A 115,343-nucleotide genomic window follows, 5' to 3' on the forward strand; every position below is an offset into this window, starting at 1 on the left:
AGTGATTTGGCCAGGAAGTTCTCAAACGGATATAGCAGGTTGTTTGATAAGCTATGTATAATTCTATGATCTTCTTTAAAATGCTCAAACTTACCAAAGTGCGATAGCTTGGCAATAATAATATCGTCATCATCAAAAGTTATCCTAAATACACGGTTTGTTGACACCATCGCGCTGATGTCATCAATGCTTTTTATAATTTTTGAAGCATCGTAGCCTTCCCACGCTTTTTTTATGATTAGAGAATAGTCCATTCGGTTTATAAATTCAAAGGACCACAAAGATATAACAGAAATGATTTACAATGCCCCATTTTTTAATTTATCCAATTTATCCGGCAGCGCGAAAGCCACATAAGCGTCGCCTGATGCCGCGCCTAGTTTACCTCCACCACAGGCAATAACCAGGTATTGCTTACCATTTAACAGGTAAACACTTGGCGTTGCAAAACCGGCAGACGGTAAGGTGGCTTCCCAAAGTAGTTTACCACTACGTTTATCAAAAGCGCGCATCTTTTTATCTTTTGTGGCTGCTATAAATACCAACCCGCCGGCTGTTACTACGGGCCCTCCATAATTTTGTGTTCCTGTTATCGGGATGCCCTGTTTGGTAAGGCTTTCATCTTCACCTAATGGAATCTTCCAGGCAATTTTACCGGTATTTAGGTTAATGGCATTCAAAGTTCCCCAAGGGGGAGATGTAGCCGGCAACCCTTCGGTAGTTAAAAACTTATTATAACCTGTCATTTGGTAAGGCAGGTCCAGGTACGGATCAAGCGGCGCTGGGCTGGTCAATTTACGTTTGCCCTCAATTTCATTGTTGGTTATAAACGCCACAATAGCTTCGCGTTCCTGCTTCACTATATCTTTAAAAGCAGGCATCATTCTACGGCCCGTTTCTAATAAGGCGAGGATCTGGGCGGCGTTATACTTTTTCTCGATACCTATTAAGGTTGGGAAGTTGCCAGACCCTTCCCTGCTTTGTCCATGGCAGCTCATACAGTTTTTGGCAAACAGGCGCTCACCGGCAGCAGCAAAAGTTTCAACTTTGTCGGGGCGTTTGGGCGCATCTATCATGGTTAAGGTCCATGGCATTTCGTTAGCATTAATGTAAAGCAAGCCACTTTGTGGATCATAAGCGGGTCCACCCCACTCTGCCCCGCCATCAAACCCAGGGTATATAACCGATGTCTGTTTACCCGGCGGCAAAAACATATTACCGTACCGGTAACCTTTCAAGCGAGCTAATACATCAGCTTTTGATTCGGCAGATATATAGGGGTTAATATCATTCTCCGTAAAAGTTTGCCTAACAAAAGGCTGTGGTAAAGTTGGTATGGGTTGAGTTGGCCAGGGCTTTTCGCCCTCCAGTTCGCTTATAGTCGAAACAGGCTTTTCATGAACCGGATACAATGGTTTCCCTGTAACCCTGTCCAACACAAAAATAAAACCATGCTTGGTAGGCTGTGCAACGGCATCAATTAGTTTGCCTTTTCTTTTAATGGTAACCAACGCCGGTGCGGTAGGCAAATCCTTATCCCACATATCATGATGGATAACCTGGTAATGCCATTTTAATTTACCTGTTGCGGCATCAAGGGCAAGCAAACTATTTGCAAACAAGCCAGATCCTAACCTCTTGCCACCATAAAAATCAAAAGAAGCAGAACCTGTTGGGGCGTATAATATGCCACGCTTTTCATCCATACTAAAACCTGACCAGCAGTTTGCACCGCCTATATGCTTCCAGGCATCTTTGTCTTCCCAGGTATTATAGCCAAACTCGCCGGGATGTGGTACGGTATGAAAGATCCAGCGCAGTTTGCCGGTACGCACATCAAATGCACGGATACTTCCCGGTGCAGCGTTAGCGCTTTCATTTACACGGCTGCCTAAAATGTATAAGTCTTTATAAATTATACCGGGCGTGGTACCAGCCACATACCAATTTTTATTAGTAAGTTCTAAATTGTCATGCAGATCAATAGCGCCATCATTACCGAACTCTTTTATTAACTCTCCGGTTAATGCGTTAACGGCATATAGGTTTGAACCGGCGCAATACAGTATGCGTTTGTCATTACCACTTTCCCAATAAGTAACGCCGCGGTTGTTATTTATACCAAGATTAGTTTTCGCGGGCAGATGTTCTTCGGCATTAAACTTCCATTTTTGCATGCCTGTTGCCGCATCTAATGCTATTAAGCTTAAATGCGGCGTAGTACCGTATAAAACGCCATTAACAATAATGGGGTTACACTGTATCTGCGACGACCCTTTTGCATCAGCATCTTCAGTATGATATACCCATGCAATCTGTAATTGCTGTACGTTTTTAATGTTAACCTGTTTTAACGATGAATATCTGGTAGACTTTTTTGAGCCGCCATAAACTTCCCAACCGGTATTTGCAGTAGTCTGCGCATTGGATATAGTTACATTAAAAAATACAGCAAAAGCCCACAAACAGGCTACAGCCTTTTGGATAATACGCATTTAAATACAGATTATAATCGGTTTATATTATTTCAAAATATCGTTTCAGTTCCCAATCGGTAACGCTTTTGGCATATTGCTTGCATTCCCATAAACGGGTTTGTGTAAAGTGCTCCACAAAGTCAGCCCCTAAAATCTCTTTAGCAATAGCTGAGTTTTTCATATCCACAGTTGCTGCATACAGGTTTGGCTGTATGCTACCATTTGAGGTATTTTGGTAACCATTGCCAATCGTCTGAGATACATCTAAACTCAATTTATTTTTAATACCATACAAGCCAGATGCCAACGCGGCAGCCATTGCTAAATACGGGTTAGTATCGGCCCCCGGTATCCGGGTTTCTAAACGGGTATATCCTTCTGTGGAGTTAAGCACACGGAATGCCGTAGTCCTATTTTCGACAGCCCAGGTTATGGTAGTTGGTGCCCAAGCCCCTTCAATTAAGCGTTTATAACTGTTTATTGTTGGTGCGTACATTGGCAATATATGCGGCAGGCAATATAATTGACCGGCTAAATATTGATTATGCAATTCGCTCATTTTATTAACATCGCTGCCATTATAAAACAGGTTTTTAGTTTGCTCTTTATTCCATAAACTTTGATGGATATGGCCGCCACAGCCAGGCAAGTTCTCGTTCCACTTGGCCATAAAACTGGCTATAATACCATGTTTGTAGGCAATTTCTTTAACGGCGGTCTTTAATAAAGCAGCTCTATCCGCGGCCTCAATAACATGCGAGTGCAAAATAGCCGCCTCATATACTCCAGGACCGGTTTCTGTATGGAAACCTTCCAGCGGGATGTTAAACTTCCCTAACAAATCAACCAGGTCATCGCAATAATCACTATTTTCTGATGTGCGTAATATGGAATAGCCAAACATACCCGGTGTTAACGGCTCTAAATTGGTAAAGCTTTTATCCTGTAAAGTTTGTGGTGTTTCCCTGAAATTGAACCATTCAAACTCCTGCGCAAATTCGGGGTGATAACCCATATCCTCGCATTGTTTAGCTATGCGCTTTAATAAACTGCGTGGACAGGCGGCTAGTCCATTTCCATCCGCATCGCTAAAATCGCCTAAAAAGAAAGGGATATTATCCTGCCATGGCACTGTACGAAAACTGGACAGATCAATATGGCATGATTTATCAGGGTAACCCGTGTGCCAACCGGTTAGTTTTACATCATCATAACAAACATCGCTGCTATCCCAGCCAAATACTACATCGCAAAAACCATAACCACTTTTTAAACCGTCAATAAATTTTTTTGGGTGTATTATTTTCCCGCGCAAAACACCGTCAATATCCGCGAAGGCAAATTTTATTTTTTGTATATTGTTTTCGTGTATGTAAGCTGTAATTTGTTGCTCGTTCATGGCGTAGGCAGTAATTATTCAATATTAGGCAAGATAACTATCGTAACTTAAATTTATACTAAAAGATGATAAATGATTTATTGTTTGTTTACGGCACTTTATTAATTGACGACAATAAATTTGCTGCCTATTTAAGAAGCAACGCTATTTTTTATAATACGGGTACAATTAAAGGCAAGCTATATGATGTCGGTACCTATCCGGGACTAATAATCAGCAATGATCAGGACTACCTCATCAAAGGAACTATTTACCAGTTAAATAACGCCGAAGAAATTTTAAAATACTTAGACCCTTATGAAGGATTTGGTGACGAACAGGAACAGCCAAACTTATTTATTCGCGAATCATTACCTATTGAAACTTCTGATGGGGTAATAAATTGCTGGGTATATTTATACAACTTATCTATAGATGGTTTGAACCTAATAACGCACGGGGATTACGTAGCCTATTTAAATCAAAAACGATCATAACAAAAAAAGCGATGGGCATTTAAATCCATCGCTTTTAATATTGATTTAGCTAAGTATTAAACTTTAGCTGTTTTTACAGTTTTAATAATAACTGCAGCTACTTTATATGGATCGGCAGCCGAGTTAGGACGACGATCTTCTAAGTAACCACTCCAGTTATGATCTACAGCGTAAAGTGGGATACGGATAGAAGCACCACGATCTGATACACCATAGCTAAAGTCAGTTATAGATGCAGTTTCGTGTTTACCGGTTAAGCGTTGATCGTTATCAGCACCATAAACCGCGATACACTCAGCAACAGCAGGGCGGAAAGACTCGCAAACTGCTTTAAATTTAGCTTCGCTGTTAGCAGTACGTAATAACGTATTTGAGAAGTTAGCGTGCATACCAGAACCATTCCAGTCTAATTGACCCAATGGTTTGCAATGCCAGTTAATAGCAACGCCATAGCTTTCGCCTATTCTTTCTAATAAATAACGTGCAACCCAAATTTGGTCACCGGCTTCTTTAGCGCCTTTAGCAAAGATCTGGAATTCCCATTGTCCTGCGGCAACTTCTCCGTTGATACCTTCAACGTTTAAGCCAGCTTCTAAACATACGTCTAAATGCTCTTCAACAATTTCACGACCGTAAGCATTGTTAGCACCTACCGAACAGTAATAAGGGCCTTGCGGTGCAGGGTAACCACCAGCCGGGAAACCAAGAGGTTTATCTGTTTTTGGATCCCATAAGAAATACTCTTGCTCAAAACCAAACCAAAAATCATTATCATCATCCTGGATAAGCGCACGGCCGTTTGACTCATGTGGTTTACCTTTTGAATCTAATACTTCGCACATTACTAAGTAAGCGCTTTTTCTTTGAGGATCAGGGCATGTAAAAACTGGTTTTAAAATACAATCTGACGAACCACCCGGTGCTTGCTCAGTTGAAGAACCATCAAAGCTCCAGTTTTCCAGATCTTCTACCTTACCGCTAAATTCTTTAACGATTTTTGTTTTGCTTCTAAGGCTTTGAGTTGGTTTGTATCCATCAAGCCAGATGTACTCGAGTTTTGTTGCCATGTTTTTAAATTATTTTGTAAAGTTTGATTCGGATAATGCTTTTAATCGCATTGATTATGTTTATGGTAGCAAATTTATATTATTATTTCTATTTTTTGCAAATTTTATCGAAAAAAGTTAAATAAAATGAAAATTGTTACGAAAAAACTATTTAACGCTGACAAAAACAGCAAAATAAGTCGATAAAAAATACAAATACACACTTTTTGATAATCTGTATAAAAACCTACTCGTTAAACAATGGTAGAATTTATTGATTATTTATAATTTTTCCAAGAAAATGTGGTGTGGCGAGATGTTGTGTTTCGAAACACGACATTTAAAATAAGTCGATTATAATTACAATATCGTTTTAAAGGCAATCAATTAAGATTTAACTCTATTTTAACAATGCACAGACAGTATTTTATATTTTTTTCTTAAAATTGCACGCAATTTAATTCCTTCTTATAAAATCAATATAATACTATGAAACCATCAGGAGCAGCCAAAAATAATTAACAAGGCTCATGATAGCTTCATAACCTTTAAAAAACAAATCAAATACTATGAAAATAACAGTTGTTGGTGCCGGAGCTGTTGGCGCTACATGTGCGGATAACATCGCCAGAAAAGAATTAGCCGAAGAACTTATTTTATTAGACATACGCGAAGGTTTTGCCGAAGGTAAAGCTATAGATATGATGCAAACCTCTGCCCTGCTGGAGTTTGACACTAAAATAAAAGGTGTTACCAATGATTACGCCGCGACTGCCGATTCGGAAGTTGTTGTCATTACTTCTGGTTTGCCACGTAAACCCGGAATGACCCGCGAGGAACTGATTGGCACCAACGCTAATATTGTAAAAAGTGTTACCGAGAATATTTTAAAACATTCGCCAAACACTATCATCATTGTGGTTTCAAACCCAATGGATACCATGAACTACTTAACCCTGAAAACATCTGGCCTACCTAAAAACCGTATTATAGGTATGGGTGGCGCTTTAGATTCGGCCAGGTTTAAATATTATTTAAGCCTGGAACTAGGTTGTTCTCCTGCTGATTTGAATGCCGTAGTTATTGGCGGTCACGGCGATACTACCATGATTCCGTTAATTAACCATGCTACCTGGAACAGTATTCCGGTTACGCAGTTTTTAAGCAAAGAGCAACAAGATAAAGTTGTTGCCGCTACCATGGTTGGTGGTGCTACTTTAACAGGATTGATCGGCACATCTGCCTGGTACGCACCGGGTGCAGGTACCGCGTTTATGGTTGAAGCCATTGTGCGCGATCAGAAAAAACTACTTTCATGCGGTGTTGCTTTAGATGGCGAATACGGCCAGAAAGATATCTCATTAGTTGTTCCGGTTATATTAGGTAAAAACGGCTGGGAAAAAATTGTCGACTTTAAGTTAACTACTGATGAGCAAGCCACTTTTAACAAAAGTGCCGATGCTGTACGTGCAATGAACCAGGTATTAGCTGATAGCAGCCTGATCTAAGTAAAATATATTAATTAATAAAAAGGCTTTCACTTGTGTTTTGTGAAAGCCTTTTTTATAATCTTTTCAATCTCCGTTGCCTGCGTATCTCATCAGGGTCTATTTTGTAAGGCATAAGGGCAATTTGGCTTATATACGATTGAGGTAGTCTTGCATCAATAGCCAGTTTTAATATTTTATTATGATACCAGTCATAGGGCAGCAAGTGTGTGGTTATGGCGTGCGGCTGGGTTACAAAAACCTCGGCATGATAGATATTGTCATTCAGATCAAAACATAAAACGGGTTCCAGTTTCAGTGTCGAGCTCCACAAAGGGTCATGAAAGTTAGAACGTTCTTCGTCAAGCAATTCAACTAAAACGCCCCAAACAATAGCGTCAGGGTCAAAAGATTTTACCACGTTGGCTTTTGCCGATTCATCCTCGCCTGCACTGTTAAAAACAAAGCTATATCCCGGTAATTTGGCAACACCTAAATTGCGCGCAGAGGGAACAGTTTGTACAAACTTCTCTACATTCATATTGCCGGCATACGCAAATAATATCATAGGTTTATTAGTAGTTAACTAATACTAAACGCAGTATAAACAGCTATATTATGAAAACTTATACGGAAAATATTTGCTACCGTTTCACTGAAACTTTGAAGCCCTATTAAATAGCTTAAATATTAATATCCACCTTCTTCCCCGTTTTAACCGCCAGGTATATCGCATCAATAATCTTCAAATCCTTTACTGCCTCATTGCCGTCAACAGGTACCGGTGGTTGTTTGCCGTTAAATATAATGTCGGCAAATTCATCCATCTGTACGGTTTGATGAGTGGTAACAGGCTGATTAAGCTCGCCTTTATGGGTACGCCCCATAATCGGACCATAACCTGTAGATGGCTGCATTTCGGCCCATCCTTTTTCGCCGTTCAGGTAAAATTTATCAAGGTTGTTTTGATTATAGGTTGATAAGCAGGAAGCCGTTGCCCCGCTGGGGAAGCCAAACTGGAACTGGATAGTTTCGTCCACTCCTTCTTTAAATTTTACGGGGTCTGTTTTGGTTTCCTGTGCCGTTACCCAAATGGGCTCCTCACCGGTCATATATCTTGAACCATTAATAGCATAAATACCTATATCCATCATAGAGCCACCACCCGATAGCTGTTTATTTAACCGCCATTGTTTAGGGTCGCCTATTTTAAAACCACACAATCCCTGGAAAAATAGGATCTTTCCAAATTCATCCGCTTTACGCATCCGGATAACTTCGAGCGTTTTAGGTTCAAAGTGCATACGGTAGCCAACCAATAATTTTACACCGGCTTGTTTACAAGCATCAACCATCTCCTGCCCTTGTTTGACATTTAGGGCCATGGGTTTTTCGCATATTACATGCTTGCCTGCTTTTGCAACACGCAACACATGGTCATGATGCAGGCCGTTTGGGGTTATAACATATACCGCGTCAATATCCGGGTTGTTTTTTATCTGGTCGAAATTATCATAGTTATAGCAGTTTTTAAGCGGAATATCATAGCTACTTCGCCAATTCTCAATCTTTTTAGGCGTTCCGCTAATTAAACCTACCAGTTTTGCTTTGGTGCACGATTGCATAGCTCCGCCCACACGGGTACCGTAACTACCCAACCCCATTATGGCCACTCGCAGTACAGGGCCATCATAGGCCTCGTGTGCGGCATTTTTATCATCGGCCCATGTAGTAACAGCAGCCAATTGTAAAGCTACTGCAGATGCTCCTAATTTTTGCAGAAAATCGCGACGTGTATTCATAATTGGTGACTTTTATTTTAAGATATAGAGACTTACGAAGTTTTTTAAACTTCGTAAGTCTCTATAAAATCTATTATTTAAACAACTCATCAGACAAACCTGTATTGGCAACAGCAGTTGTTACTTTATATTCAACAGGCACACCTAACATTACCGTTTTAATATCATAAGGTATTTTAACGCCATTTACTTCGTGGTAATCGGCAAACTCTGTTGGTGTAGCGTTAGCTACATCTGTAACCTGTTTTAATTTCAATCCTGTTTGCTGATCGAAATACGATTTTACTTTTGTGCCATCGGGATGCGTAGTTATAACCAAATAAGCCAGGTTATCATTAACAACATACAGCCTGTTATCTAAAGTAATAACATACCCATTTTTACTATAATCCAACTCGGGGAAGAAAGCAAAACGATCAACCAAATGACGCTGATACTCCTTAGTAGTGTTATTAATAGGTTGATTTTGTTGTATAATGCTAACACTATCGCCAATACCTTTTAAATGTAAAAGCACATAATTATAAGCGGGTGCAGTTACGTTATAATCAAATTTATCCGGCGATTTAAAGCGGTTAACCAATTGCACGGTAGTACCTTGTAATGGTCCTGACGCGTTTATGGTCATATCTTTTATGGCCCTTACTTTATCGACACCGCCAATAGCATCCAGGTAGTTTTTAATTACAGACGCGGCAGTAACACCCTTTGCAATGGGCACACCACTAAGCGAGTTGTTTTCGCCATCTACATCCGGTAACTGATGATCAGGGTCAAGCGTAACCATTGTTACTTTAGAGGTTGATTTATAAGGGAATGTCCAAACGCTTCCACGCTGCCAAATTTCGGCCGGTAGTTTAACGGTTCCGGTTTTACCACCTTCTTCTTTTATTAAGGCAGTTACCGGCAGGGCCATGCCACCCAGGTTTTCAATAGTGATCAGTGAACCTTTTGACGGATCGCCATCATTATAATTTATAGCTTTTACAGACTGATCAAGTGACATAGTACCCATAAACCATTCGTTCCAGAACCAGCTCAAGTCCTCGCCTGCCGCGTTATCCATCGAGTGGAAAAAGTCCCACGGTGTTGGGTGTTTAAATGCCCAGCGTTTTATATAGGTTCTAAAAGCATAGTCAAAACGCTCCTCGCCTAATATCTGCTCGCGTAGTATCATTAAGCCGCGGGCCGGTTTTTCGTAAGCGGCAAAACCCAGGTAATCGGGTTGTATTACATCCGAGGTATTCATTATCGCATCTGCATCTGGGCTAAACATGGCGGGTGCTGCCTTTTGCACATCTTCTTTCGCGTAGTATTCGCCATTATTAAATACTTTGGTATCAATTTTATTAATGAAAGTGTTAAAGCCCTCATCCATCCAGGCGTATTTACGCTCGTTGCTGCCTACTATCATCGGGAACCAGTTATGGCCAAACTCGTGGTTGGTTACTTCCCAAAGTTCACCGCCTTGCGATTTCCAACCGCAGAAAACTATGCCGGGATATTCCATACCCCCTACTATACCACCTACGTTAGTAGCAACAGGGTAAGTATATTCAAACCACTCTTTCGAGTATAGTTCAATACAATTCTTTACATATTCTGTAGATCTCCCCCAAGCTTCTTTTCCTTTTACCTCAATTGGATAAACTGATTGTGCCAATGCTTTTTTACCACTTGGCAAATTAATTCGTGCCGCATCCCATATAAATGCCTTTGAGGCTGCCCAGGCTACATCGCGGGTTTGTTTACATAAAAAATGCCATGTAAGCATAGCTTTTTGCGGATAGGAATTTTTATTTAAGATATCAAGAGAATCCCTAATGCTTACAGTTTTGTCACTGTTCTTTGCAGCAGCTAACCTGCTCATTGCAGTTGGTGATAAAACTTCGGCAGGGTTCAATAATTCACCAGAACCTGATACAATTAAACCGGCCGGTGCGGTTACTGTATAATCAATATTGCCGTACTCTAAGTAAAACTCGGATGCACCCATATATGGAATAGTGTTCCAACCGCTTATATCGTCATACACCTCCATGCGCGGGTACCATTGTGCAATTTCATAGATCCAGCCGTTTTTGGTGTTTAAGCGGCCCATACGATCTGTACCATACTCAGGCACATCAAAAGCATACTCAATTTTAATATCTATCTTTTTACCGTTTGCTTTAAGCGAATCTTTTAGTTTGATCTGCATACGGGTATCAGTAACCAGGTAGTCAGCTTTTTCGGCTTTTCCGTTGGTTATAATGTATACGCCTTTAATCTCATCACCATTGGTATAGTTTTTATTGGTGAACCTGCCGCCGGTTACCGGGCTGGTAGCCTGCGCGCGCGAATCTTCGCGATAAATATTCTGATCAACCTGCAGCCATAAAAATGGCAAACCATCCGGGCTGTTATTGGTATAGGTAATAACAGCGGTACCGCTTACCCGGTGTTTTGCAGTATCAAGCGTTACGTTCAATTTGTAGTCGGCACGGTTTTGCCAGTATTTGGCACTTGGTGCCCCGCCTGCTGTACGGAACTGATTACCGTTTTGCTGATAAAATAATGGCGTAAATACTTTATGCTGATCGTACTTTGACGGCGCAGGATCAGTAGTTTGCGCTTGTGCATAATAAGCAATAGTAGTGAATGACAATGCAAAAATAATTTTGGTAATTTTCATGTTGTTAGATGAATGTATGGACTTCTAAAGATATGTTTTCAATATAAATATTCAAAATGTAAGACGTGGATTGAATAATTAATGTTACAGGGCTGTTTAACCGGCGTATATCGGCGATTACTCACCCCGACATCGCTATGCTTGTCGACCCTCTCTTCTGCAAGCGGGAAAGAGGGTTAGACTAATTAAAATCCAAGATTTGACAACTTTTAAAAAGTTGTCAAATCTATCTTCTCAAAATAAAAACACCCTCTCTTTGCCTTTGGCAGAAAGAGGGTGGTCCAGCGAAGCGTAGACCGGGTGAGTCTCCGCAAAATCAACAAAGTTACTCTACACTTACCACCCCTATTAAAATAATATCAATTTAAAATCATTATGTATTACTTTAATTTTTAACTCTTTACTGTCCTTTATTTATATCTTTTATCTTTGAACATCTTGTTTATCACAGAAACATGAATGATTTTTTAGCCGCCAGATCGCAAATGGCCCTGTCATTGGGCTTTCACATCATCTACTCTTGTATTGGTATGGTGATGCCTGTTTTTATGGCGATATCGCACTATAAATATCTCAAAACACAAAACCCGGTTTATAAAAACATTACCCAAGCCTGGAGCAAAGGTGTGGCTATATTTTTTGCTACGGGTGCTGTATCAGGCACCATGTTATCATTCGAATTAGGTTTACTATGGCCAAAATTCATGGAACATGCCGGACCTATATTTGGTATGCCATTTTCATTAGAGGGTGTCGCGTTTTTTATAGAGGCGATAGCGTTGGGCTTTTTTCTTTACGGATGGAACAGGTTTAACAAATGGTTCCATTGGTTTACGGGGGTAATGGTGGGTATAAGCGGGATATTATCGGGCATACTCGTAGTATCAGCCAATTCCTGGATGAACAGCCCATCAGGGTTTGATTATATAAATGGCCAATATCTCAACATCGACCCTATGAAGGCCATGTTTAATGGCGCATGGTTCTCCGAATCATTACACATGACGATTGCGGCGTTCTCTGCCACCGGCTTTGCAGTCGCGGGTATCCACGCGTTAATGATCTATCGAAAACAAAATATTGAGTTCCACACCAAGGCATTTAAAATTGCCATTATATTTGGGTCAATAGCGGCTATATTACAGCCATTAAGCGGTGATATATCGGCCAAGCACGCAGCTAAAAGGCAGCCTGCTAAACTAGCTGCTATGGAGGCTTATTTCCATACCCAAACCTATGCACCGCTGATTATCGGCGGCATACCGGATACCGTTGCTAAAAAAGTTAATTACGGCATAGAATTGCCTGGCTTGCTTAGCTTTTTGGTACACGATAATTTTAAACAGGAAGTTAAAGGATTGGATCAGATCCCGGTTAAAGACCAACCCAATGTTGCGGTTACCCACTACGCTTTCCAGATAATGGTAGGTATTGGTATGTTAACTATGCTGATAGGTGTATTATATCTTATCGCAACGCTAAAAAAACGAAGCTGGTTAACACAAACGTGGTTTTTAAGGCTATTTATTATGGCTACACCTTTAGGTTTTATAGCACTGGAAGCAGGCTGGACCGTAACCGAGGTTGGCCGTCAGCCCTGGATAATACAAGATGTTATGCGTACTGCCGATGCGGTAACGCCGATGCCGGGTATACAGTATTCGTTTTACCTGTTCAGCTTTATTTATTTTACGCTGAGTTTGGCGGTAATATTCTTGCTGCAACGGCAAATTAAAATGGTGCCTGAGTTATATGATTTAAAAAAGTGATCAGTATCGGGTTTTGAGTGATGAGTTAAATATAACTTATGCTCAATACCCATCACTCGCCACTCAAACCTCAAATATGTTAACAGTAGTAATTATCTTCCTGTTCTTCGCTATACTGTTGTACTTCCTGTTAGGGGGTGCCGATTTTGGCGCAGGCATTATTGAGCTCTTTACATCAGACGATAATAAACACCGCACACGCAGCACCATGTACCAGGCCATTGGCCCTATTTGGGAAGCGAACCACATGTGGCTCATCATCGCGGTAGTAATTATGTTTGTGGGTTTCCCGGATATTTATAGCAAGATGTGTACTTACCTGCATATCCCGTTATTGTTAATGCTATTAGGGATTATCGCGCGGGGTACGGCTTTTGCTTTCCGCAATTATGATGCTATTAAAGGCGAGCGCACCCAAATGGTGTATAATAACATATTTGTTTATTCCAGTTTTTTAACGCCACTATTTTTGGGGATCATTGCCGGCAGCGCCATATCACGCCAAATTGATTTTGAAGCAACCGACTTCCTTACAGCCTATGTATTTAGTTGGTTCAATTGGTTCTCTATCGCGGTAGGTTTATTTACTGTTGCACTCTGCGGATTCTTAGCTTCCATATATTTAATTGGCGAAGCCGATGACGATTTTGACGTTAAACGTTTTATAAAAAAGGCAAAAGTGCTTAATGCCATTGCATTTTTTTGTGGTGGGCTGGTTTTTTTAGCTGCCGAAACTCTAAACATCCATATGGCGCACTGGATATTTGGTAACCGGGTTAGTTTAACCGCAGTAATTGCCGCATCAATATCATTGGTATTACTTTGGATGAGCATCAGCAAAGGCAGAAAGCAGATGCCACGCATTTTTGCCGCGTTCCAGGTGAGTATGATATTGCTATCTGTGGGTTATACTCATTATCCTAATTTTATTATGGGCAAGAATGGTAAGAACTTATCGCTGTTAACGGATCACGCTACCACAAAAACTATAGACGACTTAGCAATAGCTTTATTAATTGGCAGTCTGTTTATACTGCCGGCATTATCTTATTTATTCTATAGTTTCAGGGGTAAAAACAGTCATGAATAGGGTAAAATAAGGTGAATTTACGCAGCTATGGTATTATTATCTGGCGTACCAAAACGCGGGTCTTATAAAAGCATGTACCAAACTGTATCATGAGATCGGATTCCTAAAATCAACTCTTTTATTATCAATATATTACAAACGCAGGTGTATCAAAGCGTATCACTGGCACACCCACAGGTTGGTACACTTGCAAATTGCTTTATAATAGCAAAAGCGCCCCGATACATCGGGACGCTTTTGTTGTTATCGTTATCTGTCGATCTACTTAGTTGCAATAGCTATCGTACCACCGTTCCTAAATAGATCGTGCGATACAAATATGTCTTTGCTAATATTTCCATTTACTTTTATAGAGGTCATGGCCCTGCCCTTTCCTGGCTTGGTTATGGTGATGTATTTACCGTTGCTGGTTCTCCACTTCACCTCGTCAAAAAGCGGAACGGTCACCAAATATTCCGGATCTGTTGGTGAAACCGGGTATAAACCTAATGCACTAAACACATACCATGCAGACATCTCGCCTGCATCATCCATACCGGCAAGCTCGATGCCTCTCGGGCCCATGCCATATAAGTTGTTCAATATGTTATCTAACACCTTTTGTGTTTTCTCTGGCTTGCCTATAAATGTATAGGCAAAAGGCGCTTCATGATCCGGCTGGTTACCCTGACAATACTGGCCTATAAAGGTTTCAATATTACGGGCAATGTATTTAGGGTTCCATGGTATGCTGAATAGGGAATCCAATTTGGCCTCAAATGGTTTTGGGCCGCCGTATAACGCGATTAATCCTGGCATATCATGCGGTGCAAAGAATGACACCTGCCACGCGTTTGCTTCGCGATACATGTACTCATAATATGGGTATTGTGGGTTAAAATTTTTAACCCAGCTACCATCTTCTAACCTGCCCTGCATAAAGTTATTAGCCTTATTAAACACATTCTTATAGTTTTTAGAGCGGGCCATTAATATCCTGTAATTGGCAGTATCGCCTAACTTTTTAGCTATCTGGGCAACCGAATAATCATCATAAGAATACTCTAAAGTTTTAGATACGCCAGCTGTACCTTTTGCTGTTGTGGTTGGATTGGCAAGATCCGGATCAGGAATATAACCCTTCTCTAAATACGGAGCAAGATATTGCCTCCCGCCACCGCGTTGGTTGGTAGGCGGTACATTAGCATTGTTTAACAGTATTTTATAAGTGCCTTTAATATCAAAGTTATCAATACCCCTTAAATAAGCCCCGGCAATTGATGATGCACCATGATCGCCATGAAAAAAAGTGGGGATATACCCGGTCTTGTCACCTTTATCTTTTAATGATTTAATAACGTTAAGCGTAACATCCGGACTAACCAGTTCTAACAGCACATCTTTATTACGGTAGGTATCCCATAAAGACGGTTCAGTATAATAAGCTATACCGGTATTAACTACATTCTTTTTAATGTCTGTAAAATCGCCATTTACATCACTTCGTAATACAGGCCATAAAAATGATCTGTAAAAGCAAGAATACAACATGGTTTTTTGTTTTTCAGTTCCGCCTTTTACCTCTATGGATGATAATAAAGTTTCCCAGGTTTGATTAGCTTCTTTGCGGATAACATCAAACGTTTTGCCGCCTATTTCTTTCTCCAGATTTTGCTTCGCGTTGGCTGTGCTTACAAATGAGAATCCAATTTTAAGTTCAACCGGGCCTGTAGTGCCATTAGCTAAATGAACTATGGCATAACCTGTCTTCTCCCCTTCATCCTTCTTTTCTAACTTATCAATTTTATTATTTAAGATGCCATAGAAGTAGATATTTTCGCCACCTTGAAAGCCTTTTATAGCACGGTCTCCGTCTTGTTCAATATTCCAGGTTGTTACACGGCTAAGCGCTTTAGACAAGTCAAAAAGTATCTGTTTATCAGTATTATTTTTGTATTCATATTTATAATAGCCACACCTTAAAGTTGATGTAATGCTAACATTTACCTTATAGTCATCCAAATAAACCTGGTAAAAACCCGGCGAAGAACTTTCATTTTTATGCGAAAATCTGGAACCAAATACTGCACCCGGATTTGACATTGGCAGGATTGGCACGTTACCAAAATTCCAATGCCCTTTATTGGTATGACTGAAACCCACTATAATAGAATCCTCATACTCATATCCCGCACCTGCAGGCTGATATTTAGTCATCGGGCTTACCTGCACCATTGCATTTGGCAATGAACTACCAGGGAATGTAAGCCCCGACCATGGCCGCCAGTTTTTGGGCGCCACATAGCCAAGCAATTTAGGGTCTGCTACGGCCTCTGTACCCACAAAAGTGTTTACATATTTGGTATGAGCTGATGTTGTTTGACTTTTACTTGCGGTTGAGGCAAGCAGCAAAATCATAACAATATTTAAAATATTTTTAATTGAGGCTTTCATTATTAAAGGGATTTATTGGTGACTCAAATATATATAATACCCCTACCCGTATCCTTTTATGTTAAAAATGTTACGGGGAATTAGGGCGTATAAAACGCCATATATCATTGTTATTAAATACTTTTAGAAAGTTAACCAATTAACCAAACTATTTATTGCCACACCAAGGCTACCTAGTTGCATAATGAACAAATTTGTTGCATTTTTTATCCTTTCGTTGTTGTTTGCATCGACAGCATTTGCCCAAAGTAAAGCATCTATAAAGGGTATTGTTGCTGATTCGTTATCGGGTGGGCCGTTAGAGCATGCCACTGTTGCGGTTATCAACTCAAAAGACACCACGCTTATTTCTTATACCATCAGCCAAAAAGATGGTGGCTTTAAACTCACAGGTATCCCTACTAACAGGGATACTAAATTGATCATATCATTTATGGGTTATAATACCCTTAGGGTTAAGCTTGCCCTTAAACCAGGCGAAATAAAAGATCTGGGCGAGTTACTAATTGCTGCAAAAACCCTCAATGAAATAGTGGTAAGAGCCGAAAGGTCGCCTATTGTAATGAAGAAAGACACGATAGAATTTAATACCGAGACTTTTAAAACCAGGCCAAACGCTATAGTTGAAGACCTTTTGCGGTTATTACCTGGTGTACAGGTAAATTATGACGGAGCCATATTTGTTAATGGCAAAGAGATAAGCAAACTATTAATTGACGGTAAACGTTTTTTTGGTGACGACCCGAGGGTAGCCACTAAAAACCTTGATGCCGATATGCTTGATAAAATACAGGTTTATGATGACCGCGAGAATGACCCCGACCATAAATTGAGCGAGACGGAGGTTGGAAAGATCATCAACCTTAAAATGAAAAGCAAAATAAAGAAAAGCACGATGGGTAAAATATATGGTGGCGCAGGCTCGCGGGGCCGGTACGAGGCCGGGGGTATATTAAGTAACTTTAGGGATACGTTACAAATTAGTTTTATTGGCCTGGCCAATAACCTAAATAAAACCGGCTTTTCATCTAGCGAGCTTTACACTATGGGCGGGTTTGACCGTTCTGGTGGCACCCAAACATGGGACGGCACATTTGGCGGGCCGGGATGGGGAGGTATTGAAAGTGTTACTTCCGGAGGGATAAACATCAACAATAATTATGGCGAAAAACTAAAGCTTAACCTTAACTATTTTTACACCAACACTATACGCAATAACGACAGCAAATCTTCAATTCAACAAACAATTAGCAAAACTGTAATTAATTCCGCGTCACTATATAGTTCGCGGCGTGATGAGAAAAAACATGCAATTAGTGGGTTGGTGGAATGGATACCAGATACTATTAAGCGAATTAGATATGAACCCAGGGTTAGTATTAGCCCGCAGATGAATATATCCGACAATAACGCACATTCCTTTAATACACAACTACCTAAAATAACCAGCACCCTTAGCAATAGTTCATCAGATATAATCAATAACGCATTTTCGCATACCTTTATGTTTTACCATAAGTTGGGGAAAAAAGGCAGGTCTATTACTATAAATCACTCCTTATCGTTAACCAAAGCAGGATCAGAAGATCTTAACTATTATAATTTAACCTCATATGTATCGGCAGTTAAGTCGCAGATAATAGACAGGTCTACCGATAATAATTCACTAAACAACTCGGCTGATCTATTAATAACCTATAACCAACCAATAAGCTCGAAATTAACCGGCGAGTTTTTTTTTAGCTCAAGATATCTTAATACATTAAACAAAGGGTTAGTCTATGATAAAGACCCGATATCAGGATCTTATGATCTATTGTCTTTTACATTAAGCAAAAATCTAACCCGCTACCTGTTTGTACAAAACTTTAAACCGCAATTCAGTTATCAGCTTAACCAAAAAACAACTATCAGATTAGGAGTTGGCATTGAAAATCAATTCGTTAAAAATGAATTTAATATAAGCACCGCCAAGAATATCGAAAAGAAATATTATGTCTTTCTCCCTGCATTTAGCATGAGCGGAAAAGGGTACTCTATTAATTACAGCGAGTCTCTTGATCAGCCGTCAATTGATCAAATGCAGCCAATCGTCAGAATTTATAGCCAACTATACAAAACTACCGGCAACCCTAACTTAGAGCCCGGCAGGAGTCATAATTTTAGTTTTAACTATTACAATTATAACTATGACAAACAGCTAAACACTAATTTTAATACCGGCATTACGCTAACCAATAATACAGTTATAGCTATTACTACCATTGATTCTGTTGGGGCCAGAACCGCAACTTATGTAAACAGGAATAATGCTATAAGCGCCTATTTCAGCGGTAACATAGGCAAACAATTTAAGAAAACCCAGAAATGGCAAATCGGTGTAAGCACAAACTTCAACGGTAATTTTAACCGCAGGGCATTCTTTCTTAATACAGACGAGGGCTTGCAGTCTACCTACAACTTAAACGCGCTGCAAAACATCAACTTCAATTATAATTCGACTATTAGTTTTAACACAAACTATAGTCTCCTCGCATCACTTACAAAATACAAGAACGTAAACTTCGCCTCTGTAAGTACTTTAAAGCATACTGTTGGCACTGATGTTAGCATCAGATGGCCCAACAGGGTTGTTTTTGATGCCAGATACGGTTATAGTTTTAATCCGGAGGCGACACCGGGTTTCCCAAAATCATCTAACATTGTAAACCTTGCGGTTACGCTATTAATGCTAAAGAAAGACAGAGCCCAGTTAAAATTATCGGTTTACGATCTTTTAGATCAAAACATATCGGTAACACGCACTGCAAACAATAATGCAATTACCACAACCGAACAGCAAATATTAAAACGATATTTCCTCATCAATTATCAGTACAAGCTTAGCGTTTATAAGTCCAAGTAATTTTCAAAGAAACGATACTCAAATCATGATTTGAGTAGATGCGCCAGCGCAAAAAAATTTCTTTTATTTCAAATGCAACTATGATGCGACTCTGTATTGAAATTGTTACCACGATTTAACATTTGAAAGCGCAGATATATGATCGCTATTATATACTTTTAAAAATCACAACCACCAATTGACTAAACCTTAACTATTAATGCACACAACCTCTACCTCTTACACAAGCAAAGCACTTATTTTTATAGCTTTCTTATTAATTTCATCTGTTGCCTTTGCTCAAAACAAGGCCTCTGTTAAGGGCAGTATTTTAGATTCTGCTTTAAAAGCACCTATAGAACACGCTACTGTCGCTATTGTTAATGCAAAAGACACCTCACTCATCTCTTACACGGTAACCCAAAAAGATGGTTCGTTTAGGCTTTCGGGCATACCTACTGATGTGGGTACAAAATTAATTATATCAACAATGGGTTATGGTACTTTCAGGAAGACATTAGTGTTTAAGCCCGGCGAAAATAAAAACACAGGCCCGATATATTTAACAATCAGAACATTAAATGAGATAACTATAAAAGGCGCAAGATCGCCGGTAGTGATTAAAAAAGATACGTTAGAATTTAATACCGAAGCCTTTAAAACCCGTCCAAATGCGGTTGTTGAAGACTTGTTACGATTGCTGCCCGGCATACAAATAAATATGGATGGCTCTATATTAGTTAACGGCCAGGCGGTAAGCAAGTTGTTGATAGGTGGAAAGCGTTTTTTTGGATCAGACCCTACCGTGGGAACCAAAAACCTGGATGCCGACCTGGTTGACAAGGTACAAGTATACGATGATCGCGAAGAAGACCCAGATCATAAATTAACAAATATAGAGGTGGGTAAGATCATTAATTTGATCATGAAAAGTAAGATCAAGAAAAGCACCATTGGTAAAATATATGCCGGCGGCGGGACCAGGGGCCGATACGAAGGCGGCGGTATAATAAGCACATTCAGGGATACACTACAAATAAGCCTAATAGGCCTTGCAAATAATCTAAATAAGACCGGGTTTTCATCGAGCGAGCTGTACTCTATGGGTGGCTTTAACCGTTCTGGCGGAAGCCAGCAATATGATGGCACCTTTGGCGGACCACGCCAAGCAGGGTTGGAAAGAGTGATATCAGGAGGATTTAATATCAATAACGATTACGGAAAGAAATTAAAAACCAACCTGATGTATTTTTATACAAACTCTGTAAAAGATTTTAGCACCAAAACATTTAATCAACAAACACTTGATCAAACATTACTCAGTACTTTAAACTCAAATACATCGCAAGGCAAGCAACAAAAACATACGGCAACTACCTTAATAGATTGGGTACCTGACACGACAAAGCGCCTTAGATTTACCGCAAACATGACTATTACACCTACAAACAATACAGGCAACGGTACCACTAACACTTATAATAACCAAACACCTAAAATAACCGACCTTCTAAGTAACTCATCCAGCAAAGGATTAGCCAAGGAGTTTTCTGATGATTTAATGTACTACACGAAGCTAAAGAAACAAGGCGCGTCTATTACTATAGGGCAATCATTTTTGATGCGAAATGGCGGCTCTAATGATTATAATTTTAATAGTTTAACTTCATACATAACCTCAATTAACTCATCGGTATTAGATCGCTTAGCTGATAATTCGTCTACCTATTACCTGGCCGGTTTGTATTTAACTTATAATACTCCTTTCACCAAAAAACTAAGTAATGAGTTTTTCGTGAACAGCAGGTATTGGGCACAGTCAAACGCGGTGTCAACCTATGATAAAAACATAGCGTCCGGTTTATATGACCAGTTTTTGCCCGACCAAAGTAATAACCTAGAAAAATATACATTTATACAAAACATAAAAAATACGTTGAGTTATGATATCGCTAAACAAACAACACTAAAAGTTGGTGCTGACCTGGAGATCCAATACGTAAAATATAAATTCAACGCCAATATTAAAGATGTTACTAACCGATATTATTATGTTTTCCCGGTATTAAGGCTTAACGCACAAAGTTTTAATATTAACTATGTTGAGTATCTAACCCATCCCGAACCGAACCAGATGCAGCCAATAACCAAGCAGATAAGCCCTGTTGAAACATTGACCGGTAATCCTGATCTGGTGCCCGTACACGAACATATTTTATACTTCAATTATTATGGCGGCAACCGGGACAAGCAACTTTATGTAAACCTTAACAGCAGCATTAACTTAACAAGCAATAACATTGTACAAAGCTCAACAAAAGATCCAAACGGACTGATAACGTCAACTTATGAAAACAAAAACAATGGATGGAATGCAAATTTTAATGTCAATGTGAATAAACAATTTAAAAAAACTCAGAAATGGAAATTCAGTTTAAATCAGGCCTTTTATAGTCGTTATGGCCAACAAACTTTTTTCTTTAACGGGGATGAAGGTGTCCAGCGTAATGTTTTTTTAACTGGTGTAGAAGGCATTGGTGTAAATTATAATTCAATTATAAACTTAAATACCACATATTACCTTAATGCAGCCCTGTCCAGATATATTGGGGTTAATTACGCGCCGGTTAATACGGTAAGGCAAAGGGTACTTACAGTCGCATCAATCACGTGGCCCAAAAATTTTATTTTCGATGCGCAATATCAATATGATTATAACCCACAAGCCGCGCCCGGATTTTCCAAATCAGTAAACGTGGTTAACCTGGCTGTGTCTGTTTTAATGATGAAACAAAACCGGGGGCAGTTAAAACTATCTGTGTATGATCTTTTTAATCAAAACACTTCTATATACCGTTTTGCGGCAAATAATTCCATCACAAATATAGAAGAGCAAATATTAAAGCGCTATTTCTTTATAACTTACCAGTATAAAATAAACTCTCACAAGTAAGAATAATAGCGCTATTTAGCTCTGGTTATTACCTATCATGTTGAAAACATTATAGTTGCTTTACTACCATGTTTAATTGTAAATTGGTAAAATTGCAATAAAACCTAAGTTAAAGTCTGTTAAACCAATTAAAATTCCTTTTTTCATGCACGAAGTAAAATACTTTAAAACTGTAATTACCGTATGTGGTGCGGTTTGTGTGTCTGCGATATTATTCGCCTTTAATAATGTTACCCCACCAAAAGCAAGAACATTAAAAGCTAAAACAGCATTAGTTCTTAAAAAGCCCGAGGATAACCGTTTTAAGAAAACCATTTTATACAATGATTTAAACGAACCGATGGAGCTGGCTGTAGCACCGGATAAGCGGGTGTTTTTTATAGAACGCGCCGGTAATTTCTTTGTTTACGATCCTATCGGCAATAAAACTACGCTGGTATATAAATTCCCGGTTAAAGCTGTAGAGAAGATACTACAAGGTATGTTAGGCATGACTATCGACCCAAATTTCAGTACCAATAATTACATCTATTTTTATTATTCAACCATGGTTGGCGATGCTTATAAAAATCGTCTTTCGCGCTTCGTAATCAGCAAAACAAGCGTTCTTAATCTCCAATCAGAAAAAGTATTGTTAGATGTTCCGTTAGATGCAGAAGTTAGCGCGCATTCGGGCGGTTCTTTAGCATGGGATAAAAACAAAAACTTATACCTATCAACCGGTGACAATACCGTTCCTTTTGAATCAGAGGGCTATGCGCCTATCGATAGCAGACCGGGCCGCTCTACCTTCGACGCGGAACGTTCGGCAGGAAATACCAATGATCTGCGCGGTAAAGTGCTGCGTATTCATCCCGAAGCAAATGGAACATACACTATACCAGACGGAAATCTTTTCGCTAAAGGAACGCCTAAAGCCCTGCCCGAAATTTATGTGATGGGCTGCCGTAATCCGTACCGGATATCTGTCGACCAGGAAACTTCTACACTATACTGGGGCGAAGTAGGCCCGGATGCCGGCACAAAGGGCAAACAGGGGCCGCGTGGTTATGATGAAATTAACCAGGCTAAAAAAGCTGGCAATTTTGGCTGGCCATATTTTGTAGGCGATAACCAGCCTTACAATAAATATGATTTTGCAACTAAAACTGTTGGTGAGCTTTATGATGTTAACGCTCCGGAAAACCTATCATCTAACAATACAGGGATGAGAATTTTGCCACCGGCACAAAAAGCGCTGGTTTGGTTCCCTTATGATACTTCGCCTGAGTTCCCGATACTGGGCAAAGGCGGCAGGTGTATTATTGGCGGACCGGTTTATCATTATGACAAAAATTTAAAATCGTCAACCAAATTTCCTGAGTACTATGATAAAGTATTATTTGTAGGCGATTATATGCGTAGCTGGATATTCGGCGTACGTATGGATGAAAATCAGAACTACCAAAGCCTTGAACAACTAATGGAAACCAACGGTGACTTTAGAAGGCCGATAGACATGAAGTTTGGCCCTGAAGGATCATTTTATGTATTGGAATATGGCTCTGCTTATGGATTAGATAACCCTGATGCTCGTTTAGTTCGTGTAGATTATAATGGCGGCAACCGTGCGCCTGTAGCCAAAATAGCAACTCAGGATACTATTGGCTTAATACCTTACCAAGTAGCGTTGGGCCAAAAAAGCTTCGATTATGATACTGGTGACAAGTTAACTTATACCTGGTTATTAAACGGTAAAACCGTAATATCAAAAGCAGAGAGCCCTGTTTATACCTTCCGCAAAAACGGTATATACAAAATAACTTTAAAGGTTACTGATGCCGCCGGAAAAAGCTCGACAGATAGTAAAGTAATTAAAGTGGGTAATACGTTGCCACAAGTTGTTATCACTTCAACTGCTAATAGCAGCTTCTTCTTCCCTACCCAACAGGACTTTAATTATAAAGTATCTATCAAAGATCATGAGGACAAAATTATCGACATTAAAAGAGCTAAAATAAACCTCAGCTATATTGCAAAGGTTGAGAACAATGCCAATCTTATCGGTCACCAGGAAATAGCGCCAACTTATAATTATGGCAAGGCTCTAATGGCTAAAAGCGATTGCAAAGCCTGTCACCAGGTATATACAAAGGTGCTTGGGCCACCATTTGTTGAAGTGGCAAAACACTATGCCGGCAATAAAGATGCCGTTGATCTGTTAGCCAACAAAATCATAAAAGGCGGCAACGGTGTTTGGGGCGAACATGCCATGAGCGCGCACCCGCAACTGAGCAAGGATGATGCGTCAGAAATTGTGAAATACATTTTAACACTAAACAACCAAAAGGCTACTGTAATGCTGCCACAACAAGGTATAGTTACTTTAAAAGACCATTCAAGCAATCCGGATGCCGGCAGATATATCTTGACTGCTTCATACACCGATAAAGGTGGTGCCATAACGCCGCTTACTACAATCCAAGCAGTTGTATTGCGCCCGGCTAAAGTATATGCTAATGATGTGGATATGTATAGCAACATCCCTAAACGAAACAAAGTAATTACCGTGGCCGATGACCAAGCTTATTTTGTATTGAAAAATATCGACCTGAAAAACATCAGCCAGCTTACTTATAACTACTCGGCAAGAAACCTGGACGGTACAATTGAAGTACATACCGATTCGCCAACAGGAACGGTTGTAAGTACCCTAAACTTTACCGGAGTGCCAAGCGGAAATAAACTTAATGAGCAAAGCACATCAATAACTGATCCGCAAGGAAACCATGATCTTTATTTTGTTTTCACCAAAAGCCCTGCAAACAGCAAAGGTTGGATAAATCTGGAATGGGTAAATTTTGATATGGCTAAATAGAATAGGTTCTTACCCCAAATGATTAACCAATATTATATTTATTACGGTAATCATTTGGGGTCATTCCTGTTATTTTTTTGAACAGATCCCTAAAGGTTTTGACATCAGTGTAACCTACTTCAAACATTACTTCCTGGATAGATTTCCGGCCTATTTCTAATTGTTTTTTGGTTGCTTCGATCTTTACTTGCTGTATATACTCTAAAACCGTATCGCGGGTAGCTTTTTTAAACCTTCGTTCAAATGTGCGGCGCGTTATGTTGAAATGTGCTGCTATCTGATCTATAGCCAACCTATCCGCATAATGCTGCTCAATAAACTCCTGGGCGCTAAGGATGGTTTTATCTTTATGATTTTTTTGCCCATGGAAAACAATAAAGGGAGATTGGTCTGTCCTATCCAGATCAACAACAAAAAATTTTGCGATATAGATGACAGTTTCCCGATTGGTGTATTTTTCTACAAGGTATAAAAGTAGATTCCAGTAAGCATTGTTACCACCGCTTGAATATAACCCATGTTCGTGCGTAATCACCTTTTCATCCACCAAATTCACATCCGGGTAATAGTACCTAAACTCGTTAGCATAAGCCCAATGCGTGGTACATTCTCGTCCGCTTAACAGGCCGGTATAAGCCAGCAAGAAAGCACCGGTACACAAACTTGCAACCGCGGCACCGTTTTTATATTGCTCCGTTATCCAGGTGGCATAGTCCTTATTTAAATAAGTACCGGCAAGGGCATCTCCTGTTAGTGATGGGATAATAACCAGGTCAGTATGCGTAATCGCGGTGATCATCAAATCAGGCTTTATGGAAAACATACCGTTATTATTTTGCACCTCTTCATTTAAGCCGATTAGTTTAACCTGAAATACCGGCGCTTTCCCCACTCTCTCCAATACTTCATTTACGGTCTTTAACACATAACATGTATCGGTTATTGAGGCCATGACGGCATTTTTTAGCACTAAAATTGAAACGTCAATCATGGGTTAAAGGTAATAACATTTATTGTCGCAATACCCTACTTCATATTGTCGTATTACCATACCTTACTATAAAATTATGGAACCTATCTTTGTTAAAACAAAATTAAAATCGACATGATCAGCATTAATCCTTATTTCAACTTCATGGGCAATACAGAAGATGCCATGAACTTTTACAAATCTGTATTTGGCGGCGAGTTTACTGCCTTTCAACGTTTTACGGATAGCCCCGGCCATGAAAAAATGCCTAAAAATGAACAGTCAAAAATAATGCATGTTTCCCTGCCTATGGGCCCATCTAATGCAATAATGGCGACAGACACACTGGAATCAATGGGCATGGAACTAACTATAGGTAATAATTTTTATCTATGTGTAAACACAGAAAGTAAGGAAGAAACAGCTAAATTTTTTAATAAACTAGCCGAAGACGGTCAGATAGAAATGCCATTGAACGAAACTTTTTGGGGTGGCTATTGCGGCATGTGTCGCGATAAATTTGGTTTACAATGGATGATAACCTATGATATGAAACTGGCTGATAAATAAAATGAAAGGCCCGGTAATTTTATTAGTTACCGGGCCTTTCATTTTATACTAATCTGCTATTTTCTAATAACCGGCCAACCATTTTCCCAATCCAATTTGTCTATCCCCAGGCGAGGGTAAGTAGTAGTATAGGCGTGATAGGCAATGTAATCTACGCCATCAAAAGTTTCTACAGAGTTGTGACCACGCGCGTAAAAAACTTTATTATCGCCGGTATCGCCACCGAGCAATAAGGTGCCACCGCCTTTCGTCATACTTTTTCCATCCTTATCCAAATACGGCCCGGTTATTTTTTCAGAACGACCAATCCTTATATTATACGTGCTTTTTATACCCGAGCAGCAGCTGTCCCATGATACAAACAAGTAATAAAAACTACCTTTTTTAAAGATGAATGGCGCTTCAATTTCTGCATTTCCAGGTTCGGGGTCGGTATATTTATAATCGCGCGGTCCGCGACTGGCTATGGTGTACCACTCTTGCGGTTCAGCAGGCGTTTTAAAATCGGCACTTAGCTTAACCAGTTTTAAGCCATCCCAATGCGATCCAAAACTTAACCAGGGCGTTCCATCGTCATCAACAGCTAAATTGGGGTCTATGGCGTTCCAATCATCGCGCCCGGTTACTGATTGCAGCACCATGCCACCATCAACCCATTTATAATCTTTTGATTTTACATCAAGCGTTTTATTGGTAGCCATACCAATTACAGAAGTATTTTTACCAAAAATGGATGTAGCATAATACAAATACCATAAACCATTATGAAAACTAATATCAGGAGCCCAAAAGCCAAGCCCCTTAAAACTGGGTAGCTTTTGTGCAACCCAAGTGGGCACTACGGAAAAAACCGATGGTTGCTTAGTCCATGTTTTCATATCCTTTGACGACCATATCTGTATGCCACCGCCTGTAAAATAAATATAATAAGTATCGCCCTCTTTAGCCATGCATGGGTCATGCACGTTTGGATCTGTAGTTAAATCACCCACCTGGAAATGTCCGCGTATATTTGGTATGGTTGTTGGCTGTTGAGCTTGTATTTTAAGACTACAAGCTAGTAACAGGGCGATAAATAATTTACTTTTCATGTGGATTATTTTGAATCTTTGGGCCATTGCGCCAATGGTTTAGTTTGTTGGCTGACTTGAATGGATTGGCTTTGCGGAACAAGCATTACATTAATATTTCCTTTTGTATGTGCTGGTATTTTCATTTCCAAACCAACAATGCCAGTACCAGGATTTGGTGCATCATAGTCCATCTTTGGCGCGGTAGACCATGCTTTAACTTCGACAGGAAAAGTACCTGATGCCTGCAACAATAATGTTTTTCCATCCTTTGTTAACGATGCCGAGTTTTTACCAGTGACATTAATATTAGCCCCTGTAACCATAGACCATCGTACTGTTATGCTATCTGATAAAGATTCCAACTCATCTCTCACCAAAACATATTTTTGATCGATAATTGCTATCCCACGGATGGCCTTGGCTACTTTTTGACTATACAGCGAAGTTAGATCTACCACTGTATTTTTAAATACCGGCTTAACTGATGAACTAATAATAGTTGCCGAACCTTTAACCTCCTGCAAACCATCATCAATAGTTAAGGTACTATGATTAAAGTTATTGTATCGCAGTATCTGCCAGCGTTGCGAGTTTTGTTTATTATTCCATAGATCAACCTTTTTAGATTCTAATGATTCATAATCTTGCATACCCAGGTCTATTCCCCAGCGCACGCCATCTGCTTCCATAACAAACGACCCTGCATCCATGTGGGCATGATTTACGGATGGTGAGCCTGCTTTTAGGCCTACAAATATAGCATTAGGATCATCCCATGATGTACGCATCATAGCTACCGGGTTTAACCCGCCTCCTACCCACATGGTAGCTTTAGGCTTGGTAATTTTATCCAGTTGCAAGCCTTTGGCCCATATTAAAGTAGCGGGTAATAGCCTGTTTCTTGATACCGCACGTGTATCCAACTGCACTTTTTCCGTCCACAACAGTGAGGGATCATGCAACTTATTAGCAAACCAAAACATAGCCGGGTTAAACTCTTGTCCTGTGCCTGCATCAGAATAATTAAAGGCCTGGCCTTTAATGCCTGTCATGTTCTCCAAATATCCTGGGGTTTTTAAAAAGCCGGGCTTTGCCGACAAACCGAAATCTTTACCAAATGCGGTTTCCAAAGCGCTTATCAGCATGACATTAAAAGATGTTCCGTATTCCCAATAACCATAACCTTCGGGATAAGCCCCATCAGGTTTATAGGCCTGCATGGGCAGGTCAACAGATATGATCGCACGGTTTATCATTTGAACTGAAAGGTCAGGGTGATCTTCGTAAGTGGCTAGCGCACCGTAAGTAATACCTGCATTGCAAACCTGGTTCCAATTGTTGTTAACTGCTAGCCAGTAATTGTAAGCCTTGTCTGTAGATGTGTTGATACCTTTATTTAATATGGCATCCTTAACTAAAGCTTTTGTACTTTCTGAGAGATCATTATATAGCCAATCATATCCTATAGATACCGCCATCGTCATCTCCCCAACGTCTAAATAATGAGTTGGGTTCCAGTCAGCGAAAGAAGATACTGCGATCAATTCTTTTTGTGCCTGTTGCAGATAGAGGCTATTATGTGTCATTCTGTAGCCATACGACAAATAGAATATCCTGTGGATAGCTTCTCTTGAAACATCTAGTAGCCGCTTGCCAATTTTTTTGTATTGTAATGGTGCGATATTGATCATAGCATCACAATTTTTGAGAATAGCCTGGTGAATTTTTAATAAGCTGGCATCTGCATTTATAGATATTAACAATTCTTTGTCCTGTCCTTTCAATAATAAAAGCCGGGGATGATCAGGGATTTTATCAGCAGTTGATAATACCTGAGCATAAGTAAAACAGGTTACACAAATAAGGATGATAGTTAATAGATATCTAAATATTTTCATACAAAATTGTTAAAGCAGAACGCCAGGTAATTATTGGTTAAATTATACAATTAATACAATTTATGGATGAATTTAGTTGTAAATTTTGCATTATTGTACAATTATCATTCATAATAGCCAATAATTATGAAACCTATATTACGAAAAGTAGACAGCGGAAATAATTCATTTAGTATAAGGGAAGACATTTATCCTTTCCTATACAATCACTGGCATTATCACCCCGAAATTGAACTGACTTTTATCAGAAAAGGCACCGGTGTACGATTAGTAGGCGATAGCATGGCGCCGTTTGAGGACGGCGATTTGATCTTACTAGGCTCTAACCTGCCACACATGTGGCGCAGCGATTCTATCTACTTTAAAAATATCCCTACACTAAATATTGAAGCTATAGCCATACATTTTAAGGAAGACTTTTGGGGTGCAGCATTTATGCAACTGCCTGAGTTAAAACCGATCAAGGAAATGCTGGATCTATCCAAACGAGGGCTTAGAATAGTAGGCAATACAAGGGACGTAGTGATAGATGAAATGGAGAAAAATATTCACGTATCTGGCTCAAAACGGATTGAGTTTTTGTTAGGAATATTGGATACCATTAGCCGTACTGGTGAGTACGTTTTACTATCAACCCCCGGCTTTAATAAAACTTATGACTTGACTACTACTGATAAGATAAACCTGATATATACGTATACCTTTAATAATTTTAAGAACCCCATCTCCATTAAAGAAGCGGCCGAGGCAGCTAATCTTAGTCCTAACTCTTTTTGCCGTTATTTTAAAACCCGTACACTTAAAACCTACTGGCAATTTTTACTGGAGATACGGATTGGCTATGCCTGCAAATTGCTAATTGAAAACCAAAAGTCGGTTGCTCAAATTTGTTATGAGTGTGGATTTAATAACTTGTCAAACTTTAACAGGCAATTTAAATCGCTGCTTAAAATAACGCCATTACAATACGCAAAATCATACACAGAACACGTACACACTTTTGCGGGCTAAGACCTAATGTCATTAAATAAAAATGTCATTTCGACCAAAGGAAGAAATCTATACATAGACTGGAAACCCTGCTTAGCGGTGTATAGTTCTCTCCCTTTGGTCGGGATGACATCGCTCTTAGTTCAATAACATAAGCTAAGGCCGAGCCTGTATTATTTAAATACAGACTCCGCATCAGCTAATGAAATACCTAATACTGTTTTTGCAATAGCATCTAAAGATGCTTTATCTCCGGTAAAATGATATACCTGGTGACGATGTCTCAAACTCCTGCCGGGAGTTAGAAAAGCAGCCGGCGAAACGCTTTCGATCTCATAGAATGGCCCCATTTGGCTGCCGTTGGCCAGCGGGCCATCATTGTAGGCATTTACCGCGTCACCGCTTAATGGGTCTCTATCTGTTCGCCACTCCTGGTTTAAATAAAGGCCCTTGTTATCTACATCAAATTTGGCAATGGTTAACACATTGTTCTCTGCATCATAACTTCCAATTACCGGCATCGCTCTTTTTGGTGTGATACCCAACTTACCTCTTGATTTCCCATCAGCTTTAAAGAAAAGGATATTGTTTTTAAAAACTATACGGTCAGCTGGTATTTGTCCAAAGTAATCTGTAGTAGCAATTTTAGCGGTTTGGGCATCGTTGTAAGGAATAATGATCACAACTTTTGGCGATGGGGTAAACATATCCAAATTCCACATACATGGCGCGCCGGTTTTTTCGTCCCATGCAAAGTTACCGATATTGGTTAAATTGTTGGTTGCCTGGAAACCTACAACTTTGGTTTTGTTGTCTAATTTAATTCCCAACTCCATCTCAATAGCCACATTTTCAAAGATACTTATATCACGATCGACCTTTATTTTAAGCTGCGTACCGGCATAATTTTGCAGGCTCATATCTTTGGTCATCATTACCTTTTTTTCATTAGCCGTTACCACATTCCAGGCTTCTGTATCAAATGCTTTAGGCGTATGCCAATACGGAAAATCCATTTTGGTACGCGGTTTAAAAAACAGCGAAAATTTGCCGCCTTCGGGGCCTAACCATAAACGATTCTCGCTGCCATAAGCGTTCATATGCGAGTCGGTATCAGCTTTAAATGTTTTATAATTGATCCAACCAAAGCTTCTTCCTTGTAAACTATCAGCAGTCGAGGTAAAAACCTTGCCCTGGTATTTGGCAGAAACAATAACCTGCGCCTTGCCATCGGCACTTTTTAATACAAATACACTATCGTTCTTTTTCAGAAAGTCAAGGTCATACCCAAATGTTCCTTTTTCAAAAGTGTTGCTATTGGCATCTTTCTTACCATTCATCTGGCAGGAAGATAAAGTTGCAGCAATAGCAATTACCGCGTAGTTCAATTTCAATTTATTGCTCATTTCTTTATCAGTTTATATTGGTTATAGCTTAAAAATGAATTAACTGTTGTAGGCAATCGTATTTATTAAAGTTCCTATCCCATCAATAGAAATTTCAACGACATCAAACGGCTGCAAAGTAAAATCATTTGGTGGCACCAGGCAAGTGCCGGTCATTAAATAAACACCATCTGGGAAAGTAAGCTCCCTGAATAAAAATCCAGCCAGCTCTTCTAACGACCTTTTCATCCTTGACAACGGCGTTTTATCCGCATAAGCCGATACACCATTACGCTTAATTACAATACTTATAATAGTTTCTTTACTTATAGGCGCCGGAATAATATATAAACAAGGGCCTATAGCCGCACTTTTATCATAAGTTTTAGCCTGCGGCAGATATAAAGCGTTTTCGCCTTCTATACTTCTTGAGCTCATATCGTTGCCAATAGTATAGCCTTGTATCTTACCTTTTGAGTTGATAAAAAGTGTCAATTCTGGTTCAGGAACATTCCAGGTAGAATCTTTGCGGATACTTACATCCTGCAAATGGCCAACAACCCTTTGCGGTGTTGATTTAAAAAACAACTCGGGCCTGTCGGCATCATAAACTCTCTTGTAAAGATCAGACCCGCCAGAGGTTTGCGACTCCTCTACCCTGGCATCCCTGCTTTGTAAATAGGTGACACCTGCGGCCCAAACTTCCTGGTTGGCTATTGGCGGTAATAAATTTTCCTGCCATTTATTATGAGTGACTTTTTCGGCAGTTGAGGTAATCCCTGTTAAATAGTTAAAAAGATCATCCCGGTTTACTACTTCATCCCACTGCTGGACTAGTTTATAAACTGCTGTATTATCCTGCAAAAAAATACCTTGTTCTGTTTTAAATAGTTTCATTTATGTATTGTATTTTTAAAGAGATATACCTCTTTTCCATGGTATAAAATCGTCATGACCAGAGGCTACAGCCTTGGCTTTTTCTTCTCCGCTGGCTATCCGTATAATTTGTTCTAGGATACGCTCGCCTGCTTCATTAATACTTTCTTCGCCGCTTATAACCGTACCTGCATCTATATCAATAATGTCATGCATTTTGTTATAAAGTTTGGTATTGGTTGATACTTTAATAACCGGTGCTATAGGATTGCCGGTTGGTGTACCCAAACCTGTTGTAAAAACAACGATGGTCGCACCTGACCCAACCTCGGCAGTGGTCGACTCAACATCACTGCCTGGTGTGCATAACAATGTAAGTCCAGGTTTTCTTACTTTTTCGGGATAATCCAGCACATCAGCAACCGGTGAAGTTCCACCTTTTTTTGCGGCGCCTGCGGATTTGATGGCATCGGTTATCAATCCATCTCGTACATTACCAGCTGATGGATTAGAATCAAACCCCGAACCCAAAGCCTTGGCTTTATCGTTATAACTGCGCATTAAATGCATGAACCTGTCGGCAGTTGCTTCATCTATGCAACGATCGCTTAGTTCCTGTTCAACACCGCATAATTCAGGGAATTCTGCAAGGATAACTGACCCACCTAATTCAACCAAAATATCTGATGCGTGGCCCAATGATGGATTTGCAGATATTCCCGAAAATCCATCAGACCCACCACACTCTAACCCTACGCATAGTTTGCTTAATGGTGCTGTCTGCCGATATTGCTCATTGGCTTTTATTAAGCCTGCAAAGGTTTGTTTTACGGCTAATTTTAGCAGATCAGATTCATTACCTATTTGCTGTTGCTCCAATGTGTATAACGGCTTTGAGAAATTAGGATCGCGTTTAAACACCTCTGCTTTTAGCATATCTATCTGCGCGTTTTGGCAACCCAGGCTTAATACTGTTGCACCGGCTACATTAGCATGGGTGATATATCCGGCTAATAGCCCGCAAAGATCTCGTGTATCCTCTTTTATTCCGGCGCATCCTAAAGAGTGTGTCAGGAATTTTATACCGTCTACGTTTGGAAACAACCTTTCATCTTCTGTCGCCACATCAGTTTCCTCAGCAAGATTAGTGTTTAATATATCCTCGGCGTTTTTACCGGATCGATATAGTTTTATCAGTTGTTGTACATGGTCCCGCTCTGGAGATCTATCAGTTTGATAGCCTAATTCTTTTGCGAAAGCATCTTGTATTACCTTAACATTTCTATTCTCACAAAATACCAGCGGAATAACCAGCCAATAGTTTGCCACGCCCACTGATCCATCGGCCCTATGATAGCCCATAAAGGTTCTGTTTTTCCAGGCGGTAGTATCAGGTATCAGCCAGTTAGTTTTGCGTTCGCCTAGTTCATAATCGCCTGACGCGTGTTTTATATTTTTTGTAGTTACCACATCACCGGTTTGTATGGGTAGTACAGCTTTACCTACCAATACGCCATACATTATTACATCATCACCCGGCTTAAAATCTTTTAAAGCGAATTTATGTTTGGCCGCGACATTATTCAATAATGTTATTTTATCATTTCCTGACGATATTATCTGTCCTTCCGATAAGTCAACCAACGCGACTTCGATATTATCTTTTGGGTGTATTTTAAGTGTTTTAGCTCGCATAGGTATAATAATTAAGCGATCCCGTTTTTAGTCATTTCTCCATCTACTTTACGCCATATCCCCAGCGGATTATCGTTTTGCAGTTCAGCGGGTAATAATTGCTGCGGATAATTTTGAAAACATACTGGCCTTGTAAATCGATATATAGCTTGTGAGCCAACCGATGTTGTGCGGCTATCCGTTGTCGCCGGGAATGGGCCGCCATGTATCATGGCATGGGTAACCTCTACCCCTGTCGGCGCATTATTTATCATTATACGTCCGGCTTTTTCTTCGAGGATATTAAACAGATCTTCAAATTCTGTCACATCGTTTTGATTAGCCCAAACACTAGCCGTTAATTGGCCGGGGATAGTTTCTGCAATTTCGGTTAGTTGTTTAGTATCATCAGCAATCACAAGTATAGCTACCGGGCCAAAATGTTCTTCAAATAATGTTTTGTCTTTTATAAAATCTTCGCCTGATACAACAAAAGCATGTGGTATAGCAGTATTTTCCTCTCCCGCTCCTGAACAAAGTAGTTTTAGCGATTGTAAAGATTTTAATTGCTTAATACCTTTATCATAAGAACCAGCTATCACATCGGTAAGCATTTTACCACCAGCTGCTTCTGCTAGCGCTGTTTCGTATTGCGCTAAAAACTCTTCACTTGCCGGGCTTCTCATCATTAATATGATACCCGGATTAGTACAAAATTGCCCCACACCCATGGTATTTGATGCGACCAAGGTTTTTGCAATAGTTACGGCTTCATCTTCTAGCTTATCTGGCAATAAAAATACAGGGTTAACACTACCCATTTCGGCATAAACCGGAATTGGTTCATCGCGCTTAACAGCTAAGTCAAACAATGCTTTGCCGCCTGCTAATGAGCCGGTAAACCCAACTGCTTTAACTAATGGATGAGTTACCAGCGCTTTGCCTGATTCGGTTGTTTTGCCTTGTATCAATGAAAAAACGCCATCGGGCATGCCTGTTTTTTTTGCAGCTTCTGCAATACAGTTTCCCACCAACTCTGAAGTTACCGGGTGGCCAAAATGCGCTTTATAAATTACCGGGCATCCGGCCGCTAATGCCGAAATAGTATCACCACCGGCAACTGAAAAAGCAAACGGAAAGTTACTTGCGCCAAATATCGCGGTAACACCTAATGGTTTTAACATTTGGCAAATATGTGGCTTGGGTAATGGTTGCCTTTGCGGATTTGCCGTATCAATTATGGCATTAACCCACGAACCCTCTTTTAGCAGGTTTACGAATAAATTAATTTGATTAATTGTACGGTCTATCTCACCATTTAATCGTGGTTGTGGCAGATGAGTCTCTTGCTGAGCCATTGCAACCAATACCTCACGGATGCTGTTAATTTCCGAAGTTATTGCTTCTAAAAACTTTACCCGTACAGTAGTGGGTATTAATTTATAAACTTTAAATGCTTCAGTAGCTTTTCTCGCAGCTTCGTCAACATTTGCGGCAGTTCCTTCTTCAAAAAAATAAGGTGCCGAATTATTGTCAGCAATCGCTACGCTTTTAAATGAGCCTGCACCGCTTTGATTTGCATATCCTATTATTTGTTTTCCTGTAATTTTCATAAGTAGTTTTTACGGGTTATTATCCCAATTTCTTCACTGTCCCCGAAACAATAACCTTATCAACCGGTATTTTACCATAAGCTATACTTAAAGATGGCACACCAGCTTTAAGCGAAACTGTCCCAAATCCGTTTGCAGTGGATAGGAAGCTGGTAAAATCGCCCACTTTTGAGTCGACATGTAATTCTTTATTTACTGCATCATAACGTACGCCGGTAAGCCCCTCTAACATTCCGTAGCTTGACATGGCACGTGCATACCAGTGCCCACATTCGTATTCATTAAATGGATTGCGTACTACGCCATCATATCTATCGCGACAAGCACGTACAATTTCCAATCCTTTTTCAACCTCGCCCATTAGCATTAGGTGCGATGCAACCTGGTATTCAATACCGGTCCAAACCTCGTTACTATACACAAATGGTAAAGAAAGTTTGCCACCGTTTGGCCATGAACAAAGTAATAAGCCAGCTTCATTGCCAATAGCATAAGTTGGACGCTGCGGATTAGCATGCTCACGCAGGTTGGTTTTAAAGTTGTGCCGATGTACGGCGATTAAATGTTTGCGTGTTTTGGCAGCATCCAACGGATCGCCTAAACCACACATTCGCGAAAGCCATCCACCCATAACACCGTCTGATAAGACACCAATACCATATTGATATTTGGGTCCTTCCTTTTCAAGCAAAGCTGATGCTTCGGGTGTGTATTGTGTAGCAAATGATTGCACCTTAGTTGGATTAGGTGCTTGCAACCCTTTCCATTCTATCTTTTGTAAAAAATACTCGCCATTATACAATTCACTTTCCATGTAAGCTTTTCCTTTGGCGTATAAAGTCTCATATTTCTGCACGTCTTTTTCCAAAAACTTGCCCATAGTAATTAATGAGTTTAAGGCGCCCAGGTAAAAACTGGTAGCAAAACCGGTTGGTCCCCAAAATTCAATATCATAGGTGTTGTGATGCGGTTCTTCCACTACCCCGCGCCCTTTTGGGTCCCAGGTTTTGCTGCAATAATCCAAACTGGCTTGCACTTTGGGATAAATTTGCTTTAACCACTCATTATCGCCGCTAATGCGCCATTCGCGATGCACTTTCATGATACCGCCCAACTGCCCGTCAGACGCCGCATGGAAGTTGTGTACTACACGCGTTATAGGCAAATTAGACCTGAACATCTGGTGTCCTTCGGCGTTCTGACTCTCGGTAAACTCGGTATCCCGCAAACTGCGTTCAAGCGATGGAAATAAATGCGAAACGGCTTGTGCATAGTTCCAAACATGTGTGCAGGAGCCATGACAACTGCCTCCGTTATCGCCACTGCCCTCCCAACACCAAAACCTGCCATCATGTTGTCTTAGCACCGTTGGCGATTTTAGTATGCTCAGGTTAGCCGCTACAGCTTCAATAACTTCTGCGGGCAGCGTGCTTTTATAAAATGTATCCGAAAAGAGTTTGGTTTTTTTCCGAAGATCAGCATAATTGGTATTCCAATACGCCACTACCTCTTCTATATTGTTAATTTTACTACTATACCAGGGCTTATGATATTTTAATAAAGGGTCATTATTTACTCTTTCCCTGTCGGCAGGCTCTACATCACCCATCCTTAGTTTGGTATTGGGTGTATACCAGGCCATCATCAGGCGGATAGTTTTTTCTTCGCCCGGTTTTAAAGTGAATGGTACAAATAAGGAAGCACCCGGCGCGTCTTTTTCTACCGGCGAATTATTTTTTGTTTCGGCGTTTTCAATTACCTTCCAGGCCATAGTCAGGCCGTCAAACCAGCCTCCTCTAAACCAGCAATAATCTACTACCGTTGAACTATCATCTGTAAAGATGGCGAAGTCGCCTTGTTTTTGAGGATCTTCTATAGAACCATCCGATGAAAGTATAAAACCATTTTTTATCGCTTTTATTGAGTTTTTTACACCCTGCTGGTTCATAAAATTGCGGCTACTGTAAGAAAAAACACATTCCTCTGTTTTGGCACTTGTGTTTTTAAACCGATATTCTAAACCACCAATTGGCATACTCGCGTTATCCGCATCAGTAGGGATAAACGGGCTCCAGCCTTTTAGCTGCACTTGTAATGGCACATCTTTATCTTCCAGTGTTATGTCTGCAAAAGGAAAACGCGCGTTAAACTCGGCTTTTTCAAAACGAGGTAAACCCCATGTTGCTCCACCCTCGCCACCCAGACCTGCATTATGTTGTCCAAATTTTTTCCATTCGGGAACTTTACTTTCTAAAACCTTAGCGCTGTTTTTAATGCCTTTTATGCTAATAGCCGCAAACATGGCAGGCTCATGAAACACCTCCGGATAGTTGCGCACCGACATGTGGGAAATTGCACCGGTACCTTCCAAACAAAACATACCTGCACCAATACCTCCGATAGGGAAAGCAACCCTGTTTAAATATTGCCCTTTGTAGGTACTGTTATATTGGCGTTTAGCTGTATCTGCTGCAACAACATCTTCTTTAGCCTCCTTACTGTCGGAAGTTTTAAAACTCCCGACAGGTAAAAATGCCGCCATGCCGCCAACGCCTATATTTTTCAGGAATATACGCCGATCTGATTTATTTTTCATGAGATATATCAGTTAATAGTAAATGATAAACTTTCAGAATAAATTGTTAATTGATCTCCAATTCGTCTTTTGATGGTAATTTAGGATACTCGCCATGCGGCCCTGATTGGTACCAAAATGCAACGGATATAATATCCGAATGTTGTGCCAGATATCTTCCACCTGATTTCCAACCCAGATCCTGAATGGTTACTTTAAGATCATTTTCAAAACGAATAGGATCCTGTATATGCCATCTGTAAAGGCCAAAACGCTGGCGTATCTGGTAATGCCCATCGCCTTTTATTACCTGCGGCATACCCGTATATGGGGTTGAAAATTCGGTATAATTGACCTCATCAACACTGGCTGCATTTCTTTTATGCGTATCAAAATCGTACGATCCGCAGAAATAATCTTCTGTACCGGTACCAACTATGGTGGCAAAGTCTTTGTCGCCATCCATGAAGAATTTTATCTCACCTTCGCCCCACCAGCCATTATTATTTACATCAACACCCATATAGGTACCAACATATTGGCCTTTTCCTTTAACACCATCAAGCAAGGTGTAAAGGCCACTATCGCCATGTTTTGATTTTCTGAATTGTGCATGGAAATAACCCTCATCTGCTCCTACTTTAGTTAAAGTATAATCTACCTGGTAATATAAGCTCATTGCCCTATCATCCATATTTTGCATGGTGATACGGCATTTTTTACGGAAAGGCATTTTCCAATAGCTGTTAAACGCGCTACCCGGATTTACCGTTATCGGAAGCGAGTTTAACGGCGAATAGCTATTCCATCCCATCCCGAAAAACGAGCCAACAGGCACCTCGATAGATGGATCTTTTTCATCATCCCAATAAACGCGCATAATTGAAAGGCGCCAGTTACCGGTAGGTGTCATCCAAATGTGTTGTATAGCACCGGGGCCTTCCATTTCGGCAATGGTTATTGTTTCGCCTGCATTAATAATTATATAAGGGTTAACTTTCCAACCCTGCCCCAGTTCGCGGGCAGCATTTGTAGCGTTGGCAACATTTCTTTTGCCTTTATCTTTTACCGGGTCGGCCATGCCGCCTTTTCCTTTTTCGCCTGTGAAGTTCTCAGGACTTATAGATCTTGTTTTGGCATCAGATAGTTTTGATAAAGTGCCCAGGTTCATATCAAGGCCGTTAAATTTTTCGCTTTGCTGCCCGTAGCAGTTAAAAACCAGCAACAATGAGACTAGGATAAAAAGTAATTTTTTCATCAGTTTATTAAGGTTAATAATATTGGTTTATAATATTACTACAAAGAAAGAACAATGACTAATTAAAAACTTTAAATAAATAGCTAATTATGGTATTATATTGCCATTATGTTTAACAAGATATAAAAAAGTATGGTAAATTGTATTAGCTGCTTATATAATTAAGGCAACATAACCCCGCCAGATGTAAAATATTTCGAACAAAGTTGTATATACAAGATGCAATAAATATATTAGCCGATATTCTTTACCAAGCGGGTCTAACCAACCAATATCCTACTAAAACTAATATTATAATGAAAAACTTTAACGCGGTTTTTGCCTGTTTACTACTATTTAGCAGTAGTGTTGTTGCGCAGCAAAAAAAATCAAACCTATCTTATGTAGACCCAACAATAGGTGGCGTAGGTTTAATTTTAGAACCTACCCGGCCAACGATACAGTTACCTAATCAGCTTATACGGGTGTTTCCGGTTAGAAAGGATGCGTTGGACGACCAGATATCATATTTCCCGCTTACGGTGGCTTCTCACCGGGTAATATCCTTATTTAGCTTTATGCCTATTAGCGGATCAAGTGAAAGCGTGCTGTGGAATAAAAAAGAAGTTTATAATTACGAGGTACTTACCCCCTATTACTATAAATCAGAACTGGGTGATGATGGTAATCTTATTGAATTTTCGCCATCAAAAAAAAGTGGCTTTTTCAAAGTCGGTTTTAAAGGAAGTACAAATAACTATTTGCGTTTAGGAATACTTAACGAAGGCGGTGAGATTAGCGTTACCGACAAACATATTATCACAGGCACCGAGATATTTAAGGGCATGAAAGCCTTCTTTTATGCCGAAACTGATGGAGATATTTTACAGGTTATCAGCAGATCAAGGGCCAATGCAAAAAACCTAATGGTTAAAGTGCCCAAAAATATCAGCTTTAAATATGCCATATCTTACATTAGCATTGATCAGGCCAAACAAAATCTGAAAAAAGAAATTCCCGACTGGGATTTTAAGGCGGTTAAAAATACAGCTTATAAAGAGTGGGATAAGGTGATGTCGCAAATAAACGTTGAAGGTGGCACACTGGCCCAAAAGCGGGTATTCTATACTTCGCTTTACCGTTGCTATGAGCGTATGGTTGACATTAATGAGTATGGCCAGTATTATAGCGCGTATGATCACTGGGTACATAAAAGCGACCGACCATTTTTTGTTGACAACTGGATATGGGACACCTACATAGCATTGGGCCCATTACAAATGATATTAAATCCGGCTAAGGAGGCTGATAAGATCAACTCTTACATTACTATGTACCAGCAAAGTGGGTGGATGCCATCATTTGCCTTGATCTTTGGCGACTGGCCGGCTATGACCGGCAACCACGCGGCATCATGGATGGCCGATGCCTGGTTTAAAGGTATCCGCAACTTTGATTTAAAAACCGCTTATGCCGGTTTAAGAAAGAACTCGCTCGAAGCTACATTACTGCCATGGAACAACGGGCCCGCTACTGTATTAGATTCATTTTACAACAAGCATGGGTACATGCCCGGACTGCCTTATGGTGAGCCTGAAACCGTTCCGCAGGTAGAGAATGTTTGGGAAAAACGACAAGCAGTTTCAGTTACTTTAGAAAATAGCTTTAGCGACTGGAACATAGGCAACTTAGCTGTCGAATTGAATCTTCCTAAAGATCAGGATTTGTTTATGACTCGCTCTAAAAATTACCAGAATGTATTTAGAAAAGACAAAGGTTTTATGTGGGCTAAAGATAAAGACGGCAAATGGATAGACGACATGAACCCTAAAACTGCCGGAAGGGAGTTCTTTACAGAAAACAACGCTTACACCTACAATTGGGTAGTAAAGCATGATTTTAAAGGTCTGTTTGATATGATGGGTGGTACTAAGCAAGCCGAAAACAAGCTGGATCAATTATTCAGAGAAGATTTGGGTGCGCCAAAATTTACTTTCTGGAAAACACAACCTGATGCTTCCGGATTGGTGGGGCAATTTGTGATGGGTAATGAACCCAGCTTTCATATCCCCTACCTATATAACTATATGGGCGCGCCGTGGAAAACCCAAAAACGTATCCGTATGCTGTTGAACACATGGTATATCGACAACTTATTCGGTATACCTGGCGATGAAGATGGCGGTGGAATGACCTCATTTGTGGTGTTTTCTATGATGGGATTTTTCCCGGTTACCGCGGGTATTCCTATTTATAATATTGGCAGCCCGGTATTCACTAAAGTAACTATCAATTTACCAAACGATAAAAAATTCACCATTAATGCACCAGCCAGTTCTGCCGAAAACAAATACATACAAAGCGCCGCCATTAACGGTACGCCTTTAAACAAGCCGTGGTTTACCCATGCTGAATTATTAAAAGGGTGCACACTTACTTTACAAATGGGTGCCAGGCCCAATAAAATATGGGGCAGTAAACCGGAAAATGCGCCGCCTTCGGCAATTAATGTAAACCCTGAAAGTTATAAGTAAAAGATAATTAAGCAGATAAAAAAGTGACAATAAAAAACATTAAAAAACTTGTAAAATATATTTGCAGAGGTGTTTTTAAATCTTACCTTTGCATCCCCGATCGGGATGTAGCGTAGCCCGGTATCGCGCCACATTTGGGATGTGGAGGCCGCAGGTTCGAATCCTGCCATCCCGACGATTAGCGATATCACCAAGTGTCAAAAACCTCTAAATCAATGATTTAGAGGTTTTTTTTATGTTTTCTAAATCAGAAAATATCAATAAATATCATCAGTTTCATGTCTTATTCGTGGTCTGTTTTTAAGGCTTTATATTCGCTTTTTAAAGCTTGTAATCTACTGACTGATAAATAGTTAAGTACGTCGTTTGATACTTTTTGATGGCCATTGACACTCCAGAATATTGAAATTGTGTCTCTTTAAAATCATTAAGTATCTGATTATTAGTTTTTTAATTCAAAAAATCAGGACGATGAACTCAAAAAAAAGCACTTTTGGCCTTATTTTCTTCACGAAAAAAGCCAACGAAAACGGCGAATGCCGTATTTATTCCCGTATTACCATCAATGGCAAAAGCGTTGACCTGTCCACTAAACGGATAGTCAATAAGATCTTATGGAACTCCGCCAAAGGCATGGCTCGCGGCACCAGCAAGGAATCCCTCGAAGTCAACGATTATCTTGAACAGTTCCGCTCCGGCGTGGTAGATGCTTACCAGGAAGCGATAATACAACAAAAGCCACTTACCCCCGAAAACATCCGAAACACCTTTTTAGGACAGGATGAAGCCGCCCATACTTTTCAAGACCTTTTTAATTACCACAACGAACATGAAAAACAAGTGCTGGCCAAAGGCACTATGAAAAATTATTATACCACCCAGGACTATATTCTGCAATTCCTGAAAAAAAGTAAAAAGCCTATCGGATGGGACATTAGCCAGCTATCCTATAAATTCATTGCTGATTTTGAATTATTCCTCCGAACATTTAAAAAAACAGACGACCCGCAGCCGCTTAACAATAACGGTGTGATGAAACATTTGGAGCGTTTTAAGAAAATGATCAATATGGCGGTTACCATCGAGTGGCTGGACAAAGACCCTTTCGTTAAACATAAACTCAAATTCACTTCCAAAGAACGGGGCTACCTCACCGATGAAGAATTAGCTATCGTTGAAACAAAGGAATTGGAAAGTGATAAACTTAATTATGTGCGTGATCTGTTTTTATTCGGTTGTTATACGGGCCTGTCATATATCGATGCAGTGAATCTGGCCCCGCATAACATCGCCATTGGAATAGACAAAGAGCAATGGCTAATTACCCAGCGACAGAAATCATCTATACCCGTAAAATTACCCCTATTGCCTATTGCGACACAATTGATTGCCAAGCACCGGGATGATCCGCGTGCTATAAGTGCAGGCACGATATTTCGACCAATCTCTAATCAAAAGCTAAATGATTATTTAAAAGACCTTGCCAGTAAATGTGAGATCGTTAAAAATTTCAGTTTCCATTTAGCCAGGCACACTTTTGCCACTACCGTGACATTGGCGAACGGCGTACCCATAGAAACCGTTAGCAAAATGTTAGGGCATACCAAAATATCTACTACACAGATTTATGCTAAAGTCATTGAACGGAAAGTAAGTGATGACATGGCTGTATTAAGGGAAAAATTAAATAATGTAAGACTGCCCACAGTAAAAACCAATAGCTAACGGAATGGGTTAAATTTCGTTAGCTTTAAATTAATTAGCCTTTTATATAGGCTCGAAATTATATAGTACTATGTATTGCATATTACTATTTAATAACTATCTTTGAAAGATTATAATTTGAATTTATGAAAACACTGTCATTTCTTTTCTGCTTTTGGGTTGCGTTGTCGACGGGCTTCGCGCAAACCCGCTTACCGGTTATCCATTCCGGCACTTACAACGCGACGATAACAGACGGCCGGCACGTTAAAACCGAGTGGCATTTAGATCCCAAGGCTAAACCGGACATTTATTACGTCAATATACCCCGTATAAAAAACAAGGTTACTTTTCATACAGACAAGGCCAGTCTAAATTTTGATACACGGTTTGGCCAGGACTACGATTTTTTAATCGTGGTAAATGATAAGGATACCTGTCATATCCGCATCAGTGCAAAGGATGAACCCGCGGTGATCCGGGCCGCAAGTGATCAACCGTATCCGGATACCATTCCTTTCTCGCTGAAAGGATCACGGGTTTATCTTGCAGGTAAGCTGAATGGTGAGCGCCCGGTTACCATTCAGTTTGACCTTGGCGCAGGCGGTACGGTGGTAAACAAAGCGGTTTCCGGTAAACTGGCGCTACAGTTTGACAGCAAAACCAGCATCAGCAATACCCAGGGTACAGCCGAAGCGCGAACCAGTTCGGGAAATACGCTCGAAATCGGCAGCTTGAGATGGCAGAGCCTGCCGTTTACCGAGGTTAGTAATATGAAACCAGACGAGGATATCATTATTGGTAACGGCCTGTTCCGGGATAAGATAATCGAGCTGGATTATGACCGAAAGCTGATGATCGTATCAGAAAAGTTGCCCAAAAAGTCAAAAGACTATACCGTGCAACCGGTGTTTTATGAGCAGAACCGGCCAAAATTTGAAGTAACCATCCGGCATAATGATCAGCCTTTCAGCTTTTGGTTTTTATTCGACACCGGCAGGGACGGCACTATGTTGATAGGCAAGGATTTTACCGAGGAGAATGATAACTGGAGTAAACTGCAGCCCTTGACCACACTTGGTGATGGAAGGAAGATCGTGAGGCTCGACGCAACTATTGGCGGGCAGGAGTTCAAGGATATTGTAACCAACGCTGCTGATCCCGGCAATGCTGCAAGCCGGCCTACTTTATTTGGCAACCAGGTACTGAACCACTTCAACATGATACTTGATAACCAAAAAGGCTTGCTATATCTTAAGCCTAACGGCCGAAAAAATGAACCGTATGCCAATTACGATGAATATTTAAAAACGCTCAAAAAGTAGCAATGGGTTACAAACATCACTTGCAATCAAAGCCTGTCGATATGGAACAGCGTGAAATCTTAAAAGTTCAAAATGTAGCTTTATTGGAGATTCCGCTGAAATTGACCACCTGATTCCGGTTTAAACTGACCACCCATTCCGCTCCAAACTGACCAGGGTATTCCGGAGCAAACTGACCACCCCCGATTTTGCGGTTAACGCGTTATCATCACCTTTGACAATCCTAAAGCTGTTGAAATAAAAAGAACGTCCTGAATGGCTCAGGAAGATCCGTCTGGCTTGGGATGTATCCGAAAAGGGTAATTGAGGCGCTGTGGCCTGCTAAATAGCTCAGGGAGCTACCTTATCAAGTTACCAGGCAAGCCGGTTAATAAGCAGCGGAGAAGGAATTCTGAATTGAAGTACCGATAGGAAAAAAGGCAAAATCATTATATTTGGTCATGCTATCAATGCATTTGCTGTATCTCTTTGCCAGCAAACAGGTGTCAGTTTTGCCACGGAATAGGGTGTAACATATGTCCGAAACGTCCAGGCTAATTCCCTTTCCTATGGAAGCTGTAACTGGTATTGTTTTTGGATTAAAAATGACGGAAGATCAGATAACGGCAATTTGTCGTCTAATGGTACGACTGGGTACAAAAATGTAAGTTATGTGCAAGCTGAACTACATCCGACAGACTACAAATTGAATTTTATTGATGTAAATATTGTTGACGCACCGGAATAGGTGCGCTAATTAATAGTGATCAAAAGCTTGCAAAATCAAACATCAATGGCTATATTTGAGTATAACGTTCTTAACTATTTATCAGCATCAAAACGAGTGAATATGTCGCAAATTTAGGCCATGTCTTATTCGTGGTCTGTAGACTGATAGTAATACATAACTGATTGATAATCAGTTGATATAGAGGGTAGGTTTAAATCCTGCCATCCCGACAACAAGCGATACCTAGTATCAAAAGCCTTTAGATTTATCCATCTAAAGGCTTTTTTGTTTTTAGAATAAGTTCAGTTTTAAATTCTAATACAATACCTTTAAACTCGGCACTCTTATACTTATCGTCGAGACGGCAAAAAGAGATAGCTATTAATCTCCATTCACATCTCACAGATCAGATAAATACAGTTAAAAATCACCCGTTGTGCAACAATCGTATGACATTTAAGCAACAATCATATGACATTGGAATAGTTGATTAAACTTCGATGTAATTTCACGGTCTGCAATGCAAATAATATTTAAAACGATATGAAAAAATATATTTTATTAACGCTTTTACTGGGATTTTGCTATTCGCAAATGTTTGCCCAAGACAAATTAAAAAGTGTACAAGCCAATAGCTTACGGGCCGTTCCCGGTATTAAAATTGATGGTAACATTACCGAATGGAATAACAATTTCCAAGCATATAACAAAGCCGTTAAGCTATATTATATTTTAGCTAATGATGATAAATATCTTTACCTGGTTGCAAAATCAACAGACCCAACTAACAATGCTAAAATTGGTGCCGGTGGCATAACCATTAATATTAATACCGCCGACAAAAAAAATGAAAAGGATGCATTTAGCGTAACCTACCCGGTTGTTAACAGGGGCGGGCGTGGTGGCGGTGGTCGTAACCGTGGTGGTTTTGGCGGTGGGCGGAATAATGGCGTGCCATTGTCAGATTCTGCGTTGAAAGCTCAAACTGAAGAAGCCCATAAACAATTTGTTGCGGCAGCCAAAGAAATCAGGGTTTTAGGCTTTAAAGAAATTACCGATACATTAATATCAATTTATAACGAGTATAGTATCAAATCATTAGTTGCCTATGACGAGCAGGGGGCAATGACTGTCGAGATGGCTATACCACTTAAAGCTTTAGGTTTATCAACCGATGCACCAAAAGAATTTGCTTATCAAATAACACTTCTGGGCTTGCCATTACCGGCAGGCGGTGGCTTTGGTGGCGGTGGCGGTCGTGGAGGAGGCCGTGGTGGCCGTGGTGGTGGAGGAAACAATATTGACTACCAGGATTTATTAACTCCTACAGACTTTTGGGGTAAATACACTTTAGCTAAAAAATAATATCCCAATAATAATACCCTTATATACCCTACATCTCAGCATGAAAAAATTTCTATTCATTATAATTACATTAATAACATTGTCATCTGGGCTATTTGCTCAAGTCAAGCCTGTCCCCCCGCCATTGGCAATCCGCGAGGTTAGTGGTGTTGTGAAAGACGAAAAAGGTGAAACTGTTATCGGAGCATTAGTAACCTTAAAGTCAGTAGTAGATACATTAAGAGGCGCAACTAATGAAGATGGAATATTTGTTTTCAAAGGCGTAAAAAAAGCAGCTTTTAATGTTACCGTAACAAGTATTGGTTCTGAAACTTTTGTTAAGAAATATCTTAATAGTGATATAGCAAAAAAAATAGTTTTAGATCCTATAACACTAAAAACACAATCGAATCAACTTAACGAAGTAAAAATTGATGGTACACCCAGTGTAGTTTACAAAACAGATACTGTTGAATATCGCGCCAGTGATTATAAAGTACGAGCCAATGCCACACTTGATGAATTAGTTAAGAAAATGGAAGGCATGGAAGTTGGATCAGACGGCTCGTTAGTGCACCAGGGTGAGTCTGTTGTTAAAGCTAAGTTAAATGGCAAAGAGTTTGCCGGGGGCAGTATATCTCAAGCGCTTAAAAATTTACCTGCTGATATTGTTGAAAAAATACAAATAGTTGATGATTACGGGGACATGGCCGCCCGCACAGGTATTAAAACCGGCACACCGCAAAAAATATTAAACATAACCACCAAGCCGGACAGATCTGTAGGTATTACAGGCCGAACAAGCGATCAGGCTGGTAACAATGACAGATACAATTCGCAAGTATCGGTACAACGTATTGATGCTAACCAGGTAATAAGTTTAATTGGTAATTTAAATAATACCGTAACCGGCGTTGGCGGAGGTAGCCCCGGAACTACACAATCCGGTTCGCCTTCATTTAGCTATCGCGATCAGTGGAGTAAAAAAATACAGGTTAATACCAGTTATTCTTATTGGTTTAATAATAATAATTCAACCAATTACCAATACGGTTTTAACAATACAAGTTTGGGGGTCAGTGATTTCTCTCAGCATGGTAGTAACGAAAATACAGGGAGCGGGCACAATGTGCATTTCCAAATGGATTTCCAAATGGATAGTTTAAATTTCCTACAGATAAACCCATCATACGGTACTTCTAAATCATCAAATTCAAGTAATTATACCAGGGATCAAATAGATAATTTCAAAGATACTACCGGTGCTTCATTATTTCAACACCGATTAAGTACGGGCACAAATGGTGGCTCCAGCTTAAACAACAGTTATGGTGTTAATTCGCTTTTTGTGCATTTATTTAGAAAACCAAAAAGAAATATATCTGTAAATTTAGGCGTATCGCATTCAACATCCGAAGCAAATGGTAATAATGATAAGCTTTACCATTATTTTGCAGATAGTACACAAAGTACGCTAATAAAAGACTCTACAATAAATCTGTTAACGGTTCGTAGAAATACCAATACATCATTCTCGGGTACCATATCCTATACAGAACCTTTAGCACTATACTCGTTATTAGAGTTCAGATCCGAGTTATCCCGATCAAATAACAATGCCAATTCAACACAAGACAGTGTTTCGGCAAATGGCACTGTAACAGAAATACCTGCCTTTAGTAATATCTTTAATTACTCGGTAACACAATCACGTTATACGGCAAATTATAGATATGATGGCCTTAAGGTTAATTTATCAATTGGTGCTACCGCAATAGCGTATAATTTAACCGGTACTAAAGTTGATAATAACACTTTTTTAAATGCAACTACTTCAAGGTCTAACTTTAAATTAGTCCCCGCATTTCGTTTTCAATATGCATGGTCGCGGACACAACGCCTGCAAATAACTTATAATGGCGCAAATGTTGAGCCTGATTTTTCACAAGTTCAACCTTTTACTGATAGAACCAATCCTAACAATATTATTGTCGGTAATCCAAATCTTGATCCGGGTTTTAATCATTCTATCAATGGATCGTACAATAATTATATAGCAAACTCCAGGTTTAACTTATCATTTAGCGGCTATGCCAATTTTCAACAGAACGTCATAACCACAAATACATTAAATATACGTACTATACTTACACCGGCAGTTGATGCCACCCCAACCAGCCCTGCTGTTCCCGCTAAGTATAAAAATATAAATGAGGTGCATTTTATTAACCTTGACGGATCACACCAATTTGGCGGCGGATACGGTATTTCAAAACAATTGGATGATAGAAGATATAATCTATCGTTAAACGGTAGTGTAAATTATAGCTACTCGCCAGCGATGAGTAATAATATATTATACCATAATACAGCCTGGAGATTTGATGATCGTTTTGGCCCTAGAATTACACCTAACGATAATATTGAATTTAACCCATACGTGGGCTATAACCTTACCCGTACGTTCACAACATCCCCTAATGCAAAGCCTACGCTTTACCAAACAACACGATTGGCAGTTGATGGCAAAATGTATTTCTTAAAAACCTACCAGGTAAATTACAGCGCGTCTAAAAACTTTGTAAGCGGTATACAAAACAGTACTAACCCGTTTGTGGTAAATGTTGGCTTTCAAAAAGAGTTCTTAGAAAAAAGGAACCTTGTATTTACGTTTGATGTTTATGACTTGTTACATCAAAATAACTTTATCAGACAAGATGTTACACCTGATGGTGGTATAACCAATACTATATCAAGCTCATTAAGCCGGTTCTTTATGGTTGGTTTACGCCTTAACCTGCAAAAATGGGGCGGCAGGCCACAACATAATGGCAAAAATATGCAACGCAGAGGCGACGGTAGTTTTATCTACAACTAACGCAAATTGCTAATAACAAAAAAGCCTGTTAAGTTTAAACTTAACAGGCTTTTTTGTATTAATTAAATCCTACTATAGAATTACTTCTTTACAGAAAATTTATAATATGAAGAAGTTTTATAAACCTGCCCCGGTTTTAATGTTGTTGATGGGAAAGAAGGTTGATTTGGCGAGTCAGGGAAGTGTTGAGTTTCCATTGCAAAAGCTGTTCTGAAATCATCTTTACTACCACTTTTAAAGGTGTTTTTACTTTGCATAAAGTTACCACTGTAAAATTGCAATCCCGGCTCTTGCGTGTATATGTCCATCACTATACCACTCTTATCGCCTACAACTTTTGCAGCATGCATATATTTACTTGGCACAGTACCATTTAATACAAAGTTATGGTCATAGCCTGCACCATTTTTTAACTGTTGATTTTTGGCGTTAATTCTAAGGCCAATAGCGGTTGGTTTGTTAAAATCAAACGGTGTACCTGCAACCGGCTCTAATTTGCCGGTAGGTATTAGTGTAGAATCAACCGGCGTATATTTATCGGCATTGATCTGTACAATATGATTAAGTATGGTACCACTACCCTCTCCGTTAAGATTAAAGAACGCGTGGTTGGTTAAATTCACTACCGTGGTTTTATCGGTAGAAGCTTCATAATCCATACGTAACTCATTATCATCATTTAATGTATAAGTTACTTTAACTTTCACATTGCCGGGGAAACCACCTTCCATATCTTTTGACAGATAGCTTAGTTCTAATGTATGGTCGTTAGGTTGGGCCGCATCAAACATAACGTATTGAAAGCCGGCCTTACCGCCATGCAGCGTGTTAGGGCCATTATTAATAGTCAGTGTAACTTGTTTGCCATCCAACATAAATTTGCCCTTAGCAATGCGGTTACCGTAGCGGCCTATTGTTGCGCCAAAATATGGTTCGGTAGATTTTTTATATTCTGCAGCGGTTTTAAACCCAACAACTACATCAGTTAGCGTATCTTTTTTACTGGGTACAAATAAGCTTACCAAACGACCACCGTAATTAGTAAAAACAGCCTTTAAGTTATGCTTGTTTTTTAAGATGTAGAATGATGCGTTTTTTAGGGATGTATCCGCCTTGGTAACAGAATCTGTTTTAACGCTATCTGTAGTTGTTTTTGTTGAGGACGAGTTGCAGGCTGCTAATAAAAGCAACGCAGGCAAAGCTCCAACGATAAATTTTAGTTTCATGTTGTTAAATTAAGTTATTACTAATTGGTTATCTTTTTACTTTTTTTTTAAGCCACACGGTCAGATCGTTTGCTGCGATATCGTTTTGATATATTGCAGGCAATCTGCCGTTTACATATTCATTATACAGCCATGGATCGCCAACGGCAAATACGATACCTTTACCATACTTTGCAGTTGCTGCAATTACAGCTGATCCATCAGCCGATTTAAAGACCGCTTTGGCATCCGGACTATTTAAACTGATACTGCATACATCTTTTAAAAATAACTTAGGGGTCGACTTAAATATGTCGTTATCAACATACATAGCTTCACCATCTTTAAAATGCTTATCGTCAATAACATGGTTTGGCAGATCATTATTAAAATGCAGGCCAAATTTTGCAGCGAGATTATTAAAGTGCGGCAATTCAACATTAGCGCTATCATTAGCCATCAAAACTAATACACCACCTGCTTTTACCCAAAGTGCTATTTGCTCAACATCTTTGCTTTCAATATAATTAGGGGTTGTTGCTTCCTTTTTGGTATCAGGATCAACAATAATATATATCGAACCATTGCGCAAGTTTGCCAGAGTAGGTGCTTTACCTAAAGTATCCAGCTTAAGTCCGTTAGCTTTAAATATTGCTCCCCATATACTAAAGCCGCTGCTTTTTTCATCATCCCATAAATAATGAAAGCGTTCTATACCATCTTTAGTTTTATGCGTTTCATGGTTAAAATAAGTATCAAGCATCACGGTTTGCGCAAGGCTAACCGGAGCAACTTTAAATAAGATCAGCGCCGTACAAACAAGAAATTTATTCATAATAAACTATCAATCTATTATTTAAAGCCGGGTTAGAATATTATTGGTGCAGCGTAATAAAGGTAACTAAAAGCTATTACACTTGTTTTATTTTACTTATTTCAATAGTCTTCATTTTTGGAACCAGGAAATGCATGATAAACCATGCCAAAAGGTAAGCGCTGCCGCAAACAAAAAACATGATGTAATAGGCTATCTCAATTTTTCCGATACCTCTATAGTAAATGAATAGTTTCTTTTGAACAAGCCATGAAAAAAGGACCCCGCCAAACGAGCCAAACATACCGCCAATGCCGGTAACAGAACCAACAGAACTTTTTGGAAACATATCAGAAACTGTAGTAAATATATTAGCGCTCCACGCCTGATGCGCAGCCGCGGCCAAACCAATCACCATAACGGCATACCACATGCTTATTCCGCCTAAAAACTGGGCAAAAATTATGGGTATAACAAACAGTGCGTAAATAAACATTGATGTTTTGCGCGCTTTAAATGTTGGCCAATTATTTTTGATTAGAGTCATTGGCAACCATCCGCCGCCAACACTGCCAAATGTAGACAAAATGTAAACTGCCGCTACCGGGAAGGCTATGGCTGTACCTTTTAAATGATATTGGCTTTCTAAAAAATCAGGTAACCAAAATAAATAAAACCACCATATTGGATCGGTTAAAAATTTACCTACCACAAACGCCCATGTTTGCTTAAATTTAAGCAGTTTAGCCCATGATATTTTTTCTTTTTCGATCAGTGGTGTAGGGTCAGGATTTTCAGGGTCATTGTTGATATAATCTAATTCTGCCTGGGTCACAAACTTATGTTTAGCCGGAGACTGGTAAAACAGATACCAAAAAACAAGCCAGATAAACCCGGTAGATCCTGTTATAATAAAAGCCCAACGCCATCCCCAAGCAACTGCTATAAAAGGTACCGTCAAGGGTGCAACTATAGCACCAATATTGGTTCCGGAATTAAATATGCCGGTAGCAAGTGCTCTTTCTTTTTTTGGGAACCATTCGGCCACTGTTTTTATTGCTGCCGGGAAATTGCCACCCTCGCTTACACCCAACGCGGAACGAACCACACTAAAACCGAAGGTACTTGACACAAAAGAATGGCACACAGCCGAAACGCTCCATAAAAACGTCGCCATGAAATAGCCGATCTTTGTGCCTACTTTGTCGATAAAGCCGCCTGCTGCCAGTAAACCCAGGGCATAGGCTATTTTAAAAGCTATCTCTATGTTGGTATAATCACCATCGTTCCATTTAAATTCGGTGGTAAGATTTGACTTTAATAATGCAATAACTTGCCTGTCGAGATAATTAATAGTAGTGGCAAAAAACAATAGCGAGCATATTACCCAGCGGTAATTGCCTATTTTAACTTCATTCATAATTGGTTATATAAGATAGGCGTTTAGCCGGGTACAATATAGGATATAAATTAATTAGTAGTACTTATACACCACTAAAAATAGAAAATCCTCCGTCCACACAAATCATTGAGCCGGTTACAAAGGCCGATGCATCGCTTAACAACCATATTAACGCGCCAATTAACTCGTCAGGATTACCGAAACGTTTAAATGGTGTGTTTCTGATCACTCGCTCACCCCTGTCTGTATAACCCCCATCAGGTTTAGTTAACAAGTTGCGATTTTGTTCTGTCAGGAAAAAGCCTGGTGCCAACGCATTCATACGTATAGCATCGCCGTAACGATTAGCCAGCTCAACTGCAAACCATTGGTTATAACAATCAACTGCCGCTTTACCCATATTATAACCTAATACACGGGTTACCGCGCTTTTAGAGTTCATGGATGATATATTTACTATGCTGCCTTTACCGGCAGTTTTAACAATTGCTTCGCCAAATATTTGTGTGGGTATAATAGTTCCCCAAAGATTAAGCTCGGTAACTTTTTTCATGCCTGCCAGGTTCATGCTAAAAATATCCTGTTCGGGTAGTAAAACACCTTCAGGCATATTGCCACCGGCACCATTTACCAAACCATCAATCCGGCCGTACGCAGCCAGTACTTTGTCTTTTGCTGCAACTAATGCCGCTTCATCTAAAGCATCAGCAATAAGCGCAATAGCTTGTCCCCCACTTGCATTAATGGCTGCGGCTCTTTCTTCGGCCACCTGTTGGTTTCTGCCTAAAATACCAACCGTGCCGCCTGCCTCGACAATACCGTTTACAAACGATTTACCCAATATACCTGTACCACCGGTAACTACAATTACTTTACCTTTTAATGAGAAGTTATTTTCCACTTTTTTATTTATTTATCTACTTAATATCTGCAATATCAAAAACATCCATATCGGTATAATCAAGGTTTTCGCCTGCCATTCCCCATATAAAACTATAACTGGCCGTGCCGCTGCCAGAATGTATGCTCCACGGTGGCGATACCACTGCTTCATAATTATTCATCACGATATGCCGGGTTTCGTTACCCTCGCCCATGTAATGAAATACACGTTGCCCTTTAGGTACATCAAAATAAAAATATGCTTCCATCCTTCTGTCGTGCACGTGTGCAGGCATGGTATTCCAAACACTTCCTTCGCTCAAAATTGTTAGGCCCATTACCAGCTGGCAGCTCTGTATGCCTTCGGCATGAATATATTTATTTATAGTACGGCGGTTTGCTGTTGATGTATCACCCGCGTTTACCTTAACCGCTTTTTCATTGGTTAATAATGCCGTTGGATAGGTAGTATGTGCCGGACATGAAAGTATATAAAACACTGCCGGATTATCACTATCTACGCTTGAGAATTTTACGCTTTTTACACCTTTACCTATATATAGGCAATCCAGCTTATTTACTTTATAGGTTTGGCCATCGGCAATAACTTCACCATTTCCGGCTACGTTTATGATACCAATTTCGCGGCGTTGCAAAAAGTAATCGGCTTTTAGATTGGGGTAGTTCTCCAGTTCCAGTTGTTTATTAACAGGATTTGCAGCGCCGATAATCATACGGTCGTAATGCGTATAAACACAGTTTACCTCGTTTGGCTTCACAATTCCGTCCAGCAAAAAATGCTCGCGGATAGCCGCGGTTTGATAGGTTTTAAAATCTTCGGGGTGTACGCTATAGATAGATCTCAATGGTTATTAGATTTTGGTTACGAATAGCAATTTTACAATTTATCGCCCAATTAACAGCTATCGCATCTATATTTTTACGCAATCGATGTAGAATATAGAAACGCAATTAAATGAGGTAGTTGTGAATGAGTGAATATAAATCTTAAAATTGAGGTTTATTAAATTATATACCAAAATACTTGTATAATTGAATATTAAACCAATTATGTCCTACACAATGGGGCGCTAAATCATTCCATCATGAAGAAAATACTTAACTGCAAAATTGTCTTATTGGCTGTATTTTGTTTTATCGGTACAGTTGCAAAAGCTCAAACTTCTGAAAACGCCGCCGCGTGGGTTAAAAAAGGCGAATGGCGAAATGGTTTTAAATTAAACTTGTTTGCCGGGCTTAATAATGCAGAGTTTGCTAAGCAATATCAACACAATAAGAAATATTGGGACGAGGCATTTGCTTTTATAAATAATACTAACCTTGATACATTATCGGTAGGTAAACACGTAATTGATGGTACTAATGTTTTTGCTACCGTAACCGATGGCCCTACTAAGGATTATGATAAAACAGCTTGGGAATCGCATCGTAATTATATTGATCTGCATTTAGTAATAAATGGTAAAGAAAGAATAGGTGTGACTAATGCGACAATAGCTACAATTACCAACCCGTATGACGCTGCTAAAGACGCGGCTAACTACGACATAAACACTAAAGGCAATTATTATATAGAAGATTCCGGCGTGCTTGTAATATGTTTCCCGCAGGATGCGCACCGCCCCGGTATACATGTTGATGGTTATGACAAAGTAAAAAAGATGGTCATAAAAATTAAAGTTGCCGAATAAGCAAAGATTTTTATTATTACATAGTACAGGCAGTGCCCCAGGCCACAGCGAAGTTGATGTACCTATAATTTATACTGATTATTACTATCTGGAAGCACTGATACGTAAACAACGCCTGCATGACCATCAGCCGGTTGTTAACACTAAGTTATAAAACCAATTGCGTGTGCAGCCTGATCAATGTTTGCAACGGATTTGTACATAAGCCGGGATGAACTTTCGATGCCTGCACTACCGTACTGCGCGTTGCCGTAAGCCAGCGGAAACGCGAGGCTTCGTCAAGCGTACCTATAGGGCCGCTTTCGGGGCTGCCCTGGCAGATCTGGTCAAAGGCATATAGGTTTGCTTTGATCTCTTGTACATCTTCTCGATTGGTGAAACAGCAAAGGCGGTCTTCGTCTACCGTGATAATTGCTTGCAAGAAGTTCAGCTTCTTACAGTACAGTATTACCCCCACATTCATAAACTCCTCACGCTCTACCCTTGGTACAACGCGAACTACGGCGTACTCAAAAACGTGCTTCCCTGGCATTTTGTGCTTCTTTAATAAATATATCAGATGCGGCTACCCGCATCAATAAAAATTGAACATATACTTCACGACGCTCAGCAGCAGTTATTGCATCATCGGCCAACCATTCATCAGGAATCAACGCGGTGATATCACGGATAAGCGTTTCATTAACTATAGCTTTAAACTCGGTATCAACCAACTCCAGCTCGGTAGCCAATGGCAGTAAAACATGATCTTTCACCTGCACAAAAGGGCGTACGGCTTGTTCCTTCCAGTTATCCCATGAGTGGTGAAAGTATAATGCCGCACCATGATCTATCAGCCATAACTCTTTATGCCATATCAGCATATTGGTATTGCGTGGGGTACGGTCAACATTGGTAAGCAGGCAATCCAGCCAAACAATTTGCGAGGCCAGTTTTGCATCAATAGTAGTTACTACTGAATCGAATGTTATTGCGCCCGAAAGATAGTGCAGCGCCAGGTTTAGCCCTACACTGGCTTTAAGCAGGTCCTGTATTTCTTCGTCAGGCTCTGTACGGCCAAAGGCTTCATCCAGGTTGGCAAACACCAATTCAGGTACTTTTAGGCCTAATGCGCGCGCAAGCTCCCCGCCTATCAGCTCGGCAATGAGCGCTTTTACGCCCTGCCCAGCCCCGCGAAATTTAAGTACATACAAAAACTCGTCGTCAGCCTCTGCGATTGCGGGTAATGAGCCGCCTTCGCGCAGCGGAGTAACGTAGCGTATAACGTTTACGGTTCTAAGTTCCATTTAAGTTTTAAAACTACTCATTTATATCAAATGTGTCCATAAAAATTGTCATATCAGGCAGCTCTTCTAATTTGTTTCACGAAATAGTGAAACAGATGAAACAAGTGAAACACTACTTTAAGATAACTACTTGAAAAATAATGGTTTACTAAAAGTGAGTGAAACAAAATGAAACAACTTATACGTCAGTATTTTTATTCATTAATTATAAATATTGAGCTGATTATTAAATACTTGCATTTTGTTGATTTTTTTAATGGTGAAACACAATTTTTGTTTCACAGCTCTTAGCTAAACAATGCCGAAAATAGGGTACTGACAAAATAGTGCCACCACTATTTTAAGATATTTTTATTCTGTTTAAATATCAAGTTTGATTTTTATCGCTTATACTTGTAACACCACTACCTGGATCTTTTATCCCATGAAACTTAAACTAACAATTTTGGCGCTTGCATTAAGTAGTATGCAAGTTTATTCACAAGCAAAAAACAATATATCTCTAGTGTATGGCATAACATCCAATACCATATATATGGGCCGTGTGATGAGTGACGGGGGATATGACACTGGAAGCGGCATAATTTACGGTTTAAACTATTCAAGAAACATTAACAATTACCTTTCTGTTGAAACAGGGTTACATTATTCTAATGATAAAGTTTCAGGAAGCTCTTTTTCTGGTGCTACTTATCATTTTAATGGCGAAATAAAAATGATCTCCATACCTGTAATTGCAAAATTTAGCTTCTTTAAATATTTCTATGCTGATGCAGGATTTAACACTGATTTTCAAACCAACTATACCAGTAATTCCATTGGCACAAAACAATCAGGCATTGGCCTTGAGGGTGGGCTTGGCGCTGCATATAGTTTTGGAAAAATCAAGTTATTTATCAACCCATATTTTCAGGAGCATAATATCATAAGTTACGCTGGTAAGAATAGCAACAACCTGGTAGATGCGGGCTATAAATTTGGAGCAGGGTACAATTTCTAACTTTGCTATTAATATTTTCTTTGTAAGAACAATGTTGCCAAAACCCCTTTGTATATGTCATTAATAATTTTCTAAATTGGCTGCATGAAAAAGAACGTTATTTTACTTTCTCTGCTATTTGCTGCGGCAACCGCAGGAGCCCAGAACAAAGATTGGCCTAATATTGGCAAATACGAAAAAGATAATACTGCTGCCCCCGCCCCACAAAAAGGCGAGAAACGCGTGGTATACATGGGCGACTCGATAACCGATTTCTGGATCAATAACGATAGTCTTTTTTTTAAGAGCAATAACTACTATGACCGTGGCATAAGCGGCCAGACAACAGGCCAAATGCTGGTACGTTTCCGCGAGGACGTGATCAACCTTAAACCTGATGTAGTAGTAATATTGGCTGGTATAAATGATATTGCCGAAAACAACGGCCCTTCAAAACTGGAAGATGTAATGGGTAACATCATATCAATGGCCGAACTAGCAAGGGCAAATAAAATTAAAGTCGTGCTATCATCAGTTACTCCTGCGGCGGCTTTCCCATGGAGGCCAACCATCGACCCAAAACCAAAAGTAAAAGAACTAAATGATATGATAAAAGACTATGCCGCTAAGAACAAGTTTATTTATCTGGATTACTTTACAGCCATGGTTGACGAGAACCAGGGATTACCACAAAACCTTTCGAAAGATGGCGTACACCCTACGCTTGAAGGTTATAAAGTAATGGAACCATTGGCCCAAAAAGCAATAGAACAGGCTTTAAAGTCAAAACAATAATATTTTAATTTCTACTAATTGAGTTCAGATAATAAAAAAAACCATCCGCCTGAACAGCGGATGGTTTTTTTATATATGATATTTTCCTGAATGAATTTATCCTTTTAAAAACAAATATAACCCGGCTGCTACAGCCGAACCGATAATTGGCCCAACAACAGGCACCCAGGCATATCTCCAGCCAGAGCTTCCCTTTTCGGGTATAGGTAAAATGGCATGCATTATCCGTGGGCCCAAATCGCGGGCCGGATTAATAGCATAGCCGGTAGTACCGCCTAAAGACAAACCAATTGCCCAGACCAATAAAGCAACAGGCAATGCGCCTAAAGACCCTAAACCAATTGGTGTTTTGCTTGCGCCCAACTCACCATTAGTAAAATAGAAGATCACAAATAACAATACGAAAGTACCGATAACTTCACTTACTAAATTGTTAACTACGTTTTTAATAGCCGGCGAAGTGCAGAATACGGCCGCTTTTGATCCGGGATCTTTCGTAGCATAAAAATGGTCTTTATACATCAACCATACTAACAGTGCACCAAGCATTGCACCAATAAACTGCGCCAATATATACATAGGCACCTTTACCCAACTAAACTTTCCGGCTATTGCTAACGCGATGGTAACAGCGGGGTTTAAATGCGCACCACTATATGGACCAGCAATAACTACACCTGCAAATACACCCAGGGCCCATCCTGTGGTAATTACAATCCAGCCGCTATTGTGGCCCTTTGTGCCGGTTAACACAACATTGGCTACTACTCCGTTTCCCAGCAGGATCAGGAACATGGTGCCGATAATTTCGGCGGTAAATTCTGACATCTCTTTAATTTTTTAAGGTTTACTATTTAGGTTATTTGGTTTTATAATTCTGTCCATACTTTAACAGCGGCAACAGCTTTGTGCCATCCTTTAATCATCTCATCGGTATTTAAGGACGCATCAGGTTTAAAGTTGCGGTTTACTTGCCATTGCTGTTGTATCTCATCAATATTATTCCAATAACCAATAGCTAAACCGGCCAAATAAGCTGCGCCAATGGCGGTCACCTCAGTTACTTCGGGCCTCACTACACTTGTTTTTAATATATCAGCCTGGAATTGCATCAGCAAGTTGTTTGCTGTTGCGCCACCATCTACTCTTAGTTCCTGTATTTGCGCGCCCGAATCTGCTTCCATTGCTTTTAAAACCTCTAAAGTCTGATATGCAATACTCTCCAATGCCGCACGTGCTATGTACGCATCGCTTGTACCGCGTGTAATACCGAAGATGGTACCACGCGCATATTGGTTCCAATGCGGTGCGCCTAAACCGGCAAAAGCAGGCACTAAATAAACTCCACCGCTGTCCGGTACTTTGGCTGCCAATGCCTCTACCTGGGCAGATGTTGTTATAATTTTAAGTTCATCCCTTAACCATTGCACAACGGCGCCGGCAATAAATATACTACCCTCTAAAGCATATTGCACATCGTTCCCTATTTTCCAGGCGATGGTTGTTATCAGATTATTTTTTGATATGATAGGTTTGTTGCCGATGTTCATTAACATAAAGCAACCGGTACCGTAGGTATTTTTAACCATACCTACTTTGGTACACATTTGGCCAAACAATGCAGCCTGCTGATCGCCTGCTATACCGGCAATAGGTATTTTAGCTGCAAATATATCTTCTGCCGTTTCGCCATAAACTTCGCTGCTTGATTTTACTTCGGGCAACATGCTTGCAGGGATATCAAACAGTTCAAGCAATTCCTTATCCCACTCTAACGTGTAGATATTAAAGATCATGGTGCGCGACGCGTTGGTTACATCAGTAACATGTGTTTTCCCGGCAGTCATATTCCATATCAACCACGAATCAATGGTACCAAACGCCAGTTTCCCGGCTGCCGCCTTTTCTCTGGCTCCCGGTACATTATTCAGTATCCATTGTACTTTAGTTGCCGAAAAATAGGCATCCAGTACCAGCCCTGTTTTTTCCTGTATTAGTTTATCAGCTCCCTTAGCTCTTAAAGCATCGCAAATACCAGCCGTACGGCGGTCTTGCCAAACTATAGCATTATGTATAGGCTCGCCGGTGGCTCTATCCCAAACTACAGTAGTTTCCCGCTGATTAGTTATGCCGATAGCAGCAATATTTTCTGGTTTAAGTTTGGCTTTTATCAGCGCTTCGGTTGCTACCGATGCCTGGGTAGACCAGATCTCTTCGGCATCATGCTCCACCCATCCGGGTTGGGGATAGATTTGTGTAAACTCTTTTTGCGCGACAGAAACTATCGTCCCGGCTTTATTAAAAACAATTGCCCGCGAGCTGGTTGTGCCCTGGTCAAACGACAAAATGTACTTCTCCATTACGGTTACTTTAGGTTTGGTTACTAGGTTATTTGGTTTGGTTATTCTTTATCCTCATTATGTGGCGCGGTTAAATACCTGCCTGCCAATTGTGTAAAATCGCTCACTTGCTGCTCTTGCCATGTTGCATCATAGCCCAACTCTGATGCAATTAACTGCGCAACTACCGGTGCTAAACGTATTGCTGCCTTAGCATCTAAAAACAATAGCCGCACCCTCCTTGCCAGCACATCTTCAACTGTACGGGCCATTTCATTTCTAACGGCCCATATCACTTCGGCTTTAAGATAAGATAATTCCTTATCTAATTTTTGTCCAAACTCCGGTTCATGCCTGATCAATACGTTTATAAGCTCTTCATCGTTACCATAACCCGACAGATCACTCTGAGTAGTTTTGTTAAGATAGCCATGAATTTTTAGGTTTTGGGTTATGCAAGGCAAAGTGGGCAAACCGGCGTTCTGTATAGCTTTATCAACTACATCTTCGGCCATCTTGCGATAGGTTGTCCATTTGCCACCAATAATAGTAATTAAGCCAGATGAATTTACCAGGATTTTATGACTCCTGGAAATTTCTTTTGTGGAGTTAGTATCTTTATCGGGCGCTGCCAATGGGCGTAAACCGGCAAATACGGATAAAGCATCCGCTCGTGTAGGTGCCTTTGTTAAATATTGTCCGGCGGTTTCTAATATAAATTCAATCTCCTTATCTAAAGCAACCGGCTCTAAACTCTGACTTTCTAAAGGCGTATCGGTTGTGCCTACCAACACATGATCATGCCACGGAACGGCAAATAATACTCTGCCATCCATAGTTTTAGGGATCATGATAGCCTTATCCCCATGAAGAAACGATCTGTTTAACACTACATGCACACCCTGGCTTGAGCGTACCAAAGGTTTTTGCGCGGCTATATCCATTTGGAGTATTTCGTCCACAAAAACTCCGGTAGCGTTAATAACTACTTTGGCATTAAGGCGATATTCAGTTCCGCTTTCAATATCCTGAGCAATAACTCCGTTTATATTTTTATCATCTGCTTTAAGTAAGCCGGTTACTTTTATATAATTAAGTAAGGTACCGCCTTGTTCTGCACCGGTTTGAGCCAGATTGATAGCCAGGCGGGCATCATCAAACTGACCATCCCAGTATTCTATCCCGCCTTTTAATCCTTTACTTTTTATTTCGGGGATAGTTTTTAATAAGTTTTCTTTTGAAAGTGATCTCGACCCGCCGAAACTAAATTTACCCGCAAGCCAATCATAAAGCTTTAAGCCGATCAAATATTGTGCTCTTGCAAACCAACTATAACACGGAATTATAAATGATTGCCGTTTAACCAGGTGAGGTGCATTTTGTAAAAGTAACCCGCGCTCATGCAATGCTTCGTATACCAGGCCGATGTTGCCCTGTGCTAAATAACGCACGCCGCCATGAACTAATTTTGTGCTTCGGCTTGATGTACCTTTAGCAAAATCTGCCTGTTCGAGTAGTAATGTTTTATATCCTCTTGATGCGGCATCAACAGTTGTGCCAAGCCCGGTTGCTCCACCACCTATTATTATAAAATCCCATAAATCGGTTTCCGTTATTTCCTTTAAAAATCTTTCTCTTTGAAAACTTTTTTTATTTCCTATCATTTCACTTTTATGCCATAAATATTTCGATTTATACAAAAACGAAACACTTAACAATAATATGAAATATTATGAAACTCTAAACGATTTTAAAAAAAATAAAAAAAGAACCGTTTTTAGAAAATCAGGAATATGGATTTATCCTAAATTTCTGCTAAATTGCCGTTATAAAAATCAGCAAAACAAGTAATGAGCAGCTTAACCGAGCGACATCAGCATATTTTAAATAAGATACAGCAGGAAAGTAGCGTGACTGTATTAGACCTTTGTAATGAACTGGAGGTATCCTCGGTAACCATTCGAAAGGATCTGAAACTATTAGAGGACAAGAACTGCCTTTTCCGTACCCATGGCGGTGCTACGCAAAACAACCCTTATACAACAGACCGGCCGGTAAATGAAAAAGAAAAGCTGCAATCGTCCGAGAAAATAAAAATAGGCGCGGCCGCTGCAAAACTTATTCAGCCTGATGATTCTATCTTGATAGCATCCGGCACCACGGTGCTGGCCCTGGCCAAAAGCATACAACCTGTTGGTAATTTGACGGTTATTACATCAGCCCTAAATGTGGCTATTGAGTTAATCCATCATCAAAATATCGAGGTACTTCAATTAGGTGGGATATTAAGAAAAAGCTCATCATCTGTTATGGGCCCTTATGCCGAAAGTATACTGGCCGATTTTTTTTGCAGTAAGTTTTTTTTAGGGGTAGATGGTATAGATCTTGATTTTGGTTTAACTACAACCAGTGCCATGGAGGCACATTTAAACCGCCAGATGATGGCCGTATCACAAAAAACAATCGTAATTGCTGATTCAACAAAGTTTGGTAAAAGAGGCTTTGGTAAAATATGCGGATTAGATGAAATAGATCAAATAATTACGGATAAAGGCTTACCAGAACATATAGTAGAAAAACTGGAAGCTATGGGTGTTAAGGTTATATTAGTATAGCTGCAACCACTTCTGTACGATTGTTGCTAAAACCAGGTTATATCTATCCCCAAGCCTTTCTTAAAAACCCCAACCAGTTACCATGCATCATATTATCGATATCCTGGCTAGTGTAGCCACGTTTGCTTAACAGGTAGGGTACCTTTTGTAAATCAGCAATGGTTTCCAGGTCATAGGGAGATTGCTCACGGCCAAACGCCCCGTCCAGGTCAGTACCCATGCCTACATGCAACGCATTACCTGCCAGTTGGCAAATATGATCTATATGATCTACCATAACTTCCATATTACAGTTCGTACCCTGAGGGGTTGATACTCCCCTCACCCATCCCGGCACCATCATCCACGCATCTAAAGCGGCGCCTATTACAGCGCCGCGATCTATTAATGCTTTTATCTGTTCGTCACTATACTGGCGGTTATGGTTTACCAACGCGCGGCAGTTATTATGGCTGGCCCACACATGCCCGTTAAAATGATCCAACGCTTCCCAAAAGCTATCGTCGCATAAATGGGTGGCATCGAGGATAATGTTAAGGCGCTCCATTTCATTTAACAACTCATGTCCTTTTACACCCATAAAGCCGGTTGCATCGGTACCTTGTGCATAACGGCCGGGGCCGTAATGTGCCGGGCCCACTGCTCTTAACCCAGTTTTGTAAGCGCGCTCTAAATGTTGTATAGTAACTAATGAATCCGCACCTTCCAAACTTAAAATATACCCTATTGGTTTATGTTCAGGAGTATTGTTATCACTCCAAAGTTTTATGTGATTCTCAAGGCTGATAAGATCATTGATCTGCACCATTTCACCGGCATCTTCCATAGCCTTATACCAGGCTAGCTGCCCTTGTGTTTGGGCCCATGCCTGTGCAGGAGAGTGCCAACCCGGCAGGCTATTACCCGGTGCTACAAAACGCGCAATTTGTGTAGCAACTACCAAACCGATGTTTCCTTTACGCAAGTCAGGAAGACTAACTACCGCTTTTGCCCTATCCGGTTTATCAGTTAAACCCACTTCACGCTCATTAATGACTGCAACCGGTTGTGTAAGGTCGCGGTTCCACTCCAAGGCGTTCATACTCAGATCAAGATGGGCATCAATTATAAACATGTTTTAAATATTAATTTTACGGTCGCGGGCTATGTTTTTCCATTCGCCTGCTGTATGTTTATCTTCAATAACAATTGCACGTTCATAAAGGGCTACAGTAGGGCAAATATGGTGCGATACCCCATAAAGCAGATCACCAACTTTGTAATTATGATTAAGCCCTGCATCTAAAACCAAATGCTCTTCACTTTGGCTGATAAATTTTAACTGCTGGGCATTTAAAAATACCACACGCTTATCTAAAACGTTTTCGGATGCGATGGATTTATGCCCCAGATCAACACAGATCTTTGTTTCGTCCGGCAAGGATACTACTCTTGTTACCACTAAAGCAGCCGACAAAAAAACCTGCTCTTTAAGAGTTCGCCCGTAACCATTATCCCAATAAATAAAAGTACCAGGGCTGCATTCTATATTTTTACGGAGAGCATGTATAGGAAATGTAGGTGTGCCACCTGCAACTATTATTGGATCAAAACCTATATTTTTTAACTGTTCTGCCAGTTTTTCAACCGGCTCAAAAGCTTCATTACAACGTTGCGTACGTATGGTTAAATCCTCATCACGAAGATGCCCATCATATACATGTAAACCTATAATATTGATATTGAGTAATCCGGCACATTGCTTATACAGCTCAAAAGCAGCAACAGGCGCAATCCCAGAGCGGTTCATCCCAACATTTAAATCAATATAAATATTAACCATAAGATCATTTTCTCTGGCCAGTTTATTTATTTGTTTTGCTGCGTCTAAATTATCTACCAGGCAGGAAAATTGTGTGTGAGGATATTGTTTTATTAAAGCAATAAACCGATTTATTTTAGGGCCGATGGGTTGATAGGCCAACAAAACATCCTTAACGGCGCATAGCCCTAACATTTCGGCTTCGGCAATGGTGGCGCATTTAAATTTGCTAATGCCTGCCTCCATACATAAAAAAACCGCTTCTTTACATTTATGCGTCTTTACGTGCGGCCTTAACCTGTCAATATTATCTACTTTACTTTTTAGTAAAGCGATATTATGTTTAACACGATCTGGATATACTACCAATGCCGGCGTATCCAGCAGATCAACATCTAAAATATTAAACCAGTTTTCCATGGAATGAAATTGGTTATTCTAATTCAAATAAAGCCTCTATCTCTACAGGTATATTATCAGGCAGTGAGCCAAAGCCTACTGCACTACGTACGCCGATACCGTTTTCGGGTCCCCAAACCTGCGCAAAAAGTTCACTACAACCGTTAATGATATAGGGGTGTTTTTCAAAATCAGGCGTGCAGTTTACCATGCCCAAAACTTTAATAACCCGCTTTACTTTATTTAAACTACCCAGGTTAGTTTTTATGGTCGATAATATAGCCAAACCAACTTGCCTTGCGGCCAGCTTGCCATTTTCCATATCAATGGTTTCGCCAATACGGCCTATGATTAAGCTCTTATCATCCTGAACAGTACCGTGACCTGATACATACAGGTATTTACCATCAATTAAATAGGGCTTGTAAACGCCTAGCGGAGTTGGTGCAGGTGGAAGTTTTAAACCGGTTTGTTCAAAATTTTCTTCAGGAGTGTTCATAGTAAATTGATGATTTATGTATCATCAAATATACTGTCTTAACGCTATTTATTAAGCAGGAAATAAACTATACGGCAAGCGTTGCCTTTACTGCTCTTAATTTTTTCGTTACTGATAGTTAACTTTAACTCGTGGTTACCATTCTTTAATCCACTGCCAAACAATACATACCATGGCAAATGCAGAAACGAACTCCATTGTGTGTACAGGTCAATATGCTGTTCAGCGCCATTGTCAATAGTATAATTAACAATACCTGCATCAGGGCCTGATACGATAACCATACCTATAGCATTGCCCTTAAATTTTAAACTTAACGTGGCACCTGCTTTGGTGCTTTCTAATACCGGCACTTTCACAAAACCATCCCTGGTACCAACATGGTCAACAGGTGTCCAATATTTGTTTAAAATCCAATCAGAATTATATTGCGCATTTTCAATATTCAAATAGCTTCCGTTAACGAAACTATCCTTATTTATCATGTTTATAGCGGCAAATGGGTGTTTCTCTTTTTTAGCATTTGGACTATTCAACTCTGCCGACAACAAAGTCTTGATAGCTTCAAAATACAACCGCTGACCAAAAGGCGATGGGTGCAGATCTTTAAAATCTTTCTTCCAACTAAATTCTTTATTGGCAATCTTATCGCTTACGGCTTTAGCTAAATTTATAGAAGGCAAGTTATAATGGCCGGCAATTAATTCGTGGTTTGCAATGGATGTGGGAACCAACCCTTTGTTATAAATACTTGTTTTATCAGGGTCAGCAAAGGACATCATCACCATATCCATAAACGGGTTATTTTTATTGGCATGCCGCACAATCCCTTCTAATGATTGTACTTGTGTTACACTATCAGTACCGTTTACCTGATCATTAACCGCTGCTTCCAGGAATAATAGATCCACTTTACCCGAATCCAGCACATCCCTTTGTAACCTAAAAACATGGGGCAAACTCCCAAGTGACGGGATACCCGCAGCAATAAATTTAAATTTTACTTTAGGATAGGTATCCTTTAAATAGCCGGATACCATTTCCTTCCAACCGGGATTGTAGGTTATTGAACCACCTAAAAAAGCAACTGTTACTATTTGCTGATTGTTGATGGCGTAAGCTGTATTACTTAATCCACCTCTTTTTTCGATATAATTACTAAATGGCAGAGGCTGTATTTGTGCTGATGCATTGAGGCAACAAATAATAAACAAGAAAACCAGCAGATATTTTTTAGTCATAATTATATACTTGGAGTAAACACGTAAGATTTACCAGCCTGTGTACTAAATGAATATTTAAAACCTGTTGTCGATTTTGATTTAGAAAAACCAAAAACAGCTTTAAGCGCACTTACACTGCGCAAACTACATGTACCTCCAGAAAGTGATTTAACAACTAACTTACTTACTTTGCCGTTTTTCCATTGCAGCTCGGTAATTTCAAAATTACCACGGGCCTTTAAACCTTTAACAATACCACTGGGCCAGGCAGATGGTAAGGCCGGTAAAAGTTGGATCTCGCCTGTTTGGCTTTGTATCAACATTTCGGCAACGCCTGTAGTATAACCAAAGTTACCATCTATCTGGAAAGGCGGGTGCGCACAAAGCAAGTTCGAGTAAATACCGCCGCCTTCGTTATAATCTGTGCCTTCTGAACCGGCAAGAGTAATGAAATTTTTAAGTATGATGTAGGCATGATCCCCATCTTGTAATCTTGCCCAAAAATTAATTTTCCAGGCCATAGACCAACCGGTAGATGCATCGCCACGGGCTAATAAACTTGTTTTGGCAGCAGCAGCCAGTTCTGGCGTAGTAATAGTACTTATCTGGTGGCCGGGATATACCGCAAACAAATGCGATACGTGGCGATGTGTATCTTTTGGGTCGTCCCTATCGGTTTCCCACTCCTGCAATTGGCCCCATTTGCCTATTTTAGGTTTTAGCAAATGCGCCTTCAAATCGGCTATATGATCTTTGTAAGATGGATCAATTCCTAAAATTTGAGCAGCTTCTATATAGTTGGTAAACAGATCATATATAATCTGTTGATCGTGCGATACCCCGTCTTCTGTAGGCCCATGTTCGGGCGACCAACCCATTGGTGAAACTAACGTTCCGTCATCCCGTCTTTTTAAATGATCATCCCAAAACTCGCACACCTCTTTTAAAATGGGATAGGCAAAAGTCTTTAAATAGTCTTTGTTCTTTGTAAAGGTATAATGATCCCAAAGCGCTTGGGCATACCAGGCGCTGCCGGGGATATTCCATTTATAGCTATCACCCCCAAACGAGTTATTTTCTGTTCTGACTGTCCAACCGCGCACGTGGCCGTACTCTTTACGGGTGTGTATTTTGGCAACTTCTCTGATACTGTTGATATAATCCAGATATGGAACAGCACATTCTGATAAGTTGGTTGGTTCGGCCAGCCAATAATTCATTTGGATGTTGATGTTAGAGTGATAATCGCTGCCCCATGGCGGATTGTTACTTTCGTTCCATAATCCCTGCAAATTTGCAGGCAGGCCACCTTTTCTTGATGAACTGATCAGCAAATATCTGCCAAACTGAAACTGTAAAGCCTCTAACCCATGATCTGGTAAGGTTTTATAATTGATAATTCGCTGTTTGGTGGTTAATGCCTGTTGAGCAGCGCTTGTTTCTGCTAAACTCAATGATACGGTGCTGAACAATTTTTGATAATCACTAACGTGATTATTAAGCAACATTGCATAAGGCTTTGTTGTAGTTTGAGCTAATATTCTTTTAATCTTTATATCAGGTTCTTCGCCCTTCCAGTTTTGCTCGCGTTTGTTGCTAAAGTTGGTAGCGGCGGTAAATAAAATGGTAATAGCATCGGCGCTATTTATTTTTAGTTTCGAGCCGCTTTCTATATTACTTGAGCCATTCTCTAATTTAACCAAAGCTGTAGCCTGGTAAGTCATTCCATTAGGCAACTTGCCTGCAAATTGTATGCTTGTACCATTTGCTGTAACCTGCGCACCATGGGCATCAGTTAAACTTAAAATCCCCGAGTAAGCGCCTTTTTTATTCGCTGTAAATCGCAGCACCATCACTTTATCCGGAAAGCTGCAAAAATACTCGCGGCTATATTGAATGTTATTTTGCGTATAGCTAACATGGTGCAATGCTTTACTAATATCCAACTCTCTTTTATAATTGTCAAAGTCCTGTCCTTTGTTGTCGAAATCAATAAACAGATCACCAAAGGCCTGGTAGGCTCCGCGATTGTTTTCATCACCTGTCCATAGCGTATTATCATTAAATTGGATATGCTCCTGGTCAACACCGCCGAATACCATTCCTCCTATCCTTCCATTACCTATGGGGTAGGCTTCTTTCATCCATATAGCAGCAGGTTTATCGTCCCATATTCTGTTTGTTGATTGTGGTGCAGGCTTGTTTTGCGCAACCAAATTTTGCATCGGGAATAGCAGGCAGAATAAAACTAGTTTAATAAGAAACTTATTTCTTTTAAATGGATTCATAGTAAGAGGCAACTTATCGGTTTATATTAAGTCAATACAAATGTAATGTTAGTGGCAGTTAAGAAATTATGCAATATTGTCATTGTACTTAATGATATTGCCACAAATTGGATTATATTGTTTATAACATTCAGGTTCCAATTGGGCGATGCAACAAATTAACTCAACTTAGTGCAAAATCTTATTGAGTAATTGTGTAATCAGATATCTTTATCATCAATTCAGGAATCAACACTTATGCGGTCACTCAACAAAATAGTCGTTATTACATTGCTTGCCTTTATGGTTGCAATACTTATTCAATGTAATAGTGAAACTGGCAAATCGACCGCTGTATCGACTTCGCGAGACACCTTTCCTGATAGTGATGTGATGAAAGGAAAGGCATTGGCTGCAAATTACTGTCAATCATGCCATAAATTGCCCGATCCGTCTTTACTGGATAAAGAAACTTGGCGTAATGGTGTCCTACCCGAAATGGAGTTATACCTGGGGATTCAATCTCCGGCTGTGGCCAGTATGTTAAGACAACCCGGCAGCGACCTGGATTACATGCCTGATAGTGCACAAATGGATACCGTAAAATGGAAGCAGATAGCCGCCTACTTTATTACAAAAGCGCCAGATCATCTACCTATACCGAAAAAGACATTACTAATACACCAATTACCTTTCTTTAAAATAGAACCCGCACCTGCCGAATGGTTTGCAACTCGGGCGATAACATCATACGTTAAAATCGATACCAGTGTGTCTCCGCATAGGCTTATTGTAAATGACGGCATGACCAATAAGTTAATTATTTTAAATGATAGATCACAAACACTAAAGTCATCAGTTTTAACAGGTGCTATTGTAGATATGTCATTCCAAAAAAATAAAATTACTGCTGTTACTATTGGTAAAGACTTGTATGCAAATAACTTTAAAAACGGCGATGTTAGAGAAATGACTATCGATAAAAGCGGTGTAATTACGCCAAAAGACAAGCCGCTTTTTAGTCAATTACGCCGCCCGATAGCAGTTAACATAGCAGATCTTAACCAGGACGGAAAGAAGGATTACCTTATTGCACAATTCGGTAAAATGGTGGGTAGGTTAAGTTGGATGGAAAATCTGGGACATGGTTTTAAGGAGCATATATTAAGACAAAAGCCAGGATGTATAAAAACTATTATTGATTATAGCAATAAAGAAAAACGGCCAGACATCTGGGCACTTTTTGCGCAAGGTGATGAAGGTGTTTTTCTATATAAAAATGATGGCAAAGGCGGTTTTGAAGAAAAGCAAGTATTAAGTTTTCCACCATCATACGGTTCAAGTTCCTTTGTGTTAGTTGATTTTAATGGCGATGGATTTAAAGATATAATTTATACCTGCGGGGATAATGGTGATTACAGTCAGATATTAAAGCCTTACCACGGGGTGTACATTTATTTAAATGATGGCAAAAACAACTTCACTCAAAAGTATTTTTATCCTATAAATGGTTGTTATAAGGCTATTGCCAGAGATTTTGATGGGGATGGCGATCTGGACATTGCTACCATTAGTGAATTTCCATCAGCAGTAACACCCTGGGAAGCATTTATATACTTTGAAAATAAGGGGAATTTTAATTTCCAAACTTATACGTTGCCCTTAAATACACCATTTCAAAGAGGAATGACTATGGATGCCGCAGATATAGATGGCGATGGAAAAACCGATCTGCTATTGGGTAATGGATTTTATAATACTGATTCACGCAGCAATGCCACACAGCCTCTGTTTATTGTTTTAAAAAACATATCTATTTTTCATCAAAATAAATTAAAGCCTGATAAATTTATCAAGCTTTAATTTATGACCGGCTTTCACGTTAGCGACCAATATCGCCTTCACACCTTCAGCGACCAAAGGCGGTGAGGGAGGGATTCGAACCTATCACCATATATCTTTATGAATCAGTGTGTTAAACTAACGTCAACCAATTGAACTACACGAATAACTCACTTTTTCTTTCGGGTATCTCCAATCGTCTAAACAAATATACAAAAATTATTCTTTCGTAAGTATAAGAATGACAGCTTTTAAGTGTCAAAAAAAATAAAAAATCCTCCATGAAAGCGCCCCTTGTTTTGCCACCTTTGAAACAGATCATCCAGCAAAACAATGGGCGAAAAAATGGGGCTCCGCATCGCGGAGCCCGCCGGACAATTTTAAAAATCAGCCTGTATTTAACACAAGTAATTAGACCGCTAAATTTCTACGATAATACAATCCTGACAATCTGTTGCCTCTATTTCCGCTTCTTCTTTAGTATCAAATATAAGATTGCTCCCATTTTCATCGGTAACAATGATTGCGCACTCTGCGCCACCAATAGCTTCAATTATTATATAACTCATGTTCTTAAATTTATTGTTAGTCCTTATGCTACCTTCAATGGCTGTGTCCTAAAATCTTTGAGGTTCAAAAAGAAACCCCTGTTAAATAATATGCCCTCCCGAAATAATTGCCACAATAACGATGCACCTATATTAGCCAATGCGGAATTGATAAACAAATCCTGTTTGGTCAGGGCATCTGCCAACGAACAGCTTGGCGTATTATCGGTGGTTTCCGATGCCTTTAATAACTCGCCAAATTCATCGGTTACCATAGGCAGGGTTTCTGCGGTGCGGTATTGTTTGGAATCGGGCTGTTTGATTTTAGCAATTGTGGACAGGATAACCTGCCCTGTTTCCCTGCTGTTGCCAAAATCCATATAATAAAGCGGTTGGCTACGGCTGTTGCTCATGCGTTTAGTCAGCGTTTTCAGGATGTGTGCAATATCTTCTCTTGCCTGCACCGTATCGACACAACCGATGGTAATGGTCGCCCATGCGCTTTCCTTATTACCGCTATAGGTCATATCATATTTTTCGGTGATTGCTTTCCAGTTCGTTCCGAAGAAACGGTTGATGCGGTTAATCAATGCTACGGACTTAGGTAAACCCAATTCGGCGGTCGTAAATAATTGCCTTGCCAAATTAGCCCTGCTAACGGTATCATCATCAAATAGCCTGACAAATAAGCCAGGGTGATTGAGGGCGACCAACGCCTGGCTCATTCTTGCCAATGCGGTCAGTACCTGACCACCGGTACCCCCTGCGCCAATCAGGTTGACGGTAACAGGATTGTACGGTTGTAATAATTCCTTGTTTACAATATGCACGGCTGTGCGGTTATCGTTTGCTTTCGTCTTTTTCATCGGATTAAATCTTTTACTGTTCTGCCATTTTTTATTAACTCATGCTGTGGAAACTCCCTGCCTGTGCCGACCTGCTCCTGCCACAACTGCACCAAATTACCTTTGCAATGCCGATGGTTGCCGAGTGTGTGGGTGAAATAGCTGTTAAAAAAATACGTTTCCCATTGTGCTATGAACTGCTCCAAATGAGTTTGTCGGTCGATATTGATATTTACTGTACCCATGCAAACGCTACCGTCCTGTGAGAGATTAAATAAAGGCGCATAATACAATGAGGTATCAGCGTTTGGCTTTGCCTTGCCTTTTAAGGCAAAGACCTGTAGACGCTCTTTAGTGGCTTTCCAAAGCATGGCAGGTATCTTGGTCTTACCCGATGGAATGCCCAAGCTGTCCGTAAAGAACAGGTCAATTTCCTGTGGCGGGGTACACCAAATCGCATAGCCGTTATTTTGAGCATTGACGTAAATTAACTTTGATGGTAAAACACCCCTGCATTGCAGGTAGGTAGTTTTAAGTTCCTGTGTGGATTGCATCAATTCGCTTAACAGCATCATTTCCGTAATGGATAAAGGATGGGCATTGATTGGATTGCCGTGCTTGCCAATATCATAGCTTTCCACGTAAATATCGCTTTCCCTGCGGTCGTGGCTTTGGCTTTCCTGTTCTACAGACTGATAAATCAACAGGGCTTTGACAGGCAGATATTGTTCGTTAAATGTTTGGCTCACGTTCTTCATAGTCATGGTCATTTAAAAGTTTACAAAGTCTGTCTACCAATTCAAACAGGCGGTTCTCGAAATCAAAATCTGGCGCATTTACTTCGGGCAATTTGTCAAATTTTTGCAGGTGCATCGGCTCGTCCATGTAGGTTATTTCCTGAAAATTGCAATTTATCGTATCAAAAAGCGTGTCTGTGAAACAGTTGTTTCCGCTCCAATAAAAGCTGATATATTGGTCAGCACTGATACGATCTTCATCTTCGGGATAAAGCAAACCCGAATGGATATTGTCAAATATCGAACGTTGGGGAGCAAACCTATATAATTGCAGAAACTCGACACCTATCGCTTTCCACTCCTGTTCCCAATTGTCTACAGGGTGAAAATTTTCTACGATTTGTGCAAACTGCGCCAAATAATAAGGCTTATGAATTTGCTCATGTAATTTCAACCCTGCGTTGTGCATGACGTATAGTTCGTCCAGTTGCGCTTGGTGGTCATCCTCGTCCTCTTGGTCATCGTTAACCCAATCCTCTATCATTTGGTACTGGCATCCGACATAACTCCCATTTTCGGTATAAAAAGGTATCCCGACAACCTGATGCAGGTAAGCACAAATGGCTAATAACAGTTCGGCTAATCGTTGTCCCTGACTGCTTTGCACCCAATGCCATAGCGGACGTACAGGGATATAGTATAAATTCATACCTGTATCGTATCGGCTAACAGTCGCCAACGTGGCGATATGCTGTTCATCACTTACGATGATACATTCCATTTGCTTATCCTTTGCTTTTAAGGCTTCGCTTACGACCTGCCACGTTTGGTAGATATTCTGTGGGAATAAATTATTGACAGGTTGAGGGATGGCTAATCCGTAATAACTACAGAGTTGGGAAAGGGAGTTTTCAAACTCCCTTTTTGCCCTGTCCCTGTTGCCGTCAAAAGCCCAAAACGGCTTAAACTGATGCTTTAGAAAACCATTTCGGCTACGCCCTGCGGTGCGCTTCTTGACAGATTGCGTTGCACCTCGTTTGTATCGGGCAAGCGGTCTAACTTGTCTATTAACCTGCCGAATTGCTGTTGCAGTTTCCATACCTCTTTTTCCTTTCTGATTTTTAATGTTCGCTCTCCTTGTTGCTTTTTCATGGCTTATCCTTTATGCCCCATCGTACTCTCAAAGCGGTATTGCACTTCATCGTCCTTGATTTCAGGGCCGATAATTTTCGCATTGGTGAGTATGGGGTAATTAGCGGAATAGAAATTCTGTACATCGCTTGCGGTAAATTCCGCACCGGGGTCTGCCAAACGTACTTCCTGTCCGTTTTCCTTGTGCAGAAACACCCTTTTTAATTCATTGACTATCATGTTGGTGGCGTTAAGGTTAAACTTCCTGTAAACTGGCGTAAAGTGCCTGACGTTTCTCTAATTGCTCCCGCTTGGTCTTTAATTCATCTGCCTTGTCGGGGTATTCTTCGGCATCAGGTAATTGCGCAATGGCTTCCTTATACTTCATATCGGTATTCAACTGGCTTACCCTTTGCATAGCCTCGTCATACAGCCGTTGTTTTTCCGCTAAATCCTCGGTTTCATCGGGTTGTTCGTCCACATCATCATCCGCATCGTTATCGGGTTCTTCGGCGGGTTGGGTAAATAAACTGTTATCTGCCACCTTTTTTGTAGTGGCGGGTGCAGTTTTGCCATTGGTTTTTTCAGGCTGTTTCTTCGCTTTATCCAGTTCAGCTTGGTAGGCTTCGAAATTGGCGAACAGCTTAACGGTTTGTTTTACAGGTTCACCGATTTCATCAAAAAATTTCTCGTCCAACTCCTGCGGAGTTCCTTTTAACAGCATGGGCGGTATGTTTTTGCCCTGTGCTATCTTCGGGTTTGGATTGGTTAACAGTACCGATACGGCAATGGTGCCAATATCGTTAGACTGGATATTGATTTGCAGGGTACCATTGATTTGCAAACCTGCTATCTGTTCAAAAAAGTGCGTTTTCATATTCGTTAAAATTTAAAATGATAATTAAAGCCTGCAAGGGCAAGTAAAAACAAGCCCGCTAACAGGCATAGATTACCGATGAATAATATGGGCCTTTCCGTGAGCATGACCATAACCGCCCTGCGGTAAGAGGAAAATTGCTGCAAACCCGCCATTCCCCTGCGATTGAACCTGCGCCTGCCAATATGATAGCGGATGAATAACCCAATGGCTAACAATAGGCAACTACAGGGTATTATATGGTCATGCGCTCTCATATCAGGCAAATAAAAGTTCAACGGCGGGTTTAAATTTCGGGTCGGTATTCCTGTCGCTAACCACATATTGCGTTAAAGCATGGGCGGTAAAGATGGCGGTATAGCCACCAAATAATTGCTCGGCAAATACAACTGACCTTTTGTTAAGTTCTTTAGCATATTTCGCCATGACCTTTTGCACTTCTTCGGCAAGTTCGAACCAAAAATCCACGCCGAACATTTGGTCTTTCCATTCGGCGGTTATCCGCTCTTTGTCGTTTAAAACCGTTTCGGTCATTTCGTTGAGATAGCCTAAAAATTCGGGTATCTCGTTTATTAATAAGCTATGCAAAAGCCTTGCTTTCTGCACATTGTTCAATATTTTTAATGGTTTCATAATTTTCAATTTAGCGGGGCTTAACTCCACCCCTGTTGTTTAGCAAATGATTTGATTTCTTTTAAGCTGATTTTGTGGCATCCGACACGGATAAAGTGGGCGTTGATTTCAAGGACATCATACAAATTCATCAGCCTGTCAGGACAGTTTTTACAACCGCCTTTGGCAATGGTTTCCAATACAACGGCGTAGAATTGCTTGCCGACCGCAACTGGAATTTCTACTCTTTGGGTGGTTTCCAAGCGTTCGGTAGCCTTATCATAGCGCAGGTAGTCATAGCCGTCTGCCGTTGTGATGTAATTGGCTTGAAAAGTCCGCCAACGTTTCAGATTGATTTTTTGAATGCGCAGGGCTTCGGCTTTTTCTCTTTTGGCTTGGGCTTTGCGTAATCGGGTTTCTTTTTGGATGACCTCCTGATATTGACCAAGGTTCTTAATCTCACCCGCCTGTTGCAAAACTTCGGGTATTTCACAGCCAAAAAAGTCGGTATAACGTTTGGCTTCGCCATAAACCTGCTGAATTTCCAAAATGAATTTGGCGGGGTTACGTGCGTTTGCCAATGAGCCTGCGATACCTTTTATTGTACTGTACCACTTTTCAAATAATTCGTCTGCCGGCCAATCAGGGTTCGGGACAGAAATTTGCTGAATATGGCGGGACGCCTGCCTAACAAGCGTTACATGAGCAGATGTTGATTTGCTATACTTCTTTTGTGTAATGAGTATAGCGTGACCACCTGTATTATTGTATACATGTTTGGCTATCAAAAAATGATAACCGTATGAATAGATGTTCTCCTGTTCAAAAAACAGGTTACTGGCTCTTGCCTGTTCTCCGATACCATTTGCCCAATGGTGGGCAACTGTTGCGATATCTCTTGCTCTTTCCATCTTTCCCCTTTGTTCGTTTCAAAACTATTTCCCTTACTCCCTTGAAGCCGTCAAATACCCGTGTACAAACGGCGCTATCCGTTTAATTAAATTGTTTGCTTGGTTGGATTACTTTGTTTTTGTTTCCCGCCTGTGTGGGTTTGCCATCGTCTTTTTTACCCGATGAAGTCAGCATATTAATTTCATCGGTGCGGAATTTCAGGCTTGCCATTGGTTCACCATCCCTGTTTACCCACGGTTCAGCGGTCATAAAACCTGAAAGCTGTACCAACATCCCTTTTGTTAAATAAGGTGCGATGCCATCACCCCGCCAGTAGGTACATTCCACAAAAGCGGTTTCCTCTTTTTGTTCGCCCTGTGATTTGTAACGGCGGTTAATAGCCACCCTAAAACCTGTTACATTTTTGTCTGCGTTTACCGCTCTTACGGTAGCGTCTGCTACCAATCTTCCCGTGATTTCCATAACGTTTTGTTTTTTAATGAATAAATTTTGTTCGTTATTTCTTTCTGTTCCCCTCTGCTTTGCGACCCTGCCCGGGTAGTTTTTTTCAAAGAAAAAAGAGTAAAAAAGAAAGCAATGGGAGGTGTGATTGTAAAGGCACGGGAGAACTATAAGTCCCGGAGGGTGGCCGCAGCGCAGCGGAGGACATTATGCGTTCGTACGGGGCTGCAATCACGACCTCCGCGTCCTTTTTTACTCTTGTTTCTGAGAAGAACTGGTAGTTTAAATCCCTGTCATTTATCTCAAATGCAGCGGGCTGCGTTTGCTCGCCGGGGGCTTTTGCAGCGTAGCGAAAATGCTGTAGGCGGCGGTAGGGATCGGAATGGCATCCTGCCCAAGGGCAGATATAATGGAGAGCCCGGGCCGTAGGCACCGCACAGAAATTATCCGTTTAGAAACGGCTATACACGCGTATTTAAAGGAGAATTTGAGGTCAGTTACCCAATGTTGTGTCAATATATACCCTAATCAGCGTATAATCGGTGATTATATACGAAATGGCGTATAATTAAGCCAGCAAAAGCTCATCTATTTTGAATTTTTTAATATGGCCCGGATCAATTTTTAATTCCCGGGCGAACTCATTTATTCTGGTTGAATTGGCTTCAGAATGGAAACTGATTTGCCATTGGAGATTGTTTGGGTCGTCGTTTACGGTTAAGATCTTCTCAAAATAAGGCAGGTCAACTTTTGATAGAGAATGCCCTATGACCACAATGGTTTTTATTTGATGGAGCGAGGTAATAAAGCGTTGATGCGTTTCCAGCACTTTTTCAAAGTTCTTGAATGATCGTTCATAATAATCTTCTATTCTTTCTGCCGCGAAGTTGATCGCGTGGTACCTGGCTTCTGAGCGCCAGTTACCTTTGGTTTCATCTTCGAGGAAATAGGCGAGATAAGTGGGGTTTGAATTGTTGTAGGATTTGTTTCTTTTGTTTTTTAGGCGGGGTTGGAACCTGGGCTTGTTTTCGTTGTTTTTAAGCCAGTTTGTTAGGCTATTTTCCGGGCTTTCGCCGTGGCCTAAAATGATGCTGCCCGTTTTATCCGACTTTTGGCCATGTAAATAACAGATCTGATGCGTAAGGACGCCGTAGGTAGTGTCCAAAAAATCGGTATAGTTAAAGGATAAGTATAATGCGTTAGGATCAAGCCTTAACAGCCGCTTTTCATAGCCCGCGGGTAAAGTTAATGTCCTGATCCACTGGTGAAAACGTTTCTTTAAGTTTTCAGTGAGTTCATCGACCAATTCACCCGCGCTGTCTTGAGAAAAGTATAGTTCCGCATAGGTAAAATCATCATCGCCTACTTCACTCGCCGGAAAAAACGGACTGATATAGTTGATAAAGGTTTCCCTGGAAATAGTTAACAGGTTTTGTTCAAAGTCGCCCCAGATATTATCGCAATCGTATAGCTGCTCTAAAGCGTATAACAGGTCCCGGTCATGCTTGGTTAAATAGGTCTTAAAATCGGCATATTTTGATGCTATGCCATGATGCAAGTCAAACCCATTGCCGATGATGTAGAGCGTATCCTCCATTTTTTTGACATCAAATTGAGGCGGATTGTTCGTTCAGGAATACGAGTTGGCCGCGGTGGTAGTTTTCGTGGCTGGCGCGGCTTAATAAGACGTTGAGTTTGTTGCGGTGCGGTTCAAGGGCAAAATCAGCTTCGGATACGTTTAGGTGGCGGTCCAGCCACCATTCCGGGGTTTGTTTGGCGAACTCAGCGGCGAGTTTGGCGTTCAGGGCTTCCCATTTGGCTTTGAGTTCGGTGAGATTGGCGGGGTAAGTGATATTCGTTTCGCTTTCCCCGGCAAATACTTCGAGCTCGGGGTACAGGCGCTCGCCTAAACCGAAGATCGGGAACAGGCCGTCAGATACGGCGACCAGGTGCGCCATGAGGTAAATGCCGCTATTGCGTCCCGGCGCTACCTGTTTGGCATAAACCTCGTCGGCATGCTTGTTGAAAAATGTGGTGATATTTTTATTATTGGCCTCCCAGAAGGTGATGATCTGTTGGATGACCTGTGTGGTTTGTTCGTTCATGGGGTAATGATAGGGAGAAAAACAGGGACGGCAAGGGGAACGGATTTATTTGATATTACGGTGACCTTGGGTTAATTTTAGCGGATAATGATGACTTTCAACGAATTTAAGGAATTAGCACGGCCCGAAGGGCTGCCGGTGCAGTTAAAAAGCTTATGGTATGATGGCCAGGGCGACTGGGCGCGGGCGCATGCCGAGGTGGATCAGTTAAGTGATAAAGCATCGGCCTGGGTGCATGCTTACCTGCACCGTAAGGAAGGCGATCTGTGGAACGCGGATTACTGGTATAGCAAAGCAGGGAAGGTTCGCCCGCAAGTGTCGCTAGAGGTAGAATGGGAAAGTTTGGTTAAACAATTTTTAGCGTAATTAGTCCCGTTTGTTATCTTGCTGCGCTTTGGCGATGGGGTCGAATAGTCTACGGCGATGCCGGGCCCAGTTGAGCCATTGCTGGAATGCCGGGCTACGAGGGATGCTTTTTTGGAGGGCATCAAGATATTGGTCGAGGATGGTGAATTGATGCCAGCGTTGGGCTTCCTGGAGGAGGGCTTCGAAAGCAGCCGCTTCTTCGGTGTTTTCTTTGAGCCTGGTTGCTTCGGCCTGTTCTTCAATAGCTTCCTGCTCTTCTTCAGCCTGGCGTTTTGCCCAGACCTTTTCGAGGTCGCGGGCGGCGACTTCCATGTGATCAAGGATTTCCTGGATATGTGTTTCGAGCGGTACTTTACCGTCTTTCCATTCCCGGTCGAGCCAGCCGTCGATTTTTAAAGCGAGCTGGCCGGTCGCGGTGTGAATTTGACTGCCGTATTTTTCTTTAGGTGGTGTTACCGTTGTGGTTTCGCGCAGACTGACTTTTATTCGTACTTCACGCAGGTGAACAATCGTTTCTTTGTCCTGATTAGATATACGGTAGCCTCGGTGCTGCCAGGCTTTAACCAGCGTATCCATGATGCGCAACGCCCGGTCCCAGTTTGATTTGGAAGAACGGATAGCGAGCTGACCAAAACCCGCGCGGAGCATATGCGGCATCCGATGGAACTGGTAATCCTCCTTGATGGTGTTTTGCGCAGCTATGATATAGGGATCAGGATCGTTCAACTTACGCGCAACCTGAAAGGTAGCTGTCGTTTCGCCCGGAAAATGCAGCGAATTAGCAGCCGCGGCCAACGCAGCCGGAAAATCGAAACCCTGGCTCTCCGGCAATTCAGTCCGCTCCTTCCCTGGTTTAAAGCCACCCCAAGGCAAAGGTATCGCATGATCCAAACAAAGCTGCCGCAACACCGGCATCGAAACCCCGCAAGTTGCAGCCACACTGCTTAAAGGCTTTGTCCAAATCAGTTCATAGAGTTCTTCCCGGTTAAAATTCATGCCCCTAATTTACTATGTTTAAGGGATAGAATGGATCAGCAAACTTTTAAACATATTAACCAGATCCTGGCGAGGGACAGTAAATCGACGACCTATAAGTTCGCATTGCTGCGGGGAACGATCGATCTGATCGAAGATAATTCGCCTTTTATTATTGTCAAAAATGACCGGGCGCATTTTCCTTTAGGGTTGCTAATCGAGAAATGGCTGTTGTATTATTACCCGTTGGTGGCCGTGCCACAAATCAACGGACAGGCCCAGTTGGCCTTTGCTGCCCAACTGCAAAGGCTGGTTAGTTTCTATGAATTGCGCGGCGGCTTTTCCGCGTTTTACAATGACTTGAAGAATAAAGGCATCCCTACGGAGTTACAACCGCTGTTTTTAGCATTGGTCAGGAAACTAGCGGCAACGATCACCCAAATGCCGATGAAATATATCGGTAATTCTATCTACAATAATTATTACGGTATCTACCAATATGAACGTGGCCCAAGCAAAAGAACAACTATACTAGATGCCGAATACCTTATTCGCAATTTCGGGACCTTTTCTATCCCGCTCGACTATTACGAAGCCTTCCAGGTATTGGGCAGCTTTATCACTGGGCAGGACGCTATCCTGTTCAAATGGGCCGAATTCTCCGTACAGGCTTCCCGCCAGACACTTTCCGTTACGCAGGTCCTCAACGAAGTCTTAAAAAGCCCGATCACCGCCCGTGACATCGCCGAATCCAAAGCCCTGTACAAAAGCATACTCCAAACCGACGGTAAAGTCCGCTGCGTCTGGAGCGGCGACACGCTCACACGCTACGACATCGACCACATCATCCCCTTTACCATCTGGAAAAACAACGATCTCTGGAACCTCCTCCCCGCCCGTCCAGACCTCAACAACCAAAAACGCGACAAAATCCCCAGCCCCACCCTCATCGACAACCGTCGCGAATTAATTACCCATTATTGGGAGCTGATATTCCAACACAAAAAACAACGCTTTCAAAAAGAAATACAGGTCGCCTTGCTAGGTTATCAGACTCAAAGTGACTGGCACGAACTAGCCATTACGCAGCTTAAACAGAGTTGTGACTACCTGATCAACTCGCGTGGCTTTGAGGGTTGGAATGGGTGAAAATGCTAACTTTAGATAAAAAATGTCTAAGATAAAGCCGATTTCATTACGTCGATTTAACGCCTATTGTTATGTGCGGATCCCCTACTTGTTAGTCTCCTTCAATGAAATTGCTTGGTATGAAGCATACAATACGAAATTATTAGGCACTATCGTGGAAGACACCGACGGCGAGTTTAATTATATGATTCTCGCCAGGGATAAAAGAAAGATTTTTCGAGCCTGGGATTTTGGCGACATCTATGAAAGCAAAGATGAAGCTGAGCTTGCTATGGTTGTAGCCTTTGAAAGATACGAAAATGATGGCCAGACGATCTACGAGCAAGGCGATGAAAAAAACCTGCCGCATGAATTTTTAGTACCTCAAGTTCCCGAGGAGAAACTTCACCCCTATTATAAAATCCTGGATACGCCGGGACATGAGGGCGCCAAAAATTTGATCAACGAGATCATTTACAGTTTTGTGGATGTTGATGGCAATTACCTAAAAGACTTTCAGACCACCGGCTTTGATGGCAGGCTTTGGGAACTATACTTGTATATTTATTTTCAATCTGCTGGTTTTGATCTGAATAACGATCATAAAGCACCGGATTTTCTGGTTTCATATTGGGGGCAAGAATTTGCTATTGAGGCCGTCACTGTCAATAAAAGCGAGCTTTTGGATGTCGGGAACCCCACCAACTTAAAAGAAGCATTTCTTTTGAGTTTGGATTATATGCCGATCAAATATGGCAGTTCCCTGATTGGTAAACTCCGAAAAAAATATTGGGAAAAAGAACACGTAAAAGACAAGCCATTAATTATTGCCGTTCACGATTTTCACCAACCATCAACGATGGAGCACTTGGGCTCGATGACCTGGTCAAGAAGTGCATTGATCTATTATTTATACGGTATTAGACCAACGTATAAAACCAACGAGGACGGTACCATTAACTTAGGCGTCGTAGACACTAAAAACGGAATCAGTCAGGAGTTTGTGAAAATCGATTGGCATGAATGGAAGGGCAAAAAAATTGAAGCCGGTTTCTTCTGCCTTCCAGACGCTGAAAACATCAGCGCTGTATTATTTTCCAATAACGGTACCCTGACCACATTCAACCGTATGGGTCAACTGGCCGGGCTGGGCTCACCGGATGTCAGAATGTTAAGAGTAATGGACGTTTTTAATCATGATCCGAATTCCATTACGCCGCACCACGTTTCCAAATATATCGATCAGGATGATTATGAAGAAGCCTGGGGTGACGGCCTGGTAATGTATCATAACCCAAATGCTAAACACCCGGTAGATATCAATTGCTTTCAAGGTATATCCCATATGTTCTTTGATAAAGACCGCCTTATCGTTTATGGATACCCAGAACCCAATAATGTACTTAATTCGATGACGGTTGTGTTTATCCCAAAAAAAGAATAGCGATATTTGTGCTTTCCATAAACATATGTCACATCAAGGAGAAGAAGATATTTTTGAAATTGTAGAGTCTACCGAAAACTTTGATTTTTGGTCAGAACAAAGTTTTGTACCTAGTGAATTCAAAGATCAGGTCAAAAATGCCGATATCCTTTTTGTCCCGGCATTGGGTTATGGCGCAAACACCAGTCCTAATTTCCCGCCACTGACTGAAGAATTATTAGCATATTTTAAGGAACATTTACCAGCAGATTATAAAGTTGATATTGCGATTGGTGACGAAAATTCCCCTACGCTTGTGTTAAACAGCGATTATAAGAGATTTGGAAAAATCGTGATTACATTAGTAGCAATTCCTGTATTTGTAAATGTTTTTTCAGAGTATATAAAAAACAAACTCGCGGAAAGCCCAAAGCCCAACATTACAATTATCAACACCACGAACAATCAATTAGTACCCCCAACTGTCATCCCGCAACAAAAGCCAATAAAAAAGACTTCTAGAGCACCACACCGATTCCTGGAACCTGCGAAAGTTAGTTTTACAGTAACCGTAGTAGATACAAATGGCCGGTCTATCAAATATGATTATAAAGGTCCTGCAAGTGAAGTTAAAAAGGTTACAGATGTCATTCAACAAGACTGGATCAAACCTAATGACAATAAGTGATTTTAATAAAAAACTTCAACAGCTTGGGAGTATTTCTGTCGATCTACCATTTTTAGAAGCTGAAGCCTTATTACTGAAGGCTCAAGCGGTTGAAAATAATGATGAGGCACTAGCTAAGCAATTATGGATCGCTGTGCAGATCATTAAAACTCATCGTGATTTTTTAGAAGTTTTTCGTTTACTACGAAGTAAAAAATATCAGGATGCGTGGTTCTTATTAGAACGTATCGATATAGAAATTATTTTTTTGAAACGACATTTTGACCTATCATCAAATGCGTTTAAGATTAAATGGATATCGAGAACAGTTACGTTGCTGCAAGCTTTATTTCCTTATCGTTTGTTTATCAGCACAGAAATGCTGACCCTACAAGAATCTTGTGGAATTTGTAAGCAGCAAGTATCTATTCGTAAACCCTGCGGTCACCGGATCGGAGAGATTTACGGCGGCGAAATGTGCACCCGGGAGATAACAAAAATGGACTTTATCGGCACCGTTTTGGTTGAAACCCCCGGAAACAAATATTCTGTATTATTCAATGAAAGCGATGACCCAAAAGCCAGAGATGAGCAATATGCAACGCTGGTGCTTTTATTGTCAGTTATTAAGAATCCATACGAACATTGGGGGTTAAGGATTGAACAACGGCAAATACCGCACAGTCATTATCCAAATTTAAAAGCCGATCAACTGTGTCCCTGTGGTGAGGGAAAGTCATATAAAGAGTGTTGCCTAATGGAATCCGGTATCAATTATTTTCATTATGAAATATTACTCGGGGATAAACAGCTAAAGCGATATCAAAAAAAATCAAAGCGTAAGAAATGATAAGAGTTCAAGCATATTAGCCGGTAGATGGGTTATTGCTAATAAATACCGCTTTTACCGTAGACTTACTAGTTATTTGGCACCGCGCATAGCGTTGCGGTTACGTGTGTGATGGGTTTCGCTGAAGTGAGCTTTGACGAGTTCTTTACCCCATATTTTACGGCCGGCACGCTTAGGGTTGATTTTGAAATGTTGGTTGCGGGTGGAAAAATGTAGATCAACGGCCGCTTTGCATTCATCTGTGCTATCATAATCACTGTTATGGATAACGGCTTTGGCCAAGCCGCAGAAAACCGACTCGATTACGTTAAGGAACTGGGTGCAAGATGGCAATGGGGCTAATTTAATTTCAGGCTTCCGAGTGTTGTTATGATCTTCGATATAGGTTTTGAGTATTTTGGAATTATGCCAGCTGACAGCGTCCCAGCATAAATAGAGTCTTTCTTGATCGCCATACTGCGTAATGAGTAGATCAATTAACTTAATCATTTCAAACGTATTTTTCTTTTGGGAATAAAAATGAGTGACCTGGTTGGTCGATAGTTCAAGCGCGGCGGTACAGATGATAAAGCCTTTGCATTTTTGCTTTTCCGGCACAATATCTGGTGAGGCCGCGTTATGTTTGAGCGTACGTCCACCCTTGATGCGAATACCGACCGGACCGTATTCGTCAACAGAGAAGAATTTTTCGTTAGGTTTTAATTGTTGCAGTATGTACTGGATCAGGTTGATCTTCTCGCGGAATTTCGGGTCCTGGCTGGTCAGCATATCCCGTGACTTTTTGTAGCTGTAGCCAAGGGCTTTTAAGGAATGTGAGATCTGCATATAAGAAACTTGGCCAGGATAAATACGGTTATAAATTTCGGTCAAGGCCAGGATCGTCCAACTCGTGCGATTGACGCCATATAATTTCGGAGTTTCATGTATTAATTTAACCAAATTCTTCTTGCGATCTGTGATTCGCTTGACTACACCCTTGTTCATTTTACGGGGTGCCAATTCAAATCCAGCTAAACCTTTGGTGAGGTAAATATGAAGCCAATCATTAACCGACTTGCGCTCGCAGTCAGCTTTTTCCATAATGCGGGTTTTATTGCAACCCTCCAGTGCGGCGCGCAAGGTCGCAGCGATCTGCCAGCGCCGGTGATCATTTCCGTGCCGCCATTTAGCCAGCACCTTCAGATCGGCTTCCGGAATATGTGCGATCAACTTTGGCGGTTCCCAACCCGGATGCTCGGCAAGCCACCCGTAATAAAAATCTTTAAATGGAAAATAACTATATCCCTTCGGGTAAAGCGCATGATACTTCACCCACACCGGTTTCGCTTTTGTTCCTGGGTTTTCTGCCTTTATCATATCGGGCAGCACCTTCATCAGTTCCACATACAAATGTGTAGGCTGGTGCGGTTTGACCGGCTCAGGCATATAGAAATCCATGTCTTCCAAACGTTCAGGGTAAGCAGTTTTGATCCGTTCGAATTCCTGCTTATAACGCCAGGAGGTGACGGTTGATATCTTTAAATCCTTGGCCACCTGGTAAGTATTCAAATGCCCCTCAATGAACAGTTTGCGCATCGCATTCATTTTGACTTGAGAAATTTGATGACGTTGCATGATGTTTTTTTAGGAGAACAGCTGGCACGATAGAAGGTTCTCGCATTTGATGATATAAAAAACTAATTTTTTTCGCATTAAACTTTATATTTGCTTAACCTGCCCCTAAAAAGTACTTGTTAAGCAACCAAACCTAAAGCTTTGAATCCGCTTACTTTTTGGGAATAAATCACGATGAATGCAAGCATGAAAATCAACATTTTACAAGCTTTTAATGGCGATGCTATCCATATCAACTACAAGGACGAAACGGGTGCGTCAAAAAATGTGGTGATTGATAGTGGCCCTTCGCCAGCCTTTAGCAAGAAAGGTCCAAAAGGCAAAGCGGTTTATGGCGATTTTTTTGCCCTGGTCACAGAAATTAAGCGGAAAGAAGAAATCATTGACTTGCTTATTGTAACCCATATTGACGACGACCATATAGATGGCTTGTTGAAATGGATCAAAACCGATCCGGAAGCTTACAAGCTGATCGGGCAAGTTTGGTTTAATTCAGGAAAGTTGATTGCTGCGCATCTTAATAAGCCCGAAAATCCAGAACTGGAAATAGCTTTGGCTTTAGATGAAAACTTTGAGACGAGTGTCAAACAGGGAATTACTTTCGAATCTTATATTACCAATAATGGTTTGTTGCTAACGGAAATTATTCATGCCGGTAAGGAACTTAATTTTGGACCGCTGCATTTCGAGTTTCTTTCGCCTGACCGACAAAAACTCAGTGATCTATTAGTATTATGGAAAAAAGAAGCGCCTGATTACGATACCTCCGGGCGACGTGGCGACTATACAAAAACACTCAAAGAATTACTGGAGACGGATCGCTTCGTTTCGGACAACCGTTGCGCTAATGGGAGTTCTATCGCATTCATTTTAAGCTACAAGACAAGGAAATATTTATTCTTAGGCGATAGTCATCCCGGTGTTATTTGCGAACAAATCAAAAAACTCAATTACAGCGAAAGCAATCCATTGTCTGTTGAATTTGTCAAGATTTCTCACCACGGCAGCGCTGCGAATACCTGCCCCGGCCTGTTGAAATTTATAGCTTCTGATCATTATATTTTGAGTACGGACGGATTACAGCATGGGCACCCCGACAAGTCGCTGATCGCCCGGATCATCGCACATAATCCTAAATCTACTATCCGGTTCAATTATCCAGAATTGATCGACTATATATTTTCAGAACAGGATTATCAGGATTTTCCTGATTTTTCTGCCGAAGGCGTTAACGATATACCAATAACAAATGACTGATCAATTTCGCCCTTATACCGTGATTGTCAACCAAGGCAGCGGCTGTTTGATCCAACCGGCGACAGATGCTTACAGCTACATTCTGACGGCTAAGCATAATATTACCAATGCCGGAGAAACTTTAAATTTATTACAGCGTTTTCAGGCGGAAAACAACGTTTGGAATGCATTGGATATACCTTTTAATCCATTGGTGGCGGGCGAAAATTATTTTCCTCATCCGCAGTATGATATAGCTATCATTAAGGTCGACCGGCTCCCTGGCTTGGAAAACATTTATAGAATTGATCAGTTCGACCTGCAACGCTATCACCTTGCTGGCTATCCTGATACACGGAGAAAGGCTAATGCAAACACCCCGTCAAATTGGTTCCGATGTGATTCCGATTTAACCATTTATGGCGTTAACGATGGCTCACGGGAAGCGCAAATACCAGGTAATCCTGACAAATCAGAGGTAGACGGGCATTCTGGCGGGCCAATATTAGCAGAACGAGACGGGAAAATATTACTGACAGGCATAGAAGTAAGAATGGTGGAAGCAGTTGGCGAACAATTGGGACGCATTGTTTTTTATCCAATGACGGCTTTTGATGAAATTGTTAAGGTTAATGCAAACGAGTTGGCTATTATCGAGCCATCGTTTATGCGTTGCTTTTCTTTCCTGACAAATGATGTTTTCGAATTAGATGCCGGATTTTCCACGCAAAACGTCTTAGGCGTTAAAAACTATTTATTGCACAAAGCAAGCCAGATCACCAGTGATGAATGCACTCCTGTCGCCATTAAGAACTTCTTCAATCAGCGCCTGTTGTTAGACAAACAGCCGGAGGAAGTACTGTTATCTAAAGAGATATGGTGTACCTGGCTGGAATTTATGACTATAATGAATATCCTGAGAACTACACCGATAGCCATGTCCAATTTGGAAGAAGTGTTTAATTCAGTGAGGCTCTTATTTTCCGGTTCTTTAAAAGACTGGAGTTCAGAATTGACCAACATGGTATACTCAGATTATAAAGGGTTGAATGACAAGGGAGTCGTAGTGATTGGCATGAGTAAACCGCCTGCGAATAATGAGTATATCATTGATGAACAAAAAATTCCGATGATCGCGCAAGCAAGGGCATCAAGAGACCGAAATAAAATACTAATCAATGAAGGCATGAGTTTTCCTTTTGACCATTTTAAATTCGTGCATATCGATTATTTTAAAGGCCAGTCTATTATCGCGAAACATGCAGAGTGGGCCGCTTTGACGACCGATGCGGAATATTTACAAAAATTAAAAACGGAGTATGAGCAATTATTCACAGCTTAAAGAAGAGGTGCTGGGGTACCTGCGGGAAATGTTTCCTGATATCAAAGTACAAATAAGCGAAGTGACTTATTGCGGGCAGATCAGCGTTGTTTTTATCAAATCTCCGACACAGGATCGTCTAACCGAAATATGGAATGATATCTCCAATGCGGTGGCTATATATTACCAGACCAAACTGAACACCGAATTTGAGCGCTGGAATTTATATCTCTTTTACATTTTGGAATCAGCAGCGGAAAAAGGTTTAAAGTACCGGATTGAAAATGATCCGGTTTCCAGCCGCAAAATAGTAATCGATAACTATCCTGGCGTGTTGGACGCAGCGGGCATGGCTGCAATTATCAGTCAGCATATCACCAATACCAATCTCGATATCAGCGCGCAGCAACCTGCTCCAATACCATTTACGAAACACAGCATTATTGGAACTGAAATCGATGCCGTATTGGCTGCGACCGGGAAAACCAAAGGTAAAAGCAGCATTGATGTTGCTGAATTATTGACCAAAATTGAAAATCGTTTGAAGAATGAAATTTAAGAAGGTAGAGATACAGGCTTTCAGAGCTTACAACGAAGTTGGAGATGGAACTTTTGATTTTAGTATAGGCAATAGCCAAAATGCCGACCTGATTGGTATTTATGCGCCTAACGGTTTTGGAAAGACCTCATTTTACGATGCTGTTGAATGGGGCGTCACGAAAAACATCCATCGCTTACTTAAGAAGCATAAGTTCAACATTGAACATGCCAAATCGGAGAGGAATATCAACGGCAAGGCCAAGCAATATATTTTGCGTAACCGTTTTGCGAAAGATGAAACTCCCGGATATGTTCAATTATTCACTACTAATTCAGCAAAGCCACTCAAACGGGACATAGTTTTACCACGTGCCGGAAGCGTAGATTACAAATTCAAGGACACAGACACCATCAATCGCTATTTTCAAAAAGTTATTCTTTCTCAGGAGTGGATTGATGCCTTTTTAAAAGAGGATGATGCAGCCGCACGTTACGAGACATTTATCGAGTATTTTGGCAACGGTCAACTTGACGCCTATCGTAAAAAATTAGTCGAACTGTTAATGGCCACCGATAAGCAAATTGAAGATTTAAAAGAAAGGCTTAAAGGTGTACAAAAGGAACTGGACTTTAGTGGTGACCAAAATATCCTTAAAAACCTAAACGGCAGAATCACTGCTTTGCAGACTGTCTATCCTGCCCTAAAAATTATCGAAACCGAATTTACCGAAACGGATTTTGTAAATTTTAAAAACCAGCTTACCGAGTTATTACAAGGGTTGCGCAACCGCGTAATCGTCAACAATAGTTTTTTAGCTAAATATACAAGGTTGTTAAATGGTGACGAGCAGCTTCTGGGTATAGAGCGTTACGAAAAAGCAAAAAAGGAACTCACGACTTTACAGCAGCAAATCAAACAGATTGAAAATTTGTTAAAGGATTTTCAAAGTCAGGCTGCTTCAGACAATAAACTTAGAAGCAATCTCCGTGAGCAAATCAGCCAAGCCACGAAACAGCAAGGCATTGCGGAGATCATTGGAAAATTTCCTATTTACCTTCAGTTAGCACAAGACCGGATTACTAACGGTGATCAAACTAAAATCAAACAAGAAGAACTTCGGGCCAAACAACAGGCACTACAAGCAGCGCAATCTCAGCTGAAGGAATTAGAACTACAACAAAAATCTTTGCAAAGATCTTTGACTGACATTGATCAGCAACTGAGAACAACATCAGAAAAACAAGCCGGACAAGTCACTTATGAAGCTGAATATCTTAAGCTGAGCCGGCAATCGGCTGACCAGTTGGAAAAAATCAAATCGATTTCGGCAGGAATAACAGCGCGGCAAAATACGGTAGAACGCCTGGCAGCAACAATTAAAGATATTAACCAGGACAAATTCCCATCCGGCGAACATGAAGCCTACAAACGCTATCAGCAAGTTTTATTGGCTTTGAACGAGGGCAAAAACGAACACGATCGATTGCAAAAAGAGGTCGCCGCATTAAATAGGTTAATCACAGAACGCGAAACGTTCAATCAGGAGATCCAGCGATTTGTGACTTTAGGAGCCGAAATCGTAGATAAAGATCAATTATCTATTTGTCCGCTATGCAGCCATGATCACGAGGAATACCAATTACTTGCACAGCGCATTGCCGGAAATAACTTGTTGTCTGATGCACTGCAAGGTTTATTGGCCCAAAAAACTTTGCTGGAACAGGCCACAGCCGTTAATGAAACCGCTGCAAAGAAAAACAAAGTTGACCTGGTCAATATGCTGGGCAATGAACGTAAAGAAGCTGAAAAACAGCTCGGCGAACTACGCCCTCAACAACTTGAAGCGGCTCAGGCCCAAAAAGTTGCCGATGATGCCATCGAAGAACTCAACAAGACCCGTTTAGAGTTCACCAGCTTGTTGGGGAATTTGACGTTCGATGATTATCGCACGTTGTTAAATAAAAGACTCAGCGAAACCAATACGAACCTGGCAGCCTTGAAAGGTCAAATTGAATCATTGCAAACGACAATACGCGGTCACTTGTTGGAAATTGAAACGATCAACGCGACACTTGAAAGCCTTTCTGCGCAATTAAAAACATTAACTTTAAATGAGACCTACCGAGTAGTTTTGCAATACTTTGAAAAAAACTATCCCGGAGTAACACCTACTAAAGAATTATTGGATCAGGAACTACTAAAGATTAAATTAATAGTTGACAGCCTTAAATCGGAAGCCAGTGAGCTAGAAATACAACAAAAAGCTTTAAGCTTGGCGCTTGACTCTCATCAGAAAGATCAGGTTAATGCCAATCTTAAACTACTGACGGCCCAACAAAAAACCTTAGAGCAACAAATCAATACTTTTGAATTTTATGCTAAAAATGATTGTGGCATCGATCAGATTACAAAAGCGGCCATTGAAGCAGCGATACTTAAAGTACAGCTATCACTTGTAGAGGATGACCGGCTTACTAATGAAATTACCTTGATCCAACAACAGCTCGAAAACATACTGCCTTACCTCCGTTTTGAAAAAGCTAAAGTATCTTTTGATGAGTTAAAGATTCGCATTTCCTTTATGGAAAATACGCTGAAAAAAGAACTGGAGAAAGAGCGTAAAAAAGTCGGCGAACATTTGCACAATGAAATTAAAGCGTTCTTTTATGAAGACTTGATCAATGAACTTTATGCTAAAATCGACCCCCACCCAGATTATAAAAAGATTAAGTTTATGTGCGATTTTAAAGAAGATAAACCCAAGTTGAATGTCTGCGTATGTACGGAAGGTAAAGATGAGCTATTGATTCCCAACCTTTATTTCAGCACAGCACAACTTAACATCTTAAGCCTGAGCATTTTCCTAGCTAAAGCACTTAATGTTCAAGATGATAATAAAGTACCGGTGGATTGTATATTTATAGATGATCCGATCCAGTCAATGGACAGTATCAATATTCTTTCGACCATCGACCTGATCCGCAGTTTGGTGGTTAACTACGAGAAACAAATCATTATATCAACTCACGATGAAAACTTCTATAACTTATTGCAAAAGAAAATCCCCGCCGGCTTGTTTAAATCTAAATTTATAGAATTAGAAACATTTGGTAAAGTTAAAACTCAACCTAATTGATCGACAAGCTTGGACAGTATAATCTTACTTGTAATTCGGTAAGGTTCTCCGCGTGAATAATCATATCGTTAACAAGCCCGGGTTTAATTCGGGTAAGATTAGTACCTATGTTGCGAATCTTTTGAAGTCGTTCCAGCGGTAAAGCCTTGGCCATTATACTTTTAACTTGACACCTTTCTTCCATGTGTTGAAGGATTTCGGGTTTGAAATCCTTCGGAGCCTGAATCCAGGGTTGAGGAAACTGATGCCCGGTCAATACCGCCGCAGAAATATTCCCAGCTACAAGATCATTGTAAAATCCAGGGAGGCAATTCTCCAGGTCCCAGCCAAGTGATTGATAGGCAATCTCCCGCTGATTGGGCTTCTGATAGATATTTTGCATCATTTGAAAGTTTTTAATACGTGCCATGAAAGTATCCACGGTACGTAGCAACAACGTTAGTGTGTTATTGTAGAGTTTTTCGAATGGCAGCTTATTGCCAGCGTCGCTCACGATTACGATGTGACAAGCATACGAACTGTTGTTTTGGGTGATTTTATGCACTCCCTGATTATCATAAACACCACCATCCACTAGTTTCGGGTCAATACTTTTTGCTTGTGTCACGTCCCTAAAGTAGCATTCATCAATAGATATTGGGGTAAAGGCGAAAGGCACACAAGAGGAAGCGATCACCGCGCGGGCTACCGGAAAATCCGCACCGTTAAATAATACCGGGGGTTGGTAGTAAGCATAAGTTGAATCTTCCATTTTGCGTTTGGAAAAAGTAAAATGCCGCTGAGTCTGTAAGTTCGTTGAGCCGATTGCTAGCTCAGGCTGCTCGCAAAGCGCGCTGAGCGTCGCTCCCTTATAAAAAAACTCATCATAAGCCTTCTCAATGATACGGCTTAATGGCAATAGCTTGAATTGGTAACGAATGACAAGGAAAATAAATAACACCAGCGGTAAAATCGAATAGGAAGCAAAACTTGTGAAAGGCAAGATAACAGCTAGCAGCAACAATAAACCCAAGGGTATCGCCGCACGAAGAAAAAACCATGATCGCAACACGTAGCCGATAACGCTTTTGGTAGTAATAGCCCCTGTCATTTTAGCTTCAAAAGATTTGAAGTCGCCTTGGTGCAGGCAATAAGCGGCACCCGTAATAGAGCCACCTGAAATAGTCGACAGGACATCAACCTTCTTTAAAACTCCAAGTTCATTTAACTTTTTAAGCGTACCGATGTGAAAGCCTGCGGCCCGGTAGCCTCCGCCGGATAGTGCTAATCCGATTTTCATTTCATCTTGCATGATTAAGTGCGTTTAAGTTTTGTTTGTGTTATCGACTTTAAATTAGTAAATTAAATTTGCATATAAAGTTGGTAGCTGTTGTTATCGCCTGCGATTAACATTAACGGTGGGAAGCCGATAGCTTCCATTTCTTTTCGGATACTTGCGAATAGTATTTTATCATCAGGACTTGTTCGCAATGAACACTTTTCAGGGTGAGAATGCCATTCACCGACATATTTTAAATGATCATAAGTTTGGCGGTCAAATAATTCCAGTTGTTCTTTAACTCCTTTGATTCCTCGTACATAAGCATTAGGGAACTCCTCACTATCTTCTGGTGATAAGATGGTATCTACGAGGTAAATACTTTTATGTTCAAAGTCGTAACCACCGATCAGGATACCACCAGTTTCGTTCGGTAGTTTGGTTAGCCTGTACTGGCTTATTTTGATTATTAAGGCCTGATCTATATATATTTTCCAGCCGTTTGCGCTATGAATTTCAAATTTCGGCGGTTCGTAGTTAAAGGAGTTCACCTCCATCGTGTCTCTGTTGATCCGCCAAATACCAATGGAGGCCAGGTCGCTGCTGAGGATCTTCCGGAACTGGTTAGAAGCTATACCTGACAATATTGCGAGATACTCTTGTGGTATTACTGAAGTAATGTCCCGGCAGGAGTTGGAGATACGTACACCATCGGCAGGGAATAAATGATCGCTCAGGCTCGGTTCATGGATCAATCGCCCGTAATATTGATATTCTAATTTATCAAATGTCAGTCTGCGTGCCTTATCCTCGGCTAATATTACTAAGTCGCTGCCTGTCGGGTTTAAAAAAATGGATATCTTGCGCGCTTTCAGTTCTTTCCGCGCAGCCAGGTTCCTTGCGACGGCGACAGAGGTGGAGATATCAACGATAACTTCAGCGGCTATCAGGTACTGATCGAACAGCGTCTTATTTTCAGGGTATAGGAAATTTTCATTCAAAGGTGTGACAAAATCCGGCGTGTTGAGGATGTTGTTGGCCACCATTGCAAGCCCGTCGGTCTTAAAGTTGCCGATAAACGGTGAATCAAGCGCATGCCTTACGAGGTTATGGGGTAATAAAAAATCATCATCCGTGATTACCCATTTACCAAATCCCATCCGCACTAAATTCAGGAGAAACTGAGAACCCAGGGCGCCTACACCGATCTGGAAGATAGCGGTATTTTTGTTTGGCTCGTCTTTTTTGTTTCCCCCCAGCTTAAATGCGAGGTCTGGTGAAAGTTGTACCTGTGGCACAAGCGTCCCGATCGTCAAGTCTTCGCCGGCATTGGCCACAGCCGCCTCTTCAAACAATATGTCAGCGATACCCAAAGGACCCCTGGTCCAGAAACCAAGCGATAGGCCAATTTCTTCAATGGTTTGTGCGGTCAAAAAGACATAATAATCACTGGGATAGATGCCTTGCGCAACAGCTTTGGGCAATTCCAACAGAAGTATAAGTTTTTTTTGAAGTATCTCGGCTGTTTTAGGCAGGGCCGATAATTTGGTTCGCAATGCGGCAAAGAGATCGATACCCGCTGCCGTCAAAAGCGAGTGAAGGTCTTTAAGATTGGGTGGTGTCCTACCCATAACCCCATTTGGCTGAGGTGTACCCTTCAACTGGATCAAATGGTTGTGAAACGGATCATAATCTGCCAGGTTCACCCGGCTGGCGATCAGGCTGAGGTAGTTACGTTTTTTATTAATGCTGTAAATGTGCAGGGTTTCATCATCTTTCAAGTCACTGGGAATAATGATCGTTCCCATATTAAAAACCAGCAAAGGCTCCAGTGGTTGGTCATTCTGATGCAATTTCCCGTCTGCTGTCAACGAAAGCCACGAACGTATGTCTGCCAGGAATTTTGCCGGCCGCCATTCCAGTTTTAATTCTTCATAAGTAGTTTCATAAATGCAAATGCATTGCGGCTCGTCAAAGTTCAAAGCGTTCCGGTGTGGCACCTTTGGAAAGGTTTTGCGTAAGGCGTATACCCAGGGTGACCGCTGATCCGCAACGTCAAAATGAATCGCTATGCGTTCCTGGTATCGGATATCATTAACCGGATTTTGGCCAACGTTTACATAAGTATCAAAAACAACGATCTCGTCTCCCTTTTTAAAAAAAGAATCACCATCAGCGGTAATACTGATCAACTCAATAATCGCTGAACTTTTGGACCCGACAATGATGCGGGCAAAAGCAATGGCTTTAGGCAGGTGAAGCCCGCCTAACTCAATGGCTTGTGCGGCTGAAGGAATTGGCAGGTCAAAAAAATCATCCATTATTACCCGCTCTTGGTGGTTTGCTGGTATAAGCGAAAGCCGCATTTGGTTCTTCTTTGATCTGTAAACTCGCACAGCGGATGGCATCAATTTCAAAAGACAGCTCGTCCGGGTTTGCTTTTGATGGGTGTTCCATCGTTACGAAATAGGCACCGTTTTTACTTTTAGTGATACGCTTATAATAATTGGCGGCTTGGAAATGTGGCGGCTGTAGCGTATCTACATTCGTGATTTCCCAGCTCGGTGATATGATCCTCGCGCGCCCATTACCCTGTTGCTCGATCAGCCATTTCACCTCCGCATTCGGCGCGGTTTCATTTGTACCTTTTTCGGGGCCAATGGCTTTATAGCTGCTATGGTGAGAAATGTGAAAAAAATCCCAAATTAAACGGTCTTCATTATGGTAGTATTTGGTGATCTTAACAATATCGGACCAGGCATCATTATCGACATCAGAACCCAACAGCAGTTTAGTTTGGCAGGCATCATTAAACGTTGCCTGTACCACGATTGATTCATTATTACGGTCTATATTCTGGCTATCACTGGCAAAAGGAGAATGCGCAAAAAATTCGACACCGTTACCAAATAGTGAAAAGCCAGGCACTAAGGTGCCTGCATCAACAATTAAATGACAGATATCATCATAGCAAATATCTTCCTGCGCATCACACCAGTCTTTCAATTTCTTAGGGCGGGAAAATACACGGATGCCTTTTTTATTTTTAAGACGGTACCGGGCCTCCGCGCGTAAAATACGGGCATCGCCGTCAACATTAGTTTCCACCAATACATTGGCGGGGACCCAAAGTTCCTTGATCTTTTTTCGCTCACCCGACTGGTAAAGAGTAGCATGGTCTAAGTAGAAGTATTCCGAAAATCTGCAAATATGGTCATTGTCTGCATGTGTAAAACAAACCACATCAAAATCCCCATCCTCTGCTTTATTCAAAGCTTCCGGCAAATTGATGCGTTTATCATCAGGATCGTCTTCGCAAAGCATATGTGCATAATCAATCAGGATGCTTTGATCATTTTCGAGTTTAATCAGGGTTGTATCTGCATTGCCGATAGGATAAAAAGTAAGTTTATGACTCATAGTTCTTTAATAAAGTTTCTTGCGCAACTTTATTAAAGGGAAAGACGCCTACCCTACAGATTGAATTGACATTCTGCGGGATAGCTACCTCTATGATAGTGCCTAATTTATTTTTTGGCAGACGTTTTTAAACAGATACGTTGTGAGGTAAAATAATTTAATTTTTAGGTAACCACCGCTATGTCAGTCTGTCATAAAATGTAATATTTTCATGACAAATTGGTGATAAATACATTTTCATTGGGTGCCATTGACACATAATAAGCAGTAGTTGAGCGCTTTTCTAACCTATGCTAAAATAGTATCTTTGTTTATGGCCAAAAGAATGTCTTTTAATTTAACTGACGAAGAGAAGAAGCGTTTGCGACGAAAAAAAATAAGCCAAAAATCCCTAGAGAATTATTCTATTAATGAAATCGCAGCAATACTGGAGGTAGATATAGAGCGGGCTCGTAGAATCGTATACGAATCAATAAATATGTCACCCATGTTTCCACGGCCGTCTGATCAGGGCATGCAGAAAATAGCGGCAGCTTTTAATCCGTTAAAATCGCTTGGACCGATTGCAGCAATCCTGGAAACTCAACGGCGGATAGATCAGAGTTTACGCCCTTTTCAATCGCTAGGAATGTCCCTGGCCCGGGAGCTTGCAGAAACAAAAAAGGTGTTTACCGCCACGGGTATGGCTAGTATATTAGCTAATATCGACCACTACCCCGTAATGAGCGGTAGCGCCTCTAAATTGATCGCTGCTTCAATTTTGGGTTCTGAAACCTATAATCAGCTACGCGTTACCCAGCTTGCGCAGGACGTAGTTTTAAAGGGCTTTTACGCCCAATCTGGTTTGAGCAAAATCGCCGTGCAAATCGCTGGAATGAACGATTTAACTAATCGGCGCCTGGGCGCTTTTGAATGGGCAGCGTTAGGTAGTCGGTTGCAATTGGAAAACAGCGCTGTGATGGCGACGCAGAAACATTTCATGTCATTTTCTTCCGGTTATGCAGCGGTGTTGAAAGACATCGTGCAGTTGCCGAAATGGGCTGAACACAACCCGCTTTTAGCGAAATTACCAAGCATAGAATTTGACGCGCACAGCACAGCCCTGGAAGTCATTTCAACGGAAGACGAAGATTTCATTGAGAGATCCAGTGATCAGCTTGCGGAAGAACTTATCGTAGAGACGTCCGGCGGAATTGAAATTTACCTACCCAAGTTACATGCTGGCTTCCCTAAAATGTGGACAGGCGCGTTACAGGCCCTTCAATCTACCAATGTCGACCGTATAAGGCACTTTAATGTATCGGTCCGGGAATTATTCACGCATGTGATACATATGCTTGCTCCCGATGATTCTATTCAAAAATGGAGTGTTGATGAGAAAGACTTCACCAATGGCCGGTCAACGCGGAAGGCACGATTGGTCTATATCTGCCGGAATATTCAAGGCGGTGCCTATCAAAAATTCCTCGCAAAAGATATAGCGGGTATGTTGGAGTTAATTGATCTTTTCCAACAAGGCACACACGGTATAGAACCCGATTTTACAGAACAGCAGCTTCACGCACTCCGTTTCCGCGTAGAGAGTGCTTTGCGCTTTCTGCTGGAGATTGAGTTTACTGCCAACCGTTAAAGAAGGTCATCCACTAAAATATAATAACCGTTTATTTCATCATAAACAGCGAGGCCTTCTTCAGCGAGCGGTTTCCAAACTCGCTTGATGGCTTCCGGCCAGTTGCTTTCACCTGTAAAAGTTTTGTTGACGTTGGATGAGGAAACAATGCGTTTATTAAAAATTTCTTTGGCTTTCAGAATAATCGCCCTCGCAATACCTTTACCTTGATAATCATGCATAAAAAGGTCAATAACTTTTAGATGTACATCGTCATTCATGATAAGCAAGCTAAAATCAGCTTTATGTTTCTCTTCCTGATCATTCTCGTCCCAGATGTTAAAAGCATACGTGTCAAAATTGTACGTGCTGTTATGGAACAAATAATAAGAATAAGTGAACTCTCCTTTCGCCGTAGTAAGTTTGCCTTGCATGGTTTCTTGATCGGCCATAGTGTGCTAATTGGCGATACGGTCTATTAATTCTTATCTGGGTTATTTATGATTATTTAATGCCATAATTCCAAGCGTTAGAGACATAGCCAGTATAGCCGTAGCAATCTGGCTGCTTTCTTTTTTGCCATAACGAACCTCGTTGGCGAAGTGTTCGCAGTTATAGGTTAAGAGGTTATATGGTGTACCGAGTAAGGCTTCGGCTCTTCTGATGAGTTGATTTTGTTGATAGATATTTCCGTGAAATTTTTCAATACGGGCTATACGGCTGGCCTTAGTAAAAAAAACAGCGGCAGCCGACAAATGTACGCCTACACCGACCAGGTTTTGTATGATAATTTCTGTACCGTACTCATCGCGGCCGAGATAGATCGCAAAATGCTTTGTCAAGCCGGTTTCAAATAAAGGCAGAAGAATGCAATCGCCTATTTCCAGTCCGTAGTATTGATCAAATTGTGTCATTTGCCATTGTTTTAGTTAGTCTAAGTTAGCGATAAACCATAACTTGTACAATAGCCTATGATTGTCTTTCATTGCAGATGAGTTCTCTAAAGTTCCCTGGAATGCCTTAACTTTAAGGGTTTATGAACATTGACATTACTAATAGCGAGGAGTTTAGGGAGATTGTGCGGCGGAGCCGTGCGCGGGAATTGCATGAGTTAACGCGGCGGTTGTATAGTGGGGCAGTTGTTGTATATGGTGACGCGGGTATGGGGAAGACGACTTTGCTGGAGATGTTCCGCAAGGAGAATCCGGGCGCTTATCGTAAGATCACATTATTGCGGGGTTATGAGATCGAGCTGGATAAGTCTTTGCTGGTTCCTTATATTTTGCCTGGCGGGATGAGGCCTACTGCGTTTCCGGAGTTGGTAATTATTGATGGTTTTGACGAGGTCCTCGCTCCTGCTTTGCGGGAACAAGTGGCGGATATTGTTCGTGAGGGTTGGACCAGGGGTTATAAGATAATTTTGTCGGCCAGGAAGCACTTGAACGAGAAGGTGTTTGATCAGTATACGAGTTCGATTAGATTGCGGGGTATTAATGAAGAGGACATACGTGCTTTGTATGAGTTGTATGCCCGCCATTCCAACAAGCATCCGGATCTTGACATGACGGTCCGCGACCTGGTACTGGCAGATCATAGTAACCCCGGCGATATTCTGGCGCAATTTAGCTATTTGGTGGACGATGAAGACCAGTTCCTCTATCGCAATCCCGTCATTATTGAAGAATTAGAACGGCCGACTATTATATTAGACGAAGCGCCCAAGCTGATTACTGATCTCAGAGTCGTTAATACAAAGCTATTGGACAGGATCGGCCGCAGGCCTGAGGCTATCCGCGAGTTGTCACCCCGGCAATTCGAGGAATTGGTCGCAGAACTTTATCAAGAACTTGGCTATCAGGTGCAACTGACCCAACAAACGCGGGACGGCGGTAAGGATCTCATCATCATGCACCGGAGCGATATCGGCAATTTTATGATCTATGGCGAATGCAAACATCATGCGCCGGACCGTCCGATAGGCGTTGGTGTGGTCAGTGAGTTGTTCGGACGCATCAATTTCGATCGGGCCACGGCTGGCATGGTCGTCACCAGTTCCTATTTCTCACCGGATGCCAAAGTTTTCCAATCCAAAATTGAACATCAAATGAGCCTCGTTGATTTTGTAAAACTGAGTTCCATGATCGAAACAGTACCACCGAAGATTATCAAGTAGGTTTTTAATATACTTTTTTAATAATGGACATCGCTTGGTTGTGAGCTTCTTTGACTGTTCCAAATTCTTCATTGAAGAAATAAAATAGTGCAATTTGGTATTGTGGTAATTCGAGGAAAATATATTCGTCGATGGTGTGGAAGAAATGAAAGCCTTTATTGATGCTTTTGAAGACAACCAACGAATTAAGATGTTTATGTTTTTTGGCTACGGACAAGCGTTTAAGGGAACGCCTTATAGCAGATAAAACCTGGAAGGGGGTATAATCTTTGTTGGGTAATAACATATACAACGGAAAATCTACTAAGTAATCGATTTTTCCAACTTTTTTGGAAGCCCGGAACCTACGCGTGATATTATATATCTGAAATTTATAGTCGATGAGTTCCAGCCAGCGTATGATTTCCTGTATTCCATCCCAATAGAAGGGTTCTTTTTTAACGTCACGACCTGTAAATAATTGTTGTAGCAACCGCTCCTGATCATTTAACAAGTCTGAATTGCACTGTGAACAAGCGGGTATGGTCGCTTTGTTATAGGTTTGATGCAACCCGTTCAAAGTAACTGTAAAAAAGGCCTTCGTATCTTTAACAAACGCCCAACGTGGAATAATATGCTCCTTCGTGATCGATTGATCACGCCCGCAAAACATACAAATTAAATCTTTCGATGGCGTTATCGCTTTATCGTTTTCCCGCAAAACATAATTGCGGTCGATATAATCGATCACGGTTTTGATATTCTGCCGTACCGCCTTCCGGAAATTCTGGGGCTTTGTGCTCATAGACTAATGGTCATCAGCTGTTCATATTAATAAGGAAAGATAAGATTGGTTTTGGTGTCAAGTGTGGTGCGGACTTTGGTGCCTTTGGCGGTGAGGCAGCCGGGTACTTCTTCGTCGAGGTAGCGGTCGCCGCCGGAGATGTCGGCGTATACGGGTTTCATGATGTCGAAGATTTCAGGGGAGCTGTTGTTATGGCTGCCGTGATGGGGTACTTTGAGCCAGTAGATGTTGCGGAGGCTGTCGGGATATTGGGAAACGGCCTGAAATGATTCCAGGCTGGCGTCGCCGGTAAACAGGTATTTTTTGCCGTCGGCGATGATTTGCAGGATGATACTGATCTGGTTGACTTCGGTCACATGGTCCTTTTTTTGACTTTTTAGGTAACCACAGGGATCGGTGTCTTTTTCGAGCATTTTGGAAAGCTTTCCGATAAAAGGTTCCTGTTTGCTTTCATTTAGTACCAATAGTGTTTCTTGCGCGATGAGGTTCGGCACATCTTTCATCTTTTTAAGACAGGCCTGATAAAACGCAGGCGTCGGACCAAGTACGCTGACCTCCGGCCAGTTCGCTAAACTTTGTCCGGCGAAGGGCTCAACGGTCTTGATCTGGTATTTATCCAATGTCCCAACCAAATCTTTCATTTGGTTATAACTTTCCAGCACGAATTGCCGGGCTTCGTTAGGGTTCAGATCACCATGGAACCCCAGAAAATCCTGGATGTTTTCTTTCGGCGGATCGGCCAGGTGTTCCAGCAAAAGGCCTGCGGCTTGTTCAGCAGCCTTGATCAGGATACCAGGTTTGTGCAGCCAGACCTGGCCGATCGCGGCACCGTAATGCTCTACGACCGCTTTCATTCCGCCGATATGATCGGCATCATAATGCGAAACCATAACGAGATCAGGGGCATTTTTACCAGATGATTTTAATACCGGGTTCAGCGCGTCAATACATAGTTGCGCATCTCCCGGGTGGCCGGCATCAATGAGGATGATTAACTGTTGTTTGTTTTTTGTTAGCTGAACTATGATGGCGTCTCCGTCGCCTACATTGAGCATCGTGATTTTAATGTCCATGATAAAGGTTTGGTTAAAAATAATCATAATATTCAATAGCAATTAAATATATTTGATAAACCTTAACACGATGAAATACAGACACCTACTTATCTTAGCATTGCTCAGTGGCTTAGTGATCAGGGCACAGGCGCAAATCCGCACTAAAACCGATATAACCGAGATCAAACCGCAAGTCGACGGCATCAAATCGCTGCGGACCGATCTCCCAAAACAAGTGATTACGGATTCGCTGTTTGATAAAAAACTTGATTCCGTATTGAATACGGTCAGCGGTGTGACCTATGTCAATGGCAGGGCTACGCAGACCTCAGCCAGCGTAGATGACAAGGGATTAACCGTCAATTATAATATTATCGATAATAAGCATTTAACCTTTCAGTTCACGGGTTCGGGCACCTCTACAAAAAGTGTCGTCGACCTGGTCTCCGGCGGTAAGTACAGTAAGACCCTGACCGGTGGACTCAATCTTTTCTGGTTCCCGTTTAATAACCACGCGTCTACAGATACCGCAGAAAAAAGTAAACTGAGTAAGGCGATTGATAAACTCGACAATTACTATACCGTTAAGAGAAAGCAGCACCTGGGCCAAAACGAGATCACGTCGCTTAAAACGATCTTTTTCATTTATGGAAAGTATTTTTATACGCAGGAAACGATTCCGGACAACCTGATCGCGGATTACGACACGAAATATGCCACCTTTAACACACTGCTCAAAAAATATGCGTTCTATTTGCCCAAGGACTTTGAGACGCTGACATCCGCAAATCAGCGTCTCGCCGTTGATAGCTTGGTCTCCTATACCACTGATGTATTAAATCACTATTATTACCAGCAGGAACTTGACACGCTCAACAAGGTGCAATTAGCCGTCAAATGGAACAATACGTTTGTGAACTGGTGGCTGATCAGCGCCAAGGTCAATCATGATGCCTACCCGCTCTATGATGCCGCAGCCGTCAGCGATAACTATGTCAACACATTTGATGACTTCTATCCCAGTTTTGCGGTGTCTTATAATTTCGCTTTCCTGGGACTCAAAACTAATAAACTCTTTATGCCGACTCTGAAATTCCAGAATAACCGTGACTTTAAAGCCGGTAACTTGCTGTTCCTGGACATTCCGCAAAATCAGCGCTTGGTAGGCACACAAACTGTCAGTGATTATAAACAAACTTCTTATTACGGTACAAAAGCCGATAAAAAACCAGTCTGGAATTTTGAAATGCCCTTTACCTTGTTTTTTCCTAAAGCTAAAGTCCCTTTTGGCTTTGATCTTTCGGTTAATAGCGACCTTGACGACGCAGGCAACCTTGGCGGCCGTTTCGGGGTGTATGTCAGTATTCCAGGTGCTAAACAAAGCGTGATCATCGAGCCGTTGTTACGCATTGATCCCTGGAAGTCCGGTGACACCTCTTTCGGTAAAGACCAGTTATCCTTCGGTATCAACCTCACCGTAGCTTTACCAACTTACGTATCAGGGGTCAAATGAGCGAAATGGATGACCTGCGCTAAAAGCTGCTGAAAACACAACGCGTTGAGGCCGAAAACAGCTTAACGAACATGAAAAAGAATTGATTATAAAATTGGACAAGAATGCTAAAGTTCCTCCGGCCCAGCCCAGCCAGACCATAATTTTGGAGGGCGCCCTATTAGGTGAGATTGCGCATAATATTTAAGTGACTCCTGATCCATGCCTTTATACCATATTTGCGGAATATCACCAAAATTGGCTTTATAAGCTTCCCGGAAATTCTCTCCTGCTTCTACAGGTATGGGTGTTTTCGGTGTGTCAGGGGTATGTCCGATAAAAAAACCTACGGTTTCAAGACAAAATTTTCGGTATTGAGCTGTAAAAAGAATAAACTGGTGCCATACCTCATCAACCTGCGGACTTATCATCGCAATAGGTTGAATATTAAGCGCGACGAGTATAATGAATTTTTTAAATTCAGTTTCCAATTCTGGAATTTCCACTGCGGTAATTTTCCCATCAAAGCATAATTTGTCGAATACGAATGAGATATCATACTGTTCGATTTTATTGAGGGCATCTGTTGAAAGGATTGTTTGAAAAGGTCTTGCGTTTTTCATTGCTTTGTAAACTTTATATTTGTCTTGGTTGTGCGTCTCTATACCATTTTTTTTCCAAGCCGAAATTATTCCTTATTTTCCAAATAGTAGATACGCTAGCGTCTGTCAATATTTTATCTAAGATAGTGAATTGGTTAAAAAGTTTAACCCGGGAATCATTTTCTATTTTCCCTTCGTTAAAATACTTCTGTAAGAGGGTTAAATTGATGGTACAAGTTTTCGCCATCCGGGCACCAGCCAAGCCATCGGAAAAGGCGCTATTTAGGTAAGATTGGCTCAGGCTTTTTTCGTACTGATCACCAATATCAAAATTCAACAACAAAGTACCGATATCAATAATATCCTTCTCAGTTAAATCAACAATTGCCCACTTGGATAGAAGTAATTGACCTGGTGGAATAGTAAAAGGGTAAGTTGACGAAAAGTATGGTTTGGGTATTAAATGATTGAATTCTAATGAACCAAAGTAGACTTCAATGTCCAATTCTCGATTAAGACCGTCTACCTGTGCCCGATAATTATGAAATTCAATATTAGCTCCCCAATCGTTCAAGCCAACTCGCCGAAACCCTAGTTTCTTAAAAAAATATTCTGCCTTGATATTTTGATCACTTTTACCCAAAAAGTCTATGTCCTTGTATGGCTGGCGCTCAAGTCCTCCGCAAGTTGTTACCCCACATTGTTGGTAAACCGCCAGTCCGCCAATCATTTTAAGGTCTATTTGATGTTGGCCAGCCTTTTCCATAATCTTGATGGCAAGCTGTAACAATTTGTACCGATCATCCTTCATCTATAATTAGTCTTCAGGAATTTCTTTAAACAAATCATTAATATTAAAGTCAGTAAATTCGTCGTGTTTTTTCTTCAATTTATTTTTCCGCCACTGATAAACACAAAGTCCAAACAAATAAACTACAGCGATCATAACCAGCGCCATATCAGAGTCACCCCCTGCCACGTCGGGATATTTAACAGCAGCATACACAATATATCCAAAACCAACAATTGAAATGAGGCCAGCTAATTGAAAGAAAGAAAAATCAATATCAAAAACTGTTCTTTTTGCCAATCTTGGAGCTCTTTTATAGACTTCCGGCAGAACCTTTGGCAAACGAAACGCCGCATAACCAGTGAACAAATAAGCAACGGCCGCTAATGCAGCGGCACCCACTAATGAGACACCGGAATAATGCAAGATAATGATAAACACCATACCAATGACGGTAACCATTAATGAGGCTGCCCAAGGCGCATTGGTTCCAGGTAAACGTTTTAAATACCAGCTCGGGAACATTTCATCACAGGCCCAGGCAATAAAATTTCGAGTACAAACTTGTAAAATGACATAGGGTACTAAAAGAAACCATATCAAATTGCCAACTTGCATGATGATATTTAATATTGGATGCTCGCGTGCTAAAAGGCCAGTCAAAAAGTTCATCGGAGCATTATTAATCCCTACAGCGGTCTGCACCTCGCCGATGCCGATGGCACCATAGAATTCAGGTCCTACAATTTCAGCGTAAAGCCCCATACAGCCTAAAAAAGCTAATAACCCGACTAATAAAGCGAACAATATCCCCCTGATTTGAGCTTTCTCCGGTTTTTCAATTTCGCCGCCGGCATACACTGAATAGGTAAATCCTAGGAAACAGAGAAATCCCAAAGGCAGCCCCTTCAAGCTATCGGCAAAGACTGTGGTTTTTGGCGCGTTTGCTAATCGTGCTTTCGCCATATTCACTACTGTTTCATAAGCACTGTCATGACCGCCATTTTTTACAACAAAATCATTAAAGGCGCTAACGAAATCACCATGCGTGTGCGTTGCAAGAAAGTAAGCCATGAGTATAGGGCTGCTTATGCCGACCAGAAACAATAGAATCACAAGTGGTCGGCTGAACCTCATGTTTAACAGTGAAATGAGGTAATAAAACAACGCAATACTCAAACTAATGAGTAGCCAGCTCAGGTCACTGGTATGTATAATAGAAGTTAGCCTGGCCGGAAGTGGTGAAGTAAATCCAATGGCCAATAGTGAAGGCCGGATGGCCATGGCAAAAATCCAACTGGTATTAGCGGCAAACCCATAAAGTTGGCAAAAGGTAAAGCCCCAGTTAGTCAGAAAACCAATCCGATGGCTGATGCTTCTGGACACAAATACATAATCACCACCAGTGCTTGGCATGATGGCTCCAAACCAACCGTACACCAATCCATTAAAAAAAGCCAGTATAGCACCTAGTCCTATAACAATTAAAATATTGGAATGAGGCACGAACATTCCGATATAAGCTGGATTTGATGACAGTGCTAACCCCAGGGAAAAACCTAATATGTTAAAGATAAAAACGTCCAGCATGCTGAACTCACGCGTATAGCCTGATCTTTGACGATCAAACAACGAGTTACCTGAAGTATCCATTTATTTTTTGTTTAATATTTCCAATATCTGCTCCACTTTAGCCTCGACGCCTTCAATCTCTTTCCTACTTAGTTTTTCTTCAAATAATTTCCCTACCCCTGGAATATTTGATAAAGCTTTCTTTATATCTTGTTTGTTAATCCCTTCTTTAGCTGGCGGGTCCCTTTCTTCCGTGAGCCGGTCCAACTCTATTCCGTTAGCATCCATTTGTAAAAATACGCCTTGCAGTTTACCGCTTTTGTAATCAGTACCGGGATTAAAACATAGTGTGTCCCCGATCATCTGTTTGGCGCGTACTTCATGAATATGTCCATGTAACCCAACCATGGGCTTCCAAACTTCAATAGCTGCTTTTACAGCCTTCGAGCCTGCATGCGTTTTACGTCCAGGAAGCGGCTTAAAGGTTTTAACGTCAATTTCATTCGCTTCATCAAGCGAAGTATTATAAGGTGGGCAATGAAAGTTAAAAATAAACTTATCACCAGGTTTTAATTGGCTTGTCATTTCATTGATCTTTTCTGCCATTGCCTCCTCAGTGATATCTCTGGGGCATTTCCAGGGTGTTATCGAGGAATACCCCGTAGATAGTAATTTTAAATTCCCTGGCAAATCAAGTACTTTACCTTCAGGCCGAATAAACTTCGGACAGCCATCTAATAAAGCGTCTACAAAAAAGGGATCATCATTGCCAGCATTGATTATGAATTGACATTCTTCGATACCCGGTAACTTCTGATTAGCTAAGGCAATCCATTCTTCCAATCGCTTTTTTGCCAAAAGGTCAAATATTTCCCGCTGTTTATCTTCACTTAAAATTAGCGAGTTATATTCGTTTTGAGAACAGACATAAGGATAATAGCCGATATCGCCAAGCTTAGTTTCCCAAGTACTCAAATCACTTTGCTTTATTTTTTCAGTAATACCCCCGACTTTTAGTGAAAAGCGTTTGTTGCTTGCTTCAACAATCGGGATAATCTGCTTACCAGTTATATCAGCACCAACAATTATAACATTCGGTTTTGCCGAGGTGGCGGGCAAATTCAGGAGTTTTCTGAAGCAGGCATTCGAGCCGTGAATATCCGTAAAAAACCATATTCTCGCTTTTTCTTGGCTTAGGTCCATATGCAAGTAATTGTGTTTATAAATATACTTATTTATTATATAATATTAAAAATATTATACCGTATCGTATTGACTACAAGCTTGCTTTGTCGGCCACCCAGCTAAAAATGGCAATGTCATTAGCCTCAGTATAGTATGGCACCACGTTGATCACAAACCCATTTTGTCGGTGATCCAGCGCAATAAGGCATTCGTTAACTTATTTAAAAAGACGGGGATTTCTTTTTTGCGGTTGGTGATGTCGGTGAATTTGTGGTAGGATTCTTTGAGGTCGAGTTGGAAGATGGTTTCGAACAGGGTGACGAGTTCGGCAATGTCGATGTTGCCGTTGTTGATAGCGCCGGAGGCTTTGAGGGCGTAGATGAGTTCAACGGCGTCTATTTTGGCCGCGGTCCAGTGCATGAGTTTGAAAGGAATCAGGTCCTGCCAGTCGAAAGCGCCGCTGTTGAGGCGGGCCAACTCTAAGTTTAAATAGTCCTGGAAGCGTTCATTGGCGATGATCTTGGAGAGTTTGTAGTCGTGGGAGGTACTGTATTGTTCATCTTCTTCAAAGTCTTCCAGTTCGGCGTGGACATCAAAACCGCCACGGGTATAATAAGTGGTATCCAATTGGTTCATGCCAGCCCTGTAATAAGCATAAAAGGCCCGGTTATGGTCAAAAAAGGTCTTGATCTCGGCCAGGTGCATCTGGATATAGCTATGCCGGATCTCCGACGATCCGATAGGTTGTTGCAGGGTATAATTGTACAGGCTGATATAGTAAATATACTTACTGTAGAACCTGGGCTTGACCTCCTTAAAAAAATGGATCTCCTCCCCTACGCTCTCAAAAGCATAACTCGATACATAATTCTTGAGCTTGTTCATCGCTTTCTTGCAGATCAGGATCGCTTCCTTCGGGTCAGTGACCTCCGCCAGCTGGTTTTCCAGGGCAATGTAAAAACGTTCGGTAAATGTTTTCATAGGTTATGGTAGTTTTTAGGTAAATAAGTAGGAATAGTAAAACTGCGACAGACCGGTGTGAACGGCCAGCCCTCATATCCGGCAATACCGGGCATTGCCGCTAATTGTTGCAGCAAGCGCTCATAAGCCGGCTCATCCGAAGTGACCACGAACAGCAGCAGCCTGCCCTCCTCTTTAAAGTGGTGAACGAGTTCGACCTCTTTCCCGCGTTTCAGCCTGAAGATCAGCACCTCGGGTTTAGCGTCAGTCGTCATAACCAGACGGACGATCGCACAGAATGAAATATGGTTTTTCATGGTATAAGTATAGACCTACTTATACACGGGCGGTAAGTATTGCATAGATCGGGCTCTGGTAAGCCGGCACAACACCCCCATACCCGCGTATCAGCGGTTGGTGATGCTCCCGTGCCTTAAAAATTTACCAGATTTGTCTATGCAGGAGGTAAAATGTCTTTGTCAAAAAATAGCCCGCCGCGCTTACGGCGGGTATCTTCTCTTATTATTAACTATTATTTTACTGATCTCATTTTTTACGAAAATGAAAAAACGATAAAGAACGAAGCGAAGACTTTTTAGTAATGGCGCCCCGTCATAAGCGGGGGCAGCCAAAACGCGAACTAACCAATTTAGTTTCTAAATAATTTTATCATGGATGGTATAGCCCTCCAGTTTAATTTCCGAACTTAAATAACCCGCTTTTGGTGGTTCATCCTGAAAAAGGGCGGTGCTCAAATATTTTTGATTACTGTCCGGGAAAACCGTGACGACCACTTTATTATTTCCGAGTTCTTGCTGGACTTTGATGGCGCCCAGCAGGTTAGCGCCGGAAGAAATGCCAACACCCAGCCCGAGTTCTCTACCTAAACGTTGCGCCATGATGATAGCGTCACCATCATTGACCTGGATAACTTTGTCCAACGCTTTCAGGTTGACGATGGCCGGTATAAATTCATCGCTGATTCCCTGAATCCGGTGGGAGCCTATCTTATGCCCCGTGGTCAGGGTCGGGCTTTCGGCAGGCTCCAGCGGATGGATCTTTAACTCGGGATAAATACTTTTCAGGTACCCACCAACACCCATCACCGTACCGCCGGTACCAACGCCCGCTACAAATGCTTGCGGTTTTAATTTTAAGAATAAAAGTTGACGGTCAATCTCGCGTCCGGTTGTTCGCTCGTGCGCTTCCACATTATACTTATTCTGAAATTGTCTTGGTAAAAAAACCTGGTCATGAAAACTCATCGCCTCCGCTTTTTTGATACTCCCTAAAAACCCGCCTTCTTCCTTATTCACCAGCTCTACTTCAGCACCGTAAGCTTTTAATATTTCGATCCGTTCTTTACTCATCCAATCCGGCATAATAATTTTCACCCGGTGCCCCAACTTAGTACCAATTGCCGCAAAAGCAATCCCGGTATTCCCCGAAGTCGCCTCTACGATCTGGTCGCCTGGTTTGATCTGCCCGAGTTCATAAGCCTTTTCTAAAATGTATAAGGCCATCCGGTCCTTAATACTGCCCGTCAAATGCCCCTGCTCACATTTCACCAACACACGCTGTAATGGCCTGCCCCGGTAACGGTAGCGGACCTCGATCAGTTTACTATGGCCGATCAGCTGCCAGAGATTGGCCAGTTTGGCCTGGTTCTCTCTTAACATAATTCCTTCTGCCCTAAATTCACCAGCATATCTTCCGTCATCCGGGCTATATCATACTCCTCCTGCCAGCCCCAGTCGCGCCGGGCGCGGTAATCACTCACGCTGACTGGCCAATTGTTCGCAATGGCCTGACTGAAATCCGGATTACAAGCCATTTCAAAATCCGGCAAATGCCGCTTTATTTCCGTGGCCAGTTCCTGCGGTGAAAAACTCATCGCCGCCAAATTATAAGCTGTCCGTACCGAAATGCTTGCTGCCGGTGCATCCATCAGTTCCAGCGCCGCCCGCACCGCATCCGGCATATACATCATGGGCAAGGTGGATTTCCTGTTGAGAAAGCAATCGTAACTCCCCTTATTCACCGCCTCATGAAAAATTTCCACGGCGTAATCGGTTGTCCCGCCCCCAGGTTTGGCCCGGTGGCTGATCAGGCCGGGATAACGCAAACTGCGCACATCCAGCCCATGTTTTTCAAAATAATACCGGCACCAATATTCACCCGCCGCCTTACTGATCCCATAAACCGTCGATGGATTGAGTTCTCCATTTTTATCAAATACCGCGATACTGCTTGGCCAGAACACTTGCCAGACCTTATTTTCTTTAGCGACTTCCAGTACGTTCAACAGACCCTGCATATTAACGTCCCAGGCTTTTGCCGGATTTTGTTCTCCCAAAGCCGACAAAACCGCCGCTAAATGATATAGCTGTTTAACACCCCGATGAGCAATTATATAAGCCAGTTTTTTCTTGTTAAACACATCCAGTTGCACATATAAACCTTCCGCATCCATCGCCGGGTGGATATCCGCTGCGATCACGCTCTTCCAACCATGTTTTTTCCGCAACGCCCGAGTTAATTCGGTTCCGAGTTGCCCGCAGGCGCCAATCACCAGTATTGCATATTTCATAGTTGAATTTCCGGTTTTCGGGCCTTAACAAATTGATTTGTTTCTCTTTGCACTTTATGTCTGTCTGGGGGCTTCATTTAGGCGTTACGCCTACAATTGCAGTGGCCCCTGGCTTTTTGCCTCCTTCATTACAAAGGAGCTATCGGTATGGGCCACATTCGGCAAACAGTTGATCTTTTCCATCAGGAAATTAAAGTAAATCTGTGGTGTGGTTGAACTGACCAGCATAATAAAGTTCCAGTCGCCCGAGACGTGCAGACAAGCCTGCACCTCAGGCATCCCGCACGCCAGTTCCTCAAACTCCGCCAGCAACAAGGTGGTCTGTTTCTCCAGCTTCACATGGGTTACGGCTAATACCGGCCAGCCGACTTTTTCACGGTCGAGTAAGGCGGTAAAGCCACGGATCACACCGGACGCTACCAGCTTTTCCAACCGAAGCGATACGGGTGTGCGTGATAAATTCACCCGCTTAGCCAGTTCCTGCGTCTCGATACGGCCATCCTGTTGCAGCACGTTCAGGATATTCCGGTCTATCTCATCCAGCTTTCCGTTATTCATCGCTTATTTCTTTGCTGTTTCCGGCAAAAGTTCCAACTGAATGTAATTTTTACCACCGAGGTATTTCGCCGCTATCACTTGCACGTCCGCGGGCTTGAGCTTATCCAATAGCTGATAATAGCTGTTGATCTCGCTGGCTTCCTCTTTGTTCTGTAACTGAAGGGTCAAATAGCCTAGCCAAAAGCCGTTGGTTTTCAGTTGCGTTTCCGTGGCTGTTTTTTCTTCATTGCGCCACTTGTCCACGTTTTCCGGTGACGGGCCTTTTGTACACAATTTCCTGACCTCATCCTGTGCAGAAGCGATCAATTTTTTTACGTTTTGAGGGGCGCAACCAAATTGTATAGTCAGGCTATACCTGGCTTCCGGGTATTTATTTGTGCTCACATATACGGCTGGACTGTATACACCGCTTTCTTCTTCGCGTAATCTTTCCAGGAGCCGTATTTCGAGCGTCTCTTTGAGCGCGTCTAAGGCGATCTTTTCCACCTGGCTGTAGTCAAATTTGCCAGCGTAAACCAAGAGAACCGTTGCTTTCGGCTCTGTCCCTTTATAAACTGTCTTTTCAATTTCCCCCTCCGGTACATGGATATGTAGATCTTTGGCCTCTTCGTGCTTGTTGATGCTGGGTAAAGAACCGAGGTACTTTTCCAAAAGGGGTTTTATTGTATCGGCGCTAAAACTGCCTACAAAAGTAAAGGTGAAATTAGCCGCATCCGCAAAGCTTTCCTGATAGATCGCATTAGATTTGTCTAAACTGATTTGACCCAGTTTTTCCAAACTCGGTGGCATCCGGCGGAAATGATGGTTCCCTAGTACAGCGGTAATTGTATCTTGGAAAACACTATTTGGATTATTACCGCGATTAGCCAAAGTACCTTTGCTGCGCTCCATGATGCCTTTAAAAATGGCTGTGTCCTTCCTGGGTTCAGTAAATTTCGCGTAGATCAGCTGCAAAGCCGTTTCAAAGTCTTTTACGGTCGAGCCACCGTTGATCCCATTAAATCGTTCACTGATATAGGGTTGGACGCTCAATTGTTTGCCTTCTAAATATTTGCTCAATTGGGTAGG

95 protein-coding genes and 1 tRNA gene (2 of these 96 cut by a window edge) are annotated in these 115,343 nt (G+C 41.2%); 33 read left to right on the forward strand and 63 right to left on the reverse strand.

All coding sequences use genetic code 11. From position 1 onward, the window contains the following. The 3 genes in view from JWQ34_RS12630 to JWQ34_RS12640 are tightly spaced (at most 45 nt apart) and all read right to left on the reverse strand, a layout consistent with a single transcriptional unit that may run on beyond the window. Positions 1 to 254, reverse strand: partial view of a hypothetical protein gene (locus tag JWQ34_RS12630; protein ID WP_299357649.1) — the 5' end (the start) only. The gene continues 784 nt to the left of window position 1, outside the view; the window shows 254 of its 1,038 coding nt (coding positions 1-254); it begins with the start codon at positions 252 to 254; its stop codon lies off the left edge, out of view. A 45-nt stretch (positions 255 to 299) separates the two neighbouring features. Continuing rightward, the gene (locus JWQ34_RS12635) at positions 300 to 2,495 is read right to left on the reverse strand and encodes a PQQ-binding-like beta-propeller repeat protein (RefSeq protein ID WP_299357650.1); all 2,196 of its coding nucleotides are present in this window, start codon (positions 2,493 to 2,495) and stop codon (positions 300 to 302) included. A 22-nt stretch (positions 2,496 to 2,517) separates the two neighbouring features. Further along, complete coding sequence (locus JWQ34_RS12640) at positions 2,518 to 3,876, reverse strand: glutamine synthetase family protein (protein WP_299357651.1); 1,359 nt, start codon at positions 3,874 to 3,876, stop codon at positions 2,518 to 2,520. 65 nt (positions 3,877 to 3,941) lie between these two features. On the opposite strand from JWQ34_RS12640, the gene JWQ34_RS12645 reads away from it, so the two are divergent. Next, positions 3,942 to 4,352, forward strand: coding sequence for a gamma-glutamylcyclotransferase family protein (locus JWQ34_RS12645; RefSeq protein ID WP_299357652.1), 411 nt, complete (start codon positions 3,942 to 3,944; stop codon positions 4,350 to 4,352). Between the two features lie 56 nt (positions 4,353 to 4,408). Here the strand turns inward: JWQ34_RS12645 and JWQ34_RS12650 are convergent, their stop codons facing one another. Beyond that, positions 4,409 to 5,419, reverse strand: a complete 1,011-nt coding sequence (locus tag JWQ34_RS12650) for a glutamine synthetase beta-grasp domain-containing protein (protein ID WP_299357653.1) — start codon at positions 5,417 to 5,419, stop codon at positions 4,409 to 4,411. A gap of 548 nt (positions 5,420 to 5,967) precedes the next feature. Between JWQ34_RS12650 and mdh the strand changes: the two genes are divergently transcribed. Next, positions 5,968 to 6,906, forward strand: coding sequence for a malate dehydrogenase (gene mdh / locus JWQ34_RS12655; protein WP_299357654.1), 939 nt, complete (start codon positions 5,968 to 5,970; stop codon positions 6,904 to 6,906). 55 nt (positions 6,907 to 6,961) lie between these two features. On the opposite strand, the gene JWQ34_RS12660 is transcribed toward mdh, so the two are convergent. From JWQ34_RS12660 to JWQ34_RS12670, 3 genes are all read right to left on the reverse strand, one after another. Further along, positions 6,962 to 7,453, reverse strand: coding sequence for a gamma-glutamylcyclotransferase family protein (locus JWQ34_RS12660; RefSeq protein WP_299357655.1), 492 nt, complete (start codon positions 7,451 to 7,453; stop codon positions 6,962 to 6,964). Positions 7,454 to 7,568: 115 nt separating this feature from the next. Next, positions 7,569 to 8,687, reverse strand: a complete 1,119-nt coding sequence (locus tag JWQ34_RS12665; protein WP_299357656.1) for a Gfo/Idh/MocA family oxidoreductase — start codon at positions 8,685 to 8,687, stop codon at positions 7,569 to 7,571. Between the two features lie 73 nt (positions 8,688 to 8,760). Next, positions 8,761 to 11,361 carry a M1 family metallopeptidase gene (locus tag JWQ34_RS12670; RefSeq protein ID WP_299357657.1) on the reverse strand — a complete coding sequence of 867 codons (2,601 nt, stop codon included), beginning with the start codon at positions 11,359 to 11,361 and terminating at the stop codon, positions 8,761 to 8,763. A gap of 455 nt (positions 11,362 to 11,816) precedes the next feature. Between JWQ34_RS12670 and JWQ34_RS12675 the strand changes: the two genes are divergently transcribed. After that, the gene (locus JWQ34_RS12675; RefSeq protein WP_299357658.1) at positions 11,817 to 13,130 is read left to right on the forward strand and encodes a cytochrome ubiquinol oxidase subunit I; all 1,314 of its coding nucleotides are present in this window, start codon (positions 11,817 to 11,819) and stop codon (positions 13,128 to 13,130) included. A gap of 76 nt (positions 13,131 to 13,206) precedes the next feature. Beyond that, positions 13,207 to 14,220, forward strand: coding sequence for a cytochrome d ubiquinol oxidase subunit II (locus JWQ34_RS12680; protein WP_299357659.1), 1,014 nt, complete (start codon positions 13,207 to 13,209; stop codon positions 14,218 to 14,220). A 261-nt stretch (positions 14,221 to 14,481) separates the two neighbouring features. Here the strand turns inward: JWQ34_RS12680 and JWQ34_RS12685 are convergent, their stop codons facing one another. After that, a complete protein-coding gene (locus JWQ34_RS12685) occupies positions 14,482 to 16,653 on the reverse strand; it encodes a GH92 family glycosyl hydrolase (RefSeq protein WP_299357660.1) in 2,172 nt (723 codons plus the stop codon). A gap of 184 nt (positions 16,654 to 16,837) precedes the next feature. Here JWQ34_RS12685 and JWQ34_RS12690 point away from each other — a divergent pair, with 184 nt between their 5' ends. The 3 genes from JWQ34_RS12690 (at position 16,838) to JWQ34_RS12700 (ending at position 25,347) form a co-directional block, all read left to right on the forward strand. Continuing rightward, positions 16,838 to 19,558: an outer membrane beta-barrel protein gene (locus JWQ34_RS12690; protein WP_299357661.1), complete on the forward strand. Its 2,721-nt coding sequence runs from the start codon at positions 16,838 to 16,840 to the stop codon at positions 19,556 to 19,558. A 199-nt stretch (positions 19,559 to 19,757) separates the two neighbouring features. Beyond that, on the forward strand, positions 19,758 to 22,490 hold the full coding sequence (locus tag JWQ34_RS12695; RefSeq protein ID WP_299357662.1) for a TonB-dependent receptor: 2,733 nt from the start codon (positions 19,758 to 19,760) through the stop codon (positions 22,488 to 22,490). A gap of 145 nt (positions 22,491 to 22,635) precedes the next feature. Then, the gene (locus JWQ34_RS12700; protein ID WP_299357663.1) at positions 22,636 to 25,347 is read left to right on the forward strand and encodes a PQQ-dependent sugar dehydrogenase; all 2,712 of its coding nucleotides are present in this window, start codon (positions 22,636 to 22,638) and stop codon (positions 25,345 to 25,347) included. Positions 25,348 to 25,369: 22 nt separating this feature from the next. On the opposite strand, the gene JWQ34_RS12705 is transcribed toward JWQ34_RS12700, so the two are convergent. Further along, positions 25,370 to 26,299, reverse strand: coding sequence for a GlxA family transcriptional regulator (locus JWQ34_RS12705; RefSeq protein ID WP_299357664.1), 930 nt, complete (start codon positions 26,297 to 26,299; stop codon positions 25,370 to 25,372). Between the two features lie 153 nt (positions 26,300 to 26,452). On the opposite strand from JWQ34_RS12705, the gene JWQ34_RS12710 reads away from it, so the two are divergent. Beyond that, entirely contained in the window at positions 26,453 to 26,887 is a 435-nt protein-coding gene (locus JWQ34_RS12710) for a VOC family protein (RefSeq protein WP_299357665.1), read from the forward strand. A 56-nt stretch (positions 26,888 to 26,943) separates the two neighbouring features. Here JWQ34_RS12710 and JWQ34_RS12715 read toward each other — a convergent pair whose 3' ends face one another. Then, the gene (locus tag JWQ34_RS12715; protein ID WP_299357666.1) at positions 26,944 to 27,978 is read right to left on the reverse strand and encodes a family 43 glycosylhydrolase; all 1,035 of its coding nucleotides are present in this window, start codon (positions 27,976 to 27,978) and stop codon (positions 26,944 to 26,946) included. Between the two features lie 5 nt (positions 27,979 to 27,983). After that, a complete protein-coding gene (locus tag JWQ34_RS12720; RefSeq protein WP_299357668.1) occupies positions 27,984 to 29,858 on the reverse strand; it encodes a heparinase II/III family protein in 1,875 nt (624 codons plus the stop codon). Positions 29,859 to 29,984: 126 nt separating this feature from the next. On the opposite strand from JWQ34_RS12720, the gene JWQ34_RS12725 reads away from it, so the two are divergent. Then, positions 29,985 to 30,869, forward strand: coding sequence for an AraC family transcriptional regulator (locus tag JWQ34_RS12725; protein ID WP_299357669.1), 885 nt, complete (start codon positions 29,985 to 29,987; stop codon positions 30,867 to 30,869). 152 nt (positions 30,870 to 31,021) lie between these two features. Here the strand turns inward: JWQ34_RS12725 and JWQ34_RS12730 are convergent, their stop codons facing one another. The 6 genes from JWQ34_RS12730 to JWQ34_RS12755 are packed head-to-tail and all read right to left on the reverse strand — an operon-like array spanning position 31,022 to position 40,229. Beyond that, positions 31,022 to 32,254, reverse strand: coding sequence for a DUF6786 family protein (locus JWQ34_RS12730; protein ID WP_299357670.1), 1,233 nt, complete (start codon positions 32,252 to 32,254; stop codon positions 31,022 to 31,024). Between the two features lie 39 nt (positions 32,255 to 32,293). Beyond that, positions 32,294 to 33,130, reverse strand: a complete 837-nt coding sequence (locus JWQ34_RS12735; protein WP_299357671.1) for a fumarylacetoacetate hydrolase family protein — start codon at positions 33,128 to 33,130, stop codon at positions 32,294 to 32,296. Between the two features lie 15 nt (positions 33,131 to 33,145). Continuing rightward, entirely contained in the window at positions 33,146 to 34,804 is a 1,659-nt protein-coding gene (locus JWQ34_RS12740) for an altronate dehydratase family protein (protein ID WP_299357672.1), read from the reverse strand. Positions 34,805 to 34,815: 11 nt separating this feature from the next. Then, positions 34,816 to 36,396, reverse strand: a complete 1,581-nt coding sequence (locus JWQ34_RS12745) for an aldehyde dehydrogenase (NADP(+)) (RefSeq protein ID WP_299357673.1) — start codon at positions 36,394 to 36,396, stop codon at positions 34,816 to 34,818. Positions 36,397 to 36,415: 19 nt separating this feature from the next. Further along, positions 36,416 to 38,992 carry a GH116 family glycosyl hydrolase gene (locus JWQ34_RS12750; protein ID WP_299357674.1) on the reverse strand — a complete coding sequence of 859 codons (2,577 nt, stop codon included), beginning with the start codon at positions 38,990 to 38,992 and terminating at the stop codon, positions 36,416 to 36,418. 46 nt (positions 38,993 to 39,038) lie between these two features. After that, positions 39,039 to 40,229: a DUF2961 domain-containing protein gene (locus JWQ34_RS12755; RefSeq protein WP_299357675.1), complete on the reverse strand. Its 1,191-nt coding sequence runs from the start codon at positions 40,227 to 40,229 to the stop codon at positions 39,039 to 39,041. Between the two features lie 206 nt (positions 40,230 to 40,435). Here JWQ34_RS12755 and JWQ34_RS12760 point away from each other — a divergent pair, with 206 nt between their 5' ends. From JWQ34_RS12760 to JWQ34_RS12785, 6 genes are all read left to right on the forward strand, one after another. Beyond that, positions 40,436 to 42,742, forward strand: coding sequence for a GH92 family glycosyl hydrolase (locus JWQ34_RS12760; protein ID WP_299357676.1), 2,307 nt, complete (start codon positions 40,436 to 40,438; stop codon positions 42,740 to 42,742). 101 nt (positions 42,743 to 42,843) lie between these two features. After that, positions 42,844 to 42,917, forward strand: a tRNA-Pro gene (locus tag JWQ34_RS12765). Positions 42,918 to 43,213: 296 nt separating this feature from the next. Next, on the forward strand, positions 43,214 to 44,467 hold the full coding sequence (locus JWQ34_RS12770) for a site-specific integrase (protein WP_299357677.1): 1,254 nt from the start codon (positions 43,214 to 43,216) through the stop codon (positions 44,465 to 44,467). 125 nt (positions 44,468 to 44,592) lie between these two features. Continuing rightward, complete coding sequence (locus JWQ34_RS12775) at positions 44,593 to 45,771, forward strand: retropepsin-like aspartic protease (RefSeq protein WP_299357678.1); 1,179 nt, start codon at positions 44,593 to 44,595, stop codon at positions 45,769 to 45,771. Between the two features lie 1,252 nt (positions 45,772 to 47,023). Continuing rightward, positions 47,024 to 47,845 carry a hypothetical protein gene (locus tag JWQ34_RS12780; protein WP_299357679.1) on the forward strand — a complete coding sequence of 274 codons (822 nt, stop codon included), beginning with the start codon at positions 47,024 to 47,026 and terminating at the stop codon, positions 47,843 to 47,845. Positions 47,846 to 47,885: 40 nt separating this feature from the next. Further along, complete coding sequence (locus JWQ34_RS12785) at positions 47,886 to 50,702, forward strand: outer membrane beta-barrel protein (RefSeq protein ID WP_299357680.1); 2,817 nt, start codon at positions 47,886 to 47,888, stop codon at positions 50,700 to 50,702. 80 nt (positions 50,703 to 50,782) lie between these two features. On the opposite strand, the gene JWQ34_RS12790 is transcribed toward JWQ34_RS12785, so the two are convergent. The 5 genes from JWQ34_RS12790 to kduI all read right to left on the reverse strand — a co-directional run bounded on the left by JWQ34_RS12790 (position 50,783) and on the right by kduI (position 55,871). After that, positions 50,783 to 51,928, reverse strand: a complete 1,146-nt coding sequence (locus JWQ34_RS12790; RefSeq protein WP_299357681.1) for an aldose epimerase family protein — start codon at positions 51,926 to 51,928, stop codon at positions 50,783 to 50,785. A gap of 28 nt (positions 51,929 to 51,956) precedes the next feature. After that, on the reverse strand, positions 51,957 to 52,742 hold the full coding sequence (locus JWQ34_RS12795; RefSeq protein ID WP_299357682.1) for a hypothetical protein: 786 nt from the start codon (positions 52,740 to 52,742) through the stop codon (positions 51,957 to 51,959). 76 nt (positions 52,743 to 52,818) lie between these two features. Then, the gene (locus JWQ34_RS12800) at positions 52,819 to 54,141 is read right to left on the reverse strand and encodes an MFS transporter (RefSeq protein WP_299357683.1); all 1,323 of its coding nucleotides are present in this window, start codon (positions 54,139 to 54,141) and stop codon (positions 52,819 to 52,821) included. A gap of 64 nt (positions 54,142 to 54,205) precedes the next feature. Next, on the reverse strand, positions 54,206 to 55,024 hold the full coding sequence (locus JWQ34_RS12805) for an SDR family oxidoreductase (RefSeq protein WP_299357684.1): 819 nt from the start codon (positions 55,022 to 55,024) through the stop codon (positions 54,206 to 54,208). A gap of 16 nt (positions 55,025 to 55,040) precedes the next feature. After that, positions 55,041 to 55,871, reverse strand: coding sequence for a 5-dehydro-4-deoxy-D-glucuronate isomerase (gene kduI / locus JWQ34_RS12810; protein ID WP_299357685.1), 831 nt, complete (start codon positions 55,869 to 55,871; stop codon positions 55,041 to 55,043). 240 nt (positions 55,872 to 56,111) lie between these two features. Between kduI and JWQ34_RS12815 the strand changes: the two genes are divergently transcribed. Next, positions 56,112 to 56,717: a YhcH/YjgK/YiaL family protein gene (locus JWQ34_RS12815; RefSeq protein WP_299357686.1), complete on the forward strand. Its 606-nt coding sequence runs from the start codon at positions 56,112 to 56,114 to the stop codon at positions 56,715 to 56,717. Continuing rightward, complete coding sequence (locus JWQ34_RS12820) at positions 56,707 to 56,871, forward strand: hypothetical protein (RefSeq protein WP_299357687.1); 165 nt, start codon at positions 56,707 to 56,709, stop codon at positions 56,869 to 56,871. The genes JWQ34_RS12815 and JWQ34_RS12820 overlap by 11 nt, the downstream gene beginning before the upstream one ends. Here the strand turns inward: JWQ34_RS12820 and JWQ34_RS12825 are convergent. Both JWQ34_RS12825 and JWQ34_RS12830 read right to left on the reverse strand, forming a co-directional pair. Then, the gene (locus tag JWQ34_RS12825; RefSeq protein WP_299357688.1) at positions 56,866 to 57,249 is read right to left on the reverse strand and encodes a DUF3037 domain-containing protein; all 384 of its coding nucleotides are present in this window, start codon (positions 57,247 to 57,249) and stop codon (positions 56,866 to 56,868) included. The genes JWQ34_RS12820 and JWQ34_RS12825 overlap by 6 nt on opposite strands. Then, positions 57,227 to 58,003 (reverse strand): HipA family kinase, encoded by a 777-nt coding sequence (locus JWQ34_RS12830; protein WP_299357689.1) that lies wholly within the window; start codon positions 58,001 to 58,003, stop codon positions 57,227 to 57,229. Before JWQ34_RS12830 ends, JWQ34_RS12825 begins: the two co-directional genes overlap by 23 nt. A gap of 424 nt (positions 58,004 to 58,427) precedes the next feature. On the opposite strand from JWQ34_RS12830, the gene JWQ34_RS12835 reads away from it, so the two are divergent. Together JWQ34_RS12835 and JWQ34_RS12840 are read left to right on the forward strand one after the other, a co-directional pair. After that, positions 58,428 to 59,003 (forward strand): outer membrane beta-barrel protein, encoded by a 576-nt coding sequence (locus JWQ34_RS12835; RefSeq protein ID WP_299357690.1) that lies wholly within the window; start codon positions 58,428 to 58,430, stop codon positions 59,001 to 59,003. An 84-nt stretch (positions 59,004 to 59,087) separates the two neighbouring features. Then, a complete protein-coding gene (locus JWQ34_RS12840; RefSeq protein ID WP_299357691.1) occupies positions 59,088 to 59,777 on the forward strand; it encodes an SGNH/GDSL hydrolase family protein in 690 nt (229 codons plus the stop codon). A gap of 96 nt (positions 59,778 to 59,873) precedes the next feature. On the opposite strand, the gene JWQ34_RS12845 is transcribed toward JWQ34_RS12840, so the two are convergent. From JWQ34_RS12845 to JWQ34_RS12855, 3 genes are read right to left on the reverse strand one after another with little or no spacing between them, the layout of a single operon-like run. Further along, entirely contained in the window at positions 59,874 to 60,605 is a 732-nt protein-coding gene (locus tag JWQ34_RS12845) for an MIP/aquaporin family protein (protein WP_299357692.1), read from the reverse strand. A gap of 41 nt (positions 60,606 to 60,646) precedes the next feature. Then, positions 60,647 to 62,137, reverse strand: coding sequence for a glycerol kinase GlpK (glpK, locus tag JWQ34_RS12850; RefSeq protein WP_299357693.1), 1,491 nt, complete (start codon positions 62,135 to 62,137; stop codon positions 60,647 to 60,649). Between the two features lie 41 nt (positions 62,138 to 62,178). Then, positions 62,179 to 63,780: a glycerol-3-phosphate dehydrogenase/oxidase gene (locus JWQ34_RS12855; RefSeq protein ID WP_299357694.1), complete on the reverse strand. Its 1,602-nt coding sequence runs from the start codon at positions 63,778 to 63,780 to the stop codon at positions 62,179 to 62,181. Between the two features lie 186 nt (positions 63,781 to 63,966). Between JWQ34_RS12855 and JWQ34_RS12860 the strand changes: the two genes are divergently transcribed. Next, positions 63,967 to 64,731, forward strand: a complete 765-nt coding sequence (locus JWQ34_RS12860; RefSeq protein ID WP_299357695.1) for a DeoR/GlpR family DNA-binding transcription regulator — start codon at positions 63,967 to 63,969, stop codon at positions 64,729 to 64,731. Between the two features lie 43 nt (positions 64,732 to 64,774). Here the strand turns inward: JWQ34_RS12860 and JWQ34_RS12865 are convergent, their stop codons facing one another. The 5 genes from JWQ34_RS12865 to JWQ34_RS12885 are packed head-to-tail and all read right to left on the reverse strand — an operon-like array spanning position 64,775 to position 70,878. Beyond that, entirely contained in the window at positions 64,775 to 65,845 is a 1,071-nt protein-coding gene (locus tag JWQ34_RS12865) for a membrane dipeptidase (protein WP_299357697.1), read from the reverse strand. Positions 65,846 to 65,848: 3 nt separating this feature from the next. Further along, a complete protein-coding gene (locus JWQ34_RS12870; protein ID WP_299357699.1) occupies positions 65,849 to 66,952 on the reverse strand; it encodes a D-TA family PLP-dependent enzyme in 1,104 nt (367 codons plus the stop codon). Positions 66,953 to 66,965: 13 nt separating this feature from the next. Continuing rightward, the gene (locus JWQ34_RS12875; RefSeq protein ID WP_299357701.1) at positions 66,966 to 67,430 is read right to left on the reverse strand and encodes a RidA family protein; all 465 of its coding nucleotides are present in this window, start codon (positions 67,428 to 67,430) and stop codon (positions 66,966 to 66,968) included. 44 nt (positions 67,431 to 67,474) lie between these two features. Next, a complete protein-coding gene (locus JWQ34_RS12880) occupies positions 67,475 to 68,671 on the reverse strand; it encodes an SGNH/GDSL hydrolase family protein (RefSeq protein WP_299357702.1) in 1,197 nt (398 codons plus the stop codon). A gap of 2 nt (positions 68,672 to 68,673) precedes the next feature. After that, the gene (locus JWQ34_RS12885; protein ID WP_299357703.1) at positions 68,674 to 70,878 is read right to left on the reverse strand and encodes a glycoside hydrolase family 95 protein; all 2,205 of its coding nucleotides are present in this window, start codon (positions 70,876 to 70,878) and stop codon (positions 68,674 to 68,676) included. A gap of 345 nt (positions 70,879 to 71,223) precedes the next feature. Between JWQ34_RS12885 and JWQ34_RS12890 the strand changes: the two genes are divergently transcribed. After that, positions 71,224 to 72,783, forward strand: coding sequence for a VCBS repeat-containing protein (locus tag JWQ34_RS12890; protein WP_299357704.1), 1,560 nt, complete (start codon positions 71,224 to 71,226; stop codon positions 72,781 to 72,783). Positions 72,784 to 73,181: 398 nt separating this feature from the next. Here the strand turns inward: JWQ34_RS12890 and JWQ34_RS12895 are convergent, their stop codons facing one another. The 12 genes from JWQ34_RS12895 to JWQ34_RS12950 all read right to left on the reverse strand — a co-directional run bounded on the left by JWQ34_RS12895 (position 73,182) and on the right by JWQ34_RS12950 (position 80,970). Then, on the reverse strand, positions 73,182 to 73,331 hold the full coding sequence (locus JWQ34_RS12895) for a hypothetical protein (protein WP_299357706.1): 150 nt from the start codon (positions 73,329 to 73,331) through the stop codon (positions 73,182 to 73,184). Between the two features lie 23 nt (positions 73,332 to 73,354). Continuing rightward, the gene (locus JWQ34_RS12900) at positions 73,355 to 74,176 is read right to left on the reverse strand and encodes a PRTRC system ThiF family protein (RefSeq protein ID WP_299357707.1); all 822 of its coding nucleotides are present in this window, start codon (positions 74,174 to 74,176) and stop codon (positions 73,355 to 73,357) included. Beyond that, positions 74,173 to 74,913, reverse strand: coding sequence for a PRTRC system protein B (locus JWQ34_RS12905; RefSeq protein ID WP_299357708.1), 741 nt, complete (start codon positions 74,911 to 74,913; stop codon positions 74,173 to 74,175). Before JWQ34_RS12905 ends, JWQ34_RS12900 begins: the two co-directional genes overlap by 4 nt. Beyond that, complete coding sequence (locus JWQ34_RS12910) at positions 74,888 to 75,673, reverse strand: hypothetical protein (RefSeq protein ID WP_299357709.1); 786 nt, start codon at positions 75,671 to 75,673, stop codon at positions 74,888 to 74,890. Before JWQ34_RS12910 ends, JWQ34_RS12905 begins: the two co-directional genes overlap by 26 nt. A gap of 194 nt (positions 75,674 to 75,867) precedes the next feature. Continuing rightward, positions 75,868 to 76,044: a hypothetical protein gene (locus JWQ34_RS12915; RefSeq protein WP_299357710.1), complete on the reverse strand. Its 177-nt coding sequence runs from the start codon at positions 76,042 to 76,044 to the stop codon at positions 75,868 to 75,870. 3 nt (positions 76,045 to 76,047) lie between these two features. Beyond that, entirely contained in the window at positions 76,048 to 76,263 is a 216-nt protein-coding gene (locus tag JWQ34_RS12920; protein ID WP_230544637.1) for a PRTRC system protein C, read from the reverse strand. Positions 76,264 to 76,279: 16 nt separating this feature from the next. Then, the gene (locus JWQ34_RS12925) at positions 76,280 to 76,900 is read right to left on the reverse strand and encodes a PRTRC system protein E (RefSeq protein ID WP_299357711.1); all 621 of its coding nucleotides are present in this window, start codon (positions 76,898 to 76,900) and stop codon (positions 76,280 to 76,282) included. A 258-nt stretch (positions 76,901 to 77,158) separates the two neighbouring features. Beyond that, on the reverse strand, positions 77,159 to 77,533 hold the full coding sequence (locus JWQ34_RS12930; protein WP_299357712.1) for a hypothetical protein: 375 nt from the start codon (positions 77,531 to 77,533) through the stop codon (positions 77,159 to 77,161). 20 nt (positions 77,534 to 77,553) lie between these two features. After that, entirely contained in the window at positions 77,554 to 78,423 is an 870-nt protein-coding gene (locus JWQ34_RS12935; RefSeq protein ID WP_299357713.1) for a hypothetical protein, read from the reverse strand. Positions 78,424 to 78,505: 82 nt separating this feature from the next. Continuing rightward, positions 78,506 to 78,886 (reverse strand): single-stranded DNA-binding protein, encoded by a 381-nt coding sequence (locus tag JWQ34_RS12940; RefSeq protein WP_299357714.1) that lies wholly within the window; start codon positions 78,884 to 78,886, stop codon positions 78,506 to 78,508. A gap of 547 nt (positions 78,887 to 79,433) precedes the next feature. After that, complete coding sequence (locus tag JWQ34_RS12945) at positions 79,434 to 80,462, reverse strand: bacteriophage abortive infection AbiH family protein (protein WP_299357715.1); 1,029 nt, start codon at positions 80,460 to 80,462, stop codon at positions 79,434 to 79,436. 10 nt (positions 80,463 to 80,472) lie between these two features. Next, positions 80,473 to 80,970, reverse strand: a complete 498-nt coding sequence (locus JWQ34_RS12950) for a DinB family protein (RefSeq protein WP_299357716.1) — start codon at positions 80,968 to 80,970, stop codon at positions 80,473 to 80,475. A gap of 87 nt (positions 80,971 to 81,057) precedes the next feature. On the opposite strand from JWQ34_RS12950, the gene JWQ34_RS12955 reads away from it, so the two are divergent. Continuing rightward, entirely contained in the window at positions 81,058 to 81,336 is a 279-nt protein-coding gene (locus JWQ34_RS12955) for a hypothetical protein (RefSeq protein ID WP_367278618.1), read from the forward strand. Here JWQ34_RS12955 and JWQ34_RS12960 read toward each other — a convergent pair whose 3' ends face one another. Further along, positions 81,337 to 82,332, reverse strand: a complete 996-nt coding sequence (locus tag JWQ34_RS12960) for a hypothetical protein (RefSeq protein ID WP_299357717.1) — start codon at positions 82,330 to 82,332, stop codon at positions 81,337 to 81,339. Between the two features lie 30 nt (positions 82,333 to 82,362). Here JWQ34_RS12960 and JWQ34_RS12965 point away from each other — a divergent pair, with 30 nt between their 5' ends. From JWQ34_RS12965 to JWQ34_RS12980, 4 genes are read left to right on the forward strand one after another with little or no spacing between them, the layout of a single operon-like run. Continuing rightward, the gene (locus JWQ34_RS12965; RefSeq protein ID WP_299357718.1) at positions 82,363 to 83,460 is read left to right on the forward strand and encodes an HNH endonuclease domain-containing protein; all 1,098 of its coding nucleotides are present in this window, start codon (positions 82,363 to 82,365) and stop codon (positions 83,458 to 83,460) included. Between the two features lie 22 nt (positions 83,461 to 83,482). Further along, positions 83,483 to 84,883 carry a hypothetical protein gene (locus JWQ34_RS12970; RefSeq protein WP_299357719.1) on the forward strand — a complete coding sequence of 467 codons (1,401 nt, stop codon included), beginning with the start codon at positions 83,483 to 83,485 and terminating at the stop codon, positions 84,881 to 84,883. A gap of 25 nt (positions 84,884 to 84,908) precedes the next feature. Then, positions 84,909 to 85,550 (forward strand): hypothetical protein, encoded by a 642-nt coding sequence (locus tag JWQ34_RS12975; RefSeq protein WP_299357720.1) that lies wholly within the window; start codon positions 84,909 to 84,911, stop codon positions 85,548 to 85,550. After that, a complete protein-coding gene (locus tag JWQ34_RS12980; RefSeq protein WP_299357721.1) occupies positions 85,537 to 86,379 on the forward strand; it encodes an SEC-C domain-containing protein in 843 nt (280 codons plus the stop codon). Before JWQ34_RS12975 ends, JWQ34_RS12980 begins: the two co-directional genes overlap by 14 nt. Positions 86,380 to 86,451: 72 nt before the next feature. On the opposite strand, the gene JWQ34_RS12985 is transcribed toward JWQ34_RS12980, so the two are convergent. Further along, positions 86,452 to 87,993 carry an IS630 family transposase gene (locus tag JWQ34_RS12985; protein WP_299357722.1) on the reverse strand — a complete coding sequence of 514 codons (1,542 nt, stop codon included), beginning with the start codon at positions 87,991 to 87,993 and terminating at the stop codon, positions 86,452 to 86,454. A 186-nt stretch (positions 87,994 to 88,179) separates the two neighbouring features. Here JWQ34_RS12985 and JWQ34_RS12990 point away from each other — a divergent pair, with 186 nt between their 5' ends. Genes JWQ34_RS12990 through JWQ34_RS13005 form a run of 4 tightly spaced genes read left to right on the forward strand, consistent with a single transcriptional unit; the run spans position 88,180 to position 94,227 of the window. Next, complete coding sequence (locus JWQ34_RS12990; protein WP_299357723.1) at positions 88,180 to 89,250, forward strand: hypothetical protein; 1,071 nt, start codon at positions 88,180 to 88,182, stop codon at positions 89,248 to 89,250. After that, a complete protein-coding gene (locus JWQ34_RS12995) occupies positions 89,243 to 90,571 on the forward strand; it encodes an ABC-three component system protein (RefSeq protein WP_299357724.1) in 1,329 nt (442 codons plus the stop codon). The genes JWQ34_RS12990 and JWQ34_RS12995 overlap by 8 nt, the downstream gene beginning before the upstream one ends. Further along, on the forward strand, positions 90,549 to 91,109 hold the full coding sequence (locus JWQ34_RS13000; RefSeq protein WP_299357725.1) for an ABC-three component system middle component 1: 561 nt from the start codon (positions 90,549 to 90,551) through the stop codon (positions 91,107 to 91,109). The genes JWQ34_RS12995 and JWQ34_RS13000 overlap by 23 nt, the downstream gene beginning before the upstream one ends. Next, positions 91,099 to 94,227 carry an AAA family ATPase gene (locus JWQ34_RS13005; RefSeq protein WP_299357726.1) on the forward strand — a complete coding sequence of 1,043 codons (3,129 nt, stop codon included), beginning with the start codon at positions 91,099 to 91,101 and terminating at the stop codon, positions 94,225 to 94,227. Before JWQ34_RS13000 ends, JWQ34_RS13005 begins: the two co-directional genes overlap by 11 nt. On the opposite strand, the gene JWQ34_RS13010 is transcribed toward JWQ34_RS13005, so the two are convergent. Genes JWQ34_RS13010 through JWQ34_RS13020 form a run of 3 tightly spaced genes read right to left on the reverse strand, consistent with a single transcriptional unit; the run spans position 94,220 to position 98,905 of the window. After that, complete coding sequence (locus tag JWQ34_RS13010) at positions 94,220 to 95,518, reverse strand: patatin-like phospholipase family protein (RefSeq protein WP_299357727.1); 1,299 nt, start codon at positions 95,516 to 95,518, stop codon at positions 94,220 to 94,222. The genes JWQ34_RS13005 and JWQ34_RS13010 overlap by 8 nt on opposite strands. 50 nt (positions 95,519 to 95,568) lie before the next feature. Continuing rightward, entirely contained in the window at positions 95,569 to 97,806 is a 2,238-nt protein-coding gene (locus JWQ34_RS13015; protein ID WP_299357728.1) for a ThiF family adenylyltransferase, read from the reverse strand. Further along, positions 97,799 to 98,905 (reverse strand): hypothetical protein, encoded by a 1,107-nt coding sequence (locus JWQ34_RS13020; protein ID WP_299357729.1) that lies wholly within the window; start codon positions 98,903 to 98,905, stop codon positions 97,799 to 97,801. Before JWQ34_RS13020 ends, JWQ34_RS13015 begins: the two co-directional genes overlap by 8 nt. Before the next feature lie 271 nt (positions 98,906 to 99,176). On the opposite strand from JWQ34_RS13020, the gene JWQ34_RS13025 reads away from it, so the two are divergent. Further along, entirely contained in the window at positions 99,177 to 100,535 is a 1,359-nt protein-coding gene (locus JWQ34_RS13025; protein WP_299357730.1) for a hypothetical protein, read from the forward strand. On the opposite strand, the gene JWQ34_RS13030 is transcribed toward JWQ34_RS13025, so the two are convergent. Both JWQ34_RS13030 and JWQ34_RS13035 read right to left on the reverse strand, forming a co-directional pair. Next, positions 100,532 to 100,966 carry a hypothetical protein gene (locus JWQ34_RS13030; RefSeq protein WP_299357731.1) on the reverse strand — a complete coding sequence of 145 codons (435 nt, stop codon included), beginning with the start codon at positions 100,964 to 100,966 and terminating at the stop codon, positions 100,532 to 100,534. The two genes, JWQ34_RS13025 and JWQ34_RS13030, sit on opposite strands and share 4 nt — an antisense overlap. A gap of 42 nt (positions 100,967 to 101,008) precedes the next feature. After that, positions 101,009 to 101,428 (reverse strand): lecithin retinol acyltransferase family protein, encoded by a 420-nt coding sequence (locus JWQ34_RS13035; protein WP_299357732.1) that lies wholly within the window; start codon positions 101,426 to 101,428, stop codon positions 101,009 to 101,011. A 122-nt stretch (positions 101,429 to 101,550) separates the two neighbouring features. Between JWQ34_RS13035 and JWQ34_RS13040 the strand changes: the two genes are divergently transcribed. Continuing rightward, on the forward strand, positions 101,551 to 102,687 hold the full coding sequence (locus JWQ34_RS13040) for a restriction endonuclease (protein ID WP_299357733.1): 1,137 nt from the start codon (positions 101,551 to 101,553) through the stop codon (positions 102,685 to 102,687). A gap of 4 nt (positions 102,688 to 102,691) precedes the next feature. Here JWQ34_RS13040 and JWQ34_RS13045 read toward each other — a convergent pair whose 3' ends face one another. Continuing rightward, the gene (locus JWQ34_RS13045) at positions 102,692 to 103,471 is read right to left on the reverse strand and encodes a hypothetical protein (protein ID WP_299357734.1); all 780 of its coding nucleotides are present in this window, start codon (positions 103,469 to 103,471) and stop codon (positions 102,692 to 102,694) included. Between the two features lie 26 nt (positions 103,472 to 103,497). Continuing rightward, positions 103,498 to 104,544 (reverse strand): MBL fold metallo-hydrolase, encoded by a 1,047-nt coding sequence (locus tag JWQ34_RS13050; protein ID WP_299357735.1) that lies wholly within the window; start codon positions 104,542 to 104,544, stop codon positions 103,498 to 103,500. A 70-nt stretch (positions 104,545 to 104,614) separates the two neighbouring features. On the opposite strand from JWQ34_RS13050, the gene JWQ34_RS13055 reads away from it, so the two are divergent. After that, complete coding sequence (locus JWQ34_RS13055) at positions 104,615 to 106,039, forward strand: hypothetical protein (protein WP_299357736.1); 1,425 nt, start codon at positions 104,615 to 104,617, stop codon at positions 106,037 to 106,039. 107 nt (positions 106,040 to 106,146) lie between these two features. Here JWQ34_RS13055 and JWQ34_RS13060 read toward each other — a convergent pair whose 3' ends face one another. The 10 genes from JWQ34_RS13060 to JWQ34_RS13105 all read right to left on the reverse strand — a co-directional run. Further along, entirely contained in the window at positions 106,147 to 106,641 is a 495-nt protein-coding gene (locus tag JWQ34_RS13060; protein ID WP_299357737.1) for a hypothetical protein, read from the reverse strand. Between the two features lie 13 nt (positions 106,642 to 106,654). Beyond that, positions 106,655 to 107,386: a hypothetical protein gene (locus JWQ34_RS13065; protein WP_299357738.1), complete on the reverse strand. Its 732-nt coding sequence runs from the start codon at positions 107,384 to 107,386 to the stop codon at positions 106,655 to 106,657. A 51-nt stretch (positions 107,387 to 107,437) separates the two neighbouring features. Then, positions 107,438 to 109,063 (reverse strand): APC family permease, encoded by a 1,626-nt coding sequence (locus tag JWQ34_RS13070; protein ID WP_299357739.1) that lies wholly within the window; start codon positions 109,061 to 109,063, stop codon positions 107,438 to 107,440. Further along, complete coding sequence (locus tag JWQ34_RS13075) at positions 109,064 to 110,185, reverse strand: hypothetical protein (protein ID WP_299357740.1); 1,122 nt, start codon at positions 110,183 to 110,185, stop codon at positions 109,064 to 109,066. It lies immediately after the preceding gene. A gap of 150 nt (positions 110,186 to 110,335) precedes the next feature. After that, positions 110,336 to 111,148 (reverse strand): RteC domain-containing protein, encoded by an 813-nt coding sequence (locus JWQ34_RS13080; protein ID WP_299357741.1) that lies wholly within the window; start codon positions 111,146 to 111,148, stop codon positions 110,336 to 110,338. Continuing rightward, entirely contained in the window at positions 111,145 to 111,444 is a 300-nt protein-coding gene (locus JWQ34_RS13085) for a hypothetical protein (protein WP_299357742.1), read from the reverse strand. The genes JWQ34_RS13080 and JWQ34_RS13085 overlap by 4 nt, the downstream gene beginning before the upstream one ends. Positions 111,445 to 111,783: 339 nt before the next feature. Further along, a complete protein-coding gene (locus JWQ34_RS13090) occupies positions 111,784 to 112,806 on the reverse strand; it encodes a PLP-dependent cysteine synthase family protein (RefSeq protein WP_299357743.1) in 1,023 nt (340 codons plus the stop codon). Then, the gene (locus JWQ34_RS13095) at positions 112,800 to 113,717 is read right to left on the reverse strand and encodes an NAD-dependent epimerase/dehydratase family protein (RefSeq protein WP_299357744.1); all 918 of its coding nucleotides are present in this window, start codon (positions 113,715 to 113,717) and stop codon (positions 112,800 to 112,802) included. Before JWQ34_RS13095 ends, JWQ34_RS13090 begins: the two co-directional genes overlap by 7 nt. A gap of 90 nt (positions 113,718 to 113,807) precedes the next feature. Then, the gene (locus JWQ34_RS13100) at positions 113,808 to 114,275 is read right to left on the reverse strand and encodes an Lrp/AsnC family transcriptional regulator (protein WP_299357745.1); all 468 of its coding nucleotides are present in this window, start codon (positions 114,273 to 114,275) and stop codon (positions 113,808 to 113,810) included. Positions 114,276 to 114,278: 3 nt separating this feature from the next. Then, positions 114,279 to 115,343: the 3' end of a pitrilysin family protein gene (locus tag JWQ34_RS13105; protein ID WP_299357746.1), read on the reverse strand. The gene runs 1,737 nt beyond the window's last position; the window shows 1,065 of its 2,802 coding nt (coding positions 1,738-2,802); its start codon lies beyond the right edge, outside the window; it ends in the stop codon at positions 114,279 to 114,281.

The sequence above is a fragment of the Mucilaginibacter sp. genome, assembly GCF_028288185.1.
Classification (GTDB): Bacteria; Bacteroidota; Bacteroidia; order Sphingobacteriales; family Sphingobacteriaceae; genus Mucilaginibacter.

Excerpts from the sequence above, each read along its gene's own strand:
- JWQ34_RS12660 (WP_299357655.1), bottom strand. The coding sequence starts at position 7,453 with ATGATATTATTTGCGTATGCCGGCAATATGAATGTAGAGAAGTTTGTA.
- JWQ34_RS13015 (WP_299357728.1), bottom strand. The coding sequence starts at position 97,806 with ATGGATGATTTTTTTGACCTGCCAATTCCTTCAGCCGCACAAGCCATT.
- JWQ34_RS12855 (WP_299357694.1), bottom strand. The coding sequence starts at position 63,780 with ATGATAGGAAATAAAAAAAGTTTTCAAAGAGAAAGATTTTTAAAGGAA.
- JWQ34_RS13040 (WP_299357733.1), top strand. The coding sequence starts at position 101,551 with ATGAACATTGACATTACTAATAGCGAGGAGTTTAGGGAGATTGTGCGG.
- JWQ34_RS12945 (WP_299357715.1), bottom strand. The coding sequence starts at position 80,462 with ATGGAGGATACGCTCTACATCATCGGCAATGGGTTTGACTTGCATCAT.
- JWQ34_RS12940 (WP_299357714.1), bottom strand. The coding sequence starts at position 78,886 with ATGGAAATCACGGGAAGATTGGTAGCAGACGCTACCGTAAGAGCGGTA.
- JWQ34_RS12645 (WP_299357652.1), top strand. The coding sequence starts at position 3,942 with ATGATAAATGATTTATTGTTTGTTTACGGCACTTTATTAATTGACGAC.
- JWQ34_RS12835 (WP_299357690.1), top strand. The coding sequence starts at position 58,428 with ATGAAACTTAAACTAACAATTTTGGCGCTTGCATTAAGTAGTATGCAA.
- JWQ34_RS12915 (WP_299357710.1), bottom strand. The coding sequence starts at position 76,044 with ATGAAAAAGCAACAAGGAGAGCGAACATTAAAAATCAGAAAGGAAAAA.
- JWQ34_RS12675 (WP_299357658.1), top strand. The coding sequence starts at position 11,817 with ATGAATGATTTTTTAGCCGCCAGATCGCAAATGGCCCTGTCATTGGGC.
- JWQ34_RS12665 (WP_299357656.1), bottom strand. The coding sequence starts at position 8,687 with ATGAATACACGTCGCGATTTTCTGCAAAAATTAGGAGCATCTGCAGTA.
- JWQ34_RS12670 (WP_299357657.1), bottom strand. The coding sequence starts at position 11,361 with ATGAAAATTACCAAAATTATTTTTGCATTGTCATTCACTACTATTGCT.
- JWQ34_RS12925 (WP_299357711.1), bottom strand. The coding sequence starts at position 76,900 with ATGAAAACGCACTTTTTTGAACAGATAGCAGGTTTGCAAATCAATGGT.
- JWQ34_RS13055 (WP_299357736.1), top strand. The coding sequence starts at position 104,615 with ATGAAATACAGACACCTACTTATCTTAGCATTGCTCAGTGGCTTAGTG.
- JWQ34_RS13060 (WP_299357737.1), bottom strand. The coding sequence starts at position 106,641 with ATGAAAAACGCAAGACCTTTTCAAACAATCCTTTCAACAGATGCCCTC.
- JWQ34_RS13070 (WP_299357739.1), bottom strand. The coding sequence starts at position 109,063 with ATGGATACTTCAGGTAACTCGTTGTTTGATCGTCAAAGATCAGGCTAT.
- JWQ34_RS12795 (WP_299357682.1), bottom strand. The coding sequence starts at position 52,742 with ATGAATAAATTTCTTGTTTGTACGGCGCTGATCTTATTTAAAGTTGCT.
- JWQ34_RS12895 (WP_299357706.1), bottom strand. The coding sequence starts at position 73,331 with ATGAGTTATATAATAATTGAAGCTATTGGTGGCGCAGAGTGCGCAATC.
- JWQ34_RS12860 (WP_299357695.1), top strand. The coding sequence starts at position 63,967 with ATGAGCAGCTTAACCGAGCGACATCAGCATATTTTAAATAAGATACAG.
- JWQ34_RS12950 (WP_299357716.1), bottom strand. The coding sequence starts at position 80,970 with ATGAACGAACAAACCACACAGGTCATCCAACAGATCATCACCTTCTGG.
- JWQ34_RS12995 (WP_299357724.1), top strand. The coding sequence starts at position 89,243 with ATGACTGATCAATTTCGCCCTTATACCGTGATTGTCAACCAAGGCAGC.
- JWQ34_RS12700 (WP_299357663.1), top strand. The coding sequence starts at position 22,636 with ATGCACGAAGTAAAATACTTTAAAACTGTAATTACCGTATGTGGTGCG.
- JWQ34_RS13050 (WP_299357735.1), bottom strand. The coding sequence starts at position 104,544 with ATGGACATTAAAATCACGATGCTCAATGTAGGCGACGGAGACGCCATC.
- JWQ34_RS12980 (WP_299357721.1), top strand. The coding sequence starts at position 85,537 with ATGACAATAAGTGATTTTAATAAAAAACTTCAACAGCTTGGGAGTATT.
- JWQ34_RS12685 (WP_299357660.1), bottom strand. The coding sequence starts at position 16,653 with ATGAAAGCCTCAATTAAAAATATTTTAAATATTGTTATGATTTTGCTG.
- JWQ34_RS13095 (WP_299357744.1), bottom strand. The coding sequence starts at position 113,717 with ATGAAATATGCAATACTGGTGATTGGCGCCTGCGGGCAACTCGGAACC.
- JWQ34_RS12650 (WP_299357653.1), bottom strand. The coding sequence starts at position 5,419 with ATGGCAACAAAACTCGAGTACATCTGGCTTGATGGATACAAACCAACT.
- JWQ34_RS13090 (WP_299357743.1), bottom strand. The coding sequence starts at position 112,806 with ATGTTAAGAGAGAACCAGGCCAAACTGGCCAATCTCTGGCAGCTGATC.
- JWQ34_RS12815 (WP_299357686.1), top strand. The coding sequence starts at position 56,112 with ATGAAGAAAATACTTAACTGCAAAATTGTCTTATTGGCTGTATTTTGT.
- JWQ34_RS12800 (WP_299357683.1), bottom strand. The coding sequence starts at position 54,141 with ATGAATGAAGTTAAAATAGGCAATTACCGCTGGGTAATATGCTCGCTA.
- JWQ34_RS13020 (WP_299357729.1), bottom strand. The coding sequence starts at position 98,905 with ATGAGTCATAAACTTACTTTTTATCCTATCGGCAATGCAGATACAACC.
- JWQ34_RS13035 (WP_299357732.1), bottom strand. The coding sequence starts at position 101,428 with ATGACACAATTTGATCAATACTACGGACTGGAAATAGGCGATTGCATT.
- JWQ34_RS12880 (WP_299357702.1), bottom strand. The coding sequence starts at position 68,671 with ATGACTAAAAAATATCTGCTGGTTTTCTTGTTTATTATTTGTTGCCTC.
- JWQ34_RS12725 (WP_299357669.1), top strand. The coding sequence starts at position 29,985 with ATGAAACCTATATTACGAAAAGTAGACAGCGGAAATAATTCATTTAGT.
- JWQ34_RS12695 (WP_299357662.1), top strand. The coding sequence starts at position 19,758 with ATGCACACAACCTCTACCTCTTACACAAGCAAAGCACTTATTTTTATA.
- JWQ34_RS12865 (WP_299357697.1), bottom strand. The coding sequence starts at position 65,845 with ATGTTTATAATTGATGCCCATCTTGATCTGAGTATGAACGCCTTGGAG.
- JWQ34_RS13000 (WP_299357725.1), top strand. The coding sequence starts at position 90,549 with ATGAGCAATTATTCACAGCTTAAAGAAGAGGTGCTGGGGTACCTGCGG.
- JWQ34_RS12745 (WP_299357673.1), bottom strand. The coding sequence starts at position 36,396 with ATGAAAATTACAGGAAAACAAATAATAGGATATGCAAATCAAAGCGGT.
- JWQ34_RS12970 (WP_299357719.1), top strand. The coding sequence starts at position 83,483 with ATGTCTAAGATAAAGCCGATTTCATTACGTCGATTTAACGCCTATTGT.
- JWQ34_RS12825 (WP_299357688.1), bottom strand. The coding sequence starts at position 57,249 with ATGCCAGGGAAGCACGTTTTTGAGTACGCCGTAGTTCGCGTTGTACCA.
- JWQ34_RS12840 (WP_299357691.1), top strand. The coding sequence starts at position 59,088 with ATGAAAAAGAACGTTATTTTACTTTCTCTGCTATTTGCTGCGGCAACC.
- JWQ34_RS12710 (WP_299357665.1), top strand. The coding sequence starts at position 26,453 with ATGATCAGCATTAATCCTTATTTCAACTTCATGGGCAATACAGAAGAT.
- JWQ34_RS12975 (WP_299357720.1), top strand. The coding sequence starts at position 84,909 with ATGTCACATCAAGGAGAAGAAGATATTTTTGAAATTGTAGAGTCTACC.
- JWQ34_RS12780 (WP_299357679.1), top strand. The coding sequence starts at position 47,024 with ATGAAAAAATATATTTTATTAACGCTTTTACTGGGATTTTGCTATTCG.
- JWQ34_RS13075 (WP_299357740.1), bottom strand. The coding sequence starts at position 110,185 with ATGGACCTAAGCCAAGAAAAAGCGAGAATATGGTTTTTTACGGATATT.
- JWQ34_RS12705 (WP_299357664.1), bottom strand. The coding sequence starts at position 26,299 with ATGGCCTCAATAACCGATACATGTTATGTGTTAAAGACCGTAAATGAA.
- JWQ34_RS12875 (WP_299357701.1), bottom strand. The coding sequence starts at position 67,430 with ATGAACACTCCTGAAGAAAATTTTGAACAAACCGGTTTAAAACTTCCA.
- JWQ34_RS12910 (WP_299357709.1), bottom strand. The coding sequence starts at position 75,673 with ATGGAATGTATCATCGTAAGTGATGAACAGCATATCGCCACGTTGGCG.
- JWQ34_RS12690 (WP_299357661.1), top strand. The coding sequence starts at position 16,838 with ATGAACAAATTTGTTGCATTTTTTATCCTTTCGTTGTTGTTTGCATCG.
- JWQ34_RS13005 (WP_299357726.1), top strand. The coding sequence starts at position 91,099 with ATGAAATTTAAGAAGGTAGAGATACAGGCTTTCAGAGCTTACAACGAA.
- JWQ34_RS12845 (WP_299357692.1), bottom strand. The coding sequence starts at position 60,605 with ATGTCAGAATTTACCGCCGAAATTATCGGCACCATGTTCCTGATCCTG.
- JWQ34_RS12735 (WP_299357671.1), bottom strand. The coding sequence starts at position 33,130 with ATGAAACTATTTAAAACAGAACAAGGTATTTTTTTGCAGGATAATACA.
- JWQ34_RS12790 (WP_299357681.1), bottom strand. The coding sequence starts at position 51,928 with ATGAAACTAAAATTTATCGTTGGAGCTTTGCCTGCGTTGCTTTTATTA.
- JWQ34_RS12640 (WP_299357651.1), bottom strand. The coding sequence starts at position 3,876 with ATGAACGAGCAACAAATTACAGCTTACATACACGAAAACAATATACAA.
- JWQ34_RS12935 (WP_299357713.1), bottom strand. The coding sequence starts at position 78,423 with ATGGAAAGAGCAAGAGATATCGCAACAGTTGCCCACCATTGGGCAAAT.
- JWQ34_RS12960 (WP_299357717.1), bottom strand. The coding sequence starts at position 82,332 with ATGAATTTTAACCGGGAAGAACTCTATGAACTGATTTGGACAAAGCCT.
- JWQ34_RS12720 (WP_299357668.1), bottom strand. The coding sequence starts at position 29,858 with ATGAAAATATTTAGATATCTATTAACTATCATCCTTATTTGTGTAACC.
- JWQ34_RS12985 (WP_299357722.1), bottom strand. The coding sequence starts at position 87,993 with ATGCAACGTCATCAAATTTCTCAAGTCAAAATGAATGCGATGCGCAAA.
- JWQ34_RS13030 (WP_299357731.1), bottom strand. The coding sequence starts at position 100,966 with ATGGCCGATCAAGAAACCATGCAAGGCAAACTTACTACGGCGAAAGGA.
- JWQ34_RS12755 (WP_299357675.1), bottom strand. The coding sequence starts at position 40,229 with ATGAAAAAATTACTTTTTATCCTAGTCTCATTGTTGCTGGTTTTTAAC.
- JWQ34_RS13085 (WP_299357742.1), bottom strand. The coding sequence starts at position 111,444 with ATGAAAAACCATATTTCATTCTGTGCGATCGTCCGTCTGGTTATGACG.
- JWQ34_RS12990 (WP_299357723.1), top strand. The coding sequence starts at position 88,180 with ATGAAAATCAACATTTTACAAGCTTTTAATGGCGATGCTATCCATATC.
- glpK (WP_299357693.1), bottom strand. The coding sequence starts at position 62,137 with ATGGAGAAGTACATTTTGTCGTTTGACCAGGGCACAACCAGCTCGCGG.
- JWQ34_RS12830 (WP_299357689.1), bottom strand. The coding sequence starts at position 58,003 with ATGGAACTTAGAACCGTAAACGTTATACGCTACGTTACTCCGCTGCGC.
- JWQ34_RS12740 (WP_299357672.1), bottom strand. The coding sequence starts at position 34,804 with ATGCGAGCTAAAACACTTAAAATACACCCAAAAGATAATATCGAAGTC.
- JWQ34_RS13065 (WP_299357738.1), bottom strand. The coding sequence starts at position 107,386 with ATGGAAAAGGCTGGCCAACATCAAATAGACCTTAAAATGATTGGCGGA.
- JWQ34_RS12965 (WP_299357718.1), top strand. The coding sequence starts at position 82,363 with ATGGATCAGCAAACTTTTAAACATATTAACCAGATCCTGGCGAGGGAC.
- JWQ34_RS12930 (WP_299357712.1), bottom strand. The coding sequence starts at position 77,533 with ATGAAACCATTAAAAATATTGAACAATGTGCAGAAAGCAAGGCTTTTG.
- JWQ34_RS12635 (WP_299357650.1), bottom strand. The coding sequence starts at position 2,495 with ATGCGTATTATCCAAAAGGCTGTAGCCTGTTTGTGGGCTTTTGCTGTA.
- JWQ34_RS12730 (WP_299357670.1), bottom strand. The coding sequence starts at position 32,254 with ATGAGCAATAAATTGAAATTGAACTACGCGGTAATTGCTATTGCTGCA.
- JWQ34_RS12905 (WP_299357708.1), bottom strand. The coding sequence starts at position 74,913 with ATGAAGAACGTGAGCCAAACATTTAACGAACAATATCTGCCTGTCAAA.
- JWQ34_RS12715 (WP_299357666.1), bottom strand. The coding sequence starts at position 27,978 with ATGAAAAGTAAATTATTTATCGCCCTGTTACTAGCTTGTAGTCTTAAA.
- JWQ34_RS13045 (WP_299357734.1), bottom strand. The coding sequence starts at position 103,471 with ATGAGCACAAAGCCCCAGAATTTCCGGAAGGCGGTACGGCAGAATATC.
- JWQ34_RS12750 (WP_299357674.1), bottom strand. The coding sequence starts at position 38,992 with ATGAAAAATAAATCAGATCGGCGTATATTCCTGAAAAATATAGGCGTT.
- JWQ34_RS12955 (WP_367278618.1), top strand. The coding sequence starts at position 81,058 with ATGATGACTTTCAACGAATTTAAGGAATTAGCACGGCCCGAAGGGCTG.
- JWQ34_RS12775 (WP_299357678.1), top strand. The coding sequence starts at position 44,593 with ATGAAAACACTGTCATTTCTTTTCTGCTTTTGGGTTGCGTTGTCGACG.
- JWQ34_RS13100 (WP_299357745.1), bottom strand. The coding sequence starts at position 114,275 with ATGAATAACGGAAAGCTGGATGAGATAGACCGGAATATCCTGAACGTG.
- JWQ34_RS13080 (WP_299357741.1), bottom strand. The coding sequence starts at position 111,148 with ATGAAAACATTTACCGAACGTTTTTACATTGCCCTGGAAAACCAGCTG.
- JWQ34_RS12890 (WP_299357704.1), top strand. The coding sequence starts at position 71,224 with ATGGTTGCAATACTTATTCAATGTAATAGTGAAACTGGCAAATCGACC.
- mdh (WP_299357654.1), top strand. The coding sequence starts at position 5,968 with ATGAAAATAACAGTTGTTGGTGCCGGAGCTGTTGGCGCTACATGTGCG.
- JWQ34_RS12920 (WP_230544637.1), bottom strand. The coding sequence starts at position 76,263 with ATGATAGTCAATGAATTAAAAAGGGTGTTTCTGCACAAGGAAAACGGA.
- JWQ34_RS12870 (WP_299357699.1), bottom strand. The coding sequence starts at position 66,952 with ATGGAAAACTGGTTTAATATTTTAGATGTTGATCTGCTGGATACGCCG.
- JWQ34_RS12885 (WP_299357703.1), bottom strand. The coding sequence starts at position 70,878 with ATGCAAAATTTGGTTGCGCAAAACAAGCCTGCACCACAATCAACAAAC.
- JWQ34_RS12785 (WP_299357680.1), top strand. The coding sequence starts at position 47,886 with ATGAAAAAATTTCTATTCATTATAATTACATTAATAACATTGTCATCT.
- JWQ34_RS12900 (WP_299357707.1), bottom strand. The coding sequence starts at position 74,176 with ATGAAAAAGACGAAAGCAAACGATAACCGCACAGCCGTGCATATTGTA.
- JWQ34_RS13010 (WP_299357727.1), bottom strand. The coding sequence starts at position 95,518 with ATGCAAGATGAAATGAAAATCGGATTAGCACTATCCGGCGGAGGCTAC.
- JWQ34_RS12680 (WP_299357659.1), top strand. The coding sequence starts at position 13,207 with ATGTTAACAGTAGTAATTATCTTCCTGTTCTTCGCTATACTGTTGTAC.
- JWQ34_RS12770 (WP_299357677.1), top strand. The coding sequence starts at position 43,214 with ATGAACTCAAAAAAAAGCACTTTTGGCCTTATTTTCTTCACGAAAAAA.